This is a genomic window from Cupriavidus sp. FW305-46, assembly GCF_058787075.1.
In genome coordinates, this window is record NZ_JBYSZI010000003.1 from 57,088 (window position 1) to 170,719 (window position 113,632).

Below are 113,632 nucleotides of genomic sequence, written 5' to 3' on the forward strand. Positions count from 1 at the left end.
GATACCACGGCGATGCGGCGGTGCCCGGCGGCGATCAGGGCCTCCACGCCGGCGCAGGCGCTGCGCCGGTTGTCCACCGATACCGAATGACGCCGGCTGCGCGGTCCGGCCTGGTTGTACGCCAGCACGTAGGGCACGCCCTCGCCGTCGAGTTGATCCAGCACCGTGCTGTGCGCCGCGTCGGCCACGGTCAGCACCATGCCGTCCACGCGATGGCGCAGCAGGTACTCCACACGCTCGCATTCGCGCGCCGGATCGTAGCCGCTGGTGACCAGCATCGGCGAATAGCCGCCCGCCAGCGCCGCTTCCTCGATGCCGTGCCAGCATTCGGCGAACACCGCGTTTTCCAGCGTTGGCAGCATCACGCCGATCATGCGGGTCTGCTGGGCGCGCAGCTTGCTGCCCAGCAGGTTGGGGCGAAAGCTGAGCCGGCGCGCCGCCTCGCGCACGCGCTGCGCCGTGCTGTCGCGGACCAGGTGCGGGCTGCTGAACACGCGCGATGCGGTGGCGAGCGACACCCGCGCGGCTTGCGCCACGTCGATCAGGGTGGCGCCACCTGTCGTGTCGGGCCTGCCCCCCGCTGGATCTTTGCGATTCACGCTTGCAGCTCCGGATGAAAACGTTTTCATTGAAGGTGGAAAAAACGGGGCGTCAAGACATTCCGTCGCTGCACTGCCGCAGAAGGCGGCTGGCGGACGGGTGTCTGCACCCTGTCTGGATGGCATTTTGTTTGGGGTGGATGACAGGGGGATGACATCCGGGTGCAAGGGCCGGATGCCGGCCGCGTAGGAAAACGCCGCCTACGGAGTGCGCACCGTAGGTCGCGTGTCGCGTACCGTGGTCGGGGCGGGGTACACGTCGTCGCTGGGCGCAATCGGCTGACGCGGCGGTGGCGGTGTCGCCGCGGTATCCCGGGGGACTCCCTCGCATCCCGCCAGGGCCGCGGCCAGAAGGGCGATGAGGGAGCACTCAGCCAAGCCGCAACGGAAGGCGTGACCGGTGCGGGGGAAGAGCGTGCGGTGCTGCATAAGCGGCCCCAAAGTGGCAATCCTGGATCTAGCTTAGCCTACTGGCGCACAACGAAACGCCCCTTCAATGAGTGGTTCAAGCCTGACGTCCCCCGTATCTATCCTGCAGGTGTATTGGGCCGCGACGGCAAACTCGCAACATGCCGGGGCAGTGTGTAACGAATCTCCATGTAGTGGCGTACGCGCCATATTGAAGTCGGTGCAAGCAGGTAGAATTGCCCCCTCCGTGCAATCGCAACATTCCTATAACAATGAGCCCCCGTCCGTCGCGCCTGCCGTGCATTGACGCCCTGAAAGCAATCAGCTCCCAGTTGATCGTGCTCCATCACCTGGCCTTCTATGGCCCGATGTCCGATACCGCGTATCGGCTGGCCCCGGGGCTGGTGGACTGGCTGTACGACTACGCCCGCATCGCCGTGCAGGTCTTCCTGGTGGTCAGCGGTTTCCTCGCCGCGCGCAGCCTGGCGCCGCATGGCCGGCTGGAGATCAGCCAGCATCCGCTGCTGGTGCTGTGGCGGCGCTACCAGAAGCTGGTGGTGCCCTTTGCCGCGGCGCTGCTGCTCAGCATCGCCGGTGCCGCCCTGGCGCGCCAATGGATGGTGCATGATTCGATCCCCGCGCCGCCCGGCCTGCTGCAGTTCCTGGCGCACGTGACGTTGCTGCATAACGTGCTCGATGTCGACGCGCTCTCGGCCGGGGTCTGGTACGTGGCCATCGACCTGCAGCTGTTTGCGCTGCTGCTGGGCGCGCTGTGGGCCGCGCGCGCCGCGGCGTGCGGGAAAGCGCCGGCGGGTGCCGGGGTCAGCATTGGCATCGTGGCGCTGGTGGCAGTGGCGTCGCTGTTCTGGTTCAACCGCGATGCCGCGTGGGATATCTGGGCGCTGTACTTCTTCGGCGCCTATGGCATGGGGGCGCTGGCCTACTGGGCGTCCAACCCCGGTCGCCCGGTGTTGCCGCTGCTGGTCCTCGGCGCGGTGGCGTTGGCGGCGCTGGCCTTCGATTTCCGGCTGCGCATCGCGGTGGCGCTGGCCACTGCGCTGCTGCTGGCGGTGGCGCGCCGCGGCGGCTGGCTGGAGCGCTGGCCGCGGGCGCGCGTGGTCGGCTTCTTCGGGCGCATTTCCTATTCGGTGTTCCTGGTTCACTTTCCGGTCTGCCTGCTGGTCAACGCGCTGGTGTCGAACCTGGCGCCAGGCCGGCCGGTGCTGAACGCGCTCGGCATGGTTGCAGCATGGGCGCTCAGCAATGTGGCCGGCGCGTTGTTCTATCGCTACATCGAAAGCGCCCGGCCGTTGGCGGCGCTGCGTGCGCTGCTGGGCAACGGCCGCGACCGCGCCAGCCGGCAACGCGTGTAACGTTTGCAGGCACGGTCGTGCAGCGGTGGTACGGCTTCTCCCGGACGGCGCCGTGCCAGCATGGCCGTGCGCGCTTCTTGTTGGTGCTTGTGCACCCGTTATGCCACGCCGCCTGCACGCCATGCGTGCATGCCGCCCGCCCGAACTTGCGTTCGGCGCCACACACATCGGAGCAACACTCGCGTAAACGGCATTGGGCGATGGCACAAAGGTTGCCTAGTATGGAATCGTAAACCTGACCATTTGGTCAGGATTCCATCGGGAACCGAGGGTGCCATGTCCGACCATATCGTCCTGACCTCGCACGCACGCCGCGACAAGCCGGCCGAGCCTATCCACTGGGGCGCCCCCACGGCGGCCGAGCGCGGGCCGGTCATTGCCAGCCTGGCGAATCCGGCGCAGCGCAATGTGATCGGTACTCACGCAGGTGCCTACGCGATCTACCGGGCCCTGGCGGTTGCTGCGGGCGCATTGCAGCGCGACCATCGCACCGACCTGACCGATACCGCGCCGGCGGAGGCCATCGGCCCGCATCCGCAGTGGGGCGACCCGGAGAAAATTGTCTCGCTGGATCCCTGGGGCCACCTGGTTTCCACTGTGTTTGCCGACCGCATCGCGGCCGGCGTGGATATCCGCCCGACCATCGCCGTCACCCGCGCGCATATCAACATGCCGGAGCTGATGTCGGCCATCGCGGCCGGCCGGCTCAAGCCCGACGGCGACATCCTCCATGCCAACGGCGATGTGCGCGTGACCAAGGCTGCGGTCGATCCGGTCTGGTACCTGCCCGGGCTGGCGGCCCGTTTCGGCATCAAGGAAAGCGTGCTGCGCCGCAGCCTGTTCGAGCAGACCGGCGGCATGTTCCCGGAACTGGTGACGCGGCCGGACCTGAAGGTGTTCCTGCCGCCCATCGGCGGCATGACGCTGTATTTCTTCGGCGACGTGAGCCAGCTGGGCAAGCCCGAAACCCGCGTGGCCTGCCGCGTGCACGATGAATGCAACGGATCGGATGTGTTCGGGTCAGACATCTGTACCTGCCGGCCGTATCTGGCACATGGCATCGAGGTGTGCATCGAGATGGCGCAGCAGGGCGGTGTCGGGCTGGTGGTCTACAACCGCAAGGAGGGCCGCGCGCTGGGCGAGGTGACCAAGTTCCTGGTCTACAACGCACGCAAGCGGCAGGTGGGCGGCGACCGTGCCGAGACTTACTTTGCCCGCACCGAATGCGTGGCAGGCGTGCAGGACATGCGTTTCCAGGAGCTGATGCCGGATGTGTTCCACTGGTTGGGCATCCGCCGCATCGACCGCTGGGCGTCGATGAGCAACATGAAGCATGGCGCGCTGGTGGCGCAGGGCATCGAGGTGGTCGAGCAGGTGGCCATCCCCGAGACCCTGATTCCCGCCGACGCCCGTGTCGAGATCGATGCCAAGGTGGCCGCGGGCTACTTTACGCACTACACGCCGCCGGATGCGAACGAACTGGCCCTGGCAAAGGGCAGGGGGTTGAACGAATGACGATGTTTCCCGAGGATGGCAAGCCCGGCATGGACCGCCAGGGCACAGGTAACGAGATGCGGCCGGGTGCCGGCTGGCTGAGCCCGGTGCCGGAAGGGCATCCCGCTTCGGCGCTGCTGTGTGCCGAGGCGGTGCGCACGCATTGCGCGGCGGTCACCGAGCACGTGGCCAGCGGCGCGTCCGAACTTTTCACCTGGCATCCGGACCGCGTGCATGCCATTGCCGACTATGTCGCCAGCACCATCCGCCAGCGCTATCCGGACCTGCAGGTGCCGTACCACAGCCGCTGGCGCCATTTTGAAAGCGCCGGCGTCGACCAGCGCGCGGACCGCTGGCAGGTGCTGTGCGAGCGTGCCGCGCTGAGCGGGCCCGAGCACCGCGAGGAGCGCGCCCGCATCGGCATCGACCTGGTGATTCCAAGCGTGTTGCTCGATGCCGGTGCCGGCCCTGACTGGCGTTACCGCGATCCGGCCAGCGACCTGGTGCTGACGCGCTCGGAAGGGCTGGGCGTGGCCAGTTTCGACCTGTTCGCGCGCGGCGGCTTCTCGGCCGCGCCGGGCGATCCGCTGCGCGCGGACGCCGAGCGGCTGCAGCGCATCGATGCCGACAGCATCGCCCACGCCTTCCAGGTCGCGCAGCACAACCCGCTGGTGGGGCTGGAAGGCCGCGCCGGCCTGCTGCGCCGCCTGGGCGAGGTGATGGAGGCGACCCCGGCGCTGTTCGGCCGGCCGGCGCGGCTGGGCAACCTGTACGACTACCTGAAGGCGCATGCGGTCAACGGGCAGCTCGACGCCAGCTTCCTGCTGCGCACGCTGCTGGTCGGCCTGGGGCCGGTATGGCCGGGGCGGATCATTGTCGAAGGCGTGTCGCTGGGCGACTGCTGGCGGCATCCGGCCGCGCCGGGCGGGCTGGTGCCGTTCCACAAGCTCACGCAATGGCTGACCTATTCGCTGCTGGAGCCGCTGGAGGACGCCGGCCTGACCGTGACCGGGCTGGACGCGCTGACGGGCCTGCCCGAATATCGCAACGGCGGCCTGCTCTACGACTTCGAGCTGATGGTGCCGCGCGACCCCGGCTTTGCCGCCGTGCCGCATGCGGTGGATGAGCCCGTGATCGTCGAATGGCGCGCGCTGACCGTGACCGGCCTGGACCTGGTGGCCGACGGCGTGCGCCAGGCGCTTGGCTTGCAGGAAGAAAATTTCCCGCTGGCGCGCGTGCTCGAAGGCGGCACCTGGGCGGCGGGGCGCCGCATTGCCGCCAAGCGGCGCCCGGGTGGCGCGCCGCCGTTCGCCATCATCAGCGACGGCACCGTGTTCTGAGCACGTCGGCCGCCAGGCGGCCGACGTTGCCGGCAGGCATTGCATGTGAAACCTGGCATCAGGAGCGTCACCATGAACGACATGTCCGCTGTTCCCGCTGTTGACCCACTCGATGCCGATGCTGCCGGCCTGGCCGGCGTGCTGGTCGTCGACCACCCGCTGGTGCAGCACAAGGTCACCCTGGTGCGCAGCGAGGACACCACCACCGACAACTTCCGCCGGCTGGTGCGTGAAATCAGCCAGTTGCTGACCTACGAAGCCACGCGCGACCTGGCCATGGAGACGGTCGCCATCCGCACGCCGATCGCGCCGATGCAGTCGCGGGTGCTGTCGGGCAAGAAGCTGTGCCTGGTGTCGATCCTGCGCGCGGGCAACGGCTTTATCGACGGCATGCTGGAGCTGCTGCCGGCGGCGCGCGTCGGGCATATCGGCCTGTACCGCGACCCCGAGACGCTGGAGCCGATCGAGTACTACTTCAAGATGCCGGAAGACATCCAGGAGCGCATGGTGATCGTGGTGGACCCGATGCTGGCCACCGGCAACTCGGCCATCGCCGCGCTGAACCGCCTGAAAGAGGCCGGCGTCACCACCATGAAGTACGTGTGCCTGATCGCCTCGCGCCCGGGGCTGCGCGCGCTGCGCGCGGCGCACCCTGAGGTCGGCATCGTCACCGCGGCCATCGACGACACGCTCAACGAGCACGGCTATATCGTGCCCGGGCTGGGCGACGCCGGCGACCGCCTCTACGGCACGCGCTGATGGACACGCAGGCCAGCGCCGCGGCGCGGCGCCCGCTGCCCGCGTGCGATGCCCCGGGCGGGCGCATCCGGCAGGAGAACCAGGCCATGATCCTGCACGCGGCCGAGCATGTCTTTGCGCGCGCGGGCTTTGCCGGCGCCACCATGGCCGAGATCGCGGTGCGTGCCGGGGTGCCCAAGTCCAACCTGCATTACTACTTCCGCACCAAGCAGGCGTTGTACCGTGCCGTGCTGGCGCATACGCTGCAGCTGTGGCTGTCGGAGACCGACATCATCCGCGCCGAGCTGCCACCGCAGGTGGCGCTGGAACAATACATCCGCGCCAAGATGCGGCTGTCGGCCAGTCATCCGGATGCGTCGCGCGTATTTGCCAATGAACTGCTGCACGGCGCGCATGAGATCGGCGAGGTCCTGCGGCAGGTGCTGCGCGAACTGGTGTCGCGCAAGGCCGCGGTGGTGCAGCAGTGGATCGACCGCGGCCAGATGGCGCCGGTCGACCCCCAGCACCTGTTCTTCACGATCTGGGCGGCCACGCAGACCTATGCGGATTTCGAGTCGCAGGTATGCGCGGTGCTCGGCGTCAGCCAGCTGGAGCAGCAGGACTATGCGCAGGCCACCGAGCACCTGGTGGCGCTGCTGCTGCGCGGCTGCGGACTCGACCCCGAGCCCGCAGCACGCGACCGGCGCGCATGACGCCGTGGCGCCGGAGCCGGCGCCGTGAGAACATCGCCGTGCCTCCTGCCTGAGAGACCTCCATGCTCGACCTGATCCTGCGGCACTGCAACCTGCCCGACGGGCGCACCGACATCGATATCGGCATTGCCGCGGGCCGCATCGCCGCGGTTGAGCCGGCACTGGCCGCGCGCGCCGCCGACGAGATCGATGCGGCCGGCCTTCTGGTGACGCCGCCGTTCGTCGATGCGCACTTCCATATGGACGCCACGCTGTCGTACGGGCTGCCGCGCGTGAACCAGTCGGGCACGCTGCTCGAAGGCATCGCGCTGTGGGGCGAGCTCAAGCCGATGCTGACGCAGGAAGCGCTGGTCGAGCGCGCGCTGGCCTATTGCGACTGGGCGGTGGCGCGCGGGCTGCTGGCGATCCGCTCGCATGTGGACGTGTGCGATCCGCGGCTGCTGGCGGTGGAGGCGCTGCTGCACGTGCGCGAGCGCGTGCGCCCCTACCTGGACCTGCAGCTGGTGGCGTTTCCGCAGGACGGCGTGCTGCGCGCGCCCGGCGCGCTGGACAACCTGAAGCGCGCGCTGGACATGGGCGTCGACGTGGTCGGCGGGATCCCGCATTTCGAGCGCACCATGGCGCAGGGCGCCGAATCGGTGCGGCTGTTGTGCGAGCTGGCGGCGGACCGCGGCCTGCGTGTCGACATGCACTGCGACGAGAGCGACGACCCGCTGTCGCGCCATATCGAGACGCTGGCCAGCGAGACCGTGCGGCTCGGCCTGCAGGGCAGGGTGGCGGGCTCGCACCTGACCTCGATGCATTCGATGGACAACTACTACGTGTCCAAGCTGCTTCCGCTGATGCGCGAGGCCGGCGTGGCGGCGATCGCCAATCCGCTGATCAACATCACGCTGCAGGGGCGGCACGATACCTATCCCCGGCGCCGCGGCATGACGCGCGTGCCGGAGTTGCTGGCGGCCGGCGTGCCGGTGGCGTTCGGCCACGATTGCGTGATGGATCCGTGGTACAGCCTGGGCTCCGGCGACATGCTGGAAGTGGCGCACATGGGGCTGCACGTTGCGCAGATGACCGGGCAGGAGGCCATGCGCGCCTGCTTCGCCGCGGTGACCGCCACGCCCGCGCAGATCCTGGGGCTGGATGGCTACGGCGTGGCGCCTGGCTGCCGCGCCGACCTGGTGCTGCTGCAGGCGCGCGACCCGGTGGAGGCAATCCGCCTGCGCGCCACGCGGCTGCGGGTGCTGCGTGCCGGCAAGACCATCGCCAGCATGCCCCCTGCGATGGCCGCGCTGGACCTGCCTGGCCGGCCGGCGCAGGTGGATTTCCTGCGGCGCGGCGGCGGGCAATAAGAATCACAAATTTTTTGTGTCAGGGTGTTGACAGTTCCTGACGCGCTCGGCATAATTTCGTTCTTCGCATCGCAGCAGCAATGCAGCGAAACGAAGCCCAGATGGCGGAATTGGTAGACGCACTAGGTTCAGGTCCTAGCGGTGGCAACACTGTGGAGGTTCGAGTCCTCTTCTGGGCACCAATATTTGGAAAGGCTCGCGCAAGCGAGCCTTTCTTCGTTTCAGCCCGGCCTGAATGATCGAGTCCTTTCCGGGCGCCGCCATTCGATACCGAAGCAGCGGCCTCGGTTATCTGGAAATAACCCGCAGCGATGCGGGTTTTTTTTCGTCCTTCGTTTTCCGTGCTGGTTCCACGGTCGGCCTGGTTCAGCCGGTTGCCACCCCTTCCTCACGCTGTGCCTCGCGCACGCAATTGCGCCCTTCGGCCTTGGCGCGGTACATGGCAGCGTCGGCCGCGCCGAACAGCCGCTGCCAGTGACGCTCGCCGCCGCGCCCGATGGCCACGCCGAAGCTGGCGGTGACGCACAGCTGGGTGCTGCCCGACAGGTAGACCGGGCGCGACGCGATTTCCGCGCGCAGGGTTTCGGCCAGCGCGGCGGCCTCGCCCGGCCTGCCGTGCGACAGCAGCAGCGCGAACTCCTCGCCGCCGAAGCGTGCCAGCACGCCTTCGGGCGGCACCAGCGCGCGCATCATCGCAGCGATGTCGCGCAGCACCTGGTCGCCGGCGGCATGGCCATGGCGGTCGTTGATCTGCTTGAAGCGGTCCACGTCGATCAGCACCAGGCTGGCGCTGTCGTGTGCCGCGTACTGCGCGGCCACCAGCTCCAGCGCGCGCCGGTTCAGCAGCCCGGTCAGGCTGTCGGTGCGCGCCTGGTGTTCCAGTTGTTCGGTCAGCGAGGCGCGCTCGCGCAGCTTGCGGCGCAGGATCTCGATGGCATCGAACAGGCGCCGCATCTCCGCCGCGGGCCTGGCGGACGCCGCTGGCGCAGCGTAGTGCGGGTGGTCGCGCGCCTCGGCCAGGCCGATCACTTCGTCGCCGGCGCGCAGCAGCGGCAGGAACACCGAGCGCTGCATGAACACCAGCACGTAGCCCAGCACGGCAAGGATCAGCGCCGACGTGCCGCACGCGGCCGTCAGTTCGCGCAGCGCCTGCGCGCGCGTCGCGGTGAAATGCGCGACCACCTCGTCCAGGAATACGCTGCGCAGCCGCTCCAGCGGCTCCAGCGTGCGCACATAGCGGTTGGTCAGCTCCGTCGGCGTCATCGAGTAATGGCCCGACACGCGGCCCTGCGCAAGCAGGCTGTCGATCATCGACAGGCCCTGGCCGAAAAACTGGTGGCCGGCGTCGGCGTATGCCTGCTCCAGCGCGGGCACGGCGCCGAACATGTTGTGCGCCGGCCCCGCCAGCTGCCATAGCTCCAGCAGCCGGCCGCGCGAGCGCGTGGCATCCACCAGGCTCTGCACCGGCATCGGCTGGCGCGCCGCCACGGGCGCCATGATCTGCGAGGCGATGCGCCCGCCATACTCGCGCAGGTCGCCCAGCATTCTGCCGGTCAGCGCCGGCGCCGCCAGGCCGTCGTCGCAGGCGGACAGTTCGCGCACCTGCCAGGCGATGGCCGGCTGCAGCGCGTCCACGACCTCGAACATGCTTTCGATGGCATGGCGGATCTCGTCCATGTCACGGTCCTGGCGCGGGCGCCCGGCGAGTTCGTCGATCTCGGCCCGCGCCCGCGCCAGGCGTTCGCGCACGCGCTCGACCATCAGCGGCGGCAGGTGGTGGTTGTGCAGGCCGAAGGGTGCCGGCGGCGGCGCGGCCAGGCGCGCCAGCGCGGCATCGCTGCGGGCGCGGAAGGCTTGCAGGCGTTCGCGCGCGGGAGTGTTGGGCGAGGGTGGCTCTCCCAGCACGCTGTTGGCCGGTCCGCGTTCCGCGGACAGCACGTTGGCGGCCTCGAGCAGCTCGCGGTACGCCGAGATGTCATACAGGTTCTGCCGCGCCGAGGTGAAGTCGCCATACGAGCGGGCCATCACCAGCGCGGCGAGCACCAGGGTGCAGAGCCCGCCGACCGCCGTGGCGATCGCCAGCTTGCGCTTCAGGCTGCGGCTGCGTCCGGCCGGCGGTGCCATGCCCCCGGGTTCGGACTCATGCCGGCGCGCACGTTGCCACAAGGCCATAAGGTTTGCTCCCGGCGGCAGCTTGCCGGGCGATGTCTGCAAGATTTGTCATTACCGCCATTATTGACGAAAAGGCGCAGCGGCCAGGCCGAATTTGCTCACTGACAGGGTCGTACGGGGCGCGCGCGGCCGAACATTACCGGCTAACGCTGGCAGGGCATTTGACCTATGCTCAAGCTCATCGGGCAGGCACATATAACGTCCGAAGGTGGTTGCCATGACTACGGTCTTGTCATCGAGAGAAAGGGAGGCGGGGACTTGCCCCGGGTGGCACGCATGTGCCGCGCACCACGGCATGGTCCTGCATCACCTGCAGTACAGCGTCATCCTGGCCATGCTGATGTGTGCACTGGCCCATGCAGATGACGCCGTTCCGGAAAGCCAGGGCGTCTCCGGCTGGGACCAGCCGCTGCAGGCGCAAGCCGGGCAGCCCGCAATGGCCGACGTGCCCGATCTGCTGGTTGCCGACACCGCTGCTCCTGCCTGGTCCGCCACGCCCGCCGAGCCCGTCACCGTCGAGTATGCCGCGCCGTCGCAGTCGTCCCCATCCGCGTTAACGCTCGCCTTAGGCCCCGGGCCCGATGACGATGCTCCCGGCCTTGCCGCGGTCGACCGTGAAACTGCCGCCATGGCCGAACGCCCGCGCCGGGTGTCGCTGCACCTGGACGACATCACCAGCGCAGGCGGTTTTGCCGACAGTCGCGTGCGCACCATGGCGCTGGCGGTCGATGCCGTGGTGCCGCGCGCAGGCGGGCTGACCATCCAGCCGCGCTTGCAGCTGGCCTACCAGCCTGGCATGTCCCCCGTCTCCGGCATGCCGATGCAAGCCATGCCCGGCGACGCCAGCGCCGCCGGTATCGGCGTGCGCCTGTACGGCGCGCAGCCGACGCGGCTGGCCGGCATCTATCCCTTTGTCGAGGCAGACTGGTGGCAGGACAGCCGCAAGCAGGTCATCAACATCAACGGCACCAAGATCGATGCCGACCTGCTGCGCGGACTGTTCTCCTTCAACATCGGCGCGCATGGCAATACGTCGACCGGCATGAAGCTGTGGTTCAAGGTGAGGGCGGGGCGCAACCCGGGCGGAACGGTCGGGGCGCGCTATCGGTGGTAGTGGGGAGGGTGGCGCCAGATGCGAGCGCCGCAATGAAAAAAGGGCTTCCGTTTCCGGAAGCCCTTTTTCTTTCTGCATAGGTGGCGCGGCTGGCAGGATTCGAACCCACGACCCCTTGGTTCGTAGCCAAGTACTCTATCCAACTGAGCTACAGCCGCACACGAGAGGCGCCATTGTAGCGCAATTTCTGGTTTGCGCAAGCCCCCCGCCAAAAATCTTCAAGTGGCCCCGATGCCCGCGCCCGGTGTTACGCCGCGGCGTTCGACCAGATGCCGTCCGTTTCCTGCGCCTTGCCGTCATCGCGCAGCTTGAGCAGGTGCGCCAGCAGCGATCGCTGCGCAACCGGATGCATGCGCGGCGGCACATCGTCGTAGACGCGCAGCAGCAGCTCGCCGATCGGTGCCGGACCCAGTTCGCGCAGCGCGGCAGCGACCTTGGCCTCGCGCTGCAGCCGGTGCCGGACCAGGATGCGGATGGCGTCCTGCGGGCGCGCGATCAGGAAGCCATGGCCCGGCGCCAGCCAGTCGAGGTCTTCGTCCTGCAGCGCTGCGAGCGAGTCCAGGTAGGCGCGCATGTCGCCATCGGGCGGGCCGATGACGACGGTCGAGCCCTGCATCACGTGGTCGCCGGTGAAGAGTGTCTTTTCTTCTTCCAGCAGGTAGCAGAGATGGTTCGAGGCGTGGCCCGGTGTGTGGCACACGCGCAGGGTGCAGTCCTCGGTGATGGCAAGGCGCTCGCCGTGGTCCAGTTCGCGCTGTGGCTCGAAGCTGAGGTCCTGCCACTGGCCGGCTGGCGCGGCACGCCCGAGCACCGTGGCGCCGGTGGCGGCCTGCAGCGCGGCGGCAGCGGGCGAGTGGTCCAGGTGGGTATGCGTGGCGAGGATCCAGCGGATCGGGCCGGGTGCGGCAGCAAGGATGGCGCGCACATGCTCGCCATCGTCGGGGCCCGGATCGATCACGGCCCATTCATTGCGCGCACCGCCGCCTACCAGGTAGGTGTTGGTGCCCGGGCCCGTCATCACGCTGCCGTTGTTGGCGGTCACGCGCCAGACGCGCTCGGACAGCCGTACCGGCACGCCCGGTGCCAGCTCATAACGGCCGTGCGTGTTGCCGTCGGGATCGATGCGGCCGATCTCGGCGTAGCACGGCTCGTTGGGCATCACCGGGCGCACGCCGGCTGCGCCGGTGGCCAGCCGCGGCATGATGCAGGCAATGCCGCGCAACTGCGAGTAATAGGCGAAGCAGGCCGCGGCGCTTTCAAACTGCGCGATCGAGCTCAGCGTGCGGCGCGTGACGTGCATCAGCGGCAGGCCGCTGGCGGGATCGGCGGCCTCGCCGGGGCGGACCCAGCGGTGCTCCACGATCTCGGTGCCGTCGGGCACGGCCATCTGGCCTTCGGGGGCGATGGCGACAAAGAAGCGGGTATCGAAACGCTTGGGCAGGCCGGGCGGCGTCAGCCAGTAGCTGTGATAGGCGAGCCGGTCGGCCGCCAGGTGCAGGCCCAGTTGCTCGCAAGCGTGGGCCAGGCCGGGGCCGCCGCGCTGCACTGCCTCGCGCAGCAGCGCCTGGCGGGCGGCGTCGAGCTGGTGCGGCGAATGCGGGCGCCCGTCGCGGTCGCAGGCAAACAGCAGGCCGGCCTCTTCATAGCATTCGCGCAAGGCGGCCAGGTAGAAGTCCAGGCCGCTGGCCGGCAGGCCCAGGCGTTCGCTGGCAAGGGCGTCGTCCAGGCCGTGGGCATGCGCGTGCAGGGCTTTGTCCTGCGCGTCGAGCGTGCCGCCAGGGAAGACGTAGGCGCCGCTGCTGCGGTCGTTGGCGCGTTCGACGCGGCGTACCAGCAGCACTTCCATGCCGGCCGGCGCATCGCGCACGACGAGCAGGCTGGCGGCGGTGCGCAGCAGGGGGGCAGGGGTGGCAGGGCGGTTGCCGCTTGTCTCTGTGGTTGTCATTGTGTCGGCATCATGGTTGTGCTGGCGGCACGCACCTGGCCGGAACCCGGGGCGCTGCCGCGTGCCATAGTTTAGCCGCGTTCAAGGATTCGCTATCGGCGGGGCATTGCCCGGCTGCCCGGGCGCGCCGGCTTTGGCTTTTCCGGCCAGAGGCAGTAACCTGATAGCTCCGCTTCACTTTTTGGGGTGCCCGTTGCCGGCGCCCTCCTTCTGAGGAGGTCCGCGTGATCCGAGCTTCTTGCCTGTGCCTGCCGCTGGTGTGCCTGCTGGCCGCCTGCGAAACGCCGCCGCAGATGGCACCGCGCCCGGTGCCCCCGGCCACCACCCGCATCACCGTCGATCCACAAGCCGCATCCAGGGCCGCGTCCACGGCCTGCGAGCCGGCCGTGGCGGAAGCCCTCAAGCGCCGCTACCCGCAGCCTGGCAGCGTGATGCTGATGGCCGACCGCGAGCAGTACTACCTGCGCCCCAATGCGCAAACCTCGGTCAATGGCGAAGGCGTGTTCGAGCCTGACGACAGTTCGTCGGCGATCGGCTTCCACTATGCCTGCCTGTACAACGCGCGGACGGGCAAGGTCGATGATGTGCAGATGCGCTATTGATCCTGCCGATCTGCCGCATTGCATGGCCTGCGTAGAAAATTCCAGGTCTCATTCAATAATTGTTGCGCGAAACGAATGTAATCGCGCGTCCCCATTTCCTTGACCAACCGGTCGACCGGCCTTTAGCATAGCCACGCGTATTTGCGAAGTTCGCATATAGAACTGTAGTTCTAATAGCGTAACTTTGGCCGAAACTGGAGACAAGGAAGCTATGAGCAAGATTGCCGGGTTCTTCACCGAACTCATGCGCCGGTACCTGCCGGATCCCTTCGTATTTGCCATCGGCCTGACCTTGCTGACGATGGCGCTGGCGGTGACGGTGCAAGGGCAGGCAGCGCCGGCCGTGATCGCCAGCTGGGGCAAGGGGTTCTGGAACCTGCTGGCATTTACCACGCAGATGGCGGTGATCCTGGCGATGGGCTACGTGCTGGCCACCGCGCCGTTCACTGACCGCATGCTCGACCGCATCGTCAGCGCCGTGCACTCGCCGCGCACCGCGGTGATCGTCGCCACGCTGGTGGGCGGCATCGGCAGCTACCTGAACTGGGGCTTCGGGCTGGTGATCGGCGGCATCATCGCCAGGAAGCTGGCGCTGAAGGTCCGTGGCGTGCATTACCCGCTCATCATCGCCGCCGCGTACAGCGGCTTCACCCTGTACGGGCTGGGCCTGTCGGCCAGCATCCCGGTGCTGATCTCCACCCCGGGCCACCCGATGGAAAAGCTGATGGGCGTGATCCCGCTGTCTGAAACCATCTTCTCCACGCCGATGCTGCTGACCAGCCTGGCGGTGATCGTCACGCTGCCGCTGCTCAATGCCTGGCTGCATCCGCGCAACCCGGCCGATGTGGTGGAGATCCGCCGCGACCAGGAACCCGCCAAGGCCGAGGCCGGCTCGGCCCACAGCATGGGCGGCGAGAACACCCTGGCCGCGCGCCTGAACAACAGCCGTATCCTGAGCCTGGCCATCGGCCTGTGCGGCATGGCCTACGCGGTCATCTACTTCACGCAGGGCGGCTCGCTCGACCTGAACCTGATCAACTTCCTGATCCTGTTCGCGGGCGTGCTGCTGCTGGGCACGCCGGTCAACTACGTGGCCAAGCTGAACGAAGGCATCAAGACCATTTCCGGCATCATCCTGCAGTATCCGTTCTATGCAGGCATCATGGCGATCATGGCCGGCTCGGGGCTGGTGGATACCATCTCGCGCGTGTTCGTGGAGATCGCCACACCGCAGACGCTGCCGTTCTGGGGGCTGCTCAGCTCGTTCGTGATCAACTTCTTCGCGCCGTCGGGCGGCGGCCACTGGATGATCCAGGGCCCGTTCATGGTCGATGCGGCCAAGGCCATCAACAGCTCGGTCAGCCAGACCTCGATGTCGGTGATGCTCGGCAATGCCTGGAACGACCTGGTGCAGCCGTTCTGGATATTGCCGGCGCTGGCGCTGTCCAGGCTGAACCTGAAGGACGTGATGGGCTACACCGTGATCATGATGTTCTGGGTGGGCCTGATCTACATTGCCGCGCTGCTGCTGTGGGGCGCGCAGATTGCCTGACATTGACCCGCGGCCAGCGCGCCGCTGACAGGAGGACTGCCATGCCGTACCTGATCGAAACCGTCGACAAGCCCAATCTCCAGCACGTGCGCCAGGCCACCCGCGCCAGCCACCTGGATTACCTGGAAGCCAACAAGGCGCTGCTGCTGGCTTGCGGCGCCAAGCTCAACGACGATGGCTCGGATGCCGGCGGCGGCATCTATATCGTCGATGTCGACACCCGCGACGCGGCACGGCAATTCATCGACGCCGATCCGTTCACCGAGGCGGGTTTGTTTGCCGAGGTGCGCATCGTGCGCTGGCGCAAGGCCTATCTCGACGGCGTGCGCCATCTTTGACGAGGCAGCCCGCGCTGCCTCCATCCCACCGTACCCCCAGACAAGGAGACCCCATGTTGTTCATGGCCGAAATGACCGTCAAGATTCCCGCATCGCTCGATCCACAACTGGTGGAGCAGCTCAAGGCCGACGAGAAGGCCATGTCGCAGCGCCTGCAGCGCGAAGGCAAGTGGCGCCACCTGTGGCGCGTGGTGGGCCAGTACGCCAACGTCAGCATCTTCGATGTCGGCGACAACGACGAACTGCACACGCTGCTGACCACGCTGCCGCTGTACCCGTACATGGAGATCAAGGTCACGCCGCTGGCGCAACACGGTTCGGCCATCGCGCCGAACTGAGCGCCCGCCACCCAGCCCCCTGATCCTGAGCCAAACGCCATGCCATACGCCGACCTCGCCAACGTCCGACTGCATTACCGCCTCGATGGCGCCGAGCACTTGCCGGTGCTGGTGCTGTCCAATTCGCTGGGCACCAGCTTCAGCATGTGGGAGCCGCAGGTGGCGGCCTTCAGCCAGCACTTCCGCGTGCTGCGCTATGACACGCGCGGCCATGGCGAGTCGTCGGTGCCGGCGGGTCCGTACAGCATCGCGCAGCTCGGCGGCGACGTGATCGCGCTGCTCGATCACCTTGGCATCGGCCAGGCCAGTTTCTGCGGTTTGTCGATGGGTGGCATCACTGGCATGTGGCTGGCCCTGAACCATGGCCCGCGCCTGCGCAAGCTGGTGTTGTGCAATACCGCCGCCTATATCGGCCCGCCGGAGAACTGGACCAACCGCGCCGCTGCGGTCGGGCGCGACGGCGTGGCATCGATCGCGGCCGCGGTGGTCGACAAATGGCTCACCCCGCCGTACGCGGCCGCGCATCCGGGGCTGGTGGCATCGCTGCGCGCCATGCTCGGGGCCACCCCGGCCGCGGGCTATGCGGCCAACTGCCTGGCCGTGCGCGATGCCGACCTGCGCGCGCAAATCGAAAGGATCGCCACGCCGACGCTGGTCGTCGCGGGTTCAGGCGACCTGCCCACGCCGCCGCGCGATGGCGTGTTCCTGGCGCAGACGATCCCGGGCGCCCACTATGTCGAGCTGGAGGCCGCACATATCTCCAACCTGGAGCAGGCCGACGCGTTCAGCAAGGTGGTGCTGGATTTCCTGACGCGCTGAGGCTTTGAGGCGGAAAAGCCCACCCATGCGTGCGGTTTTCATCACCCCTGATAGTGCTTTATGATTCACCCCTGACCGATGCCGCCGGCGTTCGGTGCGCTTGCCCTCGCTTCCCGGCTTCAGAGGAATTGACAGGTCACCGGCGCGCGGGACAAGATGCGCACGGAATAGATGCGCCTTCGGGACGACATGCCGGCAGTCATAGCCGCAACACCCGAAAAGCCGCAAAAACATTGGGAAAACGGGGTCATGAAGCCATCCTTGCGTCAACTGGCGAGCGCGGTCACGCTCGCCGTCATGCTGTCCGGCTGTGCGTCCGCGCCGGATCACGGAACCAGCCCGGCAGTCGCCGAGCAACCGCCGTCGGACCAGGCCATGAAGGCCTTGTCCGCCGAGGTCTTCACCTTCGCCTATCCGATGGTGCTGATGGACGTGACGCGCGAGCTGATGACGCTGCGCACGCCGGTCAATACCTTCCACCACAAGCGCACCTTCCCCGACGCCAGCTTCACCGACGTGGTCAGCCCCAACGCCGACACGCTGTATTCGTCGGCCTGGCTCGACCTGTCCAGGGAGCCGGTCATCCTGTCGGTGCCCGATACGCACGGGCGCTACTACCTGATGCCGCTGATGGATGCGTGGACCAATGTGTTCGCGTCGCCGGGCAAGCGCACCACCGGCACCCGCCGCGGCAACTTCGCCATCACCGGGCCTGACTGGCGTGGCACGCTGCCCAAGGGCATGCAGGAGATCCGCTCGCCCACGTCGATGGTCTGGCTGATCGGCCGTACGCAGGCCAATGGCAAGCATGACTTCCCGGCGGTGCACCGGCTGCAGGACCAGTACCGGCTGACGCCGCTGTCGGCCTGGGGTGGCGGGCGGCGCGTGCCGGAGAAGGCCGCGCCGCGGCCCACGGCCATCGACCCTGAAAGCTCGCCCGTTGAGCAGGTGGCCGCAATGGATGCACAGGCCTTCTTCACGCGCTTTGCCGCCTTGCTGCCGGCCAATCCGCCGGCGCCCGCTGATGCCGCCATGGTGGACAAGCTCCGCCGCATGGGCATCACCCCGGGGGTGCCGTTCAAGACCACGGTGATGGAGCCCTCCACCGCGCGCGCGGTGCAGGAGGGAGCCACCGCTGCGCTGGCGGCGATCGTGCAGGGTGCGCGCAAGGGCAATGCCGATGCCGGCAACGGCTGGGTCATGCATCGCGACCTGGGCACCTATGGCACCAGCTACGGCCGCCGCGCGGTGACCGCGTGGGTGGGCCTGGGTGCCAACCTGCCCGAAGACGCGATCTATGCCTCCACCCGCACGGATGCCAACGGCAAGCCGCTGCAGGGCGGGGCGCGCTATGTGCTGCATTTCGACAAGGACCAGTTGCCGCCGGCGCGCGCGTTCTGGTCGCTGACGCTGTACAACGACCGGCAGGCGTTCATTCCCAACCCGATCCAGCGCTACGCCGTGGGCAGCCGCGACCGCCTGCGCTACAACCGCGACGGCTCGCTCGATATCTATATCCAGCACGAGCGCCCGGCCGGCGCCAAGGCAGCGAACTGGCTGCCGGCGCCGCCCGATGGCCTGAACATGATGCTGCGCGCGTACTGGCCGGAGCAGGTGCTGCTGGACGGCACCTGGATGCCGCCGGCGGTGATGCAGGTGGACTGACGAGGCCGCGAGCAAGGACAAGGGCCGCATGCCTGCCAGGGCATGCGGCCTTTGTCATTTCCTGCCAGCGCAATTGCCGCTGCGCCGTCTCAGTGCGCGTGCGTGGCGCAAGCCGTGCAGGCGCCGCTGGCGTGGGGCACTGCCGCACCGATGGCGCCTGCAGGCTTGCTGACGCGCTTCCATGTCGTTGCGCCTCGCGCCGACAGCCGTGCGCGCAGCGCGCGGGCCGCGCTGACCATATTGGCCAGCGCTGCTTCGGTCTCCTCCCAGCCGCGCGTCTTCAGGCCGCAGTCCGGGTTGACCCACAGCCGCTGCGGCGGCACCACCTCGCAGGCGCGGTCGAGCAGCCGCTCCATGGCCTGCACCGACGGCACGCGCGGCGAGTGGATGTCGTAGACGCCCGGCCCGATCTCGTTCGGGTAGTCGAAGTCGCCGAAGCCTTCCAGCAGTTCCATTGCCGAGCGCGAGGTCTCGATGGTGATCACGTCCGCGTCCATGGCCGCGATGGCGGGCAGGATATCGTTGAACTCGGCATAGCACATATGCGTGTGGATCTGGGTCTGGTCCTGCACGCCGCTGGCCGACAGGCGGAAGGCGGTGACGGCCCAGTCCAGGTAGGCATCCCAGTCGGCACGGCGCAGCGGCAGGCCTTCGCGCAGCGCGGGTTCGTCGATCTGGATCACGCGGATGCCGGCCTGCTCCAGGTCGCACACTTCGTCGCGGATGGCCAGGGCCAGCTGGCGCGCGGTGGTGGCACGTGGCTGGTCGTCGCGCACGAAGGACCACTGCAGCATGGTGATGGGGCCGGTGAGCATCCCCTTCATCGGCCGCTCGGTCAGCGATTGCGCATAGCGGGCGGTATCGACCGTCATCGGCTCGGGCCGGTACACGTCGCCGTAGATCACCGGCGGCTTGACGCAGCGCGAGCCATAGCTCTGCACCCAGCCGTTCTCGGTAAAGCCGTAGCCGCACAGTTGCTCGCCGAAGTACTCGACCATGTCGTTGCGCTCGGCTTCGCCGTGCACCAGCACGTCCAGGCCCAGTGCTTCCTGCTTGCGCACGGCCACGGCGATCTCGGCACGGATGCGCTCCAGGTATTCGAGCGCGCCGATCTCGCCGCGCTTGAACGCGGCGCGGGTCTGGCGGATGGCGGCGGTCTGCGGGAACGAGCCGATCGTGGTGGTCGGCAACAGCGGCAGCTGCAGCGCCTGGCGCTGGCGCTCGATGCGCTCGGCAAAGGGGCTGGCGCGGTCGGCCATGCCGGAGCTCACGGCTGCCAGCCGCTGCTGCACCCGCGGGTTGACCACCCGGCGCGAGGCGCGGCGCGAGGCCTGCGCGGCGTCGGATGCTGCCAGCGCTTCGGCGACCACGGCGTCGCCTTGATTCAACGCGCGGGCCAGCACGGACAGCTCGTCGAGCTTTTCGGTGGCGAAGGCGAGCCACGACTTCAGCTCGGCATCGAGGCGCACTTCATGCGCGAGCGACACCGGCACATGCAGCAGCGAGCACGACGGTGCCAGCCACAGGCGCTCGCCCAGCGCGGCCTGCACCGGGCGCAGCGTGTCCAGCACGCGGCGCAGGTCGGTGCGCCAGATATTGCGGCCGTCGATCACGCCCAGCGACAGCACGGCGTGCGCGGGCAGCGCGGCCTGCCATGCGGCCAGTTGTTCCGGCGCCCGCACCAGGTCGATATGGAAGCCATCGACCGGCAGGGCGGCGGCGCGCTGCGCATGGTCGGCGGCGGTGTCGAAATAGGTGGCCAGCAGCAGCTTGGGGCCGGCTTCGCGCAAGGCAGCGTAGGCGGTGTCGAATGCGTCGAGCCAGGCCGGCTCCAGGTCCAGGCACAAGGCCGGCTCGTCGATCTGCACCCATTCGATGCCGCGCGCCTTGAGCTGGCCAAGGATGCGGCGATAGCCCTGCAGCAGTTGCGGCAGCAGGGTCAGGCGGTCGAAGCCCGCCACATGGCTCTTGGACAGCCACAGGTAGGTGACCGGCCCGATCAGCACCGGGCGGGCGCGCAGGCCAAGCGCCAGCGCCTCATCGGCTTCCTCGAAGAACCAGGCCGGGCCGCCGTCGAAAGTGGTCTCGGCGTCCAGCTCGGGGACCAGGTAGTGGTAGTTGGTGTCGAACCACTTGGTCATTTCCATGGCCGGCTGCTCGCGGTTGCCGCGTGCCAGCTCGAAGTACTGCGTCAGCGTGAGCCGGGCCGGATCGAAGCCGAAGCGGCGCGGCAGCGCGCCCAGCAGCGCGGTCAGGCTCAGCATCTGGTCGTAGTAGGCGAAGTCGCCGGTGGCGACCGTGTCCAGGCCGCGGTCGGCCTGCAGCTGCCAGTGGCGGCGGCGCAGTTGCGCGGCCACGTCGCGCAGCTCGGCTTCGGTGCGATCGCCGCGCCAGAACGCTTCTTGCGCAAATTTCAGTTCGCGGCGTTCGCCGATGCGGGGAAAGCCGAGGATATGGGTGCGTGCCATGGAGGTTGCTCCGGAAGATGTCTGGCGCACAGTGTCGGTTTGCCCGTAAAATGAATCAAGCGACAAGTTTTAAACAACATATGAATGAGTTTCATATCAAGATAGGCGGGCAACAGGTTGGGGGCGCCGCATGATCGAAGTCCGCCATTTGCGCTCGCTGGTGGCGATTGCCGAGTCCGGCAAGCTGGCCACCGCGGCCGAGCGCGTGCATGTCAGCCAGTCAGCGCTGTCGCACCAGATCAAGGCGATCGAATCGCACTACGGCCTGCCGCTGTTCGACCGCACGCGCCAGGGGCTGCGCTTCACGCCGGCGGGCGAACGCCTGCTGGCGCTGGCGCGCGAGGTGCTGGCCGCGGTCAGCGCGGCCGACCGCGATATCGAACGGCTCAAGGGCGACACCCGCGGCGAGCTGCGCGTGGTGCTGGAATGCCATACCTGCTTTGACTGGCTGATGCCGGTGATGGATGAGTTCCGCCGCCGCTGGCCGGAGGTGGAGGTGGACCTGGTGGCGGGCTTCCACGCCGACCCGATCGCGCTGCTCAGCGACGGCCGCGCCGACATGGTGATCGGCTCGCAGCCGGCGGCCCGACGCGGGCTGGAGGTGGCGCCGCTGTTCCGCTTCGAGATCCTGGCGGTGATCGCCAATGAACACCGGCTGCGCAACAAGCGCCGCATCGAAGCCGGGGACCTGGCCGGCGAAACGCTGATTACTTATCCGGTGCCAGAGCAGCGCATCGACCTGATCCGCGAGGTGCTGGAGCCCGCGGGCATCCACCTGGAACGGCGCACGGCGGAACTGACGGTAGCGGTGCTGCAGCTGGTAGCCAGCCGCCGCGGCGTGGCGGCGCTGCCCAACTGGGGGGTGAAGAACTACGTCGACCACGACTACGTGCTGGCCAAGCGCATCGGTGCCAGAGGCTTGTGGAGCGAGCTCTATGCCACGGTGCCGGCGGCGATGGCGCGCAGGCCCTACGTGGCGGACTTTGTCTCGATCGTGCGCGATACGTGCGCGGCGCAGCTCGATGGGATCGAGTTGCTGCCGCAGGCTGCTTAGGCGCGGTTCACGCGGACAGGGCCAGGGCCGGCTCACTGTCAGTGCGGCGCATGGCGGCGCGCGGCGCCGGCTCGGCCACGGCGTCGCTGTCCGGGTCATCCACGTCGGCAAACAGCAGTTCCACGTCGAAACCATTGTCGAGGCGGCGCAGGAACAGCCACAGCAGGCCGGCATCCTCCGCCGTCAGGGTGGCATGCAGCACGGCCTGCCGGGCGGCGTCGAAGCTGAGTTGCGCCGGCGCCAGGCCGGTACGGCGCGCATTGGCCAGCACCCATTCCATGGTGCCGAACGGGTCGGTGGTTTCGAGTCGCAGCGAGAGGCGCAGGGTGGGGAGGGTGGCGGCTGGCATGTGTCGTTTCCGGCAGGTCGTTCGATAAAGTAAATTTACCAGCCGCTGCGCAAAATTGGCTTCTATATTTTCTCCACTATGGCTTGTATTGGAGAATAACTATCCTTTTATGGCAGAATTTACGGACGATTCTTTTTTGTGAGCTATTGTGATGGCACAGCTGCCCAAACTCGACGACACCGACCGGCGCATCCTGCGTGAACTGCGGCGCGATGGCCGCTTGTCCAATGCGAAGCTGGCCGAGCAAGTCGGCTTGTCGGCCACGCCCTGCTGGAACCGCGTGCGCGCGCTGGAAGAAAGCGGGGTGATCGAAGGCTACGCCGCGCTGCTGAACCAGAAAGCGCTGGGCTTGCCCGATACCGTGCTGATCGAGGTTACGCTCGAGCGGCACGACGACGACATGCTGTACCGCTTCGGCAAGGCGCTGGCGGAACTGCCTGAAGTGATGGAGGCGCACTTGCTGACCGGCGAATATGACTACCTGATCAAGGTCGCGGTGGCGGGGACCCTGGGCTATGAGGAGTTCCTGCGGCACAAGCTATACAAGCTGCCTGGCCTGCGCCACAGCCGCTCGACCTTTGTGCTGCGCACGCTCAAGCGCGAGCCTTCGGTCGAGCCCTGAGCAGCTTGTCAGGCCGTCCTGAGCACCTCGGCAGTGGTATTGCGCAGCGCGCGCATAGCCTCGTTGCATTGCTGCGGCGTGGTCGGATGTACCAGTAGCGCCCAGCGGCCATGCTGCACGGCCTCACGCACCGGCGTTATCACCAGTTGATGGTCCGGTCGTGCGGTCACCAGCCCCGCCAGCAGCATGCCGAACACCATGCCCAGGAAGAGGGCCGCCCCGACTGCGAATCCCGGGCTGTCCATGACGGCCTCGACTCCCTGCCGGTGCAGGATGCCGACAATGGCCAGCCCGATCACCGCGCCCAGCGTACCCATCATCAGGTGCGAGCGCACCGCGGTGCGCGCGATGGCGTCGTTCTCGGGCTCCAGCTTGCGGCCGAAGTGCGCTTCGTATGGATGCACCAGCCGCACCTGCCCGCGCCGGAGATGGGCCTCATGGCAGACCCGTTCGGCGGCGTCGTTGGCTGCCGACCTGGTGTCGAACAGTGCTGCGATCTTGGTACTGGCTTGCTCAGCGTTCAAGGGATTACCGGTCATGGCCTGCTCCTGCTGGGGCCGAGGGCCGCCGTCAGGTGATGCGCGCTGCGCTTTTTGTCGCCTGGAACGGCTCCGGCGATGTGCTGTAAACCGAGTCTACCGACCCGCTTGAAGCGGCTGCATAAGGGGATTGCGCGTACTGCTGTAGGACTTCGCCGACGGCCGTCCCGCCCCGCCACGGCGGGGAATCCGAGCGCGAAGGTGCAATTCCGCTCATAATGTCGGCGGTGCCGGGCCGCGCCCCCGCCTTTTGACCAAGAATTCCGGTATGAATGACACAGAAATTGAGCTGATCGACTCGGCGCGCCTGCCGACGCGATTCGGCGACTTTACGGCGCACGCCTTCAAGGGCGCCGATTCAGGCATTGAACACCTGGCGCTCAGCGTGGGCGATGTGACGGGCGATGGCGTCCTGATCCGCATGCATTCCGAATGCCTGACCGGCGACGTCTTCGGTTCCTGCCGGTGCGACTGCGGTCCGCAGCTCGAGCTCGCCATGGAAAAGATTGCCGCCGAAGGCCGCGGCATCCTGCTGTACCTGCGCGGGCATGAAGGCCGCGGCATTGGCCTGGCCGAGAAGATCCGCGCCTATCGCCTGCAAGACGGCGGGCTCGACACGGTCGACGCCAACCTGGCCCTGGGCCAGGCGATCGACGCACGCAACTACGCCTTCGCCGCCGACCTGCTGCACCAGTGGGGCGTCAAGTCCGTGCGCCTGATGAGCAACAATCCGCTCAAGGCCGCAGCGCTCGAGAAGGCCGGCATCACGGTCACCGAGCAACTGCGCCACATCGTGCCGTCCAACGCCGAGAACGAGAAGTACCTGGCCACCAAGCGCACGCGCATGGGGCACCTGCTCGACTGATCGCGCTTGAGCGCTGCAGGCAGCCGCCGCGCTGCCTGGACCGGCCCGCTGCCAGGAATCCTGGGGCGGGCCTTTTCTTTTGCCCGGCGATCGCGCGAAGAACCGTACTTACCCTTGGTTAGTTGCTCATGGAAACTATTGCTCATAGAATCTATTGGCCGCCTGATCACCCGTTCCCATGTCCAACACTGCCAGCACCACCGATTCCATCCTGGAATTCATGTCGTTTCGCCTGAACCGCCTTTGCGAAATGACCAAGTGTTCCGCCTCCGGCTTTTACGAGCGCGAGTTCGGCATCGGCCTGCGGGAGTTGCGTGTGCTGCGTTTTGCCGGGCTGGAGCCGGGCCTGACGCTGACGCGCCTGATCGAACTGGTGTTGCTGGAGAAAACGGTGACTTCCAAGCTGGTCACCGCGCTGGCAAAGCGGGGCCTGCTGCGCCGTGAAGTCGGCGAGGCCGACGCCAGGCAGCTGAACCTCTACCTGACCGCGGCGGGCGAAGCACTGGTCGCGCAGACGTACCAGCGCGGCGACATGCTGGAGAAGATGTTCCTCTCGGTGCTGACGGAAGCGGAGGTGCAGACGCTGGACCGCTGCATCGACAAGCTGACCGCGGCCTTGATCGAGCACCAGCAGGGCGCGGATGCGCAGGCGGGCTAGCCCCGCGGGCGGCAATCCCTCAAACAAGACAAGGCAAGGAGACAGCATGTCATTGAAGACCTATCCGGAATCCTCGCGCCCCTGGCGCCGCCTGGCATGCATGGCGCTGTGCGCGGCCAGCCTGCCGGCCTGGAGCCAGAGCACCGGCAGCACCGCCGGGAGTGCGGCCGCCCCGGCAGCCGCGGCGCCGACCCTGGTCGCCGCGCTGGACAGCGACCCGAACCGCCTGGGCTGGATGCAGGGCTTCCCGCCGCCGCCGGACAAGCTGATCACGCATACGCCGGGCGCCGACAGGTTTCCGCGCAATCGCTGGCTGTTCTCGCATGTCCGGGAACTGGTGCCGACCGCGTCCGTCTGGCGCGGCGCCGGCCCGGCCAGCGCGCTGCCGCGTGCGGAACGGGATATCGGCTCGGTGCAGTTCACCGATGCGGACGGCAGCCGCCGCACCTTCGACGAGATGCTGGCGCTGACCTACACCGACGGCATCCTGGTGATGCACAAGGGCAAGGTCATCTATGAGCGCTATTTCGGCGCGCTTGACGGGCATACGCCCCATATCGCCATGTCGGTCACAAAGTCATTCGTCGGCACGCTGGCCGCGATGCTCGCGGCCGACGGCAAGCTCGACCCGGCGGCACCGGTGACGCGCTACCTGCCCGAACTGGCTGGCACGGCCTATGGCGACGCCACGGTGCGGCAGGTCATGGACATGACCATCGGCGTGCGCTACTCCGAGGACTATGCCAATCCCAAGGCAGAGGTGTGGGACTACGCGCGTGCGGGCGGCATGCTGGCCCGCCCGGCGGGCTACAGCGGCCCGGGGACGTTCTACGACTTCCTGAAGACCCTGCAGAAGGAAGGCGACCACAATGCGGTGTTTGCCTACAAGACGGTCAATGCCGAGGTGCTGGCGTGGATCGTGCGCAGGGCCTCGGGCCAGTCGCTGGCCAGGCTGCTCTCGGAGCGGATCTGGCAACCGATGGGCGCAGAGCAGGATGCGTACTTCACCGTGGACAGCATCGGCACGGAGTCGGGCGGCGGCGGGCTGAACACCACGCTGCGCGACCTCGCACGCTTTGGCGAGACCATCCGCGGCAACGGGCGTTTCAACGGCAAGCAGATCATTCCGGCCTCGGTCGTGGCGGATATCCGCAGCGGCGGCGACCGGGACCAGTTTGCCAGGTCGGCCAGCGCGCCGGTGCTGCCGGGCTGGAGCTATCGCGACATGTGGTGGGTCTCGCACGACAGCCACGGCATGTTCCAGGCCGCCGGCATCCATGGCCAGCGCATCTATATCGACCCTAAGGCCGAGCTGACCATCGTGCGATACGCGTCGCACCCCGTGGCCGGCAACGCGGCCAACAATCCGATCACGTTCCGTGCTTTCCGGGCGCTGGCGGAAACGCTGATGCGATAGGGGGATGGCCCCGGGGCGGCGTGGGCAGCGTCGCCCCGGCAATACCGGTTTCTACTTTTCAGCGGCCGGCTGACCGGCCGCCGCGGCATTGCGCGGCGCCACTTCCGCGGTGATGCGCTCGCCGTGGTCGCGCTGCGCGACCTTCAGGTCATAGTCCAGCTGCAGGTTCAGCCACGACTGCGCATCGCCGCCAAAATAGCGCGCCAGGCGCAGGGCGGTGTCCGGCGTGATGCCACGTTGCTCGCGGACGATGTCGTTGGTGCGCGCCGCGGTCACGCGCAGCGCGAGGGCCAGGGCGTTGGCGCTCATGTTGAGCGGTACCAGGAAATCCTCACGCAGGATTTCGCCCGGGTGGATGGGACGCATGCCGTCCTTGAAGCGAACCATGTCTGTCTTCCTCAGTGATAGTCGATGATCTCAACGGCCGCGGGGCCGTCGTGGGTCCAGATGAAGCAGATTCGCCACTGTTCGTTGATGCGGATGCTGTAGCGGCCTTTGCGGTCGCCCGTCAGCAACTGCAGGCGATTGCCCGGCGGGGAGCGCAGGAACTCCAGCGTCGACGCTCTCTGCAGCAGCCGCAGCTTGCGTTCGGCCACGGCGCGGATATTGCCGAAGCGTGGTACACAGCGGCCCGCGAACAGTTCAGCCGTGTCCGAACATCTGAATGACTGGATCATATCGTATATCGGTAATCGATAAATAGCAATGCAGCGAAAGTCAGGCATTGGCCTGGCGCGAACGTCCATGAAAACCGCTCGCCTCTCGCGCCGCACCGTCACTTGTCTGATTCCGGGCGAGGTGATCGATACCAATTCTTTTCCAACCTGATAGACTGTATGGATGTACAGTGGTCGGGCAGCTTCCCGTCACCTCCTTAACGTCCTGATTCGAAAAGAGAAATCGTGTCGAGCAAGCAGCTAATCCGCATTCGCGGCGCCCGCCAGCACAACCTCAAGAATGTCGATCTCGACCTGCGCCCCGGCGAGATGACCGTGGTGACCGGGCCGTCCGGCTCGGGCAAGTCCAGCCTGGTGTTCGACACGCTCTATGCCGAAGGCCAGCGCCGCTACGTCGAGACCTTCAGCGCCTACGCCCGCCAGTTCCTGGACCGGATGGACCGGCCCCAGGTGGAGCGCGTGGACGGGGTGCCGCCCGCCATCGCCATCGACCAGACCAACCCGGTGCGCAGCTCGCGTTCGACGGTGGGCACGATGACGGAGCTGAACGACCACCTGAAACTGCTCTACGCGCGCGCGGCGGAGCTGTTCGACAAGCAGACCGCGCTGCCGGTGCGCCATGACTCGCCCGAAACCATCTACGCCGAGCTGCTGGCGCGCACGGCCGAGGGCCAGCCGCATCACGATGCGCGGCTCGTGGTGACCTTTCCGGTCGAGCTGCCTGAGTCCGCCACGGATGAGGAGGTCCAGCAGTGGCTGTCCGTCAGCGGCTATACGCGCGTGCAGGCGCAGCGCGTGGTGCAGTCGCCCACCGGCGCACGCAAGCTGCTCGATGTGGTGGCGGACCGCTTCCGCATCGGCAATGCCGAGAAGGTGCGCGTGGTGGAGGCGATCGAAGCTTCGCTCAAGCGCGGCGGCGGCCGCGTCAACATCTATGTGCTGGCTGACGGCGACGAGGGCCCCGTATGGCGCTTTTCCACCGGCCTGCACAGCCCGGACAGCGACCTGCGCTATGCGGACCCGCAGCCGGCGCTGTTCTCGTTCAACTCCGCCTACGGCGCCTGCGAGACCTGCCGCGGCTTCGGCCGCGTGATCGGTGTCGATCTTGGCCTGGTGATCCCCGACGCGCGCAAGACGCTGCGCGGGGGCGCGATCAAGCCGATGCAGACCCCGGCCTGGAAGGAGTGCCAGGACGACCTGATGCGCTACGCGGGCAAGGCCGGCATTCCGCGCGACACCCCCTGGGCGGAGATGACCGAGGCCGAGCGCCACTGGGTCATCCATGGCTCGCCGGACTGGACCGGCCAGTGGAACAAGCACTGGTACGGCGTGATGCGGTTCTTCAACTACCTGGAGTCGAAGGCCTACAAGATGCACATCCGCGTGCTGCTGTCGAAGTACCGCAGCTACACGCCGTGCGAAACCTGCGGCGGCGCACGCCTGAAGACCGAGTCGCTGCTGTGGCGCCTGGGCTCGAAGGACAATGCCGACGCCGTGCTGGCGCCACCGCGCCGCTTCCTGCCGCGCGGGGTGGACTGGGACCGCACCCGGCTGGAGGCGCTGCCCGGCCTGACCGTGCATGACCTGATGCTGCTGCCGATCGAGCGCATCCGCCGTTTCTTCGACGAGCTGACCCTGCCCAGCGCGATGCTGGACGATGCCCTCAAGCTGCTGCTGGCCGAGGTGCGCACGCGCCTGAAATACCTGTGCGACGTGGGTTTGGGCTACCTGACGCTGGACCGCCAGAGCCGCACGCTGTCCGGCGGCGAGGTGCAGCGCATCAACCTGACCACGGCGCTGGGCACCTCGCTGGTCAACACCTTGTTCGTGCTGGACGAGCCCAGCATCGGCCTGCACCCGCGCGACCTGAACCGCATTGTCGAGGCCATGCACCGGCTGCGCGATGCGGGCAACACGCTGGTGGTGGTGGAGCATGATCCGTCCGTGATGCTGGCTGCCGACCGCCTGATCGACATGGGCCCAGGCCCCGGCGAGCGTGGCGGCAATATCATCTTCGACGGCACGCCGGCCGAAATCCGCAATGCCGGCACGCTGACCGGCGAATACCTGGGCGGGCGCCGCCGCGTGGCCGATGCCTCGCACTGGCAGCGCCGGCCGGTGGATGCCACGCTGCCGCGCATCGTGCTGGCAGGCGCCACCGAGCACAATCTGCAGGACGTCACGGTAGAGATCCCGCTGCAGCGGCTGGTGTGCGTGACCGGCGTGTCGGGTTCGGGCAAGTCCACGCTGCTGCAGGACGTGCTGCATCCGGCCATGGCGCGGCACTTCGGCAAGGCCACCGAGTCGCCGGGCGCGTTCCGCAAGCTGACCGGCGCGGACCTGGTCGACGATGTGGTCTTTGTCGACCAGTCGCCGATCGGCAAGACCGCGCGTTCCAACCCGGCCAGCTACGTGGGCGCGTTCGACGAGATCCGCAAGCTCTTCGCCAAGGCGCCGATGGCGCTGCAGCGCAGCTACACCGCGGGCACCTTCAGCTTCAACTCGGGCGACGGGCGTTGCCCGACCTGCGGCGGCTCGGGCTTCGAGCATGTCGAGATGCAGTTCCTGAGCGATGTCTACCTGCGCTGCCCGGACTGCGACGGCACCCGCTATCGCCCCGAAGTGCTGGAAGTGAAGATCGAGCGTGCCGCGCCCGGCCAGCCGCCGCGCTTGCTGAGCATTGCCGACGTGCTGGAGCTGACCGTCAGCGAAGCGGCCGCCTGCTTTGCCGCCGACCCCGCGGTGCTGCGCGTGCTGCAGCCCATCGTCGATGTCGGCCTGGAATACATGAAGCTGGGCCAGCCGGTGCCGACGCTGTCGGGCGGCGAGGCGCAGCGCCTGAAGCTGGCCGGCTTCCTTGCCGAAGCGGCGCAGGCCACGCCGTCGCGGACCCGGCCCAGCGCCATCCCGCGCCGGCTGTTCATGTTCGACGAGCCGACCACGGGCCTGCACTTCGACGATATCGCCAAGCTGATGCGCGCCTTCGGCAAGCTGCTGGACGGCGGCCATTCGCTGATCGTGATCGAGCACAACCTGGACGTGATCCGCGCCGCGGACTGGCTGGTCGACCTTGGCCCCGAGGGCGGCGATGCCGGCGGGCGCGTGGTCTGCACCGGCACCCCGGAAGACGTGAAGCGCTGCGCCGAATCGCATACCGGCCAGGCGCTGATCCACTATGACGCGGCGCTCGGCGAAGCCGGCACGCTTGCCGCCGAGCGCGCCGAGATCGAAGGCGTGCCGCTGCAGGCCGCGCTGCAGGCACGGCGCGCGCGCCGCGAGGTCGAGGGCGAGGACGTGGTGCGCATCGTCAATGCGCATGAGCACAACCTGAAGGCGCTCAACGTCGATATTCCGCACGGCAAGTTCAACGTGGTCACCGGTGTGTCCGGATCGGGCAAGTCGACGCTGGCCTTCGACATCCTGTTCCACGAAGGCCAGCGCCGCTACCTGGAGTCGCTCAATGCCTATGCGCGTTCCATCGTGCAGCCGGCGGGCCGGCCCGAGGTGGATGCGGTCTACGGCATCCCACCCACGGTGGCGATCGAGCAACGCCTGTCGCGCGGCGGCCGCAAGAGCACGGTGGCGACCACCTCCGAGGTCTGGCACTTCCTGCGCCTGCTGTATGTCAAGCTGGGCATCCAGCATTGCGTGCATGACGGCGCGCCGGTGACCTCGCAGAGCCCGGAGTCGATTGCCGCCCAGCTGCTGCGCGACCATCGCGGCCAGCACGTGGGGCTGCTGGCGCCGCTGGTGGTCAACCGCAAGGGGGTCTATACCGACCTGGCCAAGTGGGCCAAGGCGCGCGGCAATACGCACCTGCGTGTCGATGGCGAATTCCTGCCGGTCGACCCGTGGCCGCGGCTGGACCGCTTCCGCGAGCACACCATCGAGCTGCCGGTAGGCGACCTGGTGGTGTCGGCCGAGAACGAGGCCGAGCTGCGCGCGCTGCTGGCGCAGACGCTTGAGGCCGGCAAGGGCGTGATGCACCTGCTGGCGCCGCTGGACGGCCTGCACCACGCCATGCACAACGGCGGCACCGCGCATGTGGGTGAGATCAAGGTGTTCTCGACCAAGCGCGCCTGCCCGGTGTGCGGCACCAGCTACCCTGAGCTGGATCCGCGCATGTTCTCGTACAACAGCAAGCACGGCTGGTGCACCACCTGCGTGGGCACCGGGCTGGCACTGACGCGCGAGCAGCGCGCGGCGTTCGACGATACCGTGCTGGTGGAAGACAACCGCGGCCGCGAGCAGAGCCTGCCGTCGGAAGAGCAGGAGCCCGAAGGCGTGGTCGACACGCCGTGCCCGGACTGCCACGGCACGCGCCTGAACCTGGTCGCGCGCGCGGTGACCTTCGACGAGAACGCCATCGTCGACGTGGCGCAGTGGACCGTGTCCGATACCCGCCGCTGGGTCGACGGCCTGCACCTCACGGGGCGCGATGCCGAGATCGCCCGCGATGTCATTAGCGAGATCGGCAGCCGCCTGCAGTTCCTGGAGGAAGTGGGGCTGGGCTACCTGAGCCTGGACCGTGCCGCGCCCAGCCTGTCTGGCGGCGAGGCCCAGCGCATCCGCCTGGCCGCGCAGCTGGGCAGCAACCTGCAGGGCGTCTGCTACGTGCTGGACGAGCCCACCATCGGCCTGCATCCGCGCGACAACCAGATCCTGCTGGACGCGCTGCGCAAGCTCGGCGACAAGGGCAATACGCTGGTGGTGGTCGAGCATGATGAAGATACCATCCGCCGTGCCGACCACATCATCGATATCGGCCCCGGTGCGGGCAAGCGCGGCGGCACGCTGGTGGCGCAGGGCGGCGTGGCCGACCTGTCGGCGGCGCCGGACTCCACCACCGGGCAGTTCCTGGCGCACCCGATCATCCATCCGCTGCAGGCCAGGCGCAAGGTGAAGCCCGGTGCCGCCGGCAAGCCCGCCGATCCGCCGGAATGGCTGACCGTGCACGGCGCGTCGCTGCATAACCTGCGCAAGGTGACGGCGCGCATTCCGCTGTCGCGGCTGGTGGCCATTACCGGCGTGTCCGGTTCGGGTAAGTCCACGCTGGCGCGCGATGTGCTGATGACCAACCTGCTCGACGCGGTGGGCTGCTCGGTGCTGTCGTCGCCGGCGACCCGGCGCGCGCGCAATGCTGCGAAGGATGAGGCCAAGGCAGCCAAGTCAAGTACCAGGAAGCCGCTCAATGTCGAGCACAACTGGCATGGCTGCGACGCCGTCACCGGCTGGGAATCGATCGACCGCGTGCTGGAGGTGGACCAGACCCCGATCGGCAAGACGCCGCGCTCATGCCCGGCCACCTATATCGGCGTGTGGGACACCATTCGCAGGCTCTTTGCCGATACGCTGGAAGCGCGCGCGCGCGGCTACACGGCGTCGCGTTTCTCGTTCAATACCGGCGACGGGCGCTGCCCGGCATGCGAAGGGCAGGGCGTGCGCACCATCGGCATGAGCTTCCTGCCGGACGTGAAGGTGCCGTGCGATGTCTGCCACGGCCAGCGCTTCAACCCCGAGACCCTGGCGGTCACCTGGCGCGGCAAGAATATCGGCGACGTGCTGACGATGGAGATCGACGAGGCGGTGGAGTTCTTCTCGGCCATGTCGAACATCGCCCATCCGCTGCAACTGATGAAGGACGTGGGCCTGGGCTACCTGACGCTGGGCCAGCCGTCGCCAACACTGTCCGGCGGCGAGGCGCAGCGCATCAAGCTGGTGACTGAACTGAGCAAGGTGCGCGACGACATCACGCGCCGCGGCCAGAAGGCGCCGCATACGCTGTACGTGCTGGACGAGCCCACCGTGGGCCTGCACATGGCCGACGTGGCGCGCCTGATCCGCGTGCTGCACCGGCTCACGGACGGCGGGCACAGCGTGGTGGTGATCGAGCATGACCTCGACGTGATTGCCGAGGCCGACTGGATCATCGACCTTGGCCCCGAAGGCGGCGCGGGCGGCGGCGCCATCGTCGGCGCGGCCGATCCGGAGGCCTTGTCGCGCAACGCGGCCAGCCATACCGGCGCGGCACTGGTGCCGGTGCTGGCGCGGGGCAATGCCGAGGCCGGGAAAGTGGGCATCGCGTAAGGGTGAGTGGCGCATGAATCGGGGCGGCGAAGGGCGTACGGGCACGTCTTTCGCTTGACCATGGCTACTGGCGCGCACATCGCGTGCAAACGGAGGTAACCATGAAGCATATCCACCCCAGCCGACTTCTTGCAGCGGTGGCCCTGGCCGCTGCCGCAATCCCCGCCCTGGCGCAGGCGCCAGGCACGCCGCGCGGCACCTATGACCCGTATTCGCAAGGCGCGCGCAGCACTGACAAGTTCGACCCGTACAGCCAGGGTGCCAACGCACCCACCCGGACCGACCTGGCACCCGCGCCAGAGGCCCAGCCTTCGACCGTGCCGGCGCAGCCTGGCGTGCCTGGCACGACCATGCAGCGCACCCCGGATCCATACATGGAGGGCGCACGTTGGGAAACCCCCGACCTGGGCCGCCGCATCGGCAAGCCGAACGAGTTCCTGGATGGCGCCTGAGCCTAGCGGCCAGCGCTGCCGGCCATGCGAATGCAACCGGACTTACCGTCTCTTGTAAATCCTGCCCAGGCGCGTGACCCTGGCGACACGCCTGCGGTCGCCAGCGCACGGGCAGGGCTGCACTGCGCGGCGGACGCGGCCGGCATCGCCAGCATGACGGTGGTCAGTTACAACATCCACCGCGCCGTGGGCACGGACCGCCGCTATCGGCCTGACCGCATCGCAGCGGTGCTGGAGGAACTGGACGCCGATATCGTCGCGCTGCAGGAAGTGGAATCCGGCAGCAGCAACGACCATACCCTGGAATACCTGGCCGGCCATACCGGCATGCACGTGGTCTCTGGATTTACGCGCGTGCGCGGCAATGCCGACTATGGCAATGCGCTGCTGGCGCGCTTTGCGCCGCAGGCGGTGAACCAGATCGACCTGACGGTGAAGGGCTGCGAGCCGCGCGGTGCCATCGATGTCACGCTGGCGTGCACGGCGTCGGGCTGGGAGAGCGCGCTGCGCGTGATTGCCACCCACCTGGGCCTGCGCCCCGGTGAGCGCCGGCGCCAGGTGCAGCAGTTGCTCAACTACGTGGCCGCCGCGCCGCCGTTGCCGACCATCCTGCTCGGTGACGTCAATGAATGGTTCCTGTGGGGCCGGCCGTTGCGCTGGCTGCATGCGTATTTCGAGCATACGCCGCACACCGCCACCTTCCCGTCGCGCTGGCCGGTGTTTGCCCTCGATCGCATCTGGGTGTCGCCGCGCGCGCACCTGGTGTCGGTGGCCAGCCACCGTTCGCCGCTGGCGCGCGTGGCCTCCGACCACCTGCCGCTGCTGGCTCGCTTTGAGGTGCCCGCAGCGCCGCAGTATGACGGTGGAGACCTCAGTACGACATAGTGGTAGCTTTGATGAGCGTCCCGGCCGGATCAAGACGGGGGTTCCGGGCGCACCGGGGCCCCGTTCGTCTTGCCGCACGGATACGTCCTTGCCGGGCGCTAGCTAACGCGGTGCGCGGGGTGGGCGTTCCTCGCGCTCATCGGTGTGGTCGGCCTTGTCGACCGGCACTTCGGCCGGCAGGTCTTCGGCGGCATGCATCACTTCATCGGCGATCTCTTCCTCCGGGCTTTCCTCATCCTGCGCGGTGTGGGCCTCATTCTCGCGTTGCTCGATTTCTTCATCGATATCGTCGGTTTCCTGTTCGAGATCGGGGTCGAGCGTGCTCGGGATATGGCCCGCGTCGGCGCGCGCGGCACCGGACGCGGTGTTCTCGCGCGAACGGCGGCCGGCGGAAGCCTGCGCGCCTTCGCGCGGCGCCGGCGCGGTGCCGCCCACGCGGTCACCGTGGCGTGGGCCGATACGGTGGGTACGTACGGTCTTGCTCATCGTGCCTCCTGTTCGGTTGGCTCGGCGGATTCAGTGGTTCTCCACTGGCGCTTCGCTGTCATCGGGCCTGTCGCCGCGGCGCCTGACTGAAGGCGGCTCGGTGTTCTCGTCCGGGATGTCATGCTCGCGCTCGACATCGTGGCGGCGGTCGCGCCCGGGCTTGCCCCGTTCATGTTCGGTGTCGGGGCCGCCCTTGTGCGGGTCGGGACGCTCGCTGCGGCGTCGCGTGGTGTCATGGTCGGGCTGGCGATGGGTGCTCATGGCGTCTCCACGGAGGTTGGCATGGCGCTGCCGGTCAGTCGGTGCCGGCGCGCAGCTCGTCGGATACGGCGCTCACGCCGCGCACCGAACGAGCCAGTTCCATTGCCATCGTACGCTGTTTATCGTCGCGCACGGTGCCTTCCAGTTTGACCACGCCGTCAGTGGTGGATACGCGGATCCTGGCGGGGTCCAGCGTGCGCGCGTTGGCCAGGCGGGCCTGGACTTCGGCAGTGATGGCGCGGTCGCTGGCGGCTGCTGTGTCGCGCGGCGCGGCCGTGCGGCCCGTTGAAGACGGCGCCGCCGGCGCATCGGTCGGGGCGGCCGCAACGGCCTGGGAGGCGGCCATCGCCAGCACCGCCAGAGGCAGCGCCAGGCGGGCGATGCGGAAGCGTGGTGTCATGACGATCCTCCTGTACTTGGCAGCGGGCAGGGCGATTCCTGCACCGCATCTGCCTTGGACCTGCAAGCTCCGTTCCTGGCGCCGGCGCCGGCGCCGCCGGTGCGGGGCTGGGTCCTGTGCGGCTTGCGACGCTGCCGGTTCGGCGCACACGGCGTAGTTTTTACAGCCGCGGCAGAAACTGCATGTGCGGCCTGCCAGCGCCCGCCGCGGCATGACCGGCGCGATGCTTGCGCCGTCGTGTGATTGCGTGCCGTCGTGTCTATAGTGGAGGAAATGCTGGCAAAAACTGGCGAGCGGCAAGTGCCGGCGAGCACAGCCCGCAACGCCGGCCCCATGCCGCGGCGGCCCCCTGTGCGCCGCGTGCCGCCGGGCCCGACAGCGCAGCCGGGGGGAGCGGCTCATCCGTTGCGAGGTAGTCATGAACCTAGCCAGCATCCTGTCCACCGTCGTCCTGGCCTCGTCCGTCTCGGTGTCTTCGGCGCCGGTGGAGCGCCAGCTGCTTGCGATGACGCCCACGGACTTCGCCCAGCGCTTCAATACCGTGGCCCACGACACCGGCTCCGGCCTGGCCCTGCCCAGCTTCAAGGTCAAGCCGGGCTGGCACCGCGCCGCGCCCAGCTCGGGGGTGTCGGTGCTGGTGCGCGCCAGCCGCTCGGGCTACGCCATCGATGAGGTGGTGGTGGTATGCCGCGAGGTCGAGCGCTGCTTCCTGACCATCTGCACGGCCGCGCTTGCGATTGACGACAGCGTCAACCCGCTGCTGCTGCAGCGCTTTATCGTGGCGCGCATTGCGACCGAGCTGGGTGAGGTCGGCCTGGTGATGTCGGGCCTGGCGTATATCGTCGTCACGCCCAAGGAGGACGATTACGTTGCCGTCGTGATCCGGCCCTACCTGCCGCAGGAACGCGGCGCTTCGCCCGGCCAGGCAAGGCGTGGTCCGCACGACGGCGCGCAGCCGCCGCAGCACGGCCAGGCGGTGCCGCATGGCACGCCACGCCATCACCACGGCCCGCTGACGCCGATCGTGTTGCACACGGCGGTGCAGAAGTCCTGAGGCCGCGAGCGTTCGCGCTGCCCCGGGGCCGCTTACGGCTGGCGCAACAGCAGCGCCACCGGCAAGCCGCCCAGCACCTCGCGCAGGCGCAGCCGGCCCATGGGTGCGTCCAGCACATGGCCGGTCAGCGCATCGGTCCAGCGGCTCGGCTGCGGCGCACTCACGTTCAGGGTGGTGTCGCCCCAGCCCGCGGGCGGGATGCGCGGCATGGTCGGGTCGACCTGCGAGGCCGCCAGCCGCGTCACCACGGTGATGGCCTGGTGCGCATCCGCGGTGCGGGCAAAGGCCAGCACCTGCGGCACCAGCGCGCCTTGCGCCGCCAGCATGCTGTATTGCCCGTCGGCAAAGAGCCGGGGATGGGCGTGGCGTACTGCCAGCACCTGGCGTATCAGCTGCTGCTTGATGCGCCCGTCGCGCCAGTGCGCCAGCCAGTGGGCCCAGCCGGCGCTGCAGCCCAGGCGCGCGCGCAGTTGCGCAAAATCGGGCGGGCGCCGGTTGTCGGGGTCCACCAGGCTCAGGTCCCAGCCTTCGCATCCCTGGTAGCGGTCGGGGATGCCTGGTGCGGTCAGCTGGACCAGCACCTGTGCCAGGCTGTTGACGGCGCCGGCCACGGCAATGTGCTGCGCAAACTGGCCGATATGCGCCAGCAGACCCAATGGCCAGTCCGCCGCGATGGCGCGCAGTAAGCCCTCGCACGCGGCTTCGTAGGCTGCGTCGGGGCAGGTCCAGTTGCCGTGGCGCTTGGCTTCGCGGATGGCCTTGAGCTGCCACGCGGACACGCGCTCCAGGAAGGCCTCGACGGTGTTGCCGCCTGCAGGCTTGCCGATGTCCTCCATCGGCCACGCGCCGACGAGGGTCTGGTACAGCATCAGGCGGTCGCCGGGGTCCGGGGCCTGCGGCAGCGTCGACAGCAGCGGTGCGCAGGCGCGTTCCCATGCCGCCACGGCATCCGCCCAGGCGTCGGGCATCTCGCTCAGCACGGCCAGGCGCATGCGTGTGTCCTCGCCGCGCTTGTGGTCGTGGGTCGCAGTGGCCAGCATGGCATGAGGACAGGCCATGCGCCGCGCCGCCATGCGCGCGTGGAACTGCGCCGGCGGCAGCGCCAGCGTGCCGGGGTCGCTGCCCACCTCGTTGCGCGACAGCAGCCGCCCGTAGCGGTAGAACGCTGTGTCTTCGCCGGCCTTGGCTGCCAGGGCGGGCATCAGTTGCTGCAGGCGGCGGCGCAGCACGCCGGTTTCGCTGTCGGGCGGGGCTGGCGTGCGCAGGCAGCCGCCGATAAAGGCCAGTGCCACGGCCTCGTCCGGGGCGAGCTCGGCGCGCGCCGCCTGCATGGCCTGGTCCAGCATGGCGTGGTCGGCCTGTGCGGCCGAGGCGTCGCGTGCGCCGGGTTGCGCGTCAAAGTAGCTGCGGTAGACGGGCACCGCCGCCATCAGCGCGGCCAGCGCGCGCCGCAGCGCCGCACGTGTCAGGTCGCGCGTGCCGGGCTCCTGCTTCGCGCAGTCGTGCAGGCAGGCGGCGGCGCCTTCGTACTCGGTCACCAGGTGACGCTCCAGCACCTGGCGCCGTGCCGCCGCGACATGGGCGGCATACGGGCGCGCATCGCCGCTGGCCGACGTCCACAGCGCGCCCAGCGGCGCCTCGCCGTTGCCATCGTGCAGCACGGCGGCAACGTCGTCCATGAAGTCGTAGCCCGTGGTGCCATCCACCTGCCAGTCCGGCGCCAGCCGTTCGCGCGGGCCCAGGATCTTTTCGACCACCAGCCACGGGTGCGCCAGGCGCAGCAACGGCGGGCGCGCGGCGGCGTGCCGGTCCAGTTCGGCGCGCAGCCGGCGGCAGTAGCCGGCAGGATCGGCCAGGCCGTCGACATGATCGACACGCACGCCGTCGATCCAGCCTTCGCGCAGCAGGCGGAAGACCAGCGCGTGGACGGCGTCGAATACCTGCGGGTCTTCCTCGCGCACGCCGACGAGATCGCTGATCTCGAAAAAGCGCCGCCAGTTCAGTGCCGCGGCGGCGGTGCGCCACCAGGCCAGCCGGTAGTGCTGGCGCTCCAGCAGTGCGTGCAGCCGGGTGCGGCCTTCGGCCTGCGTGGGGTCGTACCAGCCGGGCTGGGTTGCGGCGGCGGCATCCACGCTGCCCGGCGCCAGCGGCAGCGAGTGCTCGAAGTAGCGCAGGTGGGCGGCATCGCCGGCGCTTGCAGGCACCCATTGCAGCTCGCCCGCCACCAGCGTGTCCCAGTAGGACTGGCCCAGCATCGGCAGCAGGACCTTGCCGTGCAGGGCGGGGTCGCGCGGGGTCCAGTCGATGTCGAAGCTGGCGGCGCAGCGGCTGGCGCGTCCGTGGGTCAGCACGTCGCGCCACCAGTGGTTGTGGGTGGGGTCGGCTGCCATGTGGTTGGGCACGATGTCCAGCACCAGGCCGAGGCCGGCGGCGCGGGCGCGCCCGGCCAGCGCCTTCAGGCCGGGCTCGCCGCCCAGCTCGTCGCGCACGCGGGTGAAGTCGGTGACATCGTAGCCGTGGCTGGAGCCCGGGCGCGCGCCGCACACTGGCGATAGGTACAGGTGGCTGACGCCGAGCGCGGCGTAGTAGTCGACCACGGCGGCGGCATCGGCAAAGGTGAAGCCCGGGTGCAGCTGCAGCCGGGCGGTGGCGCGGGGCAGGTCATGGTCGCCGCCATCGCCATGACCGCCTGGCAGGGATTCCGGCAAGCCGGCGGGCATTATCTGGCGCGCGCCGCTGCGGGCTCGCACATGGTGGCGACGCAGGCCAGCGGCGGCAGCATGCCGGCGGACAGCTCGGCTGCGGCGCCGGGCAGGCTTTCATGCAGCGCCGCGCTCATGTCGTGGCATGGGCGCATGCATGGCACGGCTTCGCTGCCCAGGTTCAGCCACAGGCTCAGCTCCATGCCGTCCATCAGCCGCCAGCGTGCGCACAGCGCGGCCGGCCCCAGGGTATCGACACCGGCCGACTGGCAGCCGGCCAGCCGGTCCAGCAGTTCACGGCGGCGCACCGCGAGCAGCTCGTGGTAGTACGGAGTCCAGTCGCCGTCGTCTTCCAGCTCGGGGCGCGACGCCTCGAAGGTGGCCGGGTCGTTGGGGTCGGGGATGGCCGCGGCGCGCGCATCGTCGCGGAATGCCGCGGAAGCCGCAAACTCGCGGCGCCGGCCGTCGCGCACGGCCTGCGCCAGTTCGGGCGGGTGGCTGGTGAAGTAGAGGAAGGGCCGCTGCGTGCCGGTTTCCTCGCCCATGAACACCAGCGGCACCTGCGGGCACAGCAGCTGCAGCGCCACCGCTGCGCGCAGCGCATTGCGGTCCGCCAGGCCGGCCAGCCGCTCGCCCAGTGCGCGGTTGCCGGTCTGGTCGTGGTTCTGCAGGAAGCAGACGAAGGCCGTGGGCGGCAGGTGCGCGCTGGGCTGGCCGCGGCGCACGCTGTCCGCGCTTGACGGCACGCCCGGCGCGGCGGCAGAGCGGTGCGCCGACAACTCGCCCTGGTAGGCAAAGCCTTCGCCCAGCACGCGCGCAAGGTGGCGCAGCGCGGGCTCGCCGCGCCCCGCAGGCGCATCCTCGCCCTCATCGGCGCAGCGGGTGTAGTCGCAGTAGTAGCCGTCGCCCTCGCCGGTCAGCAGCACGTGCAGGGCATGGTGGGCGTCATCGTTCCATTGTGCGTCGTAGCCCTTGGCCAGCAGTTCGGCATCGTTGTTGTCGTTTTCCAGCACCAGGTGCAGATGGCGGCTGGCGCCGTCGCCTTCGGCCAGCATGGTGCGCAGCTCGCCGGGCAGCGCCGCCAGCCAGCCTTCGTCCTCGATCGCGTGCACGGCGTCCAGGCGCAGGCCGTCGAAGCGGAACTGCTCCAGCCAGTAGCGCGCGTTCTCGGTGAAGAAGCGCCGCACCTGCGGCCGGCGGAAATCGATGGCCGGCCCCCACGGGGTCTGCCGGTCTGCGCGGAAGAACGCGCTGGCGTAGCGGTGCAGGTAGTTGCCCTCGGGCCCGAAGTGGTTGTAGACCACGTCCAGCAGCACCATCATGCCGAGCTGGTGGGCGCGGTCCACCAGCGCGCGCAGTTCGTCCGGGGTGCCGTAGGCGGACTCGGGCGCGAACGGCAGCACGCCGTCATAGCCCCAGTTGCGCGCGCCGGGGAATTCCGCCACTGGCATCAGCTCGACCGCGGTGAAGCCCAGCGCCGCCAGCCGCGGCAGCTGCTGCGCCGTGCCGGCAAAGCCGCCGCACAGGCCCACGTGCAACTCATAGACGATGGCTTCATGCCAGGGGCGCCCGCGCCAGTCCGGACAGGCCCACGCAAAGGCGCCGGCGGCGTCGGGCGCGGGCACGATGCTGGGCCCGTGCACATCGTCGGCCTGGCAGCGCGAGGCCGGGTCGGGCACGGTGGTGCCGTCGTCAAGCCGGAACCAGTAGCGTGCCCCCTTGCTGCACGCAACGATGGCCTCGAACCAGCCGTTGGCGCCGGCCGCCATGTGCACCGGACCGAGCCCGGCGATCTCCAGCCGTACCGCCTGGCCTTGCTCGGCTGCGTCCGGAGCCCACAGCCGGAACCGCACGCGGCCGTCTGGCAGCCAAGCCGGCCCGAACAGGTAATCGTGCGCAGGTTCGTCGTAGCCTGGCAGGCCTGGCTGCCCGACGGCAGCGGGCGCCGCAAAGCAGTCGTGCGGGGCCAGGTTGGGCGTGGCGGAGCGGGCGCCGGGGGCGAGAAGAAACGGATTGGCGTGCAAATTCGGCTCCTGGCTTCGGAACAGCTGTGGAACGTGCAAAGGGAGAGCCGGCCGGATGGCCGGTCCTTGTGTCCAACGCGAACTCCATGCCCACGGAACAACGCTTTGCGAGGGCGCATGCTGGCGGGGCGTAGCCGCCAGCGCGGGCTTGGTTACATGGGCCATTGTAGAAACTTCCCGCGCAGTGCGGACGTGCGCTAGCCCACGCCCGCAGTGCCCGTCACGTCGCTTACGCGGCGCGCACCGGAGATTCAGCCTGCCAGGGCGCACCGCTGGCGCGGTGCAGCAGCCGCACCGGCACCGGCTCGATGTGCCAGATGCGCTCGCAATACTCGCGGATCGCCCGGTCCGATGAAAAGCGCCCGGAGCGCGCGCACGACAGCACCGACATGCGTTGCCAGCGCGCCGGTTCGGCAAAGGCCTGGGAGACTTTCTCCTGGCACTCGATGTAGGAGGCGAAGTCGGCCATCAGCAGGTAGGGGTCGTGCCTCTGCTGCGGGTCAAACAGCGGACGGAACAGCCCCGGGTCCCCGCGCGAGAAGAAGCCCTGCTGGACCAGGTCGATCACTGCGCGCAGCTGCGGGTTGCTGTGGTAGTAGGCGGCAGGGTCGTAGCCGCTGGCACGCAGCGCATAGACCTCCGGCGCGGTCAGTCCGAACGGGAAGAAGTTGTCGTTGCCCACGGCTTCGCGCAGCTCGATATTGGCGCCGTCCATGGTGCCGATATTGAGCGCGCCATTCATCGCGAACTTCATGTTGCCGGTGCCGGACGCTTCCTTGCCCGCCAGCGAGATCTGCTCGGCCAGGTCGGCCGCCGGGTAGATGCGCTGCCCGTAGGTGACATTGAAGTTGGGCAGGAACACCACCTTGAGCCGGTCGCGCACCTGCGGGTCGCGGTTGACCACGTCGGCCACCGAGGTGATGAAGCGGATCATCAGCTTGGCATAGGCGTAGCCCGGCGCCGCCTTGCCGCCGAACAGGAAGGTGCGCGGCTGGATCTCGGTGCCGGGGTCGGACTTGATGCGGTGGTACAGCGCGATCACATGCAGCACCGCCAGGTGCTGGCGCTTGTATTCGTGGATGCGCTTGACCATCACATCGAACATGGAGGACGGGTCCACCACCACGCCGGTGGTGTCGCGGACCAGCTCGGCCAGCGCTACCTTGTTCTGGTGCCGCGCGGCCTGCCATTGTTCGCGAAAGCCCGCGTCCTCGGCATACGGCTCGAGCGCGCGGAGCTGCGCCAGGTCGGAGATCCAGCCGTCGCCGATCGCCTCCGACACCAGCCGCGTCAGACGCGGGTTGGACAGCGCCAGCCAGCGCCGCGGCGTCACGCCATTGGTGATGCTGGTGAACTTCTCCGGCCACATCTCGTAGAAATCCTTGAGCACGTCCTCACGCATCAGCCGTGAGTGCAGCTCGGCCACACCGTTGATGGCGTGGCTGCCCACGCACGCCAGGTTGGCCATGCGCACATGCCGTTCGCCGTGCTCATTGATCAGCGACAGCCGCGCCAGGCGCGATTCGTCGCCGTAGAAGCGGATCCGCACCTCGTCCAGCAAGCGCGCGTTGATCTCCAGGATGATCTCGAGATGGCGCGGCAGCACACGGGCAAACAGCGGCAGCGGCCACTGCTCCAGCGCCTCGGGCAGCAGCGTGTGGTTGGTGTAGGCAAAGGCATTCTGCGTGATGTGCCAGGCCTCGTTCCAGGCCAGGTCATGGTCGTCGACAAGCAGCCGCATCAGCTCGGCAATGCCCACGGCCGGGTGGGTGTCGTTCAGTTGCACCGCGAACTTCTCGTGGAAGCGCGTCACCGGGATGCCGTCGACGGCGAGCAGTCGCAGCATGTCTTGCAGCGAACAGGCGACGAAGAAGTATTGCTGCTCCAGCCGCAGCTCCTTGCCCTGGCTGGTCTCGTCGTTGGGGTAGAGGACCTTGGTCAGGTTCTCGGAAGTGACCTTCTTGCTGACCGCGCCCAGGTAGTCGCCGCGGTTGAAGGTATGGAAGTCGAAGGCCTCGGTGGCGTCCGCGCGCCACAGCCGCAGGGTGTTCACGGTATTGACGCGGTAGCCCAGGATCGGCGAGTCGAACGGCACGCCCACCACGGTCTTGGCCGGCACCCAGCGCACGCGGTAGTGGCCGCGGTCGTCGGTGTAGTGCTCGGTGTGGCCGCCCAGGCGCACCTGCACGGCCCACTCTGAGCGCTGGATCTCCCAGGGGTTGCCGTTGCGCAGCCAGGTGTCGGTGGATTCCACCTGCATGCCGTCGATGATGGTCTGCTGGAAGATGCCGTACTCGTAGCGGATGCCATAGCCGAGCGCGGGGATTTCCAGCGTCGCCAGCGAATCCATGAAGCAGGCCGCCAGCCGGCCCAGGCCGCCATTTCCCAGCCCCGGCTCGACCTCTTGCTCCAGGATGCGGTCGAGATCCAGCCCGGCAGCGGCCATGGCCTCGCGCACCTCGTCGAAGATGCCCAGGTTGATCAGGTTGTTGCCCAGGTGCGGGCCCATCAGGAATTCCGCCGACAGGTAGGCGACGGTGCGCGAGGGCTGTCCCAGGTAGGCCTCGGCGGTGCTGATCCAGCGCTGCACCAGGCGGTCGCGCACGGTATGCGCCGCTGCCTGGTAGAGGTCGTTCTGGCTGGCGTGGCCGGGCAGCTTGCCCTGGGTATGGAAGACGTGGTCGAGGAAGGCCCGGCGCAGGCTGGCGCCGGACAGGGCGGTACGGGTGTCATCGGCATGCTCGGGCCGGACAGATTCCTTCATGGCGAGGCTCCTGCGCATGTGCGTGGGTCAAGCTTAGTGGATGGAGCAATCCCTGCACCGAGATCGCGGCTCTGGTCGTGCAAGCGGCACATATTGCGGGCGACCCGTGGCTACGCGCGTGGCGGCGGATGGCGTGCGCCGTGGCGGCCGCCGCGCAAGGCGTCGGCTCGCGCCTGCACCGCCGGGGTATCGAACAGCGCACGTACATCGGCATCGAGCCGGCGCTGCCAGTTGGGATGGACGCTGGTGGTGCCGGGCAGGTTGGGCTGCTCGGCCTCGCCCAGCAGGTCTTCCAGCGGCACCAGGCGCATGGCGGTGCGCGCGGTGCCGAGCCACGCCAGCACGGCATCGAGCGGGGCATCGGCGGGGTCCGGCACGGCGCCGCTGCACAGCCGCGCTGCGCACAGCGCCTGCCAGAGCGCGCCGCGCTCGCGCGCACGGCCGGCCTGCATCGCCGCGAGGGTTTCGCCGGGCGCCAGCAGGTGCAGCCGGTCGCGCCACGCAAGGTCGCGGCCGGCCCACCAGCCGGTGACTGTGGGGAGGTCGTGGGTCGAGGTGGTGGCGATGGCATCGGGCGGCCAGGCTGCGGGAGGCAGGAAGGCGGGCACGGTGTCGGGCGCCGGGGCGGGCACCCGCTGAGCTGCCTCGGCCGCATCCACTGGCGCGCTCTCCTCGCGCTGGAACCACAGCACATCGATGCCCAGCACGCCACGGGCCGACAGCGCCGCATTCAGCTCCGGCGGCACCGTGCCCAGGTTTTCGCCGATGATGATGGCGCGGTGCCGCCATGATTCCAGCGCCACCAGCCGCAACATGTCCTGCAGCGGATAGCGCAGGTAGGCGCCTTCACTGGCCGGGGCACCGGCAGGCACCAGCCACATGCGTGCCAGGCCCAGCACATGGTCGATGCGCAGCCCGCCGGCATGGGCCAGGTTGGCGCGCAGCATCTCCAGGAAGGCCGCGTAGCCGCGGCGGCGCAGCCCGCGCGGCGAGAACACCGCCACGCCCCAGTCCTGCCCGAGCGGGTTGTACAGGTCCGGCGGTGCGCCGGCATGGAAGCCCGCCAGGATTTCCTGTTGCCGCGTCCAGGCCTGGCTGCCGCCAGGGTCGGCCCCCACCGCCAGGTCGGAGACGATGCCGACCGCCATGCCAGCGCCGCGCGCCGCACGCTGCGCGCGTGCCATGCCGTCGGCCGCAATCCATTGCAGGAAAGCGTGGTAGGCGACCTCATCGGCATGGGCCTGTGCAAAGGCCGCCACGGCGGCATCGCCGGGCGCGCGCAGCGTCACCGGCCAGCAGCGCCAGTCAGGCGCGGGGTTGTGGTTCATGCCGTTGGCGCTGTCGGCCAGGCGCTGGGCCTGGATGGCCTCGTAGCAGGCGTGCGCGTGCAAGGCGGTGCCGCCGCGCGCGCGAAAGGCGGCGCAGTCATCGAGCGCCGCGCGCGGCAGCAGCGCATCGCTGCGCTCCCATAGCCACCGCAGGATGGCGTAGCGCAGCGGCGTCAGCTTGACCCAGTCGATCTCGCTGCGGGCTTCCAGCGCTTGCAGCGACGCGCCCGCGCCGAGCGCGGCGACGGCCCAGTCTACCGCGGCCTGCCCGAATTGCACGGCGGGGTCGGCATAGAGCGGATTCAGGAACAGGCGGCTGGACGGCGCATACGGGCTATAGCGCTCGGGCAGCGCGGCAAAGCCGGCGTGCAGCGGGTTGATGGCGACGGCGTCGGCGCTGGCGCCGGCCGCGCTGATGCAGCACTGGGTCAGCGCGCTCAGGTCGCCCAGGCCGCAGGGCGCGCCGCGGCGCAGGCCGTAGAGCTGCACTGCCAGGCCCCAGGGCCGGGTCAGTTCGCCCGCGCGGCCGGCGTGCCGCAGCGCATCGGCAACGCCGTAGCAGCGCGGCGGCGCGATCGCCAGCACGGTGTGCGCATCGCCGAGTTCCAGGCGGTGGTAGCCGCATACGTCGATGGCGGGCAGCAGCATGGTGCCGTCGCTGTCGCGCGCGCTGCCGTCGTTGCCACGCACCGCGGTGCCGGTGACGATGGCGCCGTCTTCCAGCGTCAGCCGGTAGGACCGCTGCGGCAGGGTATGTGGCCACGGCACCGCCACCGGCTTGCCGCGCTCGGCGGTGACCAGCGGCGGCAGTGCATGCGCGGCGTCATCGGAGGCAAGCCATGCGCGCGACGCTTCGCACTGGCCAGTGGTGGCGCAAGGCAGGCCCAGGCCGTCCAGCACGCGCCGCAGTGCGGCGTCGGACACAGTCTGGGGCTGGTTCCAGGCATCCGTCCACCGGGGCAGCAGGCCCGCGCGCAGTGCCAGCGCATGCAGCGGCGTGGGCGTGTCGTGGCGGGTGGCGCGCCGGCTCATGCCTGTGCCTCCTGCGGCGCGCCCAGCGGCGGGCTTTCCTGGGGCGCGCTCTGGCGGCTGCGGGCCTGGGCCGCCAGCAGCACCAGCGAGTGGCCCGCCACCGCCTGGCTGTCGGCGACCGCCTCGCCCGCGAGTTCGGCCTCGGTGGCGTCGGGCCGGCTGCTGTCGAACAGCAGTGTCCAGGCCAGCGTGGGCCCGGGCAGCAGGAAGGAGGCCTCGGCATCGCCGGCGTTGAGCAGCAGCAAGGTTACCTGCACGGCGCCGGCATCGCTCTCTTCGTCCTGCGCCAGCGAGCCCAGCTGCGCACGCTCCGGTTGGGGCGGCGCGGCCGCGCGGCGCAACGCGAGCGTACGGATCTCCGGGTCGGCCCATTCCTCGGGGGTAGGTGGCTTGCCGTCGGTATCGAACCAGGCAATATCGGCAATGCCCTGCGCCGGTTCCTCGCGCCCGTGCGCGAAGCGGTCGCCGGCCAGGGAGTGCAGCCGCCGGCGCAGGGCCAGCACGCGGCGCACCATGTGCTGCAGCGGCTGCGCGCCGGGCGTCTGGGCCTGCTTCCAGTCCAGCCACGAGATCTCGTCGTCCTGGCAGTAGGCGTTGTTGTTGCCTTGCTGGCTGCGGCCCCATTCATCGCCGGCGGTCAGCATCGGCGTGCCCTGCGACAGCAGCAGCGTGGCCATCAGTGCCTGCGCCACGCGCGCGCGGCAGGCCAGGATGGCGGGGTCGTCGGTGGGGCCTTCGATGCTGCCGTCGGGGCTCCAGTTGGCGCTGGCGTTGTCGTCGGTGCCGTCGCGGTTGTCTTCGCCGTTGGCCTCGTTGTGCTTGCTGCTGTAGCTGACCAGGTCGGCCAGCGTGAAGCCGTCGTGCGCGGTGATGAAGTTGATGCTGGCCCAGGGGCGCCGGTGGCGGCGGTCGAAGAGGTCGGCCGAGGCCGCCAGCCGCGCCGCCAGCTCGCCGCGGTGGCCGGCGTCGCCGCGCCAGAAGCGGCGCGCCACGTCGCGGAACTTGTCGTTCCACTCGGCAAAGCCGGGCGGGTGGTTGCCAAGCTGGTAGCCGCCCGGGCCCAGGTCCCACGGCTCGGAGATCAGCTTGACGCGGCTCAGCACCGGATCCTGCATCAGTGCATCGAAAAAGCCCGAGCCCGCATCGAAACCGTTGCCCTCGCGCCCCAGGGTGGTGCCCAGGTCGAAGCGGAAGCCATCGACGTGGTAGCAGTGGACCCAGTAGCGCAACGAGTCCATCACCATCTGCAGCACGCGCGGATGCGACAGGTTGAGCGTATTGCCGCAGCCGGTGTCGTTGATGTAGTGGCGCTCGTCGCCCGGCACCAGCCGGTAGTAGCTGGCGTTGTCCAGCCCGCGCCACGACACCGTCGGTCCCAGCTCGTTGCCCTCGCAGGTATGGTTGTAGACCACGTCCAGGATCACTTCGATGCCGGCCGCGTGCAGGCGCCGCATCGCCACCTTGAACTCCTGCAGTTGCCCGGTGCCCAGGTAGGCGGGCTCCGGCGCGAAGTACGCCATGGTGTTGTAGCCCCAGTAGTTGCGCAGTCCGCGCTCCAGCAGGAAGCGGTCCTGCAGGATGGCGTGGACCGGCAGCAGCTCGACGGTGGTGATGCCGAGCTGCACCAGGTGGTCGATAAAGCGCGGGTCGCACAGCGCGGCGAAGGAACCGCGCAGGTTGGGCAGCAGGTCACCGCGCAGCATCGACAGGCCCCGCAGGTGGGCTTCATAGATGACGGTGGACGGCCACGGCACCGCGGGCGGGCGGTCGTCGCCCCAGTGGAAGCTCTCGTCGACCACCACCGCCTTGGGCATGGTGGGGGCGCTGTCGCGGCGGTCCGGTGTCAGGTCGCCGCGCGCGCTTTGCAGGCGGTAGCCGAACAGCGCATCGGACCAGCGCACCGGGCCGCTCAACTGGCGCGCATACGGGTCCAGCAGCAGCTTGTGCGGGTTGAAGCGGTGGCCGTGCGGGGGATCGTAGGGGCCGTGCGCGCGGTAGCCGTACAGGGTGCCGAGCGCGGCATCGGGCAGGTAGCCGTGCCAGATCTCGTCGGTGCATTCCGGCAGCCGCAGGCGCGCCAGCTCCTTGCGCCCGTTGTCGGAGAACAGGCACAGGTCGATGCGCGAGGCATGGGCCGAGAACACCGCGAAATTGACACCCAGGCCGTCCCAGTGGGCCCCGAGGGGATACGGCTTGCCCGGCAGCAGCCGGTCCGCGAACTGTCGGCTCATGTCGATGCGCCCTGGATGCCGCCACCCGGATCGAAGCGCAGCACCAGCGTGGCCAGCGGCGGCAGCGTCAGCGCGAGCGAAGCCGGCTGCCCGTGCGAAGGCACGTCCACTGCCGCTACCGCGCCGCTGTTGCCGACATTGCTGCCGCCATACACGGCGGCATCGGTATTCAGGCATTCCTGCCAGGCGCCGGCATACGGCACCCCGAGCCGGTAACCATAGCGCGGCACCGGGGTCATGTTGACCACCACCAGCACCACTTCGCGGCTGTATGGGCCCGCGCGGCGCAGCCACGCAAACACGCTGTTATGGTTGTCGTCGCCCACCACCCACTGGAAGCCTTCGGGGCGGTGGTCCAGCGCATGCAGCGCGGGCAGCTCCCGGTAGAGGCGGTTCAGGTCCCGCACCAGCGTGTGCATGCCGCGGTGCATGGGGTGGTCCAGCAAGGCCCAGTCAAGCTCGGCATCGTGGTTCCATTCCTGCCACTGCGCCAGTTCGCCGCCCATGAACAGCAGCTTCTTGCCCGGGTGCGCCCACATGAAGCCGTAGTAGGCGCGCAGGCCGGCAAATCGCTGCCACTCGTCGCCGGGCACTTTGCCGATCATCGAGGCCTTGCCGTGCACCACCTCGTCATGCGACAGCGGCAGCACGAAGGCCTCGGACCACGCATAGACCAGCCCGAAGGTCATGTCCTGGTGGTGCCAGGCGCGATGGACGGGCTCGTGCCCGAGATAATGCAGCGTGTCGTGCATCCAGCCCATGTTCCACTTGAAGTCGAAGCCAAGCCCGCCGCTGGCGACGCTGGCGGTCACGCCGGGCCAGGCGGTGGATTCTTCGGCGATGGTCAGCGCACCGGGGCAGCGTTCGTGGACCACGGCGTTCAGTTCGCGCAGGAAGTCGACGGCTTCCAGGTTTTCCCGGCCGCCGAAGCGGTTCGGCACCCACTGGCCGGGCTCGCGGCTGTAGTCGCGGTAGAGCATGGATGCCACCGCGTCCACGCGCAGGCCGTCGGCGTGGAAGTGCTCCAGCCAGTGCAGCGCGCCGGCCAGCAGGAAGCCGCGCACCTCGTTGCGGCCGAGGTTGTAGATCAGGGTGTTCCAGTCCTGGTGGAAGCCCTCGCGCGGGTCCTCGTGCTCGTACAGCGCGGTGCCGTCGAAGCGCGCCAGCCCGTGCGGATCGGTCGGGAAATGCGCGGGCACCCAGTCCAGGATCACGCCGATGCCGGCCTGGTGGCAGCGGTCGATAAACGCGGCGAAGGCCTGCGGCGGCCCCAGCCGCGCGGTGGGAGCATACAGCGACAGCGGCTGGTAGCCCCACGAGCCGCCAAACGGGTGCTCGGTGATGGGCAGCAGCTCGATATGGGTAAAGCCCAGTTCCTGCACGTACGGCACCAGCCTCTCGGCCAGGATTTCCCAGCCGCGTTGCGGGTCGTTGGCCGCCCGCAGCCACGACAGGGCATGGATTTCATAGACGGACATCGGCGCGGCATAGGCATCGGTGCCGCCGCGGCGCGCCATCCAGTCGGCGTCATGCCAGGCGAAGGGGCGCGCGCCCTGGTCCGGTCCCGCCACCACCGAGGCGGTGGCGGGGGGCGCCTCGGTGGCCAGCGCGAGCGGGTCGGCCTTGTCCGGCAGCTCGGTGCCGTGCGGGTCGAGCAGGTCGTACTTGTAGCGGCTGCCGGGCTGCGCGCCCAGCGCGGCGGGGATGAACAGCTCCCAGATGCCGCTGGGGTGGCGCAGCCGCATCGGGTGCCGCGCCGGGTGCCAGCCGTTGAAGTCAGCGATCACCGAGACCCGCTGCGCGTTCGGCGCCCATACGGCAAAGCGCACGCCGTCGATGCCGTCCACGCGCTGGCACTGCGCGCCCAGGCAGGCGCCCAGCTCGAAGTGGCGGCCCTCGGCGATCAGGTGCAGGTCCAGCTCGCCCAGCAGCAGGCCAAAGGCATAAGGGTCGGCGCTGCACTGCGCGGTGCCGTCGGACCATTGCACGCGCAGCCGGTAATCGGGCGCACTGCCCTTGTATTCGCGCGGCAGCCGCGCGGCGAAGACGCCGCCGCCATGGAGCTGCGCCATCTCCGCCAGTGGCGTGCCGCCGGCATCGGTCAGCTGCACCGACGCCGCCCCTGGCAGGCAGGCGCGCACCAGCGTGCCGTTGCCGTCAGGGTGCGGACCCAGCACCGCAAACGGGTCATGGTGGCGCGCACCAAGCAGGGCCTCGAGCTCGTGGCCCGGCAGCATGCCGGGTTGGGTGCCATGGGCGGGGCTCATGGCTGGTCTCCCGGCGCCAGCACTTTGCGCAGCAGGCGCGCCAGGCCGCTGACCGGCAGGTCGATCCACGCCACGCGGTTGGCGGCTTCGTAGTCGACCTCATAGGCTGCCCGTTCCAGCAGGAACAGGTCCAGCAATGGCTGCAGCTGGCCGGGCGCGACCCAGGGTGTGCCCGAGTCCTGCATGTGCAGGTGGTAGGAGTTCAGGAAGGCTTCGCTGGCGGTGCTGCGGAAGCGCTCCAGCAGCACCGCGCGGCGTTCGGCCAGCTGCGGCGGCAGTTCGCTGTGGGTGCGCTCCTGGCGGTCGGTGCCGACCGTGGCCGCGGCGTAGTCCAGCGAGCGCAGCAGCCCGGCCACATCGCGCAGCGGCGAGGTCTTGCGCCGGCGCCAGTCCAGCGGCAGGCCGGGCTCGCCTTCGAAGTCGACCAGGTAGGTGTCGTTCTGCGCAATCAGCACCTGGCCCAGATGGAAGTCGCCGTGGATGCGTGTCTGCAGGCTGCCCGGCGCGGCAGCGGCGAGCTGTTCGACCAGCGCGGGCAGCGCGTCGCGCGCGGCCAGCAGGGTCTGCACGTCGGCCTCGAAGCCCTGGCGCACCGGTCCCGGCACGGTGGCGGGCGCGGACTCCAGCCGCGTCAGCGCGCGCTGCAGCGCACGCAGGGCTTGCTCGGCCCACGCGCGCGCATCGCCTGCGGTGGCCGGCAGCGGCGCGAAGGCGTCGTCGCCGCTGGGCCGTGCCAGCACCGAATGGAGCTCGGCCAGCCGGCGGCCGAGCGTGCCAGCCAGCGCGGCGTAGCCGTTCATGGCCTCGGCAAACTCGTCCTCGCTCTCCTGCGAGGGCAGCGCGTCATCGATGGCGCGGCCCAGGTAGTCCAGGGTCCAGTCCCAGCCATTGCCCTGGTTCAGGACATAGCCCTGCAGCAGCATCAGCGTATGCGGCACGCCATCCGGTCCGGTGCGCACCACCTCGCCCAGCAGCGGCGCCGCGTGCGCATAGCCCTGCGCGGTCAGGTAGCGCGTCATCTCGGCCTCGGGGTGGATGCCGCCAGAGACCCGGCGCACCATCTTGAGCACGGCGGTGTTGTTGTAGGACAGCGAGCTGTTGGACTGCTCGGCCGACATGTATTCGATCGGGTCGCGCTCCAGTTCCAGCGCGGCCAGGCCGGCTTCGGCGCGGAAGTGGATGATGTCGTTGCCGGCGTGCATCTGCACGTCATTGCGCAGCGCGCGCACCACCTCGCGCGCAAAGGGCTCGACCACGAAACCGTCGGTGGCCAGCCCCACGCGGCTGCCCTGGCGCACGCGCGCCATCGACAGTCCATGTGCCAGCTGCGACACGCTGTCGGCGCTCTCGCGGTCCCACAGGATGCCCAGCGGCAGCTGGTAGCGTTCGGTGCGGCCAGGCAGGGTCACCTCGACCTCGCCCAGGTAGACATCTTCGCCGCTGCTGCCGCGCGCAAATGGCAGCAGGTACGCCGGTTCGATGCGCTCGATGCGCTCGTGCTTGGCGCCGAACCAGCGGCGCCGGCTGATGTAGTGCGGCAGCACGTCGCTGGCCATGATGCGGCGCGAGGCGTCGGTCAGCTCCGGCCGGCTCGTGTTCTGCATCACCAGGGTGATCTGGTCCGGCATCTGCTCGGGTGCTTCCACGTGCCATGACGGGGGCTGCGCCTCGTCACTGAGTACGAACCAGTAGAAGCCATAAGGCGGCAGCGTCAGCAGGTAGGTCAGCGTGCCGATGGCCGGGAACGGCGTGGCGCCCATCATCTCCACCGGCACGCGGCCGTTGAAGGCGGACAGGTCCAGTTCGACGGCCTGCGGCGCGCGCGACAGGTTGGCCACGCACATGATGTGCTCGTCCTCGTATTCGCGCAGGTAGGCCAGGATTTTGCGGTTGCCCGGAAACAGGAAGCGCAGCGTGCCGCGGCCGAAGGCGCGGTGCTTGCGCCGCAGCGCCAGCATGCGCCGCATCCAGTTCAGCAGCGAATGCGGGTCGCGCGCCTGCGCCTCGACGTTGACGGCTTCGTAGCCATACAGCGGGCCCTGCAGCGGCGGCAGCACCAGGCGCTCGGGGTCGGCGTGCGAGAAGCCGCCGTTGCGGTCGGGCGACCACTGCATCGGCGTGCGCACGCCGTCGCGGTCGCCCAGGTGGATGTTGTCGCCCATGCCGATCTCGTCGCCGTAGTAGATCACCGGCGTGCCCGGCATCGAGAACAGCAGGCTGTTCATCAGCTCGATGCGGCGGCGGTCGCGCTCCATCAGCGGCGCCAGCCGGCGGCGGATGCCCAGGTTGATGCGCGCGCGCCGGTCCGTGGCGTAGACCTCCCACAGGTAGTCGCGCTCGCTGCTGGTCACCATCTCCAGCGTCAGTTCGTCATGGTTGCGCAGGAAGATGGCCCACTGGCAGTTGGGCGGCACCTCCGGCGTCTGGCGCATGATGTCGGTGATCGGGAAGCGGTCTTCGCGCGCGATCGCCATGTACATGCGCGGCATCAGCGGGAAGTGGAAGGCCATGTGGCATTCGTCGCCTTCCGGCTCCGGGCCGGTCAGGCCGAAGTACTGCTGCGCGTCCTCGGGCCACATATTGGCTTCTGCCAGCAGCATGCGGCCGGGGAAGCGCGCGTCCAGGTGGGCGCGGATATGGCGGATGACGGCATGGGTCTCGGGCAGGTTCTCGTTGCTGGTGCCTTCGCGCTCGACCAGGTAGGGCACCGCGTCCAGGCGCAGCCCGTCGACGCCCATGTCGAGCCAGTAGCGCATCACCGACAGCACCTCGTTGAGCACCTGCGGGTTGTCGAAGTTCAGGTCCGGCTGGTGCGAGTAGAAGCGGTGCCAGAAGTAGGCGCCGGCCACCGGGTCCCAGCTCCAGTTGGACTTCTCGGTGTCACAGAAGATGATGCGGGTGCCGGCGTAGGCCTGGTCATGGTCCGACCACACGTAGTAGCGCCGCGCCGCCGAGCCGGGTTTGGCGGCGCGCGCGCGCTGGAACCACGGATGCTGGTCGGAGGTGTGATTGATCACCAGCTCGGTGATCACGCGCAGCCCGCGCGCGTGCGCCGCGGCGATAAAGCGGCGCGCCTCGGCCAGCGTGCCGTAGTCGGGGTGGACGTTGCGGTAGTCGGCGATGTCGTAGCCGTCGTCGCGCCGCGGCGACGGATAGAACGGCAGCAGCCAGACCGTGTCCACGCCCAGGTTGACCAGGTAGTCGAGCTTGGCCAGCAACCCGGCAAAATCGCCCACGCCGTCGCCGTTGGCGTCGTAGAAGGACTTGATGTGGAGCTGGTAGATGATCGCGTCCTTGTACCAGAGCGGATCGGCGTTGAGCAGGGCGGCACTGCCGGTTTCGGTAAGGCGTTTCATCCGTGTCTCCACGTATGCCTGTCAGGCGCCGTGCGGGTCGGTCGAGGCCGGCGCCGCGGGTGGGCGGGGGGCGGGACGCTCAAGCGGGCGCACATGCCAGACCGTGAAGGGCAGTTGCGCCGGATCGAGCCGGATGCGCTGGTGCTTGCCGCGCAGCTCGAAGCGCCGGCCGTGCATCAGGTCGTGCACCGCCAGGCCGGCCTGGTCGGGCAGCCCCCATTCCCACAACGGGATTTCGATATCGGCCTCGTGCGCCGTGCGCGGGTCCAGGTTGATCGCGGCCAGCAGCACGTCGTCGCCGAACAGGTAGTCGGTGCCCGGCATGAAGCGCGCGAACCACAGCACGGCGTCGCTACCGGCATGGTAGAAGCGCAGCCCCAGGTGGTTCTGCAGCGCCGGGTGCCCGGCGCGGATCTCGTTGAGCCGTGAGATCTCCGCAACGATATTGCCGGGCTGCTGCCAGTCGCGCACGCGCAGCTGGTATTTCTCGGAATCGAGGTATTCCTCGCGCACCTTGCCGTTCAGCACAAAGGGCGCGCTCTCGCACAGCTCGAAGCCGCTGTACATGCCCCACAGCCCCGACAGCAGCGTGGCCAGCGCCGCGCGGATCAGGAACGCGGGGCGCCCGCCCTGGTGCAGGAAGTAGGGGTTGATGTCAGGGGTGTTGACGAAGAAGTGCGGCCGGAAGAAGTCGCGCAGCGGGCTTTGCGTCAGCTCGGTCAGGTATTCGGTCAGCTCCCACTTGGCATTGCGCCAGGTGAAGTACGTGTACGACTGGCTGAAGCCCAGCTTGGCCAGCCGCGCCATCATCTTGGGCCGGGTGAAGGCCTCGGCCAGGAAGATGGTGTCGGGGTGGCGCGCGCGCACGTCGGCGATCATCCACTCCCAGAACGGCAGCGGCTTGGTGTGCGGGTTGTCGACGCGGAAGATGCGCACGCCCTGGTCGGCCCAGAACATCACCACGTCGCGCAGGGCCTGCCATAGCGCGGCGCCCGCGGGCGGCGCGGCGTAGAAATCGACGTTGACGATGTCCTCGTACTTCTTGGGCGGGTTCTCGGCATAGCGCAGTGAACCGTCGGGGCGGTGCGCAAACCACTCCGGGTGGTCCCTCAGCCACGGATGGTCGGGTGAGCACTGGATGGCAAAGTCGAGCGCCAGCTCCAGGCCATGGGCAGCGGCCGCGTCGCGCAGGCGGCGGAAGTCTTCGAAGGTGCCCAGCTCGGGATGCAGCGCATCGTGGCCGCCTTCCGCGCCGCCGATGGCGTAGGGGCTGCCGTGATCGCCCGGCTCGGCACGCAGGCTGTTATTGCGGCCCTTGCGGTGGGTGCGGCCGATCGGGTGGATCGGCGTGAAGTAGAGCACGTCGAAGCCCATCGCGCGAATCGCGGGCAGCCTGGCGATGACATCGTCGAAGGTGCCGTGGCGGGTCTCGTCGTTGCTTTGCGAACGCGGGAACAGCTCGTACCAGCTGGCGTAGCGCGCGGCCAGGCGATCGGCCTCGACCGGCATGGCCACCGGATGCCGCGAGGCAAACGGGCGCCCCGCCGGGGTTGCCATCACCGCCTGCATCGCGGCCGCGGTGCGTGGCGACAGCAGGATCTCCTGCCGGCGAGCGTCATCGCCGGCAGCGGTGATCAGTTCGTCGACGATGGATGAGAGCTCGGTGTCCGCGGTTGCCGTCCGGCTGTTCTTCCCGCCATTGCCCAGCTTCCCGTTCCTGGCAGGCTGCAGCAGCGCATCGGCCACCAGCCGCGCGCCTTCCTCGATCTCCAGCGCCACGTTGAGGCCGGCCGCGCGCTTCTTGCCGATCTCGTCGAGCCAGCTGGCGAAGGTGTCGCGCCAGGCCTCGACCGTGAATTCATGCCGGCCCAGCGCCACCAGCGGGAAACTGCCTTCCCAGCGGTCGTTGATCACGGGCTGCATCGGCGCCTGGTGCCAGTCAGTCTCGCCCGGCGCACGCCACAACACCGTGGCGGCAAGCTTGTCGTGGCCATCCATCCAGATATCGGCACTGACGGTCACGCGCTCGCCCACCACGCGCCGCACCGCGAAGCGGCCTTCGTTGCAGGCGGGTTCGACGTGCTCGATGGCGATCCGCGGGGCCTCCATCGCCGCCACCACGCTGCCCAGGCCGGTGGCGGCCAGCGTTTCATGGCCGTGCGGCGCGCGCGCGTCGGCTGCCGGCATGCCGGGCCGCGTCAGGGGCACCGGTGGCACTTCATAGAGGCGGATGTCGGCCGGCGCCAGCGTGATGCTGGCCAGCGCATCGAGCCGATAGTTGGCATCGACCGTCCCGCCCGGACCGCCCAGTGACGATTCCAGGTGCGCGCTGGCGTGCGGCAGCGCGCTCAGCACGCGGTCGGCGCCCAGCGTGCCGGGCGCCGCGGGGTCCGGATTGAGCACCACTGCCAGGGCGGGGGCACCGTCCGGTACCTCTGGGTCGCTACGGGTGCCGGCCGCGTCGGGAGCGGGGCAGGCGCCGTCCGGCACCGGCAGCCGTGCCAGCACCGTCAGCGGCGCGTCGGGTCCGCTCAGCAGGCGCACGGCCAGTGCCGGCGCCGGATCGCGCGCAGCCAGCCAGGTATTGGTTTCCAGCAGCTCGTGGGTGATGTCGTACGGCACGCCCTGATGCGGGGCGCCATCCGCGGCCAGCGGGTCGCGTGCCAGCGCGCCGCCGGTCTCGAAGCCGGCCGGCACCAGGATGCCGTCGCCGATCGCCGCGGCGGTCCACAGCGCACGCCGCGCGCTGAGCGCGTCATGGCTTGCCGGCGTCAGCGCGGGGGCGGCCAGCACCCGGCCGAAGGGGCGCAGGCGCGCGATTTCCTCGGTCAGCCAGGGGCTGCGAAAATCCCACCACGGCAGCGAGCAGAACGCGCCGTCGAAGCCGGCGGGCGCCAGCTCATCCAGTTGCGCCGGCGTCAGCCCCGGCGTCCATGCCAGGAAGCATGGCGCACCGCGCGCCTGTGCCGGCACGGCATCGCTGCGCAGCGTAACGGTCAGCGCGGCCCAATGCCTGCCGGGCACGCGTGCCGGCGCACGGCAGCAGAAGCCCGCCGCGCCTGCCGCCCAGGCCTGGCGTAGCCGGGCCGCCCACCACAGCACCAGCGCGTCGGCCGCTTGCTGGTCATGCCAGCGCAGGCGCGCGCCGGGGATGTGGCTGTCGGTCTCGTGTGGGGCGAAGGCTGGGAGCGCACTGTCGATCCAGCCAGGGTCGGGTGCGGGCCCGCTGCCGTCGGCGGGGTCGACCGCATAGCGGTCCAGTGAGATGTCGAGCAGCGGGGCCAGCCCGTGCCGGGCGCAAGCCGCGAAAGCGTCTTCGCCGGGCAGGTGCGGCCAGCCGCCGATCAGTACGTGGTCGAAGCCCAGTGCCGCCACGCGCTGGAGCGCGTGTTCATCGGCATCGGGCGTTCCGGTCAGGTCGATCTGGCAGATCCGCACAAAATCCTCCCGGTGTTTCGCTCCGACGGAGCAACAAAATCCCGGTCCGGCGCCTTGCGGCCGGCCGGCGGGATGGCACAGCCATGCGAAGTGCGTGCCAGCGCGCCCGGCCAGTCTCCAATTGCGCGCCCAGCCAAGGCACCTCAAGGGCAAGCGCCGCGGCATCTCATGTGCGCGATGCCTTACTGCTTGTAAAAACTACCGGCGCGCCCCGTGCCGATGGAAAGAACGCGCAGGGCAATGGGGCCGATGCGAGCGCGGTGTCCAGCCGGTACGCTTCTTGCCGCTCTCTGGCAGCGCGTGTTGTTCCCGGCACGGTGGGAAGGCCGCGGAAGGAGGCGCATGGACTGGTGGCTGGAGGCAGCGCAATGGCCTGCGATGGTGGTGACGGTGGTGGCCACCTGGCTGGTCGGCTCACGCCGGAGCGCGCGCCGGCGCGCCGGCTTCTGGGTCTTCCTTGCCAGCAACGTGCTGTGGATTGCCTGGGGCTGGCACGGCGGCGCCAAGGCGCTGGTGGTCCTGCAGCTGGCGCTGATCGCGATGAACCTGCGCGGCATGCGCGAGGCCCGCAAGGCGTGGCCGCCCGCCTCGCAGCGCGCGCTTGCGGCCACTGGCGGCGCGCGGAACGAGCCGCTATCCTTGCACGAGCCCGGTGTGCGGCGCACGTCCGGCGCGAGCGAGCAACCGCCGGCGGCAGCCGGCCCCGATCGGTGACTTCACGGGTCCGCGCGCGGACCAGGGCAGGTGTGTCATGGCGAAGAAGAAGATCCTGTTGCTCAATGCGCTGATCGCGGCATCGCGCGAAGGCGAGCTTGGCTGCCGCGGCGCAGCGCTGGCCGCGGCCAATCCCCACCTGAAATCGCTGCTCACCAGCCGCGCCAATGCGTTTGCGCAAGCGGCGCGGGAGCTGCAGGCGTGCCTGCTTGACCTGGGGCAGCTGCCCGACATGACGGCAGCCCCGGCTGCGTCGGCCGGAAGCGCGATCGGCAAGCACGGCTCGGACCGGTCCATCCTGCAGGAGGTCAGCAAGCGCGAGCACGCCGTGCAGCGGCGCTATGCGCGGGCCCTGCGCACGCAGGTGCTGGGCACGCGCCTGCGCGCCGTGGTGCGCCGCCAGTACCGTGGGGCGCAGGTCAGCCACGAGCTGTTTCGCGTGCTGCAGCAGCAGTACCGGACGCCGCAGGCAAGCCCGTAGCCGCCGGCCGAGACCGCATTTCTTACAAGGCAACGAATGAATTGCACGCGCGGTCGGCCGCCACGCAGGGCGCCGCGCGCAATGCATGCCCCCCGGGGATGGCGCTCATCTTGCATGTCTGCGGGACATGCATCCCGTACGGAGACCGTCATGCCCGAGCACCCGCCCAAGCCAGCCCGGCCATCGCAGGATGCGCCGCGTGCGCCGCGCCATCCCGGCAACCCGGAAGATGTGCGCAAGGGCCAGGTGACCACCCCCCTGGCGCGCGACACGTTCCGCCAGCGCTTTCTTGCGCGCTTCGCGGATCCCGCATACCGGCAGGAGGATGAGGCGCTGGACCGCCTCGAACACATCGCCTGGGATGCCTATCAGGAAGGCCGCAAGGCACCCCGCACGCATAAGGCCGGGCCCGGCTATGCCGATCCGGACTACGAGCTCTCCGACGAGTGGCGCGCCGCCAGCGAGGCCGTGCGGAGCGCACAGGAGCGCCAGGCCGATCCCGCCACGCCGTCGCGCGTGCTGCTGGTGTGCGCCGCGGCGCGCAACGACTACACCTGCCCGGGCGAGATATCGAAATCCTGGCGCCTGGCCGCGCGCGCACGGGAACGGCTGGAGGCGGACGGCATCGAGGTCGACCTGCTCGACCTGAGCCTCCTCGCTTCGGATGCCGACCTGCGCATCCATCCGTGCAAGGCGTGCGTGTCGACGGCAATGCCGTTGTGCCACTGGCCGTGCAGCTGCTATCCCAACCATGCGCTGGGCCAGGTCAACGACTGGATGAATGAAATCTATCCGCGCTGGGCGGCCTGCCACGGCGTGCTGATCGTGACGCCGGTGTACTGGTACCAGGCCGCCAGCCCGCTGAAGCTGATGATGGACCGGCTGGTCTGTGCCGACGGCGGCAATCCCGATCCCACCAGCACGCATGGCAAGGACGTGGTGCGCGCCAAGGCGATGGAGCTGTCCGGCTGGGACTATCCCAAGCACCTGTCCGGGCGCGCCTACGGGCTGGTGGTGCACGGCGACGTGGCCGGCACCGAGGGCGTGCGCCGCGCGCTGGCCGACTGGCTCGACTGGATGGGCCTGATCGACGCGGGCCCGCAGGCGCGGCTGGACCGGTATATCGGCTACTACGAGCCCTATGCCACCAGCCACGTGGCACTGGACCAAGACACTGGCGTGCAGAGCGAAGTGGACAACGTGGCGCGCGCGCTGGCGTGCGCGGTGCGGCAGTTGCGCAAGGGCGAACTGCGCGCGCCGGACCGCGGGCTGGTGCCGCCGCGGCAGAAGTAGCGGGACGCAGACTGATTGACGAATCGGGGCAAGCGGAGACGACGATGGATCGCAGAGACAACTGGCGCGGCCAGCCATGGCACGAGAGCGCGGTGCCTGAAGCCGATATGCGCAGTCACTACGTGGGCGCCTACGGGGTCTACGACTATGACGAGCCGGTGGACCCGGACGAGTCTGGCGGGCGCCGCGGGGCCTGGGAATGGCGCCCGGAGCGCTTGCCGCCGGACGCGCCGGCGCCGCGCGCCCGGGGCCAGGCCGATCCTTACCGCCAGTTCACCGGCTACAACGAGCGCATGGATCTCTACCGGGGCGGGCCGCAGCGGGCGCGTCCGGTGGGGCCGCGCAACTACCAGCGCACGGACGAGCGCATTCTCGAAGACCTGTGCGAGCAGCTCTCGCGCAGCGCGCGGCTGGACCTCAACGATGTCGAAGTCCGGGTCGAGCAGGGCGTGGTGACGCTGGAGGGCAGTGTGCCGGACCGGCTGCAGAAGTACCGGATCGAGGATATTGCCGACGAGGTTTTCGGCGTGAAGGATCTGGTCAACCACTTGCACGTGGCGCGCACTGGCGCAGCGCAAGCGCATCCGGGCCACGGCATGCGTACCTACTGAGGCGTTGTTCCCACGGACGGGAGAGTGCGCGCATGACCGGTTCCCCGAACCCAGCCAATCCCCGTGGCAATGCCGCGACTGCAGCGGATATCGCGCTGCAGGCGGCCTTGTGCTCGCGCCTGTGGGACGCCGGCCTCGACGTGAGCGAGGTGGCCGTGGACGTGGCGCAAGGCCGCGTGACGCTGCGCGGCGCGATCGGCGCGCAGGCCGATTGCGATGCAGTCGAAGCCTGCGTCCGCGGCTGTGACGGCGTGCGCGAGATCGTCAATCGCATCCAGGTTGCGCCGGACCGCACCGGCGGATGAGCTTCCGTACAAGCGACCAGGCGGCCACTTCAGAGCCCGTAAGGCCAGGTCTCCGGCGCGCCCGGCGCGGGCTCCGCCGGCAGCGCCGGGACCGCGCGCGTACGGTCGAACCACAACAGCAGATCGAATTGCCGCGGCAGCGTGGCGCGCGCATAGTGGCTCTGCAGTTCGGTCTCGGGGCGGTAGATCACCCCGATAAAGCGCTCCTGCCGGGCCGGCATCAGCAGCTGACGCACATCGGCCAGCACGCCGCCGTTGGCGGCGCCGGATGGGCCGCGCAGGTCGACCCAGGCTTGCGCATGGCCGGCCGCATGGAACAGGTGCTCGTAGCTGTCGGCACGGGCAGGGCGCACTTGCTTGATTTCCATCGGGCCGTCCCACGATGTCGCCGCGGCGACGGTGCCGTCGTAAGTGCTGAAGCCAACCAGCGCGGCGGCGTCGCCGAAGGACTCGCGGCACAGCTGGCCGATATTCAGCTGCCCCTGGCTGGCGCCCATCTCGGTCTGCGAAGCATCCCCGATATGCGAGTTGTGCGCCCATACCACCGCGCGCGCTTGCGGGCCATGCGCCTGCAGCAGATGCGCCAGGGTTTCAAACATATGTGTGTCGCGCAGGTTCCAGCTGTCGTCGCTGCCGTGATACATCACGCGGTAGTAGCGCTCGGCTGAAGCGACCAGGCGCGCGTTCTGCGCGGCATCGAGAAAGTCCTCGTGGCCCGCCCGGGCATAGGCCAGCCGCTTGTCCAGCAGCGCCTGCAACTGTGCGACGACGGCATCCTCGCAGTCGGCATGCGTGCCGTGCAGCACGGCACGCCCATAGCGCGCCGGATCCCTGCCCCACGGTTCCAGGCAGCCATAGCGCTCGCGCGCCGCTCGGGCGGCCTGTGGATCTACGCCCTCCAGGTAGGCCAGCACTGCAGCCATGGAAGCGCGCAGGCTGTAGATATCGAGGCCGAAGAATCCAGTGCGCTGCGCAGGCGCCAGGGTTTCATTGTGCGTGTGCAGCCAGCGGATAAAGCGCGCCACCTCCAGGTTGCGCCACATCCAGACCGGGAAGCGTGTAAAGGCTGCGCCGGGTGATTCGGCCGGCTGTGGCGGGCGGCCGCGCACGTGGCGGTCGACTGCCGCGGCATCTGGCCAGTCTGCCTCGACCGCGATGATGCGGAATCCGTGCCGGGCCACCAGGTGCGCCGTCAGCGCGGCGCGGGCATGATAGAACTCGGCGGTGCCATGCGTGCTCTCGCCCAGCAGCACCACGCGGTGTCGGGCCAGCAAATCGGCCAGCACGCCGGTGGCATTGGCAAACGGACCGCGGAACGGGCTTGCCGCCGGGTCGTCGATGGGCGGCAACGGAACCGCCGCGGCCGCAATCGCGGCGGCGGCGCGGGGGTCAGCCCGGTGGTGTGGCATGTCGCATCGGTATCCGGGATAACAGCGCCGGAGTCCTCAGCGGGGCCTGACCCGTGGCCGGGATCAGCCCGGAATGGTGCGCGGATCGTGGCCGAAACTGCTGCGCGAGCGGATCTGGCCGTCGCGGCCGTGGATCAGCAGCTCGACATGCTCGCTCTGCGCCTTCGTGGTGCCGGCCGCAACTGCTTCTTCCTGGGTGGCGTGGTGCGATTCTGCATAGCGCGCACCCTCGTGGATCACATCCCAGCCTTCGTCGTGCGGTACGACGTGTATGTTGCTGCCCATGGTGGGTCTCCTCGATGATCGATGCTTTCATTGTGGCGCATCTGTGCGCGCTGTCTATCCGGCGCCGTCTGACAGGCGCAAAGGGCACCGGGTTCCACTTTTCGATGGAAATCCCTGGTTATTTGTCGGGCCTCTTGTAAGCTGGACTTGGATCGCAAAAAGAGGAGCGGACCATGCGTGCAAGATTTGCCAGGGGGCTGACGCAGTCGCCGGTGACCGTGGTGGCCCGGGCGTTCGACGGAGAAGCGGTGCGCACTCCCCAGGTGGGCGACCTGGTGACGGTGTATAGCCAGGATCAGGACACCGAATTCAATATTCGCCTGTGCGAGGCCGTCGAGCCCGGCCGCTGGCGCGGCGTGGTCTACGCGATCGGCCGCGGCCAGGACGTGCTGGTCACGGCCGAAGGGCTGGAGATCGACGACGTGGTCGAGGTGATGCGCGAGGAAATCGCCTCGGTCATCCCCTGCGGCCGATCTCACTGAACGCCGCACCCCGCGGGTGCGGACATTCCGGTCTTGACGATGCCTGCGGCCCGGTTCAGGCCGGCCGCGCGGGCTGCCTTGGCACGCCCAGCCACATGGCCAGGCCGCTGGCCAGCAGCAGCGCCGCCAGCAGGTAGAGCGCATGGTCCAGGCTGCCGGTCCGGGTCTTGATCTGCCCGATCACCCACGGGCTGACGATGCCGCTGGTGATGCCGATGCTGCTGATGAAGGCGATGCCGGCGGCCGTGCCCGCGCCCGGCAGGTAGCTGGGCGGCAGCGACCAGAACACCGGCAGCGCGGCAAAGATCAGCACCGCGGCCACCGACAGGATGGCCAGCATCAGCGCCAGGCTGGGCAGGTGCAGGGTCAGCGCCGCCAGGGCCAGCGCGCCGCCTGCCGTGCACAGCAGGAAGTGGCGGTGGCGCTCGCCGGTGCGGTCGGAATGGCGCGCGATCAGGAGCAGGCCGACCGCGCCCACGGCATTGGGGACCACCGAATACAGGCTGACCGACATCACGTCGGTGATGCCGAAGTCGCGGATCATCAGCGGCATCCAGAAGCTCAGCGCCAGCGAACCACAGGTCAGCGAGAAATAGATAAACGCGAACAGGTACACGCGCGGGTTGCGCAGCACCTGCCGCAACGCGTGCAGCGAATGGCCGCCGGCATGTGCTTGCGCGGCGGTGTCGCGCGCCAGGTGGGCGCGCTCGCGGTCGGTCAGCCAGCCGGCCTGCTGCGGGCCATCCACCAGGCAGCGCGCGGCCAGCAGGCCCAGCAGCACCGCGGGCGCGCCCTCGATCGCAAACATCCACTTCCAGCCTTGCAGGCCGAGCACGCCGGCCATGTCGCGCATGATCCAGCCGGACACCAGCCCGCCCAGCACACCCGCCACCGCCACGCCGGCAAAGAAGACCGCCATCACCGCGGCGCGGCGGCGCGCCGGGAACCAGTAGGTCAGGTAGAGCACGATGCCGGGGAAGAAGCCGGCTTCGAACACGCCCAGCAGGAAGCGCAGCGTATAGAACTGCGCCGGGGTGGAGACGGCCATCATCGCCACCGAGGCCAGGCCCCACAGCACCATGATGCGCGTGAACGTGCGCCGCGCGCCAAAGCGCGCCAGCAGCATGTTGCTGGGCACTTCGCACAGCACGTAGCCGACGTAGAAGACAGCAGCGCCCAGGCCGTACATGGCGTCGCTGAAGCCGAGGTCCTGCTTCATCTGCAACTGGGCGAAGCCGATGTTGATGCGGTCCAGGAACGACACCACGTAGCAGACGAACAGGAACGGGATGATGCGCAGCCAGACCTTGCGGTAGAGCGCATCTTCATCGTGCGCAGCCAGTGCTGCGGGAGGCAGGGTGGGGGACGTCAGGCTGGATAGGGACGAAAGATCCCCTGAGACCGGATGGCTCATGAACGTTGTCTCCGTACGGTGGTGGCTGCGGCGGCGGGCAGCCGGAGGGTTCCGCCAGTGGGCAGCGTCTTGCGCGCGTTGGCCCGGGATGGTGCCGGGAAAAGAACAGCACAGGCGCGGCGGTGCCGCGCCTGTGTCGGGTCAGGCTGGCGTGGCGGCGGGCATTTCGGTCACGCCTTCGCGCGCGGTGGCCATGGCGGCCAGCAGCACATCGTGGTCGCCGATATGGTTGGCCAGCAGCAGGATCAGCTGCGCATTGGCGGCCTGGCTTTGTACCTCGTCGAGGTCGCGGTGCATCTCGATCAGCGCTTCGTAGAAGTCGTCGGGACGCGCCAGGTTGGGTTGGGTGTTGAGCATATTGGGCACGGGAGTCTCCGCGGTGAGGTCTGGCCGGTCTCAGGCGGCCATGCGGCCGGGCTGCGGGGCGCGCAGATCGGCACCGGTGGCGCGCGCCAGCGCGGCGCGGATCGCGGCCGGGTCGGGGTGGTGCCAGCGGGCGCAGACATGCTGGTCCGGGCGGACCAGGTAGCAGGTGCCGGGCGTGGCACCGTAGCGCGCGGCGGCCAGGCCCTCGTCGTCGCGCAGCACGGTGGCATTGGTGCAGGTCACCGCCAGCTGCGCGGCGTCGGTCACGTAGACCAGTTGCAGCGGCACGCCGCTGTCTTTCAGCGCGGCGAGGCCGGCGAGCGTGGCCGCATCGATGGCGTCAGGGCTGCCGAACACCAGCACCGTGAAGTCCCCGCCCAGGTGCGACAGCAGCCAGCCCGCGCCCTGCGCGCCGGATACCGGCGCGTCGCAGCAGACCGCGCCAGGCACCAGCTTGCAGGCATAGTCCTGGGCGTCGTCAGCGGTGTTCAGCGGCGAATCCTGCAGCACCGCGGGCACCGACAGCCGCCCGCTGTTGACCAGGGTGCGCGCAAACGCATGGCGCCTGGACAGGGTCAGCACCGCATCGCGGAACACGCGGCTGACCGCGCTCTTGGGCGTGATGAAGTCGGTGGAACGGGTGGAGTTGCGCAGGTTCTCGTCGGCGGCGTATTCGCGCTCGCTGGCGTAGGTGTCCAGCAGCTTGTCGCAGGCATGGCCCTGCAGCACATAGGCCAGCTTCCAGGCCAGGTTCTCGGCGTCCTGGATGCCGCTGTTCGCGCCACGCGCGCCGAACGGCGACACGCCATGCGCGGCATCGCCGGCGAACAGGATGTTGCCGTGGCGGAAGCTGTCCATGCGCAGGCAGGAGAAGGTATAGACGCTGACCCATTCCAGCTCGAACTTCACGTCCTTGCCCAGCAGCGCCTGCACCCGCGGGATCACGCGCTCCGGTGTTTTCTCCAGCTCCGGGTCGGCGTCCCAGCCGAGCTGGAAGTCGATGCGCCAGACATTGTCCGGCTGGCGGTGCAGCAGCACCGACTGGTTCGGGTGGAAGGGCGGGTCGAACCAGAACCAGCGCTCGCTCGGGAAATCCGCTTCCATCTTCACGTCGGCAATCAGGAAGCGGTCGCGGAAGGTGCGGCCCTTGCTGTCCAGGCCCAGCAGCTTGCGCATCGGGCTGCGCGAACCGTCGGCGGCCACCACGTAGCGTGCCGCCAGCGGGTAGCAGCCTTCAGGCGTCTCGATGGTCAGCACCACGCCGGGCTCTGGCGTGGCGCGCTGCTGCAGCCCGACCACCTTGTTGCGCCAGCGGATATCGATATTGGGCAGCGCCTGCGCGCGCTCGAGCAGGTAGCCTTCGAGGTAGTACTGCTGCAGGTTGATGAAGGCCGGGCGGCGGTGGCCGCTCTCGGGCAGCAGGTCGAAGCTGTAGACCTGCTGGTTGCGCAGGAACACCCTGCCGACGTGCCAGCGCACGCCCTTGTCGACCATGCGCTCGCCGCAGCCCAGCCGGTCGAAGATATCCAGCGTGCGCTTGGAAAAACAGATTGCGCGCGATCCGGTGGACAGCGTGCAGTCGTCATCCACCAGCACCACGGCCACGCCGCGCTGCGCCAGGTCGATGGCGGTGGCCAGGCCGACCGGCCCGGCGCCGACCACGACGACCGGGTGGGCGGCCGGATCGGCCCCTTTCTGTTGCTCGGCGCAGGGCTGGTACTCGAACGACAGCCGCTGGTAATCGATGCTGCTCATGCCTGTGTCTCCATCCATAGCTTGTTGCCCGACTTGTTCTTTTTGGAGGTCAGTCCTGCAGTGCGGCCCACATTTCCTTGTCGCGCTGGGCCGTCCAGATGCGCGGGTGGCGGACACCGCTGGCCTCGTCATAGGCGCGCGAGACGTCGAAGGGCAGGCAGTGCTCGTAGATAAAGACCTGGCCAAACTTGGGGTCCATCGCGCGCCGGGTGTGCGCCATCGCGGCCTTCAGGTCGAGCTTCTCGGCCACGGCTTCCTTGCCGGCCTGGAACAGCGTGGTGACGAAGTCCTTGGTGTAGGCGATACCCTTCTCCACTTCCTCCGGCGTGGTCAGCGCGGGGCCGCGGCCGGGCACCAGCTTTTCCGGCTTGAGTGCCTGCAGCGCGTCCAGCGTGGCCGGCCAGTCTTCCAGCTGGGCGTCGCCGCAGTAGCAGGCGGCGTCGTACTCGACCAGGTCGCCGGAGAACAGCACCTTCTGCTGCGGCAGCCAGACCACGGTGTCGCCCTTGGTATGGCCCGAGCCCAGGTGGGCGATGCGCACTTCCAGCTTGCCCAGGAACAGCGTGATTTCCTTCTCGAACACCAGCGTCGGCCAGGTCAGGCCGGGCACGGTCTCGACCCCCGCGAACAGGCGCGGGAAGCGCTCGATCTCGGACTTCATGTCGGCCTCGCCGCGCTCGACGATCATCTCGTAGGTGCCGCGGCTGGCGATGACCTGCTGCGCGCCTTCGGCGAAGTAGGCCGACGCGCCCAGCACGCGCACCGCGTGGTAGTGCGACAGCACCACGTACTTGATGGGCTTGTCGGTGATGGTGCGGATGCGGGCGATCAGGTCCTGCGCCATGGCCGGCGTAGCGGTGGTGTCGACGATCAGCACGCCGTCGTCGCCGATGACCACGCCCGAATTGGGATCGCCCTCGGCGGTGTAGGCCCAGGCGTTTTCCGACAGCTGGGTGAAGGTGACCTGCTTGGCTTCCAGGTCGGCCTGCGATGCGAATGCCTTGGACATGGCGTCTTTCCTTTGTGTGGGGAGGCGAGACGGCACCGGTCGGGGCACGATGGCTGCGTTGCGCTGGCCGCGCGGGCTGTCTCGCCCCCGTTTCTATGGATGTCTGACGGCGTGGGTCGCCGTGTTCGGACGGGGTAGTGCAATCTTAGGAAACGTTGAAAAATTAATCAATAGCGAAATGATTAGCCTATGACAAATAATTGAGGCGTGCCGAAAGCGCCATCAGAAGCAGGTGGAGCTTGTTCGGGTAAACCCCCGTGTGCACGGCAACGGGAGGCGTTCGATTAATATCCGGGTTTTCCGATCACACAGGATGGCAATGGCCAGGCGCAAGGCTGGGGAAGCAGGAACGCAGGCGGACGAGCCCGCTGCGCGTGCCGACAAGGCACAGCGCGGCATCCAGAGCGTGGAGGTGGGCGGGCGCCTGCTGGCGGCGCTGGCCGCCGCGCGCGCACCAATGCCGCTGGCCGCGCTGGCCGAGGCGGCGCAGCTGGCGCCGGCCCAGGCGCATGCCTACCTGGTCAGCCTGACGCGGCTGGGCCTGATCAAGCGCGACCACCTCTCCGGCCGCTACGAGCCCGGGCCGCTGTCGCTGCAGCTGGGCATGCTGCACCTGGAGCAGGACGCCGCCTGGCGCGCCGCGCAACCCCGGGTGGATGCGCTGGCGCAGGCGTCCGGCTTCAGCGTGGCAATCAGCATTGCCGGGCCACAGGGCCCGACCATCGTGCGCTATGTGCCGGCCAGCGCGCCGCTGCATGTCAACCTGCACGTGGGCACGGTGATGGCACTGGCCGCCACGGCTACCGGGCGCGTGTTCTGTGCGTTCCAGCCGCCGGCACTGTGGCAGCCGCTGTGGCGCGCACAGCAGCCGGGCGCGGCCGAGTCCGACCTGGCCGCCTTCAGCGCCAGGCTGGGAGAAATCCGAGCGCGCGGCATCGAGCGCAGCATCGACACGCCCAGCCCGGCCGTCAGCAGCCTCAGCGTGCCGGTGCTGGACGCCGCTGGCGTGCTGCGGCTGGTGCTGACCCTGGTGGGATCGACCGGTGCCATCGAGGTGGACTGGCGCGGCGCGGCGGCGCAGGCCCTGCTGGCCGCAGCGGCGGACATCGGCGCCGCGCTGCGTGATGAACAGGGACGCCCGGCATGAGCAGCGCGACAGAAGCCCAGCAAGACCTGGAAGGCGGCAAGCCGCAGCGCGGCATCCAGTCGCTGGACAGCACCGGCCAGCTGCTGGTGGCACTGGTGGCCGCCGGCCGGCCGCTGGCACTGCGCGACCTGGCGCTGGCCGCGGGCATGCCGCCGGCCAAGGCGTTCCCGCATCTGGTCAGCCTGCAGAAGACCGGCCTGCTGGCGCGCGATGCCGCGGGCAACTACCTGTGCGGACCGCTGGGGCTGGAGCTGGGACTGATCGCGCTGCAGCGGCTGTCGCCGACGCGTGAGGCGGAACCGGAGGTGATCGAGCTGGCCGGCGCCACCGGCCTGAGCGTGGCCATGGCAGTGCTGGGGCCGCTGGGGCCCACGGTGGTCCGGCTGGAGGAATCGGCGCGGCCCCAGCACGTAAGCCTGCGCGTGGGCACGGTGCTGTCGCTGGTCCATACCGCGATTGGCCGCACCGCCGCGGCATACCTGCCAGCCAACGTGCTGGCGGGCTTGCTGGAAAAGGACGAATTGCGCATGGCCGGCGCCGCCGCGGCCGAAGTGCTTGAACCCGGCGGCAAGCTGGCGCCGGCCTACGCCGGGCGCCTGGCACAGGTGCGCGCGGCCCGGCTCGACAATGCGCTGAGCCACCCGGTGCCGGGCATCGACACGCTGGCGGCGCCGGTATTCGACCACACCGGCAGCCTGGCGCTGGTGATCGCCGTGATGGGCTCGAGCGGCAGCTTTGACAGCAGCACCGCAGGCGCCACTGCCGCGCTGGTGCGGCAGGCGGCGCGCCGGCTGTCGTGGCGCTTCGGCGCGCCGGACACGGCCTGAGCTCAGGCCATCAGTTGTCCAGCCTGATGTTGGCCGACTTGATCAGGCTGTCCCACTTCTCGTACTGCGCGCGGATATAGCTGCCGAACTGCGCCGGCGTGGCGGGGAAGGGCACGGTGCCCTGGCTGGCCAGCCTGGCGGCCAGGTCAGGCTGCTTCAGCGCCGCCACGATCTCGCCGTTGAGGCGGTCGATCACTGCCTTGGGCGTGCCGGCCGGCGCGGCCACGCCAAACCACGCGGTCAGCTCGTAGCCGGGCACGCCGGCGGCGGCCAGCGTGGGCACGCCGGGGAGCTGGTCAGAGGGCTTCTGCGTGGTCACCGCCAGCGCGCGCACGCGGTTGTCGCGGATATACGGCAGCGCGGTCGAGACGCTGTCGAACATCATGGTGATGCGCCCGCCGATCAGGTCGGTCATCGACGCGGCGCTGCCCTTGTACGGAATGTGCGTGATATTGACACCCGCCAGGTGGGTGAAGAGCTCGCCCGCCAGGTGCGACGAGGAGCCGTTGCCGAACGAGCCATAGGTCAGCTTGCCCGGCTCCTTGCGCGCCAGCGCCAGCAGCTCCTGCACGGTGCGCGCCGGCACGCTGGGATGCACCACCAGCACGTTGGGCAGGTAGGCGACCGAAGCCACCGGCGCGAAGTCCTTCAGCGGATCGTAGCCAGGCTTGTCATAGAGGCTCTTGTTGACCGCCAGCGAGCCGAAGGTGCCGAACAGCAGCGTATAGCCGTCGGCCGGGGCCCGCGCCACCGCGATGGCCGCCAGGTTGCCGCCGGCGCCGGGCCGGTTGTCGATCACCACCGGCTGGTGCAGCCGCGCCGACAGTGCGTTGCCGATCTCGCGCGCCAGCAGGTCGGTGGCGCCGCCGGGCGGGAAGGGCACCACCAGCCGCACCGGCTTGTCGGGATAGTCCGCCAGCGCGGTACCGGCGGCCGTGGCCGCGAACGCAAATACCAGCCCCGCGGCTGCACGCCGGATCCAACCCTGCATCGCTGTCTCCTTTCTGTGATCTGTTGCGATGGAATGGCTGTCAGTGTGTCGCAGCGCCGGCAGGCGCGTGTTTGGGATTGGCGAAGGTCGGGTTCGGTGCCGGAGCGGGTCACTCCGGCGGGCGCAGCCGGGCGATGGTGCCGAACAGCGTTTCCAGCTCCACCGGCTTGACCAGGTGCGCGTCGAAGCCGGCTGCCTCGGTACGCTGCCGGTCCGCCGGCTGGGCGAAGCCGGTCAGCGCCACGAAGCGCGTCAGCTCGGTGCCGGCCACGCCGCGCATGGCGCGCACTACCTCGAAGCCGTCCATGCCGGGCATGGCCAGGTCGATCAGCGCGATATGCGGGCGGCAGCGCGGCGCCACATGCAGGGCCTCGGCGCCGTCGTAGGCAATGGTCACCTCGTGGCCGCAAATCTCGAGCAGCATGGCCAGGCTGTCGGCGGCGTCGCGGTTGTCGTCGACCAGCAGGATGCGCTGCGCCTGCTGCTCGGGCGTGGCCGGACCCAGGGCCCGCGGTGCGGCTCCTGAGCGGGCGTCATCCTTGCGCGAGGCCGGCAGCGGCAGGCGCAGCGTGAAGGTGCTGCCTTGTCCCGGCCCGGCACTGGCGGCAGCGATGGTGCCGCCGTGCAGCTCGACCAGTGACCGGCACAGCGACAGGCCGATGCCCAGCCCGCCATGCACGTCGGTGCCCGGACGGCTTTCCTGCATGAACAGGTTGAAGATCTCGTCGATGGCCTGGGGCCCGATGCCACAGCCCTGGTCCGTCACCTGGACCTGCAGTGTGCGGTTCTGGATCGTGGTGGCGATCGTCACCGACGACCCGGGCGGCGAGAACTTCGACGCATTGAGCACCAGGTTCTGCATGACCTGCACCAGCCGCGTCTTGTCGGCACGCATTGGGATCGAGCCGGCATGGGTCCGCACTTCGACGCACTGCGATTTGGCATCCAGCGCCGGCTGCGCTGCCTCGACGCCGAGCGCGATGATCTCGTTGAACTCGACCGGCTCCATGCGCAGCTCGATGCGGCCGGAGGTGATGCGCCCGATGTCGAGCAGGTCGTCCACCAACCGGCTCAGGTGGTTCACCTGGCGCTCGATCATGGCCAGGCTCCGGTTTGCCAGCACCGCGTCCTCCGGCGCCAGCCGCATCGCCGCGAGCGCGCTGTGCACCGGCGCCAGCGGATTGCGCAGTTCATGCGAAAGCGTGGCCAGGAACTCATTCATGCGCTGGCTGGAGCGTTCCAGCTCTTCGCGGCGGCGGCGCTCGCTCATGTCCCGCGTCACCTTGGCAAAGCCGCGCAGCGTGCGTGACTCGTCGTATACCGCTGTCAGGGTGACATTGGCCCAGAACAGCGAGCCATCCTTGCGCACGCGCCAGCCTTCGTCTTCCACGCGCCCGACGCGCCGCGCCAGCGCCAGGAGCCGTGACGGCTTGCCGGCGGCGACATCCTCCTGCGGATAGAACACCGAGAAATGACGGCCGATGATCTCGTCGCGGCGGTAGCCCTTGATATAAGAGGCACCGGAATTCCAGCTGACGATATGGCCGCCGGGATCGAGCATGAAGATGGCGTAATCCTTGACCCCCTCCACCAGCAGCCGCAGGGTTTCTTCGCTCTGGCGCAGGGCCTCGGCGGCGCGGCGCTGCTCGGTCATGTCCCGCGTGACCTTGGCAAAGCCGATCAGCCGGCCCTCGGCGTCCTTCAGGGCGGTGATGACGACGTTGGCCCAGAAGCGGCTGCCGTCCTTGCGCACGCGCCACCCCTCGTCCTCGAACCGGCCCTGTTCGGCCGCGGCCTTCAGCTCGGCTTGCGGCCAACTCCGGGCGATCGCATCCGGCGTGTAGAACTGCGAGAAATGCTTGCCCAGGATCTCCTCGCGGGCATAGCCCTTGATGCGCGCCGCGCCCTTGTTCCAGCTGGAGACATGGCCGCCGACGTCGAGCGTGAAGATGGCGTAGTCCTGCACGGAGTCCACCAGGGTCTGGTAAGGCACATCGGGCAGGTCGGCCCGGATCTCGTGCGAACGCCCGCCCGATGGCTCGCCAGCGTCGGGGCGAGGTACGCTTCCGGCGGGTTGCTGCGGGTTCTCGGGGTGTCGTGTCATGGCATGTCCTGAACGGCGTCCTGCCGGCGTGGCCCGCCAGCGCATCCGGTCCTGGTCTTGTAGCAAGGATACCCCCGCCAGCAGCCTGGCAGGGCCAATGGCGGGGGATGCCGGTGGCCCCGGCAGCGCAGGTCCGGATCAGAAGCTTCTGTACTGCAAATCAGAATGTGCGGATTGTCTGGGGAAACTGGCTCCATAGAATGGTCGCACAAGGGCTTTCAGCTCTTCCATCCAGAGGCGCCAATGACACAGTTAGACGAATGCCACCTGCCGTGCGACGGCATGCCGTGCAGCGCAGATTGCCAACTGGCCCGCTTCTGCCTGGGAGGCGCACGGGGGCTGCCGGGCGGCGCCCGGGGCATCCACCGCACGGTGCGCCTGCGCAAGGGCCAGTGCCTGTACCTGCTGGGCGACCCCGTGACCTCGCTCTACGCAATCCGCGTCGGCACGGTCAAGACCCACGTGACCACGGAAGACGGCCGCACGCAAGTGGTCGGCTTCCACTTCCCCGGTGACCTGGTCGGGCTGGACAGCCTGGCGCATCCGCACTATGCGTCCTACGCCACCGCGCTCGAAGACACCAAGCTGTGCATGCTCGGCATGGACGCGCTGCGCGGCGCCGCCGCCGGCATGCCGGAGCTTGCCAACCAGCTGTTCCTGGCGCTCGGCGCACAGGCGCAGCGCGCACGCGCGCTGCAGACCATGCTGGCGCTGATGACCGCCGAAGAGCGGCTGGTGACCTTCCTGCTATGGATGGCTGAAGGCCTTGCGGCGCGCGGCTTCTCGTCCTCGGAGTTCGTGCTGCGCATGAGCCGGGAGGAAATCGGCAGCTATATCGGCCTGACACTGGAAACAGTCAGCCGGCAGTTCTCGCGGCTGGCGGACTGCGGGCTGATCCGGGTGAGGCACCGCACCATCTCGCTGCTCGACAAGCCCGCCTTGCGGGCCATCGCCGAGCGCCCGATGATCTCCGCGCACGCGCCTGCGTGCGATCAGCAGGTGCCCCGGCGCGGCCCGCACGATGCCCGCCGGCTGGCACCGCGCGCGGCCGGTGGCCAGGCTGTGGCAGTCGAATGACCAAGCCCGGCCAGCGCGAGGACCGAATGGAACATGCAACACCGGCCGGCACCGCGGCTGAAGGGACGGCCAGCGACCTGGTCGGCGAGAGCCTGCGGGAAATCACGGACCTGAACCTCTCCTACCTGCTGCTGGTGCAGCGGCTGATGCGCGAGAACGAGGCCGAGGCCCTGTTCCGGCTCGGCATCGAGCGCGAAGTGGGCCGTGTGCTGGCCGCGCTCACGCCGCTGCAGATGGTGGCACTGGCGCGCTCCAACCTGGTGCTGTGCCGTTTCCGGCTGGAAGACAGCATGCTGGTGGCCGCGCTGACCGGCGCCGAGCCGCTGCATGCCCTGCAGAACATGCACGCGGCCATCGTGATGGCCGCGCAGCGCGGCTAGTGGAACCAAAATCGGAGGCTGTATGACGGGCAATGCGATGACGCAAGTCGAATGGAAGCGGATGGCGCTCGACCGCGGCCGCAGGGGCGACCACCCGCCCGGGCCAACCCGCATGGAAATCACGTGCACGCTGCAGATGCAGGATATTGTCCAGGCACTGGGGGCCGAGCCCGATGAGCAGCGCTGTGTCGAGGCCGGCCTCGAGGTGCTTGCGATGGCCGGGCACCCGCCTGCGCGTGCCGTGGTGTCGATGGACCACGGGCGGCCGCCGGCGCTGGAATTCTATGTCGATGCCGCTGTGCCGACCTGCTGCGAACTGGACAGCACCTTGCAGCACGCGATCGCCAGCCGTTTCACCAGCGTGCTGCCGCCGGGGCTGGCAGTCACGGTGCTGCCGCTGGCCGCTTATGCACAGGAAGCCACCGACGAAGGCAAAGCGTTTGACGCGGATACCTTGCGCACCTGTGCCAGCGAACTGCTGGGCCGCGGCGGGGAGATGAACCAGCGCCTGGCGGTGGTGTGTGCCTACCTGTCGGCGCTGCATGGCGCGCAGGCCGTTGCCGAGCAGCTTGGCTACCTTGAGCAGAGCCTGCTCGCGCAGGGCCAGGAGGCCTTGTCCTGGCGCCTGCGCCGGCACCGCAGCGTGGAAGGGCGGGAGCTGGCGCAGGCATTGGAAGGACTATCCCGCGCCGCGGATGGCGCCCTGTATGAGTTCGGCGCCAGTTACAGCGCTGCGCGCGCCAGCTATCAGCTGGAGCAGATGCAGCGTGTCCATGACCGGATCGCGCGCTTTCGCGACACCTGCCCGCACCGCGGGCGCTGCCCCGAGCCCCGGCACGCCGTGTGCGCGGACACGGCGTGCTGAGGCGCGGCAAGGTCAGATACCGGCCATGCAGGTGTACTTGATGACCAGGTAATCCTCGATGCCGTAGTGCGAGCCCTCGCGGCCCACGCCAGACTGCTTGACGCCGCCGAACGGCGCCACCTCGTTGGAAATCAGGCCAGTATTGACGCCCACCATGCCGTATTCCAGGCGTTCGGAGACGCGCCAGACCCGGCCCAGGTCGCGGGCATAGAAGTAGCTGGCCAGGCCGAACTCGGTGTCGTTGGCCATGGCGACCACGTCATCCTCGGTTTCGAAGCGGAACAGCGGCGCCAGCGGGCCGAAGGTTTCCTCGCGCGCGACCAGCATGCCGGGGCCGACGTCGGCCAGCACGGTCGGCTGGAAGAAAGAATGCCCCAGCACATGGCGCTGGCCGCCCTGCAGCAGGCGCGCGCCCTTGCCGAGCGCGTCGGCGATATGCTCTTCCACCTTGGCCACGGCCTTGTCGTCGATCAGCGGGCCGATGCGCACGCCGTCGTCCATGCCGTTGCCGACCTTCAGGGCAGCCACCGCCGCCACCAGCTTCTGCGCAAACGCCTCGTACACGCCCGCCTGCACGTAGATGCGGTTGGCGCAGACGCAGGTCTGGCCGGCATTGCGGTACTTGGACACGATCGCGCCTTCAACCGCCGCGTCCAGGTCGGCATCGTCGAACACGATAAAGGGCGCATTGCCGCCCAGCTCCATCGACACCTTCTTGATGGTCGACGCGGTCTGGGCCATCAGCACGCGGCCAACCTCGGTCGACCCGGTGAAGGTGAGCTTGCGCACCAGCGGGTTGCTGCTCATCTCGCCACCGATGGCGCCGGCCGAGCCGGTCACCACCGACAACACCCCGGCCGGAATGCCCGCGCGCTCGGCCAGGGCCACCAGCGCCAGCGCTGTCAGCGGGGTTTGCGATGCCGGCTTGAGCACCATGGTGCAACCCACCGCCAGGGCCGGCCCGGCCTTGCGCGTGATCATGGCAGCGGGGAAGTTCCACGGCGTGATGGCCGCGCATACCCCCACCGGCTCCTTGGTCACCACAATGCGCTGGTTGCTGACCGGCGCCGGGATGGTGTCGCCATAGACGCGCTTGCCTTCTTCGGCAAACCATTCGATAAACGAGGCTGCGTAGGCGATTTCGCCGCGCGCTTCTGCGATCGGCTTGCCCTGTTCGGCGGTCATGATGCGCGCCAGGTCTTCCTGGCTGGCCAGGATCAGTTCGAACCATTTGCGCAGCAGCGCCGAGCGCTCCTTGGCGGTGCGGGCGCGCCATGCCGGCAGCGCGCGGTTGGCGGCTTCGATGGCCTGGCGGGTTTCATCGGCACCCAGTTGCGGGACCTGTCCCACGCGCTCGCCGGTGGCCGGGTTGGTGACGTCGATGCGGCGCTCGCCGTCGATCCAGCGGCCGTCGATATAGCACTGCTGCCGCAGCAGCGAGGAGTCCTGGAGTTTCAGCATGGTTGTCTCGGTGGATGCCGGCGGTGCCGGGCGTCTTGTGGAAGCCTGAGACAACGATTGTAATCCGGCGGCCTAGGTTGAGGTCTTGGGTGGCGCCGCAGGCGAGGCCGCTGACGGTGCCTCGATACCCCAGTCGCCGTACTCCAGCCAGTCGTCGCCGAGCAGTTCAACCGGGTGCTGCGTGCGGCTGGAGCCATTGCCGCAGCCCATGTCGTCTACGGCGCAGTACTTGTCGCAGCCCCAGCAGATGCGCTCGGGGTGGCGGGGATGCAGGGGAAATTTCTTGGCCATGGCTTGCGGTTGGGAAACTGCTGAGACGATTATGCCCACACCCGCAAGCCGTCGATTTGCGCAATCGCAAGCGCAAGTCAGCCGGGAGCCATCCCGCTCAGTCCCATCCGTCGGCATCCAGCCGGGTCCAGCGGTCGGGCGCCTCGCCATCGGGCGAGGCCAGCAGCAGTGTCTGGCCGCAGTGCGCGCAACGGTACACAAACGCATTCTGGCCGCTGGCGGTGCGCAAGGTCGCCGACATCACCAGCCTGGGATGCGGCGGCACGTGGCCCGGCCGGTCCAGCTGCGACTCGCACAGGTCGCATATAGACATCATTGTTTTCCTCCGCACGATCCCCGGCGTAGCAAGAATGCTGTGGTGCAGCATTCGCTTTTCCAGTATAGCGGCGGATCGATAGTGCCGTTGGGCGACGGCGCGCGGTTATTCGCCAAGGAACTCAGCCACCACTTCGAGTCCCTCAATGTGATCGGCAACCACCTTTGCGATGGTGATCAGCGGGATGGCGAGCAACATGCCCCATACGCCCCAGAGCCAGGTGAACAGGAGCAGTGCAACAAATACGGCCACCGCGTTCATGCGCGCCATGCGGCCGGTCATCCAGGTGGTGACGACCGACCCGATCAGCGTGGCGATCAGCAGCGATCCGACCGTTGCCGCGGCTGCCATGCCGAGCGTGCCGAACTGCATGAAGGTCACCACCCCCAGGCAGACCGCGATTGCCAGGGCGCCGAAGTAGGGCACCAGGTGCAGCGCCGCGGCCGCAATTGCCCAGCTGCCGGCGTTGTGCACGCCCAGCCACTTGAGCAGAAGCCAGGTACAGGCGCCCAGGGCCGTATTGGTCACCAGCAGCATGCCCATATAGCGGCGGATGGAGCGGTTGACCTCGTCCAGCATGTGCACGCTGATCTTCTTCTCGGAAATGGTATGCCCGACCATCTTGATGAACTTGCGCTTGAACGTATCGCCGGCCAGCAGCAGGAAGTACAGCAGGAAGACCACCACCACCGCCTGTCCGGCCATGGTGAAGATGCTGACCGAGCCGGCCAGCAGCATGTTGTGGATCTGGGCGGGCGCTTGCTCCACCACCACCTGCGTGCCGCGCGCGGGCGCTGGCTGGCCGGTGCCACTGAGGACGGTGGCGGCGCGGCGTACCTTCTGCCACATGGAATCGTCACCGCTCATCAGCGCGCCGACCGAGCGCGACAGCTTGCTGGCCGTCTCGGGCAGGCTGTTGACGATCGACTCCACCTGCCCCTGCAGCAGGTAGGCGCCGCTGAGCAGGGCGCTCAGCACGGCAAGCAACACCACGGTGCCCGCCAGCGCGCGCGGTAGGCCCAGCCGCTGCAACGCGCAGACCAGCGGGTCCAGCAGGTAGGCCAGGACGATCGCGAGCACCACCGGAATGAGGAATTCGCGTGCGATATGCACGGCGTACAGCGAAAAGAGCGTGGCCAGCACCACCAGCGCCACGCTGGCACGGTGCAGCGAGGCGGTGACGGCATCGGCTGGCGCGACTGTGTCAGGCATCTCCGCCACCGTGCGCGGCCCGGCGGCGCCCTCGTTGTCGGCGCCCGCATGCGGGCTGCCGTCGGCGGGCAACGGAACGGGCGGGGCAGGGGGCAGCGAAGAAGGCGCGGAATCGGGGATGGTCGACATAGTCGGACGCCCTGGCAAAAGGCCTGGCGCTGCTATGAAGATAGCTGGCCGGCAGGCTGCGGCTGTCGGACGCCGCCGCCTGCGCATGTCAGACAAGCGCGGCAGCGAGGCGCCTTACAAGCGACACCGCCCGGCCGGCAGCATGGCGCTGCACGACCGGGCGGTACGGTGACTGCAGGCGGGAGCGCGCAGGCTCAACCTGTCACCGTCTTGGTTTCAAGGAACTCGGCAATGCCTTCGGGGCCGTATTCACGCCCGTTGCCGGACGTCTTGTAGCCGCCGAACGGCGCGGTGAGGTCCATCGTCGCGGCGTTGATGCGCACGCTGCCGGCGCGCAGGCGGGCGGCCAGCTTGCGTGCCCGCGCCGCGTCGGACGACGCGATGTAGGCGGCCAGGCCGAACTCGGTGTCATTGGCGATTGCCACCGCCTCTTCTTCTGAGTCGTACGGCAGCAGGCATATCACCGGCCCGAAGATCTCTTCGCGCGCGATGGTCATGTCATTGCGCACGTCGGCAAAGATGGTCGGGCGCGCATAGAAGCCGCGCTGCAGCCCGTCGGGGCGGCCGGGGCCGCCTGCGGCCACGCGCGCGCCTTCCTCGATGCCCACCCCGATCAGGCGCTGCACCTTGTCGTACTGGCCGCGGTTGGAGATCGGGCCCATCTTGGTCTCGGGGTCGGACGGGTCGCCCACCTTGACCGCGCTGGCGACGGCGGCGGCAATCTGCACGGCCTGCTCATAGCGCGAGCGCGGCACCAGCATGCGCGTCGGCGCGATGCAGGTCTGTCCGGTGTTGAGCATGCACTGCGCCACGCCGCTGGTCACCGCCGCCTGCAGGTCGGCATCGTCCAGGATGATCATCGGCGACTTGCCGCCCAGCTCCTGCGCCACGCGCTTGACCGTGGGCGCGGCGCTGATGGCCACTTCCACGCCGGCGCGGGTCGAGCCGGTGATCGACACCATGTCGACGTCGCGATGCGACGATAGCGCCGCGCCCACGGTGCGGCCCTCGCCATAGATCATGTTGAAGACACCCGGTGGCGTATCCGCGGCATCCATGATCTCGGCAAAGATGCGGGCGTCCAGCGGCGCGATCTCGGACGGCTTGAGCACCACGGTGCAGCCCGCCGCCAGCGCCGGCGCCACCTTGGCCGCGATCTGGTTCAGCGGCCAGTTCCACGGCGTGATCAGCGCCGCTACGCCGATGGCCTCGCGCAGGATGCAGCTCTTGCCGCGCGTGGTTTCGAACTCGAAGCCGCGCAGCGTCTGCAGCGTTGCCTGCAACTGTGCCAGGCCGATCGCGGCCTGCACGTTGGTGGCCAGCGTGATCGGTGCGCCGATCTCCTGGCGCACCGCCTGCGCCAGGTCGCCGATGCGCGCCTGGTAGGCGGCGATGATGCGCTCGAGCAGGGCGATGCGGGTTTCACGCGTGGACACCGACCAGGCCGGGAATGCCGCGCGCGCTGCGGCCACGGCCTGGTCCACGTCCGCCGTGGTGCCCATGGCGAGCTTGCCGGCGACCGCTTCGGTGGTTGGGTCTATGATGTCGGCCTGGGTCGCGCCCGCTGCGGGCTGCACCCACTTGCCGTTGATATAGAACTTGTCGACGATGTTCATGCCGGTTGCCTCGGAAGTTTGTGGGTGGATAGGGTCAGACCGGACGGTCGCCGATGATGGTGGCGCGGTTCATATGGCGCACGGCCGGGAAGTAATCCTGCACCGCGTAATGTTGCGTGGAGCGGTTGTCCCAGAGCGCGATGGTGTCCGGCTGCCAGCGCAGCCGCACCTGGTACTCCGGCGCGGCGGCCTGGCGGTACAGGTACTGCAGCAGGTCCAGTTCCGCGGGCCGGTAGTCGGAGCCGATGCGGTACGGCTGTTCCTTGGCGAAGTTGGCGAAATGCGTGGTGAAGGCTTCGTTGACGAACAGGATCTTCTCGCCGGTTTCCGGGTGCGTGCGTACCACCGGGTGCACCATCGGCGGAAACTTGGCGCGCATCTCCGCGTATTGTTCTTCGTTCAGCGCCGAGCCGAAGGTCGGCATCGCGTCGTGCACGGCCTTCAGGTTGGCGATGCGGGCCTTCATGTCCTGCGGCAGGTTTTCATAGGCCGCGACCATATTGATCCAGATGGTATCGCCGCCGACCTCCGGGCATTCCAGGCAGCGCAGCATCGAACCCATCGACGGGACCATGCGCCAGGTAACGTCCGAGTGGTAAAGGTTCTCGCGTCCGCGCGTCGTGCCATCGCGCCCGAATACAACCAGTTCGGGATGTTCCGGGTGGTTGGTGAGCATCGGATGCACTTCCAGCTCGCCGAAGCGGCGCGCCACGGCTACGTGCTGGGCCGGCGTGATCGCCTGCTTGCGGAAGAACAGCACCTTGTACTTCAGCAGTGCGCGGCGCAGCGAGAGGTAGGTTTCGTGGTCGAGCGTCTCGCGGAAATCGATGCCTTCGACTTCGGCGCCGATCGTCGGCGTGCAGCGGCGCACGGTAAAGGGAAAGTCTTCGTTGTCCTGCGCCCGGTAGGCTTCCGGGCTGATGGTGGTTGCGGCAGTGGCTTGCATGGGGTGTCTCCTCGGTGTTGTGTTGCCAATGCAGGGGGGAATGACCGGCTCAGCGGTGCGAGGCCCTGATCAGGTCCGCAGCCTTTTCGCCGATCATGATGGCGGGGGCGTTGGTGTTGCCGCCGATCAGCGTCGGCATGATCGATGCGTCAGCGACGCGCAGGCCCTCGACGCCGTGCACGCGCAGTTCCGGGTCGACTACCGCCATGTTGTCGACGCCCATCTTGCAGGTGCCGACCGGGTGGTAGACCGTGTCCGCGTGCGTGCGCACGAATTCGCGGATGGCGGCTTCATTGCTGCTGTCGGGGCCGAAAGCGTCGGTCAGGACTTCGCGCCCGCCGTGCTGCGCCAGCGCGGGCTGCGCAAAGATGCGGCGGATCGCCCGCACGCCTGCGACCATGCCCGCCATGTCTTCCTCGGCCGACAGGAAGCGCGGATCGATCACCGGCGTCTCGCGCATGTCGGCACTGCGCAGGCGCACATGGCCGCGGCTCTTCGGGCGCAGCACGCAGGCGTGGCAGGAGTAGCCGTGGCCCAGCTTGCCCAGGTTGCGGTTGCCGAGCAGCGCCACGGCAAAGTGCAGCTGCACATCCGGGATGTCCAGCTCGGGGCGGCTGCGCAGGAAGGCACCGGCCTCGGCGATATTGGACGAGACCATGCCGGTGCGGTTGCGCCGGTAGCGCATCACCTCGCGCGCCAGGCGCAGCATGCCGCGGCCAGTCTTGCCGAACAGCTCGGTCGTTTGCAGCTGCTTGTTGATGATGATGTCGAGGTGGTCCTGCAGGTTCTCGCCCACGCCCGGAAGGTCATGGACCACGTCGATGCCGAAGCTGCGCAGTTGCGCGGCCGGGCCGATGCCGGATGCCAGCAGCAACTGCGGCGAGTTGAAGGTGCCGCCGCTGACCACGATCTCGCGCCGTGCGCGCAGGATCTGCACCGCCCCACCGCGCACGACTTCCACCCCGACAGCGCGCTTGCCTTCGAACACGATCCGCAGCGCTTGCGTATCGGTCAGCACCGCCAGGCCGCGACGGCCGCCATTCAGCGCCGTGTCCGCGGCATTGCCGCTGTGCAGGTAGGCCCGCGCCGAGTTCCAGCGTTCGCCGTTGCGCTGCGTTACCTGGTACAGGCCGGCGCCTTCCTGGCTGTGGCCATTGAAGTCGCCGTTGTGAGGCAGGCCGGCCTGGATCGCTGCCTGGACAAAGCGTTGCGCAAACGGATTGGGCGAGCGCAGGTCGCTCACGTGCAGCGGCCCGTCGTTGCCGTGCAGCGCATGTTCCTGGCTGGCCAGGCGCGGATTGCGCTCGCTGCGGCGGAAGTAGGGCAGGACGTCGTCGAAGCCCCAGCCCCGGCAACCGAGCGCGGCCCAGCCGTCGTAATCGTGCCGATGGCCGCGGATATAGACCATGCCGTTGATCGAGGAACTGCCGCCCAGGCCGCGCCCGCGCGGCTGGTAGGAGCGGCGGCCATTCAGGCCCGGTTGCGGTTCGGTGTAGTAGGCGTAGTTGCGTGGCCCGGCCTTGGGGACGACCGCGGCAATGCCCACCGGCGCCCAGACCGAGAAGTGATGGTCATGCGGCCCCGCCTCGAGCAGCGCCACGGTTGCGTCCGTGTCTTCGGCCAGGCGCCCAGCCACGGCGCAACCGGCTGACCCGGCGCCGATCACGATGTAGTCGAATTCAGCCGCCGGAGTGGCGGCGCCCTGCGATGCGTTGGTCTTCAATTTCTGTGTCTCCTGAGCGGCTTTTGACGGTGCTTTCCTGTGGGTGCAGGTAGCTGCCGATGGGCGATACTGCCATTACCTGTTATGACAGGTCAATAGGGTTTCGCCTCGACCTGTCATGATAGGTATAATCCGTTCCACCCAGCATTCGGAGCCGCCCAGGGCGGAACACACGTGGCGCTGCCCAGGTTCAAAGAGATAGAAAACGAGATTCGCCAGCGGATTGCCAGCAACACATGGGCGCCCGGCGCCAAGCTGCCTTCCGAGGCCGAGCTGGTGACGGAATTCGCGGTCAGCCGGATCACCGTGCGCCAGGCCCTGTCCGGGCTGCACAACGCCGGCCTGATCGAGAAGGTCAACGGCAAGGGCAGCTTCGTGACCCGCCCCTCGGACACGCCCAGCCTAGGCGCGCTGACCGGCTTCTATGAAACCGGACGCGCCCGTGGCCAGCTTGCCTACGGCAAGCTGGTGTCGGTACGGCTGGTGCGGGCGCCGGCCCATGTGGCGGCGGCGCTGCGTCTGCAGCCTGGCGAGAAGGTGCTGAGCGTGGCTACCGTGCGGTACTGGGACGACGCGGCCGTGGCGCATTTCACCCTGATGGGTCCTGAGCCGCTGATGCGCCGCCTGGTGCAGGAGGACCTGGAAACCAACGATGCCATGGCGCTGTTTGAGAGCCGGCTGGGATACCGGTTCAAGGAAGTGGCGATGGAAGCCACCGCCGTCGCCGCGCCCGCGGACGTGGCGCGCCGGCTCGGTGTTGGCGTGGGCGATCCGCTGTTGCGCCTGCGCAGCACGCCGCATGACATCGAGGACACACCGTTGTTGTGCGGCGAACTGCTGTTCCGTCCGGACCGCTATGCCTATAAGTGGACACTGACGCGATAGCGCGGATGTCTGCCATCTTCAGTCGAAACTGAACTGCGCCGGCGTGGTAACTTTTACCCGCGGCGCGCACTTCTTACTGCGGCCGGGCCGCAGTCATGTCCTTTCCTGCATTGCCGGGTGCCGCGTGGTCAACGGACTCGCGCCGATCGTCACATGGCGCCGCTGGTACGTCAGTTGCGTCTTCCGCAGCAGAGCTGCGTTCCAGCGCGCTCGCCGGCAGCCTGCGCCGTGCAGCTAGGCTTGCCGCCAACCTGCTAGATGGAGGACGACATGAAAACAACCCTACGCATCGGCACAGCCCTGCTCGCACTTGGCATCCTGGCGGGTTGCACCGCCACCGGCAGCACCACCGGCTCCGGCTCGCTGTCCGGCTCCGGTTCGGTCACCGAACAGAGCCGCAGCCGCAGCACCACCCCTGGCACAAGCACTTCTACCGGCACGTCCGGCGCCACCAGCACTACCAGCCCGAGCGGCACCTCGAGCGGCAGCAGCGGTGCAGCCAGCGGCTCGGGCACTGCCCGCTGACGCCGGCGCACAGCCGCCGGTGGCCTGGCACCGGCGGCTGCGCGGCTTCGCTATCGGTCCCGGCCGGTAACGACGCGCGCGTCGCGGCGCGCGGGAACGATGTCTTCGTCCGCGAGCCGTTGTTGCAGGTCGTTGTTGGGCACGTGGGTGAAGTCCTTGCCAATTTCCTTCGTGATGACGTCGGTGACCCCGGCGGGAAGGGCTTTGCGCAGCAGGCCGAGAAAACGCGGCGCGGCAATCAGCGCCAGTGAGTCAAAGCGCTGCTTGTTGCGCGCATCGGCAAGGTAGTCCGCCACGCGGCGGGCAAACAACTGCGCTTCCTGGTGCAGTTCATCTTCCCCGGCCGAGGAGGTGACCGTGGAAGGTCCGACCTGGTGGGCACCGGGGTGGCCGACGTCTCCCTGCGCGGAAGCGTGGCCACGCCGGCCATAGGCGTCGCGGCGCAGGTCGGCGCGGTCGGCATGCGCGGCCGCGTCGGTGATCTCCTCGACCACTTCGAGCGGTGCGCTATCGGCGTGCGAGGCAAAGATGCGGGCGAGGGATTCGTCCGCCACAAGGATCCAGATGTTCTTCATGATCGCTCCGGTTGCGGAGCCCGAACACGGGGCCTCATGCCCTCGATGCAAGGGGTACGCCATCGGGGCAGGGGCACAAGGCGGGGCCGCAGATGGCGCCGGGCCAAGCATCAGATGCCGCAAGGGCCATGCCGTTGCAGTATCGACAGGGATGCTGTGCAACTTTTTCAGGCCCCGGCATGCCGATCTGTCACCATACGCCAAAGAACACGCCGGCCTGCTTGTACACATTGGTCTTGGCCGCCACCTCTTCGTTGGTTACCGTCACGCGCGGCTTGAGCGTGCAGAACCATTCCAGCAACCGCAACCGCATGGCGCTGCGCACGGCTTCGTGGCCGGGGTCGCTGCCCAGGTCGAAATACTCCTGCGGATCGTTCTGCAGGTCGAACAGCTGTGGCCGGAACCCTTGCCAGTGCACGTATTTCCAGCGCCCGTCACGCACCATCCAGGCGCGGCACTCGCCGGGGTGGCGGCCCAGCGCAACGCGAGCGCCGCGATAGGCGTAGTCCAGCTCGGATACGACGAAATCGCGCCAGCTGCCGGCATCGGCGCGCTCGCCCGCGCGCGTCAGGTCCAGCAACGAGCGGCCCTCGATGCGGTGGTCGGCCGGCGGCAGGCCCAGTGCGTCCAGCACCGTCGGCACCACGTCGACCGCGCTGACCATGCTGGCCTGCGCGGTGCCGCGCGTGGCATCCGCTGCCGGCGAGGGATCGTAGACGATCAGCGGGATGTTCTGCACGGTGTCGTAGAACTGCTCCTTCTCGCCCAGCCAGTGGTCGCCCAGGAAATCGCCGTGGTCGGCGGTGAAGACGATCAGCGTGTCCTGCCAGCGGCCCAGGCGTTCGAGCTGTTCCCAGAGCTGGCCGAGCCGGTCGTCGATCTGCTGGATCAGGCCCTGGTAGGCGGGGCGCACCGTGTCCGAGACTTCCTGGCGCATGAAGTTGGCGCATTCTTCCTGCGTGCGGTAGGCCGACAGCACCGGGTGCGGGTCTTCCAGCTCGGCGTCGTGGCGCTGCAGCGGCAGGCAGTCATCGAGCGAATATGCGGCGTGGTAGGGCGCGGGCGCCAGGTAGGGCCAGTGCGGCTTGACCAGCGACAGGTGCAGCACCCACGGATCGTCGCCGCGCGTGGCGATGTACCGCATCGCCTGGTCGACCGTGTACGCGGTCTCGGAGTGCGGCTCGGCCACGCGCGCGGGCAGGCCGGCGTTGCGCATGTGCCAGCCGGAGACGATCTCGCCGCGTTCGTTCTCGGCGCTGATCACGTAGTCGGTCCACGGATCCGCGCTGTCGTAGCCTTGCTGGCGCAGCCAGTCGGCGTAGGCGCTGTGCGGCTCGGCGTGGTGGCCGTCATGGCGGTCGACTTCGGTGAAGTGGCCGCTGCGCAGCAGCGTTTCCAGCTCGGTGCCGCCATCCAGGTGGAGCCGCTTCAGGTTGGCGTTGTCGGGCATCACATGGGTCTTGCCCGCCAGCGCCAGCGCGCGGCCGCTGTGCTTCAGGTATTCGCCCAGCGTGACTTCGCCCACCGACAGCGGCACGCGGTTCCAGGTGGCGCCGTGGCTGCTGACATGGCGGCCGGTATAGAAGCTCATGCGGCTGGGGCCGCAGACCCCGGACGCGACGAAGGCGCGGTCGAAGCGAACGCCGCGCGCGGCCAGCGCATCGATATTGCGCGTGCGCAGCGCCGGATGCCCGTAGCAGCCCAGGTGGTCGCGCCGCAGCTGGTCGCACATGATGAAGAGGGTATTGCGGATCGTCATGGTCGGTTTGCCGCGCTTCAGTCGCCGGTATAGCCGGACGCCTTGACCACCGGTGCCCACTTGCCGGCGTCAGCCTTGAGCACGCCGGCAAAGGCGTCGGCCGGGCCGGTTGCGGGTTCCAGCCCCAGCTTGAGGAATTTCTCGCGCACGTCCGGCGACTGCACGGCCTTGACGATGGCGGCGTTGAGCTTGTCGAGCACCGGGCGCGGCGTGCCCGCGGGCGCCAGCAGGCCGTAGCGGCCTTCACCTTCAATGCCCTTGTAGCCAAGCTCGGTGAAGGTCGGCACATCGGGCAGCGCCACCGAGCGCTGCGTGCCGGAAGTCGCCAGCACGCGGATCTTGCCGGCGCGGTGCATTTCGGTCAGGTCGGCAAGGGTATCGACCGAAGCCGGCACCTGGCCGCCGACCAGCGCGCTCATCAGCGGCGCCGAGCCGTTGAAGGGGACGTGCAGCATGTCGATGCCAACCTGCTTGCCGACCATCAGCCCGAAGAAATGCGGGATGCTGCCCAGCGCCGGCGAGGCGTAGGAGTTGTTCTGGGGGCTGGCCTTGAGCCATGCCACATAGTCCTTCAGCGTGCGCGCCGGGCTGCCCGGCCCGGTGGCGAGCGCCAGCTGGAAGTTGGCGGCCTGCGCCACGGGCGTGAAATCGCGCTGGATATCGTAGTTGAGCTTGCGGTAGACCAGCGGCGCAATCGTCATCACCGCCGAGTTGGCCACCACCAGGGTATTGCCGTCGGCCGGCTGCGTACGCGCGTAGTCCATCACCAGCCGCCCGCCGGCGCCGGGCTTGTTCTCGATGACCACGGTCTGGTTCAGGGTCTCGCGCAGCTTGTCGCCGACCAGGCGTGCGGCGAGGTCGGCGGTGCCGCCGGCCGGGTAGCCCACCAGGATGCGCAGCGGACGGTCCGACTGCGCGCTGGCGGGTGCGGACCATGCCGCGGCAACGGCCAGCAGGCACGCGGCGAAGCGGGGAAGTAGGGTGCGAGGGCTCACGATGTCTCCAGTTTGTTGTCCGCCGGCGAGCGGCGTCGATGCAAGCTAACACCCGTCGATATAATTGACAAAGTCAACTAACTGGCAGATGTGGCATGGCACACGACAACAGCGGCACCCGCCTGCAGCGTCCGCAGCGGCTGGCAGATTTCATCAACTACCGGGTCTACCACCTGAACCGCGTCGCGCTGGGCGCCGCGGCGCTGCACCTGCGCGCCAGGGCGGGCGTCACGCGGCGCGAATGGCGCATGATCTCCTTCCTTGGCGAGCAGCCCGGAACCCGGCTGACCGAACTGGCCGAAAGCGCCGGCCTTGACAAGGTGCTGGCCAGCCGCGCCGTCCACGCCCTGGTGGAACGCGGCCTGGTCCGGCGCGAAACGCGCACCCAGGACCGGCGCGCCGCAGCCTTCACGCTGACCGAGCAAGGCGAAGCCGTTTACCGTGCGGCGTTCGCGCAGGCGCGGGATTTCAATACGCGGCTGGCTGCGTGCCTGACGGCGGAAGAGGCGCGCGTGCTGTCGCGCTGCCTGGACAAGCTGCAGGCGCAGGCCGGCTCGATGTTGGTCGAGGCACAGGCATTGCCACAGTCCGAAGGGCCGGAGCCGGCGTGGGATCTGCTGCAGGTCTGGCGGGCCTAAGATGATGCGGCAGGGGCTCACGTGCTGGCCTCGCCCATCCACGTCCAGACAACCAGCGCTTCGTCGGCCGGCGAAAGCCCGAAGCGGATCATCGGCATTCCTTTTTGCCGCAGGATGCCGGACTTGCTGGCCACCCAATCCGCCTGAGGGTGTCCGGGCGGAAGCGAGGCACGCCAGATGCCGGACAGAGGTGTGGTTTCGCCTGAGCGCACCGTGACCGGATCGCCGGTCTGCGTCGGCGGTGCGTTCACGCGGAAACGCACACCATCCAGCAGCCTGTCCCAGAGGGCTACAGCTTCCTCGTCCGTCAGCGAGGCCTGATCCGCAGCGCCGATGCGATTGGCCGCCACCTTGGTGTACATCTTGGCGCCGATCACTGCCGGATGCAGCGTCGTTCGCTCCCTGCCAACAGCTTCCCACTCGAAGTCATGTGTGCCATCCGCACGGCGGACCAGCGATTCTTCGCCTTGCCAGACGCCGACCGTGCGCTTGCCCTCGCGCAGGGTCGTCAATTTCGGGTAGCGGCTACCCAGGTACTTCCTTTGCTCGGCAATCGAAGTCAGCAGACCAGGTTCGAAGACATTTCGGAAAACCGGAAAATTTAGACAATTCATGGCAGTCATGCGGAATATTCCGCTACTGCCAGCAGATGCGACGGCCTGCCTTTTCGTCCTCATCCTGCCTGGTTCAAGGCGCCGCTGCCACTGCCGTCGTCGTGCCGAAGGTTGCAACGCAATTGCGCCCGGAGCGCTTGGCCAGGTAAAGCGCTTCGTCGCCGGCACGGAGGAAGGCGCGCAGCTCCGCGAAATCCTTTTCGTTGCCGGGGCTGTTGGCATCGGTCACCGCACCGATGCTGACCGTCAAGTGCCCGTCGGCGCCGGCCGAGTTCGGAATCTGCAAGGCCTCGATGGCGGCGCGGATGGCCTCCGCCATGGCGGCCGCGCCAGCAGCGTTGGTGTGCGGCAGCAGGATGGCAAACTCTTCGCCGCCATAGCGCCCCGCATAGTCGCCCGGCCGCCGCACCTGGCGCTGGATGCAGGCGCCCACCGCGGCCAGCGCATCGTCACCGGCCTGGTGGCCGTAGCGGTCATTGAATTCCTTGAAGTGGTCGACGTCCAGCATCAGCAGCGACAAAGGCTGGCTGTGGCGGCGCGCGCGCCGCCATTCCACGTCGGCGGCGTCGTCCAGCGCACGGCGGCTGCCAAGACCGGTCAGGCCATCGGTGTTGACCATCCAGCGCAGGTGCTCTTCCATCTCGGCGCGGCGCCGCCATTGGCGCGACAGCAATACCGAGAGCGCGATGATGGCGGCGTCCAGCGCGATGATCAGCGCCCCGAACACCCAGGCGCGCTTGTACCACGGTGCCAGCACGTCGTGGGTGGCGCGTCCCACCACGACCAGCAGCGGAAAGCCCGGAATGCGCCTGAAGCTGTAGAGCCGCTGCACCCCGTCGACTGCCGCGACGCCGATAAACGTGCCTTGCGTGCCTTGCAGCAGCGGTGCAAACGACGGGCTGCCGGAGATGTCGCGCCCGATCGATTCGGCTTCATAGGGCCGCCGCATGATGATGGTGCCGTCCGTGCGCAGCAGCGTCAGGGTGCCGCCCGCGCCAAGGCTTACGCCATCGAACAGCTTGCGGAAGTAGTTCAGGCGCAAGGTGCCGACCACGATGCCGGCAAAGCTGCCGTCCGCCCCGGAGAGCCGCCGGCTGATGCCGATGGACTTGTTCTCCGGCGTCAGGCGCGGCTGGAACGGCCGGCTCAGGAACAGGCCGCTGTGATCGCCGCTGCGGTGGGCCTGGAAGTAGTCGCGGTCGGAGACGTTGACCGGGCGCGGCGGCCACTGGTGCGAGTCGAACACCAGCGTGCCGTTGGCGTCGGTGACCAGCAGCGAGCCCATGTCTTCGGCATTGATCGAGCGGTCGAACAGCAGCCGCTGGCGCAGCGCCGGCGGCTGCGCCAGCAGTGCGGGGTCGTGCATGGCTTCCACCACGCCCCCGATCGCCAGCTCGTGGATCTGCAGGTTGCGCGTGATGCTGCGTTCCAGCGTCAGCGCCAGGTTGGCCGAGGCCTCGCCGGCATTGTCCAGTGCATCCCTGCGCATCTGCACCAGGGCGAGCGCGCCAAGGGCCGCGATCATGCAGACCAGGACAAGGCTGGCGGCAACGATCAGGGAGGCCGGGCGGAAAGTGGCTTTGCGGGCCGGAAAGTGAGGTATTTGACGCACGAAGGAAAGCTGTTCTGCTTTTATGCGGCCATTGTAGTACCTGGCCGCAGCCTGGCTCAGTTGCGTTATGCGCCAGCGCCGGAGCATGCGGCCCTGGCTCCCATCTGGCCAGGGCATACCTGCTGTGTGCCACTGCGCGCGTCCGGCACTACGCTGCACGCACAGTTCTTCCCTACACTTGAGCATGGCGGGTTGCCGCCGCTGAAGGGAAGAACGCATGCAGCCAGAGCCTGCACAACCCAAGCCTGTGGCGCTCGCCCTGCAGGGCGGCGGCATGCATGGCGCCTTTACCTGGGGCGTGCTCGACCGGCTGCTGGAGGACGGCAGGCTGGCGATCGAAGGCGTCAGCGCCACCAGTGCCGGGGCCATGAACGCCACCGTGCTGGCCTACGGGCTGCTGCAGGGCGGCAGTGACGGCGCACGCCTGGCCTTGCATGATTTCTGGGAGGCGATCGCGCACTCGGCGCAGCGCTACAACCCGTTCCGGTGGCTGCCTTGGTTCAAGAGCAGCCATACGCTGGGCCTGAACCATTCGCCGATGTATGCGATGGCCGACATCGCGCTGCGCCTGCTGTCGCCGTACCAGTTCAATCCCAACAACCTCAATCCGCTGCGCGACGTGCTCGGCAGCCAGGTCGACTTTGCGGCACTGCGCGAGCATTGCCCGATCCGGCTGTACCTGTGTGCGACCAATATCGAGACCAGCCGGATACGCATCTTCCCGCCCGAGGAACTCAGCATCGACGCCGTGCTGGCCTCGGCCTGCGTGCCCACGCTGTTCCAGGCGGTCAGCATCGACGGCCAGCACTACTGGGATGGCGGCTATGTCGGCAACCCGGCGATCTTCCCGCTGATCTATCACTGCCAGACCCACGATGTGGTGATCGTCCATATCAACCCGATCGTGCGCCACGGCGTGCCGACCACGGCCGCGGATATCCTGAACCGCGTCAATGAGGTCAGCTTCAACTCGTCGCTGATGCGCGAGATGCGCGCCATTGCCTTCGTCACGTCGCTGATCCAGCAGGGCAAGCTCGACGGCACTGAAATGAAGGAGGTGTGGATCCATTCGATCCGCTCGGACCAGACCATGGCCGCGCTGGGGGTCTCCACCAAGTACAACGCCGACTGGGATTTCCTGTGCTCGCTGCGCGACAAGGGCCGCGCAGAAGCGAGCCGGTGGCTGGAGCAGCACTACGACAGCGTGGGCCAGCGCTCCAGCATCGATATCAGCGGAGAGTTCCTGTAGGCCAGGCCGGCTGCGCCAGTCGCCACGTCAGGTTGGCCCGTGCCTGCGCCTCGTAGCGCGCCTGGAACAGGTCGGTGGTGTAGATGCGCGGGCTGGCCAGCAGCGCACCCAGGAAGGCGCGCTCGGCGGCGTCATAGGCGGCGTCGTCCAGGTCGGTGCGTTCGGCGCGCAGGTTGGCGCCATTTTCCTGGAAGCGCGCGCGGCTGCAGCCCAGCGCCGCCAGGTCGATGTCGGCGGTGAAGCGGCCGGCCAGGCTAGCCGGCACTTCGGCGTGGGTGGTTTCCAGGATCAGGGCGGCCACGCGCGCGGCGGCGGCGATGCTGCCAGCCGACCAATGGCGCAACCATGCGGCGCTGCGTTGCTCGTTGTCCGTGGCGCCGGGCACGTAGATGACGTCGTGGCACCAGAGCGCCAGTTCCACCTCGTCGGTATCCGGTATCGCGCTGCGCGCCCAGTCCAGGTCTTGCAGGCAGCGGCGGACATGGTCGAGGGTGTGGTAGTGCCGCGTCGGCTCACCGTAGCAACGGGCGAGATCTGCATAGGCGTCGGCCGCGTGCGTGCCGCCCGCACGTGTCCACAGCGCGACGAAGCGGTCTTGCAGGGGGAGGCCTGGCGTCGAGGTCATGCGTGGGGGCGCTCCGGGGTATTGGCCTGGTCGGCCGCCAGCGCTGCAAGCAGCGCCTGGGCCTCCTGCCAGTCCGCGGTGTCGGTGCCCTCGCTGAAGCTGCCGTGGACCCGCGCCAGCACTTCACGCGCCGCGTCGACCTTGCCTTGTTGCCGCCACAGCCGGGCCAGGCTCAGGGTGGCCTGCAGCTCCAGCGGCTTTGCACCTTGTTCCTGGGCGACCGTGATGGCCCGCTGGAAGCAGGCCTCGGCTTCCTCCTGCGCGGCCGGCGACGGAGGGCGCTCTGCCGACAGCTGCAGCAGAATCTCGGCGCGCAGCCGGTACACGGTTGCCTCGTCGAGCCGCTCTCCAGTCTCTTCCACCAGCGCTTGTGCCTGCGTTAGCACGTCCAGCGCGGCGGTGATCTGGCCGGCCTTGCCGCAGGCATCGGCAACCAGGGCCAGCAGGTTCGGCATGCCCAGCCTGCCGCCGGTGGCCTCATAGGCGGCCACGCCCTGGCGCATCAGCGCGATGCCTTCCTGGTGACTGCCCAGCTCCGCCATGGCCCAGCCCTGCAGCACGGTGCCCCACGCCAGGTAGATCGGAAAACCCTGTTCGCCCGAGATGGCGATGGCGGCTTCGGCGTATTCCTGTGTCAGCCGGACTTCGTGCCGGCAGCGATGCTGTTCCGCGGCAAACACCAGGCACAGCGCAAGGTTGTACGCATCCGGGCGGGAGCGGGCCATGGCCAGCGCCTCCTGGCAGCGCGCCAGTGCCTGGTCCGCCAACCCCTGGTACCACAGGATCCAGCCCAGCGTACTGGTGGCGTGGACGGCCGGGTCGCGCCCGTAGCCCGTCAGGAAGTCGTACGCCGGTTGCTCAGGATGCGGCACCGCGAGCACCGCCTCAACATGCTTGCGCGCGGCGTCCAGCATGCCAAGGCGGAACAGCGTGGCGCCGATCGCGCGATGGCCCTCCGCCAGCTGCTTGGGTTTCTGCGACTTCATGGCCAGCGCAAGCAGCCGCTTGCCCAAAGGCAGCGAGACCTGGTATTGCGCACGCAGCTGATAGAAGGCCCATAGCCCCAGTTGTGCCGAGAACAGGTAGGGCGTCTGCTGGCCTTGCTCGCACAAGGCCAGCGCCCGCCGGTAATTGCCCTCGACTTCGGGCGATGCCTGGCCCCTGGCCGCAATCAGGGCGGGCCCGAGCGCAAGCAGCAGCGTCAGTTCCTGGCGCGCGCGTTCGGCACTGTCGGGTTGCCGCTTGAGCAGGTCGATGGCGGTGCTCAGGTGCCGGATCGCTTCGGCCTGCGCCGAGCGCAGCAGGGCCTGCTGGCCGGCGCAGTGCAGGTACTCGACCGCCTTCGGGATGTTGCCGCTGTTGCTATAGTGGTGCGCCAGTTCGCTGCAGTAGTCCTTGAGCCGGCCATGGAAGAGCGCCTCGATGGCCTGGGCGGAGCTTTCATGCAAGGCGCTGCGCCGCTCGGTGAGCAGCGAGCTGCCGGCCACCTCCTGGGTCAGCGCGTGCTTGAAGGCGTACTCGACCTCAGGGAATGCCGGCCGTTCGTAGATGAAATCCGCAGCCTGCAGGTCGGACAGCAGCGGATGCAAGTGGTCTTCCGGCAAGCCGGTCACGCGCAGGACCAGGCTCAGCGGGAACTCCTTGCCGATCACGGCCAGGGTCTGCAACAGCTCCTTCTGGGCCAGCGGCAGCCGGTCGATACGGGCGGCCAGCACGCCTTGCACGGTGGTGGGGATATGGAGCAGGGCCGGCGCGGTCTCGATGCGGTAGCAGCCGGGCTGGCCGAGCAGCGCGCCTTCCTCGGCCAGGGTCTGGACCACTTCCTCCATGAAGAAGGGGTTGCCTTCGGTCTTGTCGAGGATCAGCCGCTTCAGCGGCACCAGGCTGCGGTCGTCCCCGAGCAGGGCCGTCAGCAGTTCCTGCGCCTCCGCCTGCCCCAGCGGCTGCAGCTGCAGCTGCGAATAATGCCCGTCCGCATTCCAGCGATGGCTGTACTCCGGCCGGTAGTTCACCAGCAGCAGGATCCGCGCGCCGGGCACATGGTCGATCAGCATGTTGAGGAAGGCCTCGGTCTCACCGTCCAGCCATTGCAGGTCTTCGAAAATGACTTCCAGCGGCTGGTTTAGGCTTTCCCGGACCAGCAGCCGCGCAATCGCCTCGAAGGTGCGCTGGCGCCGGATGGTCGGGTCCATGGTCGGCAACGGCGAGTCGGGCTCGATGGTGCCGAGCAGGTAGAGCAGGTAGGGCAGGTGTTCTTCCAGCGAACGGTCCAGCGTCAGCAGCCTGCCGGTCATCTTTTCGCGGCAGCTGCGGTCGCCGTCCTGCGCCGTGATCTGGAAATAGCTCTTCAGCATCTCGATCAGCGGCAGGTAGGCAAACGCCTTGCCGTGCGAGACCGAGAAGGTCTCCAGCGCCAGGCAGCCCTGCTGCGACCTGACCTTGAATTCATGGAACAGCCGGGACTTGCCGACCCCCGCTTCGCCGACCACTGCAACAATGCGCCCGTGCCCCGCCTTGGCCTGCCCCAGCGCCGCGTGCAAGTGCGCCAGCTCATCCTGGCGCCCGACAAACCTGGCCAGGCCGCGGTGCGCCGCCACTTGCAGGCGCGTGCGCAAGGCGCCCAGGCCGACGACTTCATATACCGCGAGCGGATCCCGCACGCCCTTGACATGGGTGGTCCCCAGCGCGGTGAACTCGAAATAGCCTTCGGTGAGCTTGTGGGTCGATTCACTGACCAGGATCGACGCCGGCGTGGCAATCCCCTCCATGCGCGAGGCGATATGGATGGTGTGCCCGACCGGATCGTAGTCGGTGTGCAGGTCATCCTTGCGGATCGAGCGCACCACGACTTCGCCGGTATGGACGCCGATCCGGATCTGCAGCGGGATGCCTTGCTCCAGCCGCACCCGGTCGCTGTGGCGATGCATCGCGTCCTGCATGCGCAGCGCCGCGTACAGCGCGCGCAAGGCATGGTCCTCGTGGGCAATCGGGGCGCCGAACAGCGCCAGGATGCCGTCGCCGAGGAACTTGGCCACATAGCCCTCATAGTGGTGGACGGCTTCCATCATCAGCGTCACCACGGGGTCGATCAGCCGGCGCGCGTCTTCGGGGTCGAGGTCCTGCGTCAGCGCGGTCGAGCCCGCCATGTCGGCAAACAGCGCGGTGATGGTCTTGCGCTCGCCGGCAGTCTCGCCCCTGGCCTCCATTGCCGCCTGCTCGGCCAGGATGCGCCCGGCAAGGTGGGGCGGGGTGTAGAGGACCGGGGCCGTGGCCGCGGCCGGCATTGGCATGGAAACGGTGCCGGCCGGTGTGTCGGACAGCGCAAAGCCGCAAGCGCGGCAGAACTTCGCGGCTGCAGTGGCCTCCTCGCCACACTGAGGGCAGGCTCGGCCAAGCTTCGCCCCGCACGCCTCACAGAAGTTGGCTCCCGCAAGGTTCGCGAAACCGCAACTGGTGCAGCGCATTTCGCCTCCTGGCCGTCGTTGGTCGCCTGGACGGTACTCAAGACTATTAGAGGCGGGATCGGCGGGGATGGCAAGGCGGTGCCGCCTGGTGACAGCGCGTCCAGGCCGCCCCAGGCCAGGTGACTGATCGGGGCGTGCGCTTATTCCCCGCGCTCGTCCCTGACCTGCACCTTGCCGTCCGCCACCCGGACCGGGAACGTCGCCACCGGCTCGTAGGCGGGCGGGGACAGCGCCTCGCCTGTCAGCAGGGAAAAGTGCGAGCCGTGGCGCGGGCAGACGACTTCCTGGCCTTCCACGTCGCCGCCGCAGAGCGGCTCGGCCTCATGCGAGCAGAGGTCCTCGATGGCGTAGTAAGTGCCATCCACATTGAATACCGCGACCTGGACGCCATCGACATCGACGCTGCGGCAAGTGCCGGGCGCGAAGTCCTCGGCTCGGGCGACATCGATCCACTCGCTCATCTCAGAGCAGCCCCAGTTCCAGGCGTGCCGCCTCGCTCATCCGTTCCCTCGACCAGGGCGGGTCCCACACCAGTTCCACCTCGACCTCGTCCACCCCGCTGGCTTCCATCACGGCGCTCTCCACCACGCCGGGGAAGGTCTGCGCCACCGGGCAGCCCGGCGCGGTCAGCGTCATGCGGATCCCCACCTTGCCGCTGGCTTCGTCCACCGATAGCTGGTAGATCAGGCCAAGGTCGTAGATATTGACCGGGATTTCGGGGTCGTACACCGTGCGCAAGGCCGCTATCACCCGCCCCTCGAGGCTGTCCGGCTCAGCCTCGAACCTGTCTTCGTGGTCCCTGGCCTTGTGCAGCCAATCGATCATGCTCATGGTTTTACTCCGTTGAGACCGGCCTGGCGCTGTTCTCCAAAGCGGCTTGCATGGTATGCCAGGCCAGGGTGGCGCACTTCACGCGTGCCGGGAACTCGCGCACGCCGGCCAGGACCTCCAGCTTTCCCATCGGCACTTCGGACTGCCCCGGCTCTCCGGTCACCAGCGCGTGGAAGCTGTAGAACAGGACTCGCGCCTGGGCCTCGGTCTTGCCTTTGAGCGCTTCCGTCATCAGCGACGCAGAGGCAGTGGAGATGGCGCAGCCCGAGCCCTCGAAGCTGGCGTCCTCGATCACCCCGTCGCGGATTCTCAGGTACAGCGTCAGCCGGTCGCCGCACAGCGGGTTGAAGCCCTCGGCGCTGCGGTTCGCTGCCGCCAGCCGTCCGAAATTGCGCGGGGAGCGGCTGTGGTCGACGACCACTTCCTGGTAGAGGTTGCGCAGGTCAGGCATCAGGCGAATACCTCCTGTGCCGCGCGCACGGCAGCGAACAGTGCATCCACTTCTTCACGCGTGTTGTACAGCGCGAAGGATGCGCGCACCGTGGCCGGCACGCCGAAGCGCTCCATCACCGGCATGGCGCAATGGTGGCCGGCACGGACCGCCACGCCGTGCTGATCGAGGATGGTGCCGACATCGTGGGGATGGATGCCGTGCAGCGTGAACGAGAGGATGCTCGCCCTGTCGGCTGCCGTGCCGATCATGCGCAGGCCGGCGATCTTCGCTGCCTGTGCGCTGGCGTAGGCGAGCAGCGCGTGCTCGTGGGCGGCGATGGCTTCCAGGCCGAGCGCGCGTACATAGCCGATGGCGGCGCCAAGTGCGATGACGCCGGCGATATTGGGGGTGCCGGCCTCGAACTTGTAAGGCAGCTCGTTGTATGTGGTCTTGCGGAACGTGACCTCGCGAATCATGTCCCCGCCGCCCTGGTAAGGCGGCATGGCATCGAGCAGCGCGGCCTTGCCGTAGAGGACGCCGACGCCGGTGGGCCCGTAAAGCTTGTGCCCGGAAAACGCGTAGAAATCGCAATCGAGGGCCTGCACGTCGACCTTGAGGTGCGGAACGGCCTGGGCGCCATCGATCAGCACCGGGATACCATGGTCATGCGCCAGCTCGATGATGTGCCGCACCGGGTTGACGGTGCCCAGCGCGTTGGAGAGGTGCGTCAGCGCGACCAGCCTGGTGCGCGGGCCGAGCAATCGCGCGAACTCCTCCAGCATCAGCTCGCCGGCATCGTTGATCGGCGCCACCTGCAGCAAGGCGCCGGTGCGCTGGCACGCCAGTTGCCACGGCACGATATTGGAGTGGTGCTCCATCGCGCTGATCAGGATCTCGTCGCCCGGGCGCAGGCGCTGGCCGAAGCTTGCCGCCACCAGGTTGATGGCCTCGGTGGTGCCGCGCACGAACACGATTTCCTCGCGCCCGGCGGCGCTGATCAGGTCTCGCACTGCGTCGCGCGCGGCCTCGTAGGCATCGGTGGCGCGCTGGCTCAGGGTATGCACGCCGCGGTGGATATTGGCGTTGAGCGCGCCGTAGTAATGCGCCTCGCAAGCGATCACGCTTTGCGGCTTCTGGGTGGTAGCGGCGTTGTCCAGGTAGACCAGCGGCTTGCCGTTGATGGTCTGGCGCAGGATCGGGAAATCCTGCCGCAGCCGCTCTACCTCCAGGCTGGCGACCGGCAAGGCGCGCTCCACGGCCATCAGTTCATGCGCTGCCGTGTTCATGGCAGCTCCTTCACAGGCTCAGGCAGCTTGCCGCGCAAGAGCGTTTCCAGCCGCGTGCGCAATGGGGCCGGGCCGAGCCGCCTGACGACCTCTTCGGCGAAGGCAAAGGTCAGCAGGGCACGCGCCGCGGCATCGTCCATCCCGCGCGAGCGCAGGTAGTAGATCTGCTCGGCGTCGAGCTGGCCGACGGTGGCGCCGTGGCCGCATTTGACGTCGTCGGCATAGATCTCCAGTTGCGGCTTGGTGTCGACCTCGGCCTGGTCGGACAGCAGGAGGTTGCGGTTGGACTGGTGCGCATCGCTGTGCTGGGCATCGGCATGTACCACCACCTTGCCGTTGAAGACGGCGCGCGAGGCGCCCGCCAGTACGCCCTTATACAACTCGCGGCTCTTGCTGTGCGGGCTGGCGTGGTCGACGCGGGTATGGTGGTCGACATGCTGCCGCCCCGCGGTCATATACAGCCCGTCCAGCGAGCACTCGGTATGCTCGGCATTGAGCCCGACTTCGATGTCGACCCGCGCCAGGGCGCCGCCCAGGGCAAAGGAACTGGAGGCGCAGCGGCTACCCTGCCGCTGGTCCAGGTTCACGCCGGCGATATGGAAGGCCTTGAGGCTCTCCTGCTGCAGCTTGTGATGTTCGACCAGAGCATCGCGCTCGGCAACGATGTCAGTGATGGTATTGGTGCAATAGCCCACGCCATCCAGGCCCGCGTGGTGCTCCACGATGCAGACCTGGCTGCCGGCTTGCGCCACCACGAGGTTGCGCGCATGGATTGCCACCTCGCCAGCCGTGGCGAGGAACAGCAAGTGAATCGGCTGTTCCGGGACGATGCCGGCCGCCACGCGGATATAGGCACCGTCGGTCATGAACGCCATGTTCAAGCCGGCGAAGCCGGACGGGTAGTCGCTTGCGCGACGCAACAGCAGCGCTTCCAGGCAGTCCGGCGCGCGCTCCAGCGTCGCGGCGAGGCTGGCCAGCTCCATGCCCGCAGGCAGGGTGCCGATGCGTGACCATTGCGGCTGGTGCGCGCCATTGACGAACACCATCAGGTGCGCGCTGGCCAGGGCAAGCGCCTCGATCCGGGCTGCCACCGCGGGGTCCAGGCTGTCGCCGGCCTGCGGCAGTGCCACGGCAAAGCGGCTTCGCTCGAGTGCGGCCACGCTGGTGTATTTCCAGTCCTCCTGGCGCAGCGTCGGGAACCCGGCCTGGGCAAAATGATCCAGCGCCTGCCGCCGCGCGTGCGCAAGCCAGCCCAGACGGCGGCCGGGCAGTGCGCCCTCGACGCGGGCGAACTCGGCGAGATAGTGCTCCAGTCCGCTTGCGCTCATGTCGAAGACTCCATCGCGGCATAGCCGTGCCGCTCCAGTTCGCGCGCCAGCTCCGGCCCGCCGGACCTGGCGATGCGGCCTTGCGCAAGCACGTGGACCTGGTCCGGCACGATGTAGTCGAGCAGGCGCTGGTAGTGCGTGACCAGCACAATCGCGCGTTGCGGGCTGCGCATGGCCTCGATGCCTCTGGCGACGATCTTGAGCGCATCGATGTCGAGGCCGGAGTCGGTCTCGTCGAGAATGGCGAGCCGCGGCTCCAGCACTGCCATCTGCAGGATCTCGTTGCGCTTCTTCTCGCCGCCGGAGAAGCCCTCGTTCACCGAACGGTAAAGCAGGTCCTGGTCCATCTCCATGAGCTGGAGCTTGTCCTTGACCAGGGCGAGAAAATCCATAGCGTCCAGCTCCGGCTCGCCGCGGTGCTTGCGGATTGCGTTGAGCCCCGCCTTGAGCAGGTAGATATTGGAGACGCCGGGAATTTCAACCGGATACTGGAAAGCGAGGAAGATGCCCGCGCGGGCGCGCTCCTCCGGCGGCATGCCAAGCAGGTTGGTGCCGTCATAGAGGACTTCGCCCTCTGTCACGGTAAAGCGGTCGCGCCCGGCCAGCACGTGGGCCAGGGTGCTCTTGCCCGAACCGTTCGGGCCCATGATGGCGTGCACCTCGCCGGCCTTCACGCTGAGGTCGATGCCGTGCAGGATGGACTTGTCGTCTACGCTGACATGCAGCTTGCGAATCTCAAGCATGGCGGCCTTCTTTCATCCGATACTGCCTTCCAGGCTCACGCCCAGCAGCTTCTGGGCTTCCACCGCGAATTCCATCGGCAGCTCCTTGAATACTTCCTTGCAAAAGCCGTTCACGATCATCGAGACTGCATCCTCCGCACTGACGCCGCGGCTCTGGCAGTAGAACAACTGGTCCTCGCCAATGCGCGAGGTGGAGGCCTCGTGCTCGACCTGGCCGGTGGCATTCTTCACCTCGATGTATGGGAAGGTGTGGGCGGCGCATTTGTCGCCCAGCAGCAGCGAATCGCATTGCGAGTAGTTGCGCGCGCCGACCGCGCTCCGGGCCATCTTCACCAGCCCGCGATACGCGTTCTGGCCGTGGCCGGCCGAGATGCCCTTGGAAAGGATGGTGCTCCTGGTGTTCCTGCCGAGGTGGGTCATCTTGGTTCCCGTGTCGGCCTGCTGGTAGTGGTTGGTCAGCGCGACCGAATAGAACTCGCCGACCGAATCGTCGCCCTGCAGGATCACGCTCGGATACTTCCAGGTGATGGCGGAGCCGGTCTCCACCTGGGTCCACGAAATCTTCGAGCGTGCGCCGCGGCAGTCGCCGCGCTTGGTGACGAAGTTATAGATGCCGCCCTTGCCATCCTTGTCGCCCGGATACCAGTTCTGCACGGTCGCGTACTTGATCTGTGCGTCTTCCAGCGCGATCAGCTCCACCACCGCGGCATGCAGCTGGTTCTCGTCGCGCATCGGCGCGGTGCAGCCTTCCAGGTAGCTGACGTAAGCGCCCTGGTCGGCGATGATCAGGGTGCGCTCGAACTGGCCGGTGTTGCTGGCATTGATGCGGAAGTAGGTCGACAGCTCCATCGGGCAGCGTACCCCGGGCGGGATATAGCAGAACGAGCCGTCGCTGAACACGGCGGAGTTGAGCGTGGCGAAGAAGTTGTCGGTATAGGGCACGACCGAGCCGAGATACTGCTGCACCAGCGCCGGATGGTCCCGCACCGCCTCGGAAAACGAGCAGAAGATGATGCCGAGTTCGCCCAGTTTCTGCTTGAAGGTGGTGGCCACCGAGACACTGTCGAATACCGCGTCCACGGCCACGCCGGCAAGCAGCTCGCGCTCGTGCAGCGGCACGCCCAGCTTTTCGTAGGTGCGCAGCAACTCCGGATCGACCTCGGCCAGCGACTTCGGTCCGGCCTTCTGGGAGCGCGGCGCGGCATAGTAGGCGATTGCCTGGTAGTCGATGGGCGGGTGCGTCACCGTCGCCCAGTGCGGCTCGGACATCGTCAGCCAGTGGCGGAAGGCCTTGAGACGCCACTCCAGCATGAACTCCGGCTCGCCCTTGATGGCCGAGATCATGCGGATCACGTCCTCATCCAGCCCGCACGGCACCGTGTCCGTCTCAACGGCGGTGTAGAAGCCATGCTTATAGCCTTGGCTGATCAGTTCATCGAGCTTGCGTGCCGGGGTTGCCATGGTCTGCCTTCGCTTGCCACTGTCACCTGAATCACAAAATGTCAGCTTGCGGCCCGTTTGCGCGTCGGGCATGCAAGGCGCCGATATCCACCGGGTGTAATACCGGTTGCGCCATATCCGCCAGCGTCACGCCATTCAGTGCGCTAAAGATGACTCGATTGATCGATTGCCAGTTGGCGCGAATGGCGCACAGGCCTTCCTGCGCACACAGGCCGGCAGCGACACTGCACTCGGTCATGCCGGCCGGGCCTTCCATGGCGTCAATCACTTGTGCGATCGAAATCTGTTCCGGCGGTCGTGCCAGCAGGTAGCCGCCATTGGCACCGCGCAACGACTCCAGCAAGTGGTGCCTTGCCAGCATTTTCAGAATCTTGCTTGCCGTCGGAGCCGCCACACCGATCGCGGCGGCGACCTCGGCGGCACTGTAGATCCGGCCCGGGTTTCGCGCCAGGTGCGTCATGATCACCGTGCCATAGTCAGTCAGCTTGCTAAGTCTGAGCATTGTCGCCACCGGTATTTCTTAAATTAGAACCAATTCGGTCCGGATTTGTTCCGGCATCCCTGTTTCAAATCAGGCCGGGATGCGGAAAGCCGCTGCCAAAAGTCGCAGTCGACGGTGTATAGATGGTTATCTGCGCCAGCGAGGAGGACCTCAGGCATGGCCAACCAACCGATTACCGTCATCACTGGCGCGAGCCGCGGCCTGGGCCGCGCAGCCACGCGCCGTCTGGCCACTGTTGAAGGCCATCTGGTCGTCGCCACGGCGCGCACGCCGGCGGACCTCGCGGGGCTTGAGGCAGAGCTCCGGCTAGCGGGGCATCCGATCGCATGCCACCGCCTTGACGTCACGGAAGAAGGCTCGGCGGCCGCGCTGGCCAACTGGCTGACCGAACGCTTCGGGCGCGTGGACGTGCTGATCAACAACGCTGGTGTTTCACTCGACCACTATCACACCAGCCTGCTCGAACTACCGCTCGAGACCCTGCGCCGCACCCTGGAAACCAATCTGTTCGGCGTGCTCCGGACTACCCAGGCGCTGGCACCGCTGCTGCGCGCCAGCCGCGCCGCCCGGGTGGTCAACCTGGCTTCGGGCATGGGACAACTGGCGGAGATGGGCCGTGGCGTGCCAGCTTACCGGATCTCGAAAACGGCGCTGAATGCCGTCACGCGTATCCTGGCCGCCGAGATGGCCGATCGCGGTATCAAGGTCAACTCGGTGTGCCCCGGCTGGTGCCGCACCGACCTGGGCGGCCCCGATGCGCCGCGCTCGCCGGAGCAGTGCATCGACACGGTGATCTGGCTGGCAACGCTGCCCGACGATGGTCCCACCGGCGGCTTCTTCCGCGATCGCCAGCCGATTCCATGGTAGCGATCAATGCTGTGACGCGCCTTCGAGCATCCGGATAGCGGCGGATTTCCCTGCTCGCAAGGGCCATGAGAAAGCCCCGCAATCTGCTATGCTGAACCAGCGGAATTGCCCATATCAGCCGGCGTCGGCAGTTCATCATTGCCGATTGCGCCAGCAACTGTTTTCAAATCTGTCCGGGGGAGTCTGAATCCTGCACGAGGAGACGACCATGCGCATTTCACCTTCCCTGTACGGCGTTCTGCTAGCCGCATTGATTGGACTCGGCGGTTGCGCCATGCCGGACAAGCCGAAGCCAGCCACGTCTTCGCTATATGAACGGCTTGGTGGCATGCAGGCAATTACCGCGGTCGTCGACGATTTTGTTGGAAATGTTGCTGCCGACACGCGCATCAATGCGAAGTTCGCCACGGCCAATATTCCGCGCCTGAAGACTAGACTGGTTGAACAGATTTGTGCTGGCGCAGGGGGGCCATGCACTTACTCCGGGCGTGACATGAGGACCGCCCACGCCGGCATGGGCATCACCAATGCCGAGTTCGATGCGCTGGTGGAAGACCTGGTGAAGTCGCTCACCAAATTCAAGGTTCCGCCTCAGGAACAGAAAGAACTGCTCGGCATGCTAGGGCCAATGAGGAAGGACATCGTCTCTCGATAGCCCTGCTTTCCCTCAGCCTCGCGTCGGCCCGCCAACGACCGGGCTGCGACGCGCTCGGCCATGCGCCACCAGCTGCGCGTCACCACCGGCGTGGGCGTGGTGCTGTTCACCGCCAAGTGGAGGCCGGCATTTTGGCGCCATTATTCATGCTTGCCGTCGCGTCCTTTCGTTCAAACCCGGAGGAGATGCGAGTACGGCCATAGTGTTGCTTTCAGATTGTCGCAACAAGTTGTTGAGCGACAAATCTGATTGGGAATATATGAGCCGAGTTCTTATCCAGCAAGAATGGCGTGATTTCCCATCAAGATCTCCAGATCCCCATTTGTAGAAAAACATACAGATGGAGGGTTCCTTTTATCTTTCGAAAATCACTCCTCAAAATAATTCAATACGGATGATGCCACCGGTAATGCATATTTGCGGCTCATAGACGAGAGCTGCACTTGCTCTTGCCCGAATAACGAAAAACAAACGCCCCCGGGAGGACCATCGTGGCTAGACATCTGGTCTACGCGTCGCTGATTGCCGCTTCTGCCCTGAATTGCAAGGTTCACGCCGCCTGCGTGACGACGACAGGCACCGGCGACCCGTACAACCCGGCCTCCGGCGAGACCGTGACCTGCAACAGCGGCGCGCCCAACCCCGACCCGCAGCGGATCGACGCCGTGGCAGGCAGCAGCAACGTGAACGTCGCCGTGGACCAGGGTGCGGCGCTCAACGTTGCCGGTGCCGATGCGGTCCGCCTGCGCAACGCCAGTACGCTGTCCAACGCCGGCCAGCTCACCGCCGCAGCCGGGTTCGCGGGGGTATCGCTGGCCGGCGACGGCAACACGCTGGCCAATACCGGCACGATTAGCGGCGGCACTGGCGTGCTCGGCGTCGGCAGCGGCAACGCGGTGGTCAACCGCGGCCAGGTCACCGGCACGGCTGGCCCCGGCGTGTCGCTGAGCGGCGGCGACAGCAGCCTGGTCAACAGCGGCAATATCCAGGGCAGCGGCGCTAATGCCGTGCAGTTCGGTGCGGGCGCGGACAGCTTCACCATGGAGGGCGGCAGGATCGAGGGTGCCGTCAGCCAGGGCGATGGCCGCAACCGCGCCGTCATCTCCGATGGCGTCATCACGGGTGCGGTGGCACAGGGCGCCATGTCCGACGATTTCCGCATGACCGGCGGCCAGATCGGCTCGCTGCAGCAGGGCGATACCCGCGACACCTTCTTCATGTCGGGCGGCACCATCGTGGGCGCGTTCGAAGACGGCGACGTCGCGACCATGACCGGCGGCACCATCGGCCGCGTCGACATGAAGCTGGACAACAACATCTTCGACATGTCAGGCGGCACCATCCGCGGCAACCTGGTGGCGGGTTTTGGCAACGACACCATCCTCCTGTCCGGCGGCGTGATCGGGGGCAACATCAGCGTCAGCGGCGGCACCGACAGCCTCACCATCACCGGCGGGCGGCTCGAAGGCTCGGCGCTGCTGAGCTTCGGCAGCGACACGCTGACATGGGACGGCGGCGGCACCGTGCTGGGCCGCATCGACATGGGCCCGGACAACGACAGCGCCACGCTGCGCAATCTGGATGCTGCAAAGCTGGCGCCGACGGCCACCTTCGACGGCGGCCTGGGCGCGGATGCGCTGACGCTGGACAACGCGCAGGCCGGCGGCGTGGCGCGCTTTGTCAACTGGGAATCGATGGCGCTGCAGCGCGGCTCCGGCCTGTCGATGGACGGCGACCTGGTGCTCGGCGACAGCGGCACCGGTACGGGCGCGCTGACGCTCGATGCCACCAGCTCGCTGAAGGCAGTGCCGGGCACGGCGGCGGCCATCCGCGCCATCACCGCCGGGCAGCTTGCCAGCGTGACCAATGCCGGCACCATCGACCTCACCGGCGGCAGCGCCGCCAACCGGCTCACTATCGCCGGCAACTACACCGGCAACGGCGGCACGCTGAAGGTGGATGCGGTGCTGGCCGGCGACGGCGCTGCGGCCGACCGGCTGATCGTGTCGCAGGGGCGCATCGGCGGCCAGTCGCTGCTGTCGGTCAACAACGTGGGCGGCGGCGGGGCGGCGACTGTTGCAGACGGCATCATGGTGGTGCAGGCCACCAACGGCGCGACCAGTGATGCCGCCGCGTTCAGCATGCCGCAGACGGTCAAGGCTGGCCCGTACCAGTACTTCCTGTACAAGGGCGGCGTCAGCAGCGGATCGCAGGACAACTGGTACCTGCGCTCGACCGTCCCGGTGGTGACCGCGCAGCAGCCGATACCGCAGCAGGCCCCCGGCGCGCCGGTGGTGCTGCCCCCCGCGATCGTGCTGGCGCAACCGCAGGACGGGCCGTTGGAAGTGCCGATCTACCGCGCCGACGTGGCGGTGCAAAGCGCAGTGGTGGCTACGTCGCGTCAGCTGGCGATCACCACCCTTGACACCTTCCACCAGCGCCAGGGCGAGCAGTCGTTGCTGACCGGCAAGGGCGCCTGGAGCGGCGCCTGGGGCAGGGTCTTCGGCGAAAGCACCGACAACCGCTACAGCGGTGACGCCGCGCCGCAGTTCGACGGCCACATCGCGGGCTTCCAACTGGGGCAGGATCTCTACACCTGGCAGCGCGACAGCCAGCACCAGGACCGCGTCGGCGTGCTCGCCAGCTATGCGCGGGCCAAGGGCGATGTGCGCGGCTTTACGCTGGCGCAGTCCGGCCTGCTCAGCGGCTCGCTGGATATCGACGGCTACAGCCTGGGCGCTTACTGGACCCACGTGGGCCCCACCAACTGGTACACCGACGCCGTGGCCATGGTCACCTGGCTGTCCGCCGACATGAAGTCGCGCGACGGCATGGACAGCAGCACCCGCGGCACCGCTACCACGCTGTCGCTGGAAGGCGGCTATCCGCTGGCGCTCGGCAGCGGGCTGACGCTGGAGCCGCAGGCGCAGCTCATTGCCCAGTTCGTGTCGATGAATGGCTTCAACGACGGCGCGGCGCAAGTCAGTTTCAATGAATCGAACGCCTACGTGGGCCGGCTTGGTCTGCGGCTGAAGCGCACCTTCGACTCCGGCGGCCGCCTGGTGGAGCCCTACCTGCGCGTCAATCTGTGGCGCGAGTTCTCCGGTACTGACGAGACCGTGTACAACGGTGCGGCTGCCGTGCCCACGCGCTTCGGCTCGACCTCGCTGCAGTTCGGCCTGGGCGTGGCGGCCCGCGTGCAGGAGCGCGTCAGCCTGTATGCCGAGGTGGATTACCTGACCGATGTGTCGGGCGACTACCGCCAGGCATGGACGGGGAATCTTGGCATGCGGATTCGTTGGTAGCTGGTATGAGCGTGCGGGGTGTCACAAGCTTTGGGAACAGCATGTGATTGCAATAGCTGAGTCGCGCACGGGGAGGCGGCAGGCAAGTTGCTGTTGCCGTCCGATGCCATATCAGTTCACCAACTCCCACAGTTCGAGAGGTGAATGTGGAAACAATTCCTGACAGGGAATGGCGCCGGCCGACTTCCCTGAACGGCAGAAGACTCTGACTTTCCGCATAAGTGCCGCCGCGGCGATCGCGCCGGGCGTATGCACCAACGCTGGCGCCCCCCGCGGCTCGCCCTAGTGCATAGCGTGTAGACGCCGCCAGCCTCAGGCGACAGGCCGAGCAGCATGTAAACGCATGGCAGCACTCGCCTGTCCGCACATACCCTCGGTTGACGGGATAATTTATGTGCGTAAAATCCAATTCACAAATATGAATAAAGGCAGGTGCCAGCCATGGCTGGCCATGCCGGTGCCGGCTTCCGACAACCGCCGTCCAGGAGACAACCCGATGAAACCGAACTCGCGCCGCCGCCTGATGCTGTGCGCCGCCATGCTGGGCGCGATGCCCGCGCTGGCCTGGAGTGACACCTATCCCAGCAAGCCCATCCGCATGGTGGTGCCGTTTGCGCCAGGCGGGGCCACCGATGTGGTGGCGCGGCTGATTTCGCAGAAGCTGGGCGAAGCGCTCAAGCAGTCGGTGGTGGTGGAAAACCGCCCCGGCGCCAACGGCATCATCGGCACGGACATCGTGGCGCGCGCGGCGCCGGACGGCTACACGCTGCTGCTGAACAGCGCCGGCGCGCAGACCCTCAGCCCGGTGCTGTACAAGGCGGGCTATGAGCCGCTGAAGAGCTTTGCGCCGATCTCGCAGATCAGCAATATCGGCTTCGTGATGGTGGTCCATCCGTCGGTGCCGGCCAAGACCGTGCAGGAGTTCGTAGCGCTGGCCAAGTCCAAGACCAAGCCGCTAAGCCTGTCGGCCGGCAGCAGCATGATTGAGCTGATCGGTGCCACCTTCAAGTCCGCGGCGGGCACGCCGGACGTCGTCAGCGTGTCTTACCGCGGCACCGGGCCGCAGATGCAGGCGGTGGTGGCGGGCGAGGTCGACATGACCATCGACCCGTTCAACGGCATGGCGATGATCAAGGCCGGCAAGCTGCGCCCGCTGGCGGTGTTCGCGTCCAAGCGCTCGCCCGCGCTGCCGGACGTGCCGACCATGCATGAGGCCGGCTATGACGGCATGGCCTTCAATTCCTGGGCGGGGCTGCTGGCACCGGCTGGCACGCCCAAGGAAATCGTCACGCGGCTGAACCAGGAGGTGAACCGCATCCTGGCGCAGCCCGAGATCAAGCAGCGCCTGGCAGCGATCGACTATGAGGTGGTGGGCGGCACGCCGGAGCAGTTCGCCGCGACCATTGCCGAGGATGCGGCAAGGTGGGCGAAGATCGTCAAGGATACGAACTACAAGGCGGGTTCCTGAGCAATCAGGCTGGTGCAGGCGTCGCCTGCCGCACCAGCCAGCTGCGGAACGCGCGCGCCGCGGCCGGTTCCATCCGGTCGCGCGGCCACACCGCGTAGTAGCCGCCGCCCAGGCTGGCGCTGGCCTCGCTGGCGCGCACCAGCAGGCCTTCGCGCAGGCACGCGTCGATCATATGGCGCCAGCCCAGCACGATGCCCTGACCTTCCATGGCCAGCTGCAGCAGGATCGGGTACTGGTTGGAGGTCAGCACGTTGCGCAGCGTGGCATCGGGCAGGCCCTGGTTGGCCAGCCAGGTCTGCCAGGACATCCACTGGCGCTGGCCGTCGTCGAGCATCAGCAGCGTTTCATTGGCCAGCGCGGCCGGGGCCAGCGTGCGGCCGTTCAGATAGCCCGGCGCGCACACCGGGAACACTTCCTCGCCATACAGCCGTCGCGCCGCCAGTCCGGGCGGCGGGCCCTCGCGCAGGTAGTACATGGCGATATCGAACTCCGCCGGCGACAGTGACGCCAGGCTGTCGTTGACGGTCAGGCGCAGCTGGATTTCGGGGTGCGCCTCGCGAAACGAGGCCAGCCGCGGCGTCAGCCACAGCACCGCCACGCCGCTGGAGCACGCCACCGTCAGGGCGGTATGGCTGCGCACCTTCATCACGTCTTCGGTCGCTTCGGCGCAGCCCACCAGCAGGCGCTGCACCACCTCGGCATAGCGCTGGCCGCTGACGGTCAGGCGCAGCGCGCGCGGTTCGCGGATAAAGAGCTTGCGCCCGAGAAAGTCTTCCAGCTGGGCCACCTGGCGGCTGATCGCGCTTTGGGTCAGGTGCAGTTCGGCCGCGGCGCGGGTGAAGCTGCCGTGGCGCATCGCGGCTTCAAACGCGACCAGGTTGGGCAGGGGCGGGAGCGGGGAAATGCGCATGGGGGCTTCCGGTCAGAGAAGCCCCCATGATAGACCGCGGGCGCGGGCCAGCGGGTGGGGCGCGCCGCCCGGATCAGCCGGCGCGGCGGTGGATGCGGCCGGCCTGCATCACCACGCTCAGGCGCTCGCCCTGGCCGGCGATCAGGCCGATATCGGCCAGCGGGTTGCCGTCGACCAGCAGCAGGTCGGCCAGCGCGCCGGCGCGCACGGTGCCAAGCTCGCCTTCGCGCTGCAGGATGGCGGCGGCGATCGAGGTGGCCGAGCGGATCGCTTCCAGGTTGCCGAGCAGCTCGGCGCGGATGCGGAACTCTTCGGACTGGTGGTCGTGCATCTCGCCCAGCAGGTCCGAGCCATAGCCCATCGGCACGCCGGCATCGGCATAGATGCGCAGCGAGTCGCGGCCGGCCTGGCGCACGGTCTCGATCTTGGCCACGGAGTCGGCCGGCAGGCCCAGGCGGGCGCCGTCGCGCGCGAGCGCGTCGTAGGTGACCAGCGTCGGCACCACGAAGGCGCCGTGTCTGCGCATCTCGTCGGCGGCGGCGCGGTCGACCAGGTTGCCGTGCTCGATGGTGCGCACGCCGCAGCGCACCGCGCGCGTGATGGCGCGGCCGGTGTAGGCGTGGGCCATCACATAAGTCTGTGCGGCTTCGGCTTCGGCCACGATTGCGCGGATCTCGTCTTCGCTGTACTGGGTGTTGCCGATCGGGTCGGTGGGCGAGGCCACGCCGCCCGAGGCCATGATCTTGATCTGGCTGGCGCCCTTCTGGATTTCTTCGCGCACGGCCAGCCGCACCGCGTCGACGCCGTCCACCACGCGCGCGATGGCGCCGGCGCGGAACGCGCACGAACAGGGTTCCAGCACGTCAGAGCGCGGGCGGAAATCACCATGGCCGCCGGTCTGCGACAGCGCCTTGCCCGACGCAAAGATGCGCGGTCCCGGCACCAGCCCGGTGGCAACGGCCTGCGACAGGCCCCAGTCGGCGCCGCCGGCATCGCGCACGGTGGTGAAGCCGCGCTCCAGCATGCGCCGCATGATCGGCAGCGCGCGGATCGCTACCAGCACGTTGGGCTGCACCGCGTTCAGGCCGAGGTTGGCCAGCGAGGCCAGCACATGCACGTGGCAGTCGATCAGGCCGGGCATCACGGTCTTGCCGCGCGCGTCGATGTGCTGTGCGTTGGGGGCATCGATGGCCGGGCCGACCGCGGCAATGCGCTCGCCTTCAACCAGCACGTCGTGGCCGCGCAGCAGCTCGCCCGTGCCGGGTTCGAGCACATCGCCGCCGTGGAAAAGGATCTGGGGACTCTGGGACATATCAGCGTTGTTGCAGGTAGGAAGGTTCGCGCACGAAGCGGGTGCCGGCCAGGCTGATGGCGGCGGCGATCATCACGTAGATGGCCGGGGCCATGCTGCTGCCGGTGGTGGCGATCAGCCAGGTGATGATGAACGAGGCAAAGCCGCCGAAGATCGTCACCGCGAAGTTGTAGGCCACCGACAGGCCGGTCGACAGCACGCGCGCCGGGAACAGTTCGGAGAAGGCCGCCAGGATCGGGCCGGTATAGGTGGCGATCAGCACGCCGAACACCAGCTGGAACACCAGCAGCGAAGCCAGGCCGGGCGCATGGTTGATATACGCGAACATCGGCCAGGCCAGCACCAGGATCAGCAGCGCCGAGCCGCTCAGCAGCACGCGCCGGCCGATGCGGTCTGCCAGCAGGCCCACCAGCGGCGCGAACACCATGATGGCGCTGCCGCCCGCCATGCCGGCGATAAAGCCATCGGCCTGCGGCACCTTCAGCACCTTGACGGCGTAGGTCGGCATGTAGAACAGCAGCACGTAGGTGCACACCGTCCACAGGATTACCATCGAGAAGCTGGCCAGGGTTTCGCGCGGGTAGGCCTGCACGATTTCCTTGAGCGGTGAATCGGCGCGCTCGGCGTTGTCGCGGAAGGTCGGGGTTTCATCGAGGTGGTGGCGGATGTAGTAGCCCACCGGGCCGATCACGATGCCCAGCAGGAACGGCAGGCGCCAGCCCCAGCTGTTGAGCGCCTCGGTGCTCAGCGAACTGGTGACGTAGGTGCCCACCGCCGCGCCCAGCAGCACGGCCACGCCGATGCTGGCCTGGATCCAGCTGGAGTAGTAGGCACGCTGGCGCGCCGGGGCATACTCGGTCAGGAAGGCGGTGGCGCCGCCCATCTCGCCGCCGGCGGAGAAGCCCTGCATCAGGCGCGCCACCACGATCAGCAGCGGGGCGAAGATGCCGATCTGGTCGTATGTGGGCGCAATGCCGATCAGCGTGGTGCCGAGCGCCATCAGCAGGATGGTCAGCGACAGTGCCGCCTTGCGGCCCACGCGGTCGGCGTAGATGCCCAGCACGATGCCGCCCACCGGGCGCATGAAGAAGCCCACGCCGAAGGTGGCCACGGCCAGCAGCAGCGAGCTGAGGTCGTCGCCGGTGGGGAAGAACAGCTTCGCGATGATGACCGCGAAGAAGCTGTAGACGGTGAAATCGAACCATTCCAGGCCATTGCCGATCACCGTGGCGATGATGGCGCGGCGGCGCTGGCTGGGCTGGATGGCGGGCGCCGCTGGGCCTGCCGGTGTGTAGGGTGCGCTCGTTGGCGCAGCGCTGTTTTGCATGGGTGCTTCCTCCTCTGTGGCAGCTGCCGGGGGCAAGAGCCGGTGTCGTCTCAGCCGGCCTGGCAGATGGTGCAGCCGATGTTAGGAGAAGGCGGGGCGCAGACGGTAGCGATATCTCCGCATGAATGCATGCGCGTGGCGCATGGCTCGGGTTGACCGTGATGCCGGCCTGCCGTTACACTGCGCCCCGTTCTTATCAGCGGAGTTATCCGTGGACAGTTGTCCCAGTCATTCTCGCGGAAGGGAAGTTTCTCAGGCCGTCGGGGTGCGCTGAGCCACTGCAGTCTTTCGCTGCAGTGATGGCATCGCGCCCTGCAGCGTCCCCCGTGGCCAGGTGCAAGCCTGTGCCCGCCGGTGCCGTTCTTCCCTTCCTGTCCTTCAATGTCTTGTCATGGCCTGCGCGTATGGTTGGCGGCCATGTGGCGGTATTTGCCAGGAGGGTTGCCATGGTGTGGCACCAGTTCTTCGTGCGTCTGGCCGCTGTGGCCATCGTGGCCGCGGCCTGCCGGCCGGCGCTTGCGGCCCGGCCGCTGATCACTGACGATGCCCGCATTGTCGATCCCAAGTCCTGCCAGCTGGAATCGTGGATGCAGTTCCAGTCCGGCGGCAATGAACTGTGGGCGCTGCCGGGTTGCAACCCCACCGGCAATCTGGAGCTGACGCTGGGCGGGTCGCTGCAGCGGATCGATGGCGGGCTGGATGCCACCAATGTGCAATTCCAGGCCAAGACGCTGCTGAAGCCGCTGGAAACCAACGGTTACGGCATTGCGCTGTCCGGCGGCCTTATCCATCATCCCAATGCCGAGCAACGCAAGCTGTTCGGCAACCTGTATCTCAACCTGCCGGTGTCGGTCTCATTTGCCGACGACCGCTTCGTCGCGCACCTGAACGTGGGCGCCAACCGCGACACCGAGAACAACCAGACGCGCATGACATGGGGCGCAGGCACGGAGACGGAACTGCATCCGCGCGTGTTCCTGATCGCCGAGACCTTCGGCGAGAACCGCGGCAAGCCGTCGTTCCAGGCGGGATTCCGTTTCTGGGTGGTGCAGGACCGCGTGCAGGTCGATACCACCTAC

Annotated in this window: 94 protein-coding genes and 2 tRNA genes (2 of these 96 running past the window's edge); 43 read left to right on the plus strand and 53 right to left on the minus strand. The window is 68.3% G+C overall.

Features of this window, described 5'->3' with window-relative positions; translation table 11 throughout:
• Positions 1–629: the 5' portion of a substrate-binding domain-containing protein gene (locus tag AC3WON_RS02235; RefSeq protein ID WP_492351036.1), read on the minus strand. The gene continues 469 nt to the left of window position 1, outside the view; 629 of the gene's 1,098 nt are visible here — the first part of the coding sequence; its start codon is at positions 627–629; its stop codon lies off the left edge, out of view.
• Positions 630–1,279: 650 nt separating this feature from the next.
• Between AC3WON_RS02235 and AC3WON_RS02240 the strand changes: the two genes are divergently transcribed.
• The 7 genes from AC3WON_RS02240 to AC3WON_RS02270 all read left to right on the plus strand — a co-directional run bounded on the left by AC3WON_RS02240 (position 1,280) and on the right by AC3WON_RS02270 (position 8,196).
• Positions 1,280–2,380: an acyltransferase family protein gene (locus tag AC3WON_RS02240; RefSeq protein ID WP_492351037.1), complete on the plus strand. Its 1,101-nt coding sequence runs from the start codon at positions 1,280–1,282 to the stop codon at positions 2,378–2,380.
• 276 nt (positions 2,381–2,656) lie between these two features.
• The gene (locus AC3WON_RS02245; protein WP_010814581.1) at positions 2,657–3,895 is read left to right on the plus strand and encodes a GTP cyclohydrolase II; all 1,239 of its coding nucleotides are present in this window, start codon (positions 2,657–2,659) and stop codon (positions 3,893–3,895) included.
• Positions 3,892–5,214: a URC4/urg3 family protein gene (locus AC3WON_RS02250; protein ID WP_492351038.1), complete on the plus strand. Its 1,323-nt coding sequence runs from the start codon at positions 3,892–3,894 to the stop codon at positions 5,212–5,214. Before AC3WON_RS02245 ends, AC3WON_RS02250 begins: the two co-directional genes overlap by 4 nt.
• Before the next feature lie 72 nt (positions 5,215–5,286).
• Positions 5,287–5,973, plus strand: a complete 687-nt coding sequence (gene upp / locus AC3WON_RS02255) for a uracil phosphoribosyltransferase (RefSeq protein ID WP_492316868.1) — start codon at positions 5,287–5,289, stop codon at positions 5,971–5,973.
• Positions 5,973–6,665 (plus strand): TetR/AcrR family transcriptional regulator, encoded by a 693-nt coding sequence (locus AC3WON_RS02260; RefSeq protein ID WP_492351039.1) that lies wholly within the window; start codon positions 5,973–5,975, stop codon positions 6,663–6,665. Before upp ends, AC3WON_RS02260 begins: the two co-directional genes overlap by 1 nt.
• A 62-nt stretch (positions 6,666–6,727) precedes the next feature.
• Positions 6,728–8,014, plus strand: coding sequence for an amidohydrolase family protein (locus tag AC3WON_RS02265; protein ID WP_492351040.1), 1,287 nt, complete (start codon positions 6,728–6,730; stop codon positions 8,012–8,014).
• A gap of 95 nt (positions 8,015–8,109) precedes the next feature.
• Positions 8,110–8,196 (plus strand) — tRNA-Leu (locus tag AC3WON_RS02270).
• 184 nt (positions 8,197–8,380) lie between these two features.
• On the opposite strand, the gene AC3WON_RS02275 is transcribed toward AC3WON_RS02270, so the two are convergent.
• Positions 8,381–10,186, minus strand: coding sequence for a GGDEF domain-containing protein (locus tag AC3WON_RS02275; protein ID WP_492351041.1), 1,806 nt, complete (start codon positions 10,184–10,186; stop codon positions 8,381–8,383).
• 217 nt (positions 10,187–10,403) lie between these two features.
• On the opposite strand from AC3WON_RS02275, the gene AC3WON_RS02280 reads away from it, so the two are divergent.
• Positions 10,404–11,300 carry a hydrolase gene (locus AC3WON_RS02280; protein ID WP_492316872.1) on the plus strand — a complete coding sequence of 299 codons (897 nt, stop codon included), beginning with the start codon at positions 10,404–10,406 and terminating at the stop codon, positions 11,298–11,300.
• Positions 11,301–11,381: 81 nt separating this feature from the next.
• Here AC3WON_RS02280 and AC3WON_RS02285 read toward each other — a convergent pair.
• Together AC3WON_RS02285 and AC3WON_RS02290 are read right to left on the minus strand one after the other, a co-directional pair.
• Positions 11,382–11,458: transfer RNA gene (locus AC3WON_RS02285), tRNA-Arg, on the minus strand.
• Between the two features lie 89 nt (positions 11,459–11,547).
• On the minus strand, positions 11,548–13,245 hold the full coding sequence (locus tag AC3WON_RS02290) for an MBL fold metallo-hydrolase (protein WP_492351042.1): 1,698 nt from the start codon (positions 13,243–13,245) through the stop codon (positions 11,548–11,550).
• A 224-nt stretch (positions 13,246–13,469) separates the two neighbouring features.
• Here AC3WON_RS02290 and AC3WON_RS02295 point away from each other — a divergent pair, with 224 nt between their 5' ends.
• From AC3WON_RS02295 to AC3WON_RS02320, 6 genes are all read left to right on the plus strand, one after another.
• Positions 13,470–13,847, plus strand: coding sequence for a hypothetical protein (locus AC3WON_RS02295; protein ID WP_035815245.1), 378 nt, complete (start codon positions 13,470–13,472; stop codon positions 13,845–13,847).
• 211 nt (positions 13,848–14,058) lie between these two features.
• Positions 14,059–15,399 (plus strand): short-chain fatty acid transporter, encoded by a 1,341-nt coding sequence (locus AC3WON_RS02300; protein ID WP_011617321.1) that lies wholly within the window; start codon positions 14,059–14,061, stop codon positions 15,397–15,399.
• 41 nt (positions 15,400–15,440) lie between these two features.
• Positions 15,441–15,737: a YciI family protein gene (locus AC3WON_RS02305; RefSeq protein ID WP_492351043.1), complete on the plus strand. Its 297-nt coding sequence runs from the start codon at positions 15,441–15,443 to the stop codon at positions 15,735–15,737.
• A 53-nt stretch (positions 15,738–15,790) separates the two neighbouring features.
• Positions 15,791–16,075 carry a muconolactone Delta-isomerase gene (gene catC / locus AC3WON_RS02310; RefSeq protein ID WP_013953231.1) on the plus strand — a complete coding sequence of 95 codons (285 nt, stop codon included), beginning with the start codon at positions 15,791–15,793 and terminating at the stop codon, positions 16,073–16,075.
• Positions 16,076–16,114: 39 nt separating this feature from the next.
• Positions 16,115–16,894 carry a 3-oxoadipate enol-lactonase gene (pcaD, locus tag AC3WON_RS02315; RefSeq protein WP_492351044.1) on the plus strand — a complete coding sequence of 260 codons (780 nt, stop codon included), beginning with the start codon at positions 16,115–16,117 and terminating at the stop codon, positions 16,892–16,894.
• Positions 16,895–17,143: 249 nt separating this feature from the next.
• Positions 17,144–18,559, plus strand: a complete 1,416-nt coding sequence (locus AC3WON_RS02320; RefSeq protein ID WP_492351045.1) for a DUF1254 domain-containing protein — start codon at positions 17,144–17,146, stop codon at positions 18,557–18,559.
• A gap of 89 nt (positions 18,560–18,648) precedes the next feature.
• Here AC3WON_RS02320 and metE read toward each other — a convergent pair whose 3' ends face one another.
• On the minus strand, positions 18,649–21,027 hold the full coding sequence (gene metE / locus AC3WON_RS02325) for a 5-methyltetrahydropteroyltriglutamate--homocysteine S-methyltransferase (RefSeq protein ID WP_492351046.1): 2,379 nt from the start codon (positions 21,025–21,027) through the stop codon (positions 18,649–18,651).
• A gap of 130 nt (positions 21,028–21,157) precedes the next feature.
• Between metE and AC3WON_RS02330 the strand changes: the two genes are divergently transcribed.
• The gene (locus AC3WON_RS02330) at positions 21,158–22,081 is read left to right on the plus strand and encodes a LysR family transcriptional regulator (RefSeq protein WP_010814566.1); all 924 of its coding nucleotides are present in this window, start codon (positions 21,158–21,160) and stop codon (positions 22,079–22,081) included.
• Between the two features lie 7 nt (positions 22,082–22,088).
• Here AC3WON_RS02330 and AC3WON_RS02335 read toward each other — a convergent pair whose 3' ends face one another.
• Entirely contained in the window at positions 22,089–22,430 is a 342-nt protein-coding gene (locus AC3WON_RS02335; protein WP_492351047.1) for an AsnC family transcriptional regulator, read from the minus strand.
• Positions 22,431–22,581: 151 nt separating this feature from the next.
• Between AC3WON_RS02335 and AC3WON_RS02340 the strand changes: the two genes are divergently transcribed.
• Positions 22,582–23,052, plus strand: a complete 471-nt coding sequence (locus AC3WON_RS02340) for an Lrp/AsnC family transcriptional regulator (RefSeq protein ID WP_492351048.1) — start codon at positions 22,582–22,584, stop codon at positions 23,050–23,052.
• Between the two features lie 8 nt (positions 23,053–23,060).
• Here AC3WON_RS02340 and AC3WON_RS02345 read toward each other — a convergent pair whose 3' ends face one another.
• Entirely contained in the window at positions 23,061–23,591 is a 531-nt protein-coding gene (locus tag AC3WON_RS02345) for a riboflavin biosynthesis protein RibA (protein ID WP_492351049.1), read from the minus strand.
• A gap of 268 nt (positions 23,592–23,859) precedes the next feature.
• On the opposite strand from AC3WON_RS02345, the gene ribA reads away from it, so the two are divergent.
• The 3 genes from ribA to AC3WON_RS02360 all read left to right on the plus strand — a co-directional run bounded on the left by ribA (position 23,860) and on the right by AC3WON_RS02360 (position 26,531).
• Positions 23,860–24,456, plus strand: coding sequence for a GTP cyclohydrolase II (gene ribA / locus AC3WON_RS02350; protein ID WP_010814562.1), 597 nt, complete (start codon positions 23,860–23,862; stop codon positions 24,454–24,456).
• 178 nt (positions 24,457–24,634) lie between these two features.
• A complete protein-coding gene (locus AC3WON_RS02355) occupies positions 24,635–25,114 on the plus strand; it encodes a MarR family winged helix-turn-helix transcriptional regulator (protein WP_492351050.1) in 480 nt (159 codons plus the stop codon).
• Between the two features lie 46 nt (positions 25,115–25,160).
• The gene (locus AC3WON_RS02360) at positions 25,161–26,531 is read left to right on the plus strand and encodes a serine hydrolase domain-containing protein (protein ID WP_492351051.1); all 1,371 of its coding nucleotides are present in this window, start codon (positions 25,161–25,163) and stop codon (positions 26,529–26,531) included.
• A gap of 51 nt (positions 26,532–26,582) precedes the next feature.
• Here the strand turns inward: AC3WON_RS02360 and AC3WON_RS02365 are convergent, their stop codons facing one another.
• The gene (locus AC3WON_RS02365; RefSeq protein WP_492351052.1) at positions 26,583–26,918 is read right to left on the minus strand and encodes a HigA family addiction module antitoxin; all 336 of its coding nucleotides are present in this window, start codon (positions 26,916–26,918) and stop codon (positions 26,583–26,585) included.
• Between the two features lie 11 nt (positions 26,919–26,929).
• Complete coding sequence (locus AC3WON_RS02370; protein ID WP_035815279.1) at positions 26,930–27,208, minus strand: type II toxin-antitoxin system RelE/ParE family toxin; 279 nt, start codon at positions 27,206–27,208, stop codon at positions 26,930–26,932.
• 225 nt (positions 27,209–27,433) lie between these two features.
• Between AC3WON_RS02370 and uvrA the strand changes: the two genes are divergently transcribed.
• From uvrA to AC3WON_RS02385, 3 genes are all read left to right on the plus strand, one after another.
• Positions 27,434–33,295 (plus strand): excinuclease ABC subunit UvrA, encoded by a 5,862-nt coding sequence (uvrA, locus tag AC3WON_RS02375; protein WP_492351053.1) that lies wholly within the window; start codon positions 27,434–27,436, stop codon positions 33,293–33,295.
• Positions 33,296–33,396: 101 nt separating this feature from the next.
• Entirely contained in the window at positions 33,397–33,747 is a 351-nt protein-coding gene (locus AC3WON_RS02380) for an endonuclease (protein ID WP_492316884.1), read from the plus strand.
• A gap of 24 nt (positions 33,748–33,771) precedes the next feature.
• Complete coding sequence (locus AC3WON_RS02385; RefSeq protein ID WP_492316885.1) at positions 33,772–34,632, plus strand: endonuclease/exonuclease/phosphatase family protein; 861 nt, start codon at positions 33,772–33,774, stop codon at positions 34,630–34,632.
• 102 nt (positions 34,633–34,734) lie between these two features.
• Here the strand turns inward: AC3WON_RS02385 and AC3WON_RS02390 are convergent, their stop codons facing one another.
• From AC3WON_RS02390 to AC3WON_RS02400, 3 genes are read right to left on the minus strand one after another with little or no spacing between them, the layout of a single operon-like run.
• On the minus strand, positions 34,735–35,118 hold the full coding sequence (locus AC3WON_RS02390; RefSeq protein ID WP_010814554.1) for a hypothetical protein: 384 nt from the start codon (positions 35,116–35,118) through the stop codon (positions 34,735–34,737).
• 30 nt (positions 35,119–35,148) lie between these two features.
• A complete protein-coding gene (locus tag AC3WON_RS02395; RefSeq protein ID WP_010814553.1) occupies positions 35,149–35,379 on the minus strand; it encodes a hypothetical protein in 231 nt (76 codons plus the stop codon).
• A 34-nt stretch (positions 35,380–35,413) separates the two neighbouring features.
• Positions 35,414–35,779, minus strand: a complete 366-nt coding sequence (locus AC3WON_RS02400; protein ID WP_010814552.1) for a BON domain-containing protein — start codon at positions 35,777–35,779, stop codon at positions 35,414–35,416.
• 418 nt (positions 35,780–36,197) lie between these two features.
• On the opposite strand from AC3WON_RS02400, the gene AC3WON_RS02405 reads away from it, so the two are divergent.
• Positions 36,198–36,833 (plus strand): malto-oligosyltrehalose synthase, encoded by a 636-nt coding sequence (locus AC3WON_RS02405; protein ID WP_492316886.1) that lies wholly within the window; start codon positions 36,198–36,200, stop codon positions 36,831–36,833.
• A gap of 32 nt (positions 36,834–36,865) precedes the next feature.
• Here AC3WON_RS02405 and treY read toward each other — a convergent pair whose 3' ends face one another.
• From treY to AC3WON_RS02445, 8 genes are all read right to left on the minus strand, one after another.
• Complete coding sequence (gene treY, locus AC3WON_RS02410) at positions 36,866–39,553, minus strand: malto-oligosyltrehalose synthase (protein ID WP_492351054.1); 2,688 nt, start codon at positions 39,551–39,553, stop codon at positions 36,866–36,868.
• The gene (gene treZ, locus AC3WON_RS02415) at positions 39,553–41,559 is read right to left on the minus strand and encodes a malto-oligosyltrehalose trehalohydrolase (protein ID WP_492351055.1); all 2,007 of its coding nucleotides are present in this window, start codon (positions 41,557–41,559) and stop codon (positions 39,553–39,555) included. The genes treY and treZ overlap by 1 nt, the downstream gene beginning before the upstream one ends.
• 229 nt (positions 41,560–41,788) lie before the next feature.
• Entirely contained in the window at positions 41,789–44,323 is a 2,535-nt protein-coding gene (locus AC3WON_RS02420) for a glycogen/starch/alpha-glucan phosphorylase (protein WP_492340427.1), read from the minus strand.
• A 110-nt stretch (positions 44,324–44,433) separates the two neighbouring features.
• Positions 44,434–46,683, minus strand: a complete 2,250-nt coding sequence (malQ, locus tag AC3WON_RS02425; protein WP_492351056.1) for a 4-alpha-glucanotransferase — start codon at positions 46,681–46,683, stop codon at positions 44,434–44,436.
• Complete coding sequence (gene glgX, locus AC3WON_RS02430; RefSeq protein WP_492351057.1) at positions 46,680–48,914, minus strand: glycogen debranching protein GlgX; 2,235 nt, start codon at positions 48,912–48,914, stop codon at positions 46,680–46,682. The genes malQ and glgX overlap by 4 nt, the downstream gene beginning before the upstream one ends.
• Entirely contained in the window at positions 48,911–51,181 is a 2,271-nt protein-coding gene (glgB, locus tag AC3WON_RS02435) for a 1,4-alpha-glucan branching protein GlgB (RefSeq protein ID WP_492351058.1), read from the minus strand. Before glgB ends, glgX begins: the two co-directional genes overlap by 4 nt.
• Entirely contained in the window at positions 51,178–54,537 is a 3,360-nt protein-coding gene (gene treS / locus AC3WON_RS02440; protein ID WP_492351059.1) for a maltose alpha-D-glucosyltransferase, read from the minus strand. The genes glgB and treS overlap by 4 nt, the downstream gene beginning before the upstream one ends.
• 21 nt (positions 54,538–54,558) lie before the next feature.
• Positions 54,559–57,975 (minus strand): maltotransferase domain-containing protein, encoded by a 3,417-nt coding sequence (locus AC3WON_RS02445; protein ID WP_492351060.1) that lies wholly within the window; start codon positions 57,973–57,975, stop codon positions 54,559–54,561.
• 342 nt (positions 57,976–58,317) lie between these two features.
• Between AC3WON_RS02445 and AC3WON_RS02450 the strand changes: the two genes are divergently transcribed.
• The 5 genes from AC3WON_RS02450 to AC3WON_RS02470 all read left to right on the plus strand — a co-directional run bounded on the left by AC3WON_RS02450 (position 58,318) and on the right by AC3WON_RS02470 (position 61,379).
• Positions 58,318–58,689, plus strand: coding sequence for a hypothetical protein (locus AC3WON_RS02450; RefSeq protein ID WP_492316895.1), 372 nt, complete (start codon positions 58,318–58,320; stop codon positions 58,687–58,689).
• A gap of 37 nt (positions 58,690–58,726) precedes the next feature.
• Positions 58,727–59,170: a PA2169 family four-helix-bundle protein gene (locus AC3WON_RS02455; protein ID WP_492351061.1), complete on the plus strand. Its 444-nt coding sequence runs from the start codon at positions 58,727–58,729 to the stop codon at positions 59,168–59,170.
• Positions 59,171–59,320: 150 nt separating this feature from the next.
• Positions 59,321–60,463, plus strand: coding sequence for a flavodoxin family protein (locus AC3WON_RS02460; RefSeq protein ID WP_492351062.1), 1,143 nt, complete (start codon positions 59,321–59,323; stop codon positions 60,461–60,463).
• Positions 60,464–60,507: 44 nt separating this feature from the next.
• A complete protein-coding gene (locus AC3WON_RS02465; RefSeq protein ID WP_492316898.1) occupies positions 60,508–61,074 on the plus strand; it encodes a BON domain-containing protein in 567 nt (188 codons plus the stop codon).
• Between the two features lie 32 nt (positions 61,075–61,106).
• Positions 61,107–61,379, plus strand: coding sequence for a BON domain-containing protein (locus AC3WON_RS02470; protein WP_492316899.1), 273 nt, complete (start codon positions 61,107–61,109; stop codon positions 61,377–61,379).
• Positions 61,380–61,408: 29 nt separating this feature from the next.
• Here the strand turns inward: AC3WON_RS02470 and AC3WON_RS02475 are convergent, their stop codons facing one another.
• Both AC3WON_RS02475 and AC3WON_RS02480 read right to left on the minus strand, forming a co-directional pair.
• The gene (locus tag AC3WON_RS02475; RefSeq protein WP_492316900.1) at positions 61,409–62,788 is read right to left on the minus strand and encodes an erythromycin esterase family protein; all 1,380 of its coding nucleotides are present in this window, start codon (positions 62,786–62,788) and stop codon (positions 61,409–61,411) included.
• Positions 62,789–62,851: 63 nt separating this feature from the next.
• Positions 62,852–63,073, minus strand: a complete 222-nt coding sequence (locus tag AC3WON_RS02480; protein ID WP_010814536.1) for a DUF2188 domain-containing protein — start codon at positions 63,071–63,073, stop codon at positions 62,852–62,854.
• A gap of 173 nt (positions 63,074–63,246) precedes the next feature.
• On the opposite strand from AC3WON_RS02480, the gene AC3WON_RS02485 reads away from it, so the two are divergent.
• Positions 63,247–63,555 carry a hypothetical protein gene (locus tag AC3WON_RS02485; protein ID WP_010814535.1) on the plus strand — a complete coding sequence of 103 codons (309 nt, stop codon included), beginning with the start codon at positions 63,247–63,249 and terminating at the stop codon, positions 63,553–63,555.
• 55 nt (positions 63,556–63,610) lie between these two features.
• Here AC3WON_RS02485 and AC3WON_RS02490 read toward each other — a convergent pair whose 3' ends face one another.
• From AC3WON_RS02490 to AC3WON_RS02505, 4 genes are all read right to left on the minus strand, one after another.
• A complete protein-coding gene (locus AC3WON_RS02490) occupies positions 63,611–64,969 on the minus strand; it encodes an MFS transporter (RefSeq protein WP_492351063.1) in 1,359 nt (452 codons plus the stop codon).
• Positions 64,970–65,110: 141 nt separating this feature from the next.
• Positions 65,111–65,335, minus strand: a complete 225-nt coding sequence (locus tag AC3WON_RS02495; RefSeq protein WP_492316902.1) for a DUF2783 domain-containing protein — start codon at positions 65,333–65,335, stop codon at positions 65,111–65,113.
• Between the two features lie 30 nt (positions 65,336–65,365).
• Positions 65,366–67,090, minus strand: a complete 1,725-nt coding sequence (locus tag AC3WON_RS02500; RefSeq protein ID WP_492351064.1) for an FAD-dependent oxidoreductase — start codon at positions 67,088–67,090, stop codon at positions 65,366–65,368.
• Between the two features lie 49 nt (positions 67,091–67,139).
• Complete coding sequence (locus AC3WON_RS02505; RefSeq protein ID WP_492316904.1) at positions 67,140–68,099, minus strand: MBL fold metallo-hydrolase; 960 nt, start codon at positions 68,097–68,099, stop codon at positions 67,140–67,142.
• A gap of 319 nt (positions 68,100–68,418) precedes the next feature.
• Here AC3WON_RS02505 and AC3WON_RS02510 point away from each other — a divergent pair, with 319 nt between their 5' ends.
• Together AC3WON_RS02510 and AC3WON_RS02515 are read left to right on the plus strand one after the other, a co-directional pair.
• Complete coding sequence (locus tag AC3WON_RS02510; protein WP_492316905.1) at positions 68,419–69,246, plus strand: IclR family transcriptional regulator; 828 nt, start codon at positions 68,419–68,421, stop codon at positions 69,244–69,246.
• Positions 69,243–70,073, plus strand: coding sequence for an IclR family transcriptional regulator (locus AC3WON_RS02515; protein WP_492316906.1), 831 nt, complete (start codon positions 69,243–69,245; stop codon positions 70,071–70,073). Before AC3WON_RS02510 ends, AC3WON_RS02515 begins: the two co-directional genes overlap by 4 nt.
• Before the next feature lie 10 nt (positions 70,074–70,083).
• Here the strand turns inward: AC3WON_RS02515 and AC3WON_RS02520 are convergent, their stop codons facing one another.
• Together AC3WON_RS02520 and AC3WON_RS02525 are read right to left on the minus strand one after the other, a co-directional pair.
• Entirely contained in the window at positions 70,084–71,064 is a 981-nt protein-coding gene (locus AC3WON_RS02520) for a Bug family tripartite tricarboxylate transporter substrate binding protein (protein WP_492316907.1), read from the minus strand.
• Positions 71,065–71,173: 109 nt separating this feature from the next.
• A complete protein-coding gene (locus AC3WON_RS02525; RefSeq protein WP_492316908.1) occupies positions 71,174–73,168 on the minus strand; it encodes a PAS domain-containing hybrid sensor histidine kinase/response regulator in 1,995 nt (664 codons plus the stop codon).
• Between the two features lie 243 nt (positions 73,169–73,411).
• Here AC3WON_RS02525 and AC3WON_RS02530 point away from each other — a divergent pair, with 243 nt between their 5' ends.
• From AC3WON_RS02530 to AC3WON_RS02540, 3 genes are read left to right on the plus strand one after another with little or no spacing between them, the layout of a single operon-like run.
• Positions 73,412–74,245: a helix-turn-helix domain-containing protein gene (locus tag AC3WON_RS02530; protein WP_492316909.1), complete on the plus strand. Its 834-nt coding sequence runs from the start codon at positions 73,412–73,414 to the stop codon at positions 74,243–74,245.
• Between the two features lie 26 nt (positions 74,246–74,271).
• Complete coding sequence (flhD, locus tag AC3WON_RS02535; RefSeq protein WP_492316910.1) at positions 74,272–74,625, plus strand: flagellar transcriptional regulator FlhD; 354 nt, start codon at positions 74,272–74,274, stop codon at positions 74,623–74,625.
• Between the two features lie 22 nt (positions 74,626–74,647).
• Positions 74,648–75,490, plus strand: coding sequence for a hypothetical protein (locus tag AC3WON_RS02540; RefSeq protein WP_492351065.1), 843 nt, complete (start codon positions 74,648–74,650; stop codon positions 75,488–75,490).
• 12 nt (positions 75,491–75,502) lie between these two features.
• Here AC3WON_RS02540 and gabD read toward each other — a convergent pair whose 3' ends face one another.
• The 7 genes from gabD to AC3WON_RS02575 all read right to left on the minus strand — a co-directional run bounded on the left by gabD (position 75,503) and on the right by AC3WON_RS02575 (position 83,184).
• Positions 75,503–76,951, minus strand: coding sequence for an NADP-dependent succinate-semialdehyde dehydrogenase (gene gabD / locus AC3WON_RS02545; protein WP_492316912.1), 1,449 nt, complete (start codon positions 76,949–76,951; stop codon positions 75,503–75,505).
• A 72-nt stretch (positions 76,952–77,023) separates the two neighbouring features.
• Complete coding sequence (locus AC3WON_RS02550) at positions 77,024–77,242, minus strand: DUF3079 domain-containing protein (protein ID WP_492316913.1); 219 nt, start codon at positions 77,240–77,242, stop codon at positions 77,024–77,026.
• Between the two features lie 97 nt (positions 77,243–77,339).
• Positions 77,340–77,555 (minus strand): hypothetical protein, encoded by a 216-nt coding sequence (locus tag AC3WON_RS02555; protein ID WP_010814521.1) that lies wholly within the window; start codon positions 77,553–77,555, stop codon positions 77,340–77,342.
• A 108-nt stretch (positions 77,556–77,663) separates the two neighbouring features.
• Positions 77,664–78,899: an AI-2E family transporter gene (locus AC3WON_RS02560; protein ID WP_492351066.1), complete on the minus strand. Its 1,236-nt coding sequence runs from the start codon at positions 78,897–78,899 to the stop codon at positions 77,664–77,666.
• 194 nt (positions 78,900–79,093) lie between these two features.
• Entirely contained in the window at positions 79,094–80,515 is a 1,422-nt protein-coding gene (locus tag AC3WON_RS02565; RefSeq protein ID WP_492351067.1) for an aldehyde dehydrogenase family protein, read from the minus strand.
• A 34-nt stretch (positions 80,516–80,549) separates the two neighbouring features.
• Positions 80,550–81,461, minus strand: coding sequence for a TauD/TfdA dioxygenase family protein (locus AC3WON_RS02570; protein WP_492351068.1), 912 nt, complete (start codon positions 81,459–81,461; stop codon positions 80,550–80,552).
• A 49-nt stretch (positions 81,462–81,510) separates the two neighbouring features.
• Entirely contained in the window at positions 81,511–83,184 is a 1,674-nt protein-coding gene (locus AC3WON_RS02575) for a GMC family oxidoreductase (protein ID WP_492351069.1), read from the minus strand.
• A gap of 174 nt (positions 83,185–83,358) precedes the next feature.
• On the opposite strand from AC3WON_RS02575, the gene AC3WON_RS02580 reads away from it, so the two are divergent.
• On the plus strand, positions 83,359–84,069 hold the full coding sequence (locus AC3WON_RS02580; RefSeq protein ID WP_492316918.1) for a GntR family transcriptional regulator: 711 nt from the start codon (positions 83,359–83,361) through the stop codon (positions 84,067–84,069).
• Positions 84,070–84,339: 270 nt separating this feature from the next.
• Positions 84,340–84,594: a hypothetical protein gene (locus AC3WON_RS02585; protein WP_492316919.1), complete on the plus strand. Its 255-nt coding sequence runs from the start codon at positions 84,340–84,342 to the stop codon at positions 84,592–84,594.
• Positions 84,595–84,644: 50 nt separating this feature from the next.
• Here AC3WON_RS02585 and AC3WON_RS02590 read toward each other — a convergent pair whose 3' ends face one another.
• From AC3WON_RS02590 to AC3WON_RS02600, 3 genes are all read right to left on the minus strand, one after another.
• The gene (locus AC3WON_RS02590; protein ID WP_492316920.1) at positions 84,645–85,169 is read right to left on the minus strand and encodes a host attachment protein; all 525 of its coding nucleotides are present in this window, start codon (positions 85,167–85,169) and stop codon (positions 84,645–84,647) included.
• A gap of 190 nt (positions 85,170–85,359) precedes the next feature.
• Positions 85,360–86,928 (minus strand): sulfatase-like hydrolase/transferase, encoded by a 1,569-nt coding sequence (locus AC3WON_RS02595; RefSeq protein ID WP_492351070.1) that lies wholly within the window; start codon positions 86,926–86,928, stop codon positions 85,360–85,362.
• A gap of 17 nt (positions 86,929–86,945) precedes the next feature.
• The gene (locus AC3WON_RS02600; RefSeq protein ID WP_492351071.1) at positions 86,946–87,923 is read right to left on the minus strand and encodes a Bug family tripartite tricarboxylate transporter substrate binding protein; all 978 of its coding nucleotides are present in this window, start codon (positions 87,921–87,923) and stop codon (positions 86,946–86,948) included.
• A gap of 95 nt (positions 87,924–88,018) precedes the next feature.
• On the opposite strand from AC3WON_RS02600, the gene AC3WON_RS02605 reads away from it, so the two are divergent.
• Positions 88,019–88,561 carry a MarR family winged helix-turn-helix transcriptional regulator gene (locus tag AC3WON_RS02605; RefSeq protein WP_492316923.1) on the plus strand — a complete coding sequence of 181 codons (543 nt, stop codon included), beginning with the start codon at positions 88,019–88,021 and terminating at the stop codon, positions 88,559–88,561.
• Positions 88,562–88,578: 17 nt separating this feature from the next.
• Here AC3WON_RS02605 and AC3WON_RS02610 read toward each other — a convergent pair whose 3' ends face one another.
• Positions 88,579–89,184 (minus strand): T6SS immunity protein Tli4 family protein, encoded by a 606-nt coding sequence (locus AC3WON_RS02610; RefSeq protein ID WP_492351072.1) that lies wholly within the window; start codon positions 89,182–89,184, stop codon positions 88,579–88,581.
• 64 nt (positions 89,185–89,248) lie between these two features.
• Complete coding sequence (locus AC3WON_RS02615) at positions 89,249–90,700, minus strand: sensor domain-containing diguanylate cyclase (RefSeq protein WP_492351073.1); 1,452 nt, start codon at positions 90,698–90,700, stop codon at positions 89,249–89,251.
• A 304-nt stretch (positions 90,701–91,004) separates the two neighbouring features.
• Between AC3WON_RS02615 and AC3WON_RS02620 the strand changes: the two genes are divergently transcribed.
• Positions 91,005–92,036, plus strand: coding sequence for a patatin-like phospholipase family protein (locus AC3WON_RS02620; RefSeq protein ID WP_492316953.1), 1,032 nt, complete (start codon positions 91,005–91,007; stop codon positions 92,034–92,036).
• Here AC3WON_RS02620 and AC3WON_RS02625 read toward each other — a convergent pair.
• The 10 genes from AC3WON_RS02625 to AC3WON_RS02670 all read right to left on the minus strand — a co-directional run bounded on the left by AC3WON_RS02625 (position 92,017) and on the right by AC3WON_RS02670 (position 102,709).
• Entirely contained in the window at positions 92,017–92,661 is a 645-nt protein-coding gene (locus tag AC3WON_RS02625) for an HD domain-containing protein (RefSeq protein ID WP_492351074.1), read from the minus strand. The genes AC3WON_RS02620 and AC3WON_RS02625 overlap by 20 nt on opposite strands.
• A complete protein-coding gene (locus AC3WON_RS02630) occupies positions 92,658–96,125 on the minus strand; it encodes an adenylate/guanylate cyclase domain-containing protein (RefSeq protein ID WP_492351075.1) in 3,468 nt (1,155 codons plus the stop codon). Before AC3WON_RS02630 ends, AC3WON_RS02625 begins: the two co-directional genes overlap by 4 nt.
• A gap of 140 nt (positions 96,126–96,265) precedes the next feature.
• A complete protein-coding gene (locus AC3WON_RS02635; protein ID WP_492316956.1) occupies positions 96,266–96,586 on the minus strand; it encodes a Rieske (2Fe-2S) protein in 321 nt (106 codons plus the stop codon).
• A 1-nt stretch (position 96,587) separates the two neighbouring features.
• Entirely contained in the window at positions 96,588–96,956 is a 369-nt protein-coding gene (locus AC3WON_RS02640; RefSeq protein WP_492316957.1) for an SUF system Fe-S cluster assembly protein, read from the minus strand.
• A gap of 4 nt (positions 96,957–96,960) precedes the next feature.
• Positions 96,961–97,407: a Fe-S cluster assembly sulfur transfer protein SufU gene (gene sufU / locus AC3WON_RS02645; RefSeq protein ID WP_492316958.1), complete on the minus strand. Its 447-nt coding sequence runs from the start codon at positions 97,405–97,407 to the stop codon at positions 96,961–96,963.
• A complete protein-coding gene (locus AC3WON_RS02650; RefSeq protein ID WP_492351076.1) occupies positions 97,407–98,675 on the minus strand; it encodes a SufS family cysteine desulfurase in 1,269 nt (422 codons plus the stop codon). The genes sufU and AC3WON_RS02650 overlap by 1 nt, the downstream gene beginning before the upstream one ends.
• Complete coding sequence (gene sufD / locus AC3WON_RS02655) at positions 98,672–100,003, minus strand: Fe-S cluster assembly protein SufD (protein ID WP_492351077.1); 1,332 nt, start codon at positions 100,001–100,003, stop codon at positions 98,672–98,674. Before sufD ends, AC3WON_RS02650 begins: the two co-directional genes overlap by 4 nt.
• Positions 100,000–100,746: a Fe-S cluster assembly ATPase SufC gene (sufC, locus tag AC3WON_RS02660; RefSeq protein WP_492351078.1), complete on the minus strand. Its 747-nt coding sequence runs from the start codon at positions 100,744–100,746 to the stop codon at positions 100,000–100,002. Before sufC ends, sufD begins: the two co-directional genes overlap by 4 nt.
• 12 nt (positions 100,747–100,758) lie before the next feature.
• Positions 100,759–102,207, minus strand: a complete 1,449-nt coding sequence (sufB, locus tag AC3WON_RS02665; protein WP_492316962.1) for a Fe-S cluster assembly protein SufB — start codon at positions 102,205–102,207, stop codon at positions 100,759–100,761.
• 31 nt (positions 102,208–102,238) lie between these two features.
• Entirely contained in the window at positions 102,239–102,709 is a 471-nt protein-coding gene (locus tag AC3WON_RS02670) for an SUF system Fe-S cluster assembly regulator (protein ID WP_492316963.1), read from the minus strand.
• Between the two features lie 156 nt (positions 102,710–102,865).
• Here AC3WON_RS02670 and AC3WON_RS02675 point away from each other — a divergent pair, with 156 nt between their 5' ends.
• From AC3WON_RS02675 to AC3WON_RS02690, 4 genes are all read left to right on the plus strand, one after another.
• Positions 102,866–103,576, plus strand: a complete 711-nt coding sequence (locus tag AC3WON_RS02675; RefSeq protein ID WP_492351079.1) for an SDR family oxidoreductase — start codon at positions 102,866–102,868, stop codon at positions 103,574–103,576.
• A 208-nt stretch (positions 103,577–103,784) separates the two neighbouring features.
• Positions 103,785–104,231 (plus strand): group I truncated hemoglobin, encoded by a 447-nt coding sequence (locus AC3WON_RS02680; protein ID WP_492316965.1) that lies wholly within the window; start codon positions 103,785–103,787, stop codon positions 104,229–104,231.
• A gap of 491 nt (positions 104,232–104,722) precedes the next feature.
• Positions 104,723–107,536: an autotransporter family protein gene (locus AC3WON_RS02685; RefSeq protein ID WP_492351080.1), complete on the plus strand. Its 2,814-nt coding sequence runs from the start codon at positions 104,723–104,725 to the stop codon at positions 107,534–107,536.
• A gap of 496 nt (positions 107,537–108,032) precedes the next feature.
• Entirely contained in the window at positions 108,033–109,004 is a 972-nt protein-coding gene (locus AC3WON_RS02690) for a Bug family tripartite tricarboxylate transporter substrate binding protein (RefSeq protein WP_492316967.1), read from the plus strand.
• Between the two features lie 4 nt (positions 109,005–109,008).
• Here the strand turns inward: AC3WON_RS02690 and AC3WON_RS02695 are convergent, their stop codons facing one another.
• The 3 genes from AC3WON_RS02695 to AC3WON_RS02705 form a co-directional block, all read right to left on the minus strand.
• Positions 109,009–109,914 (minus strand): LysR substrate-binding domain-containing protein, encoded by a 906-nt coding sequence (locus AC3WON_RS02695; RefSeq protein ID WP_492316968.1) that lies wholly within the window; start codon positions 109,912–109,914, stop codon positions 109,009–109,011.
• Positions 109,915–109,987: 73 nt separating this feature from the next.
• A complete protein-coding gene (locus AC3WON_RS02700) occupies positions 109,988–111,226 on the minus strand; it encodes a metal-dependent hydrolase family protein (RefSeq protein WP_492351081.1) in 1,239 nt (412 codons plus the stop codon).
• Position 111,227: 1 nt separating this feature from the next.
• Positions 111,228–112,553, minus strand: a complete 1,326-nt coding sequence (locus AC3WON_RS02705; protein ID WP_492351082.1) for an MFS transporter — start codon at positions 112,551–112,553, stop codon at positions 111,228–111,230.
• A gap of 446 nt (positions 112,554–112,999) precedes the next feature.
• On the opposite strand from AC3WON_RS02705, the gene AC3WON_RS02710 reads away from it, so the two are divergent.
• On the plus strand, positions 113,000–113,632 hold the 5' portion of the coding sequence (locus AC3WON_RS02710) for a PA4824 family protein (RefSeq protein WP_492351083.1). Its footprint extends 81 nt past the window's final position; the window shows 633 of its 714 coding nt (coding positions 1–633); the start codon lies at positions 113,000–113,002; its stop codon lies off the right edge, out of view.

Bases quoted from the DNA above. Each gene is read 5' to 3' on its own strand.
- AC3WON_RS02240 (WP_492351037.1), top strand. From the start codon at position 1,280: ATGAGCCCCCGTCCGTCGCGCCTGCCGTGCATTGACGCCCTGAAAGCA.
- AC3WON_RS02245 (WP_010814581.1), top strand. From the start codon at position 2,657: ATGTCCGACCATATCGTCCTGACCTCGCACGCACGCCGCGACAAGCCG.
- AC3WON_RS02250 (WP_492351038.1), top strand. From the start codon at position 3,892: ATGACGATGTTTCCCGAGGATGGCAAGCCCGGCATGGACCGCCAGGGC.
- upp (WP_492316868.1), top strand. From the start codon at position 5,287: ATGAACGACATGTCCGCTGTTCCCGCTGTTGACCCACTCGATGCCGAT.
- AC3WON_RS02260 (WP_492351039.1), top strand. From the start codon at position 5,973: ATGGACACGCAGGCCAGCGCCGCGGCGCGGCGCCCGCTGCCCGCGTGC.
- AC3WON_RS02265 (WP_492351040.1), top strand. From the start codon at position 6,728: ATGCTCGACCTGATCCTGCGGCACTGCAACCTGCCCGACGGGCGCACC.
- AC3WON_RS02275 (WP_492351041.1), bottom strand. From the start codon at position 10,186: ATGGCCTTGTGGCAACGTGCGCGCCGGCATGAGTCCGAACCCGGGGGC.
- AC3WON_RS02280 (WP_492316872.1), top strand. From the start codon at position 10,404: ATGACTACGGTCTTGTCATCGAGAGAAAGGGAGGCGGGGACTTGCCCC.
- AC3WON_RS02290 (WP_492351042.1), bottom strand. From the start codon at position 13,245: ATGACAACCACAGAGACAAGCGGCAACCGCCCTGCCACCCCTGCCCCC.
- AC3WON_RS02300 (WP_011617321.1), top strand. From the start codon at position 14,059: ATGAGCAAGATTGCCGGGTTCTTCACCGAACTCATGCGCCGGTACCTG.
- AC3WON_RS02305 (WP_492351043.1), top strand. From the start codon at position 15,441: ATGCCGTACCTGATCGAAACCGTCGACAAGCCCAATCTCCAGCACGTG.
- catC (WP_013953231.1), top strand. From the start codon at position 15,791: ATGTTGTTCATGGCCGAAATGACCGTCAAGATTCCCGCATCGCTCGAT.
- pcaD (WP_492351044.1), top strand. From the start codon at position 16,115: ATGCCATACGCCGACCTCGCCAACGTCCGACTGCATTACCGCCTCGAT.
- AC3WON_RS02320 (WP_492351045.1), top strand. From the start codon at position 17,144: ATGAAGCCATCCTTGCGTCAACTGGCGAGCGCGGTCACGCTCGCCGTC.
- metE (WP_492351046.1), bottom strand. From the start codon at position 21,027: ATGGCACGCACCCATATCCTCGGCTTTCCCCGCATCGGCGAACGCCGC.
- AC3WON_RS02330 (WP_010814566.1), top strand. From the start codon at position 21,158: ATGATCGAAGTCCGCCATTTGCGCTCGCTGGTGGCGATTGCCGAGTCC.
- AC3WON_RS02335 (WP_492351047.1), bottom strand. From the start codon at position 22,430: ATGCCAGCCGCCACCCTCCCCACCCTGCGCCTCTCGCTGCGACTCGAA.
- AC3WON_RS02340 (WP_492351048.1), top strand. From the start codon at position 22,582: ATGGCACAGCTGCCCAAACTCGACGACACCGACCGGCGCATCCTGCGT.
- AC3WON_RS02345 (WP_492351049.1), bottom strand. From the start codon at position 23,591: ATGACCGGTAATCCCTTGAACGCTGAGCAAGCCAGTACCAAGATCGCA.
- ribA (WP_010814562.1), top strand. From the start codon at position 23,860: ATGAATGACACAGAAATTGAGCTGATCGACTCGGCGCGCCTGCCGACG.
- AC3WON_RS02355 (WP_492351050.1), top strand. From the start codon at position 24,635: ATGTCCAACACTGCCAGCACCACCGATTCCATCCTGGAATTCATGTCG.
- AC3WON_RS02360 (WP_492351051.1), top strand. From the start codon at position 25,161: ATGTCATTGAAGACCTATCCGGAATCCTCGCGCCCCTGGCGCCGCCTG.
- AC3WON_RS02365 (WP_492351052.1), bottom strand. From the start codon at position 26,918: ATGGTTCGCTTCAAGGACGGCATGCGTCCCATCCACCCGGGCGAAATC.
- AC3WON_RS02370 (WP_035815279.1), bottom strand. From the start codon at position 27,208: ATGATCCAGTCATTCAGATGTTCGGACACGGCTGAACTGTTCGCGGGC.
- AC3WON_RS02380 (WP_492316884.1), top strand. From the start codon at position 33,397: ATGAAGCATATCCACCCCAGCCGACTTCTTGCAGCGGTGGCCCTGGCC.
- AC3WON_RS02385 (WP_492316885.1), top strand. From the start codon at position 33,772: ATGCGAATGCAACCGGACTTACCGTCTCTTGTAAATCCTGCCCAGGCG.
- AC3WON_RS02390 (WP_010814554.1), bottom strand. From the start codon at position 35,118: ATGAGCAAGACCGTACGTACCCACCGTATCGGCCCACGCCACGGTGAC.
- AC3WON_RS02395 (WP_010814553.1), bottom strand. From the start codon at position 35,379: ATGAGCACCCATCGCCAGCCCGACCATGACACCACGCGACGCCGCAGC.
- AC3WON_RS02400 (WP_010814552.1), bottom strand. From the start codon at position 35,779: ATGACACCACGCTTCCGCATCGCCCGCCTGGCGCTGCCTCTGGCGGTG.
- AC3WON_RS02405 (WP_492316886.1), top strand. From the start codon at position 36,198: ATGAACCTAGCCAGCATCCTGTCCACCGTCGTCCTGGCCTCGTCCGTC.
- treY (WP_492351054.1), bottom strand. From the start codon at position 39,553: ATGCCCGCCGGCTTGCCGGAATCCCTGCCAGGCGGTCATGGCGATGGC.
- AC3WON_RS02420 (WP_492340427.1), bottom strand. From the start codon at position 44,323: ATGAAGGAATCTGTCCGGCCCGAGCATGCCGATGACACCCGTACCGCC.
- malQ (WP_492351056.1), bottom strand. From the start codon at position 46,683: ATGAGCCGGCGCGCCACCCGCCACGACACGCCCACGCCGCTGCATGCG.
- glgX (WP_492351057.1), bottom strand. From the start codon at position 48,914: ATGAGCCGACAGTTCGCGGACCGGCTGCTGCCGGGCAAGCCGTATCCC.
- glgB (WP_492351058.1), bottom strand. From the start codon at position 51,181: ATGAGCCCCGCCCATGGCACCCAACCCGGCATGCTGCCGGGCCACGAG.
- treS (WP_492351059.1), bottom strand. From the start codon at position 54,537: ATGAAACGCCTTACCGAAACCGGCAGTGCCGCCCTGCTCAACGCCGAT.
- AC3WON_RS02450 (WP_492316895.1), top strand. From the start codon at position 58,318: ATGGACTGGTGGCTGGAGGCAGCGCAATGGCCTGCGATGGTGGTGACG.
- AC3WON_RS02455 (WP_492351061.1), top strand. From the start codon at position 58,727: ATGGCGAAGAAGAAGATCCTGTTGCTCAATGCGCTGATCGCGGCATCG.
- AC3WON_RS02460 (WP_492351062.1), top strand. From the start codon at position 59,321: ATGCCCGAGCACCCGCCCAAGCCAGCCCGGCCATCGCAGGATGCGCCG.
- AC3WON_RS02465 (WP_492316898.1), top strand. From the start codon at position 60,508: ATGGATCGCAGAGACAACTGGCGCGGCCAGCCATGGCACGAGAGCGCG.
- AC3WON_RS02470 (WP_492316899.1), top strand. From the start codon at position 61,107: ATGACCGGTTCCCCGAACCCAGCCAATCCCCGTGGCAATGCCGCGACT.
- AC3WON_RS02475 (WP_492316900.1), bottom strand. From the start codon at position 62,788: ATGCCACACCACCGGGCTGACCCCCGCGCCGCCGCCGCGATTGCGGCC.
- AC3WON_RS02480 (WP_010814536.1), bottom strand. From the start codon at position 63,073: ATGGGCAGCAACATACACGTCGTACCGCACGACGAAGGCTGGGATGTG.
- AC3WON_RS02485 (WP_010814535.1), top strand. From the start codon at position 63,247: ATGCGTGCAAGATTTGCCAGGGGGCTGACGCAGTCGCCGGTGACCGTG.
- AC3WON_RS02490 (WP_492351063.1), bottom strand. From the start codon at position 64,969: ATGAGCCATCCGGTCTCAGGGGATCTTTCGTCCCTATCCAGCCTGACG.
- AC3WON_RS02500 (WP_492351064.1), bottom strand. From the start codon at position 67,090: ATGAGCAGCATCGATTACCAGCGGCTGTCGTTCGAGTACCAGCCCTGC.
- AC3WON_RS02505 (WP_492316904.1), bottom strand. From the start codon at position 68,099: ATGTCCAAGGCATTCGCATCGCAGGCCGACCTGGAAGCCAAGCAGGTC.
- AC3WON_RS02510 (WP_492316905.1), top strand. From the start codon at position 68,419: ATGGCCAGGCGCAAGGCTGGGGAAGCAGGAACGCAGGCGGACGAGCCC.
- AC3WON_RS02515 (WP_492316906.1), top strand. From the start codon at position 69,243: ATGAGCAGCGCGACAGAAGCCCAGCAAGACCTGGAAGGCGGCAAGCCG.
- AC3WON_RS02520 (WP_492316907.1), bottom strand. From the start codon at position 71,064: ATGCAGGGTTGGATCCGGCGTGCAGCCGCGGGGCTGGTATTTGCGTTC.
- AC3WON_RS02525 (WP_492316908.1), bottom strand. From the start codon at position 73,168: ATGACACGACACCCCGAGAACCCGCAGCAACCCGCCGGAAGCGTACCT.
- AC3WON_RS02530 (WP_492316909.1), top strand. From the start codon at position 73,412: ATGACACAGTTAGACGAATGCCACCTGCCGTGCGACGGCATGCCGTGC.
- flhD (WP_492316910.1), top strand. From the start codon at position 74,272: ATGGAACATGCAACACCGGCCGGCACCGCGGCTGAAGGGACGGCCAGC.
- AC3WON_RS02540 (WP_492351065.1), top strand. From the start codon at position 74,648: ATGACGGGCAATGCGATGACGCAAGTCGAATGGAAGCGGATGGCGCTC.
- gabD (WP_492316912.1), bottom strand. From the start codon at position 76,951: ATGCTGAAACTCCAGGACTCCTCGCTGCTGCGGCAGCAGTGCTATATC.
- AC3WON_RS02550 (WP_492316913.1), bottom strand. From the start codon at position 77,242: ATGGCCAAGAAATTTCCCCTGCATCCCCGCCACCCCGAGCGCATCTGC.
- AC3WON_RS02555 (WP_010814521.1), bottom strand. From the start codon at position 77,555: ATGTCTATATGCGACCTGTGCGAGTCGCAGCTGGACCGGCCGGGCCAC.
- AC3WON_RS02560 (WP_492351066.1), bottom strand. From the start codon at position 78,899: ATGTCGACCATCCCCGATTCCGCGCCTTCTTCGCTGCCCCCTGCCCCG.
- AC3WON_RS02565 (WP_492351067.1), bottom strand. From the start codon at position 80,515: ATGAACATCGTCGACAAGTTCTATATCAACGGCAAGTGGGTGCAGCCC.
- AC3WON_RS02570 (WP_492351068.1), bottom strand. From the start codon at position 81,461: ATGCAAGCCACTGCCGCAACCACCATCAGCCCGGAAGCCTACCGGGCG.
- AC3WON_RS02585 (WP_492316919.1), top strand. From the start codon at position 84,340: ATGAAAACAACCCTACGCATCGGCACAGCCCTGCTCGCACTTGGCATC.
- AC3WON_RS02590 (WP_492316920.1), bottom strand. From the start codon at position 85,169: ATGAAGAACATCTGGATCCTTGTGGCGGACGAATCCCTCGCCCGCATC.
- AC3WON_RS02595 (WP_492351070.1), bottom strand. From the start codon at position 86,928: ATGACGATCCGCAATACCCTCTTCATCATGTGCGACCAGCTGCGGCGC.
- AC3WON_RS02605 (WP_492316923.1), top strand. From the start codon at position 88,019: ATGGCACACGACAACAGCGGCACCCGCCTGCAGCGTCCGCAGCGGCTG.
- AC3WON_RS02610 (WP_492351072.1), bottom strand. From the start codon at position 89,184: ATGACTGCCATGAATTGTCTAAATTTTCCGGTTTTCCGAAATGTCTTC.
- AC3WON_RS02615 (WP_492351073.1), bottom strand. From the start codon at position 90,700: ATGATCGCGGCCCTTGGCGCGCTCGCCCTGGTGCAGATGCGCAGGGAT.
- AC3WON_RS02620 (WP_492316953.1), top strand. From the start codon at position 91,005: ATGCAGCCAGAGCCTGCACAACCCAAGCCTGTGGCGCTCGCCCTGCAG.
- AC3WON_RS02625 (WP_492351074.1), bottom strand. From the start codon at position 92,661: ATGACCTCGACGCCAGGCCTCCCCCTGCAAGACCGCTTCGTCGCGCTG.
- AC3WON_RS02630 (WP_492351075.1), bottom strand. From the start codon at position 96,125: ATGCGCTGCACCAGTTGCGGTTTCGCGAACCTTGCGGGAGCCAACTTC.
- AC3WON_RS02635 (WP_492316956.1), bottom strand. From the start codon at position 96,586: ATGAGCGAGTGGATCGATGTCGCCCGAGCCGAGGACTTCGCGCCCGGC.
- AC3WON_RS02640 (WP_492316957.1), bottom strand. From the start codon at position 96,956: ATGAGCATGATCGATTGGCTGCACAAGGCCAGGGACCACGAAGACAGG.
- sufU (WP_492316958.1), bottom strand. From the start codon at position 97,407: ATGCCTGACCTGCGCAACCTCTACCAGGAAGTGGTCGTCGACCACAGC.
- AC3WON_RS02650 (WP_492351076.1), bottom strand. From the start codon at position 98,675: ATGAACACGGCAGCGCATGAACTGATGGCCGTGGAGCGCGCCTTGCCG.
- sufD (WP_492351077.1), bottom strand. From the start codon at position 100,003: ATGAGCGCAAGCGGACTGGAGCACTATCTCGCCGAGTTCGCCCGCGTC.
- sufC (WP_492351078.1), bottom strand. From the start codon at position 100,746: ATGCTTGAGATTCGCAAGCTGCATGTCAGCGTAGACGACAAGTCCATC.
- sufB (WP_492316962.1), bottom strand. From the start codon at position 102,207: ATGGCAACCCCGGCACGCAAGCTCGATGAACTGATCAGCCAAGGCTAT.
- AC3WON_RS02670 (WP_492316963.1), bottom strand. From the start codon at position 102,709: ATGCTCAGACTTAGCAAGCTGACTGACTATGGCACGGTGATCATGACG.
- AC3WON_RS02675 (WP_492351079.1), top strand. From the start codon at position 102,866: ATGGCCAACCAACCGATTACCGTCATCACTGGCGCGAGCCGCGGCCTG.
- AC3WON_RS02680 (WP_492316965.1), top strand. From the start codon at position 103,785: ATGCGCATTTCACCTTCCCTGTACGGCGTTCTGCTAGCCGCATTGATT.
- AC3WON_RS02690 (WP_492316967.1), top strand. From the start codon at position 108,033: ATGAAACCGAACTCGCGCCGCCGCCTGATGCTGTGCGCCGCCATGCTG.
- AC3WON_RS02695 (WP_492316968.1), bottom strand. From the start codon at position 109,914: ATGCGCATTTCCCCGCTCCCGCCCCTGCCCAACCTGGTCGCGTTTGAA.
- AC3WON_RS02700 (WP_492351081.1), bottom strand. From the start codon at position 111,226: ATGTCCCAGAGTCCCCAGATCCTTTTCCACGGCGGCGATGTGCTCGAA.
- AC3WON_RS02705 (WP_492351082.1), bottom strand. From the start codon at position 112,553: ATGCAAAACAGCGCTGCGCCAACGAGCGCACCCTACACACCGGCAGGC.